This is a genomic window from Sphingobacterium spiritivorum (assembly GCF_016725325.1).
GTDB lineage: Bacteria > Bacteroidota > Bacteroidia > Sphingobacteriales > Sphingobacteriaceae > Sphingobacterium.
In genome coordinates this window covers 2,652,153-2,767,495 of the sequence record NZ_CP068083.1, presented here as the reverse complement: position 1 = coordinate 2,767,495, position 115,343 = coordinate 2,652,153, and the positions used below count along the sequence as shown (strand labels likewise).

General features: G+C 39.3%; 102 protein-coding genes and 1 tRNA gene (2 of these 103 cut by a window edge). 48 read left to right on the top strand and 55 right to left on the bottom strand.

Annotated elements, in window-relative coordinates:
- The 5 genes from I6J02_RS11435 to I6J02_RS11415 all read right to left on the bottom strand — a co-directional run.
- On the bottom strand, positions 1–1,247 hold the 5' portion of the coding sequence (locus tag I6J02_RS11435) for a hemolysin family protein (protein WP_201678126.1). Its footprint begins 67 nt before the window's first position; the window shows 1,247 of its 1,314 coding nt (coding positions 1–1,247); it begins with the start codon at positions 1,245–1,247; its stop codon lies beyond the left edge, outside the window.
- A gap of 8 nt (positions 1,248–1,255) precedes the next feature.
- Positions 1,256–1,798 carry an inorganic diphosphatase gene (locus tag I6J02_RS11430; protein ID WP_003002176.1) on the bottom strand — a complete coding sequence of 181 codons (543 nt, stop codon included), beginning with the start codon at positions 1,796–1,798 and terminating at the stop codon, positions 1,256–1,258.
- Positions 1,799–1,805: 7 nt separating this feature from the next.
- Positions 1,806–2,459, bottom strand: a complete 654-nt coding sequence (locus I6J02_RS11425; protein ID WP_201678125.1) for a DedA family protein — start codon at positions 2,457–2,459, stop codon at positions 1,806–1,808.
- Positions 2,460–2,594: 135 nt separating this feature from the next.
- The gene (locus I6J02_RS11420) at positions 2,595–3,008 is read right to left on the bottom strand and encodes an HIT family protein (RefSeq protein ID WP_003012517.1); all 414 of its coding nucleotides are present in this window, start codon (positions 3,006–3,008) and stop codon (positions 2,595–2,597) included.
- Between the two features lie 167 nt (positions 3,009–3,175).
- Complete coding sequence (locus tag I6J02_RS11415) at positions 3,176–3,496, bottom strand: winged helix-turn-helix transcriptional regulator (RefSeq protein ID WP_201678124.1); 321 nt, start codon at positions 3,494–3,496, stop codon at positions 3,176–3,178.
- 142 nt (positions 3,497–3,638) lie between these two features.
- Between I6J02_RS11415 and I6J02_RS11410 the strand changes: the two genes are divergently transcribed.
- Positions 3,639–4,694 carry a saccharopine dehydrogenase NADP-binding domain-containing protein gene (locus tag I6J02_RS11410; protein ID WP_201678123.1) on the top strand — a complete coding sequence of 352 codons (1,056 nt, stop codon included), beginning with the start codon at positions 3,639–3,641 and terminating at the stop codon, positions 4,692–4,694.
- A gap of 92 nt (positions 4,695–4,786) precedes the next feature.
- On the opposite strand, the gene greA is transcribed toward I6J02_RS11410, so the two are convergent.
- From greA to I6J02_RS11390, 4 genes are all read right to left on the bottom strand, one after another.
- Positions 4,787–5,260 (bottom strand): transcription elongation factor GreA, encoded by a 474-nt coding sequence (gene greA / locus I6J02_RS11405; RefSeq protein ID WP_115388600.1) that lies wholly within the window; start codon positions 5,258–5,260, stop codon positions 4,787–4,789.
- 135 nt (positions 5,261–5,395) lie between these two features.
- Positions 5,396–6,091, bottom strand: coding sequence for a response regulator transcription factor (locus I6J02_RS11400; protein WP_172462532.1), 696 nt, complete (start codon positions 6,089–6,091; stop codon positions 5,396–5,398).
- Between the two features lie 16 nt (positions 6,092–6,107).
- Positions 6,108–7,769 carry a sensor histidine kinase gene (locus tag I6J02_RS11395; RefSeq protein ID WP_201678122.1) on the bottom strand — a complete coding sequence of 554 codons (1,662 nt, stop codon included), beginning with the start codon at positions 7,767–7,769 and terminating at the stop codon, positions 6,108–6,110.
- 34 nt (positions 7,770–7,803) lie between these two features.
- Positions 7,804–9,693 (bottom strand): S9 family peptidase, encoded by a 1,890-nt coding sequence (locus tag I6J02_RS11390; protein ID WP_201678121.1) that lies wholly within the window; start codon positions 9,691–9,693, stop codon positions 7,804–7,806.
- 124 nt (positions 9,694–9,817) lie between these two features.
- Here I6J02_RS11390 and I6J02_RS11385 point away from each other — a divergent pair, with 124 nt between their 5' ends.
- Complete coding sequence (locus I6J02_RS11385; RefSeq protein ID WP_201678120.1) at positions 9,818–10,102, top strand: DUF4286 family protein; 285 nt, start codon at positions 9,818–9,820, stop codon at positions 10,100–10,102.
- Positions 10,103–10,108: 6 nt separating this feature from the next.
- Here I6J02_RS11385 and I6J02_RS11380 read toward each other — a convergent pair whose 3' ends face one another.
- The 6 genes from I6J02_RS11380 to I6J02_RS11355 all read right to left on the bottom strand — a co-directional run bounded on the left by I6J02_RS11380 (position 10,109) and on the right by I6J02_RS11355 (position 14,224).
- Positions 10,109–10,510 carry a DUF983 domain-containing protein gene (locus I6J02_RS11380; protein ID WP_201678119.1) on the bottom strand — a complete coding sequence of 134 codons (402 nt, stop codon included), beginning with the start codon at positions 10,508–10,510 and terminating at the stop codon, positions 10,109–10,111.
- A gap of 3 nt (positions 10,511–10,513) precedes the next feature.
- Positions 10,514–10,774 (bottom strand): hypothetical protein, encoded by a 261-nt coding sequence (locus I6J02_RS11375; protein ID WP_201678118.1) that lies wholly within the window; start codon positions 10,772–10,774, stop codon positions 10,514–10,516.
- A 28-nt stretch (positions 10,775–10,802) separates the two neighbouring features.
- The gene (locus I6J02_RS11370) at positions 10,803–11,489 is read right to left on the bottom strand and encodes an RluA family pseudouridine synthase (RefSeq protein WP_201678117.1); all 687 of its coding nucleotides are present in this window, start codon (positions 11,487–11,489) and stop codon (positions 10,803–10,805) included.
- Between the two features lie 179 nt (positions 11,490–11,668).
- The gene (locus I6J02_RS11365; RefSeq protein ID WP_201678116.1) at positions 11,669–12,682 is read right to left on the bottom strand and encodes an MlaD family protein; all 1,014 of its coding nucleotides are present in this window, start codon (positions 12,680–12,682) and stop codon (positions 11,669–11,671) included.
- A 5-nt stretch (positions 12,683–12,687) separates the two neighbouring features.
- Complete coding sequence (locus tag I6J02_RS11360; RefSeq protein ID WP_201678115.1) at positions 12,688–13,464, bottom strand: ABC transporter ATP-binding protein; 777 nt, start codon at positions 13,462–13,464, stop codon at positions 12,688–12,690.
- 1 nt (position 13,465) lies between these two features.
- Entirely contained in the window at positions 13,466–14,224 is a 759-nt protein-coding gene (locus I6J02_RS11355) for an MlaE family ABC transporter permease (RefSeq protein WP_201678114.1), read from the bottom strand.
- Between the two features lie 263 nt (positions 14,225–14,487).
- Here I6J02_RS11355 and I6J02_RS11350 point away from each other — a divergent pair, with 263 nt between their 5' ends.
- The 3 genes from I6J02_RS11350 (at position 14,488) to I6J02_RS11340 (ending at position 17,904) form a co-directional block, all read left to right on the top strand.
- On the top strand, positions 14,488–15,864 hold the full coding sequence (locus I6J02_RS11350) for a DUF6600 domain-containing protein (protein WP_201678113.1): 1,377 nt from the start codon (positions 14,488–14,490) through the stop codon (positions 15,862–15,864).
- Between the two features lie 163 nt (positions 15,865–16,027).
- Complete coding sequence (gene pncB / locus I6J02_RS11345; RefSeq protein ID WP_201678112.1) at positions 16,028–17,200, top strand: nicotinate phosphoribosyltransferase; 1,173 nt, start codon at positions 16,028–16,030, stop codon at positions 17,198–17,200.
- A complete protein-coding gene (locus I6J02_RS11340; protein ID WP_201678111.1) occupies positions 17,200–17,904 on the top strand; it encodes a class I SAM-dependent methyltransferase in 705 nt (234 codons plus the stop codon). Before pncB ends, I6J02_RS11340 begins: the two co-directional genes overlap by 1 nt.
- A gap of 51 nt (positions 17,905–17,955) precedes the next feature.
- On the opposite strand, the gene serS is transcribed toward I6J02_RS11340, so the two are convergent.
- Entirely contained in the window at positions 17,956–19,227 is a 1,272-nt protein-coding gene (gene serS / locus I6J02_RS11335; protein ID WP_201678110.1) for a serine--tRNA ligase, read from the bottom strand.
- Positions 19,228–19,404: 177 nt separating this feature from the next.
- On the opposite strand from serS, the gene rsmI reads away from it, so the two are divergent.
- The 4 genes from rsmI to I6J02_RS11315 are packed head-to-tail and all read left to right on the top strand — an operon-like array spanning position 19,405 to position 23,609.
- The gene (rsmI, locus tag I6J02_RS11330) at positions 19,405–20,070 is read left to right on the top strand and encodes a 16S rRNA (cytidine(1402)-2'-O)-methyltransferase (RefSeq protein WP_201678109.1); all 666 of its coding nucleotides are present in this window, start codon (positions 19,405–19,407) and stop codon (positions 20,068–20,070) included.
- Positions 20,071–20,107: 37 nt separating this feature from the next.
- Positions 20,108–20,818 (top strand): PH domain-containing protein, encoded by a 711-nt coding sequence (locus I6J02_RS11325; RefSeq protein ID WP_201678108.1) that lies wholly within the window; start codon positions 20,108–20,110, stop codon positions 20,816–20,818.
- Positions 20,819–20,821: 3 nt separating this feature from the next.
- On the top strand, positions 20,822–22,435 hold the full coding sequence (gene lnt, locus I6J02_RS11320; protein ID WP_201678107.1) for an apolipoprotein N-acyltransferase: 1,614 nt from the start codon (positions 20,822–20,824) through the stop codon (positions 22,433–22,435).
- 31 nt (positions 22,436–22,466) lie between these two features.
- The gene (locus tag I6J02_RS11315; protein WP_201678106.1) at positions 22,467–23,609 is read left to right on the top strand and encodes a cysteine desulfurase family protein; all 1,143 of its coding nucleotides are present in this window, start codon (positions 22,467–22,469) and stop codon (positions 23,607–23,609) included.
- An 85-nt stretch (positions 23,610–23,694) separates the two neighbouring features.
- Here the strand turns inward: I6J02_RS11315 and I6J02_RS11310 are convergent, their stop codons facing one another.
- The gene (locus tag I6J02_RS11310; RefSeq protein WP_201678105.1) at positions 23,695–24,138 is read right to left on the bottom strand and encodes a copper resistance protein NlpE; all 444 of its coding nucleotides are present in this window, start codon (positions 24,136–24,138) and stop codon (positions 23,695–23,697) included.
- A gap of 86 nt (positions 24,139–24,224) precedes the next feature.
- On the bottom strand, positions 24,225–24,560 hold the full coding sequence (locus I6J02_RS11305) for a tetratricopeptide repeat protein (RefSeq protein ID WP_201678104.1): 336 nt from the start codon (positions 24,558–24,560) through the stop codon (positions 24,225–24,227).
- A 422-nt stretch (positions 24,561–24,982) separates the two neighbouring features.
- On the opposite strand from I6J02_RS11305, the gene I6J02_RS11300 reads away from it, so the two are divergent.
- The 4 genes from I6J02_RS11300 (at position 24,983) to I6J02_RS11285 (ending at position 28,857) form a co-directional block, all read left to right on the top strand.
- Complete coding sequence (locus I6J02_RS11300; protein ID WP_201678103.1) at positions 24,983–25,720, top strand: electron transfer flavoprotein subunit beta/FixA family protein; 738 nt, start codon at positions 24,983–24,985, stop codon at positions 25,718–25,720.
- Between the two features lie 24 nt (positions 25,721–25,744).
- Positions 25,745–26,719 carry an electron transfer flavoprotein subunit alpha/FixB family protein gene (locus tag I6J02_RS11295; RefSeq protein WP_201678102.1) on the top strand — a complete coding sequence of 325 codons (975 nt, stop codon included), beginning with the start codon at positions 25,745–25,747 and terminating at the stop codon, positions 26,717–26,719.
- A 105-nt stretch (positions 26,720–26,824) separates the two neighbouring features.
- Positions 26,825–27,454, top strand: a complete 630-nt coding sequence (locus I6J02_RS11290) for a bifunctional nuclease family protein (protein WP_003002238.1) — start codon at positions 26,825–26,827, stop codon at positions 27,452–27,454.
- Between the two features lie 26 nt (positions 27,455–27,480).
- The gene (locus I6J02_RS11285; RefSeq protein WP_201678101.1) at positions 27,481–28,857 is read left to right on the top strand and encodes a nucleoside permease; all 1,377 of its coding nucleotides are present in this window, start codon (positions 27,481–27,483) and stop codon (positions 28,855–28,857) included.
- A 255-nt stretch (positions 28,858–29,112) separates the two neighbouring features.
- On the opposite strand, the gene I6J02_RS11280 is transcribed toward I6J02_RS11285, so the two are convergent.
- Positions 29,113–29,613: a hypothetical protein gene (locus tag I6J02_RS11280; protein WP_236581812.1), complete on the bottom strand. Its 501-nt coding sequence runs from the start codon at positions 29,611–29,613 to the stop codon at positions 29,113–29,115.
- Between the two features lie 138 nt (positions 29,614–29,751).
- A complete protein-coding gene (locus I6J02_RS11275; RefSeq protein WP_236581811.1) occupies positions 29,752–30,342 on the bottom strand; it encodes a C40 family peptidase in 591 nt (196 codons plus the stop codon).
- Positions 30,343–30,447: 105 nt separating this feature from the next.
- On the opposite strand from I6J02_RS11275, the gene I6J02_RS11270 reads away from it, so the two are divergent.
- Complete coding sequence (locus I6J02_RS11270; protein ID WP_201678100.1) at positions 30,448–31,353, top strand: EamA family transporter; 906 nt, start codon at positions 30,448–30,450, stop codon at positions 31,351–31,353.
- Positions 31,354–31,420: 67 nt separating this feature from the next.
- Here I6J02_RS11270 and mtaB read toward each other — a convergent pair whose 3' ends face one another.
- Positions 31,421–32,743: a tRNA (N(6)-L-threonylcarbamoyladenosine(37)-C(2))-methylthiotransferase MtaB gene (mtaB, locus tag I6J02_RS11265; protein WP_201678099.1), complete on the bottom strand. Its 1,323-nt coding sequence runs from the start codon at positions 32,741–32,743 to the stop codon at positions 31,421–31,423.
- 110 nt (positions 32,744–32,853) lie between these two features.
- Here mtaB and I6J02_RS11260 point away from each other — a divergent pair, with 110 nt between their 5' ends.
- The 4 genes from I6J02_RS11260 to I6J02_RS11245 all read left to right on the top strand — a co-directional run bounded on the left by I6J02_RS11260 (position 32,854) and on the right by I6J02_RS11245 (position 36,892).
- Entirely contained in the window at positions 32,854–33,675 is an 822-nt protein-coding gene (locus tag I6J02_RS11260) for a thymidylate synthase (RefSeq protein ID WP_003012459.1), read from the top strand.
- Positions 33,676–33,763: 88 nt separating this feature from the next.
- Positions 33,764–34,258, top strand: coding sequence for a dihydrofolate reductase (locus tag I6J02_RS11255; protein ID WP_201678098.1), 495 nt, complete (start codon positions 33,764–33,766; stop codon positions 34,256–34,258).
- Between the two features lie 5 nt (positions 34,259–34,263).
- Positions 34,264–35,577, top strand: a complete 1,314-nt coding sequence (locus I6J02_RS11250; RefSeq protein WP_201678097.1) for a cryptochrome/photolyase family protein — start codon at positions 34,264–34,266, stop codon at positions 35,575–35,577.
- A 64-nt stretch (positions 35,578–35,641) separates the two neighbouring features.
- Positions 35,642–36,892, top strand: coding sequence for a serine hydrolase (locus I6J02_RS11245; protein ID WP_201678096.1), 1,251 nt, complete (start codon positions 35,642–35,644; stop codon positions 36,890–36,892).
- A gap of 74 nt (positions 36,893–36,966) precedes the next feature.
- On the opposite strand, the gene I6J02_RS11240 is transcribed toward I6J02_RS11245, so the two are convergent.
- Positions 36,967–37,971 carry a D-alanine--D-alanine ligase gene (locus I6J02_RS11240; protein WP_201678095.1) on the bottom strand — a complete coding sequence of 335 codons (1,005 nt, stop codon included), beginning with the start codon at positions 37,969–37,971 and terminating at the stop codon, positions 36,967–36,969.
- A 162-nt stretch (positions 37,972–38,133) separates the two neighbouring features.
- On the opposite strand from I6J02_RS11240, the gene I6J02_RS11235 reads away from it, so the two are divergent.
- From I6J02_RS11235 to I6J02_RS11205, 7 genes are all read left to right on the top strand, one after another.
- Positions 38,134–38,892 (top strand): PASTA domain-containing protein, encoded by a 759-nt coding sequence (locus tag I6J02_RS11235; protein ID WP_201678094.1) that lies wholly within the window; start codon positions 38,134–38,136, stop codon positions 38,890–38,892.
- An 11-nt stretch (positions 38,893–38,903) separates the two neighbouring features.
- Positions 38,904–39,947 (top strand): endolytic transglycosylase MltG, encoded by a 1,044-nt coding sequence (mltG, locus tag I6J02_RS11230; protein ID WP_201678093.1) that lies wholly within the window; start codon positions 38,904–38,906, stop codon positions 39,945–39,947.
- A 9-nt stretch (positions 39,948–39,956) separates the two neighbouring features.
- Complete coding sequence (locus I6J02_RS11225) at positions 39,957–40,367, top strand: acyl-CoA thioesterase (protein WP_201678092.1); 411 nt, start codon at positions 39,957–39,959, stop codon at positions 40,365–40,367.
- Positions 40,367–41,335, top strand: coding sequence for a YihY/virulence factor BrkB family protein (locus tag I6J02_RS11220; protein ID WP_201678091.1), 969 nt, complete (start codon positions 40,367–40,369; stop codon positions 41,333–41,335). The genes I6J02_RS11225 and I6J02_RS11220 overlap by 1 nt, the downstream gene beginning before the upstream one ends.
- A gap of 144 nt (positions 41,336–41,479) precedes the next feature.
- Positions 41,480–43,546, top strand: a complete 2,067-nt coding sequence (locus tag I6J02_RS11215) for a hybrid sensor histidine kinase/response regulator (RefSeq protein ID WP_236581808.1) — start codon at positions 41,480–41,482, stop codon at positions 43,544–43,546.
- A gap of 133 nt (positions 43,547–43,679) precedes the next feature.
- Positions 43,680–45,614 (top strand): 30S ribosomal protein S1, encoded by a 1,935-nt coding sequence (rpsA, locus tag I6J02_RS11210; RefSeq protein ID WP_003002268.1) that lies wholly within the window; start codon positions 43,680–43,682, stop codon positions 45,612–45,614.
- Positions 45,615–45,723: 109 nt separating this feature from the next.
- Positions 45,724–46,299 (top strand): YdeI/OmpD-associated family protein, encoded by a 576-nt coding sequence (locus I6J02_RS11205; RefSeq protein WP_201678089.1) that lies wholly within the window; start codon positions 45,724–45,726, stop codon positions 46,297–46,299.
- A gap of 42 nt (positions 46,300–46,341) precedes the next feature.
- Here the strand turns inward: I6J02_RS11205 and I6J02_RS11200 are convergent, their stop codons facing one another.
- From I6J02_RS11200 to gyrB, 5 genes are all read right to left on the bottom strand, one after another.
- The gene (locus tag I6J02_RS11200; protein ID WP_201678088.1) at positions 46,342–48,237 is read right to left on the bottom strand and encodes an ATP-dependent DNA helicase RecQ; all 1,896 of its coding nucleotides are present in this window, start codon (positions 48,235–48,237) and stop codon (positions 46,342–46,344) included.
- A gap of 2 nt (positions 48,238–48,239) precedes the next feature.
- A complete protein-coding gene (locus I6J02_RS11195) occupies positions 48,240–50,312 on the bottom strand; it encodes a ComEC/Rec2 family competence protein (protein WP_236581807.1) in 2,073 nt (690 codons plus the stop codon).
- Positions 50,313–50,322: 10 nt separating this feature from the next.
- Positions 50,323–52,341: a ComEA family DNA-binding protein gene (locus I6J02_RS11190; protein ID WP_201678087.1), complete on the bottom strand. Its 2,019-nt coding sequence runs from the start codon at positions 52,339–52,341 to the stop codon at positions 50,323–50,325.
- A gap of 22 nt (positions 52,342–52,363) precedes the next feature.
- Positions 52,364–53,167: a DNA-binding protein gene (locus tag I6J02_RS11185; protein ID WP_201678086.1), complete on the bottom strand. Its 804-nt coding sequence runs from the start codon at positions 53,165–53,167 to the stop codon at positions 52,364–52,366.
- A gap of 128 nt (positions 53,168–53,295) precedes the next feature.
- A complete protein-coding gene (gene gyrB, locus I6J02_RS11180) occupies positions 53,296–55,254 on the bottom strand; it encodes a DNA topoisomerase (ATP-hydrolyzing) subunit B (protein ID WP_201678085.1) in 1,959 nt (652 codons plus the stop codon).
- Between the two features lie 211 nt (positions 55,255–55,465).
- Between gyrB and I6J02_RS11175 the strand changes: the two genes are divergently transcribed.
- Positions 55,466–56,074, top strand: a complete 609-nt coding sequence (locus I6J02_RS11175; RefSeq protein WP_201678084.1) for an OmpH family outer membrane protein — start codon at positions 55,466–55,468, stop codon at positions 56,072–56,074.
- A gap of 118 nt (positions 56,075–56,192) precedes the next feature.
- Positions 56,193–57,098 carry a CorA family divalent cation transporter gene (locus I6J02_RS11170; protein ID WP_201678083.1) on the top strand — a complete coding sequence of 302 codons (906 nt, stop codon included), beginning with the start codon at positions 56,193–56,195 and terminating at the stop codon, positions 57,096–57,098.
- On the opposite strand, the gene tsaB is transcribed toward I6J02_RS11170, so the two are convergent.
- The 5 genes from tsaB to mscL all read right to left on the bottom strand — a co-directional run bounded on the left by tsaB (position 57,099) and on the right by mscL (position 59,255).
- Positions 57,099–57,800 carry a tRNA (adenosine(37)-N6)-threonylcarbamoyltransferase complex dimerization subunit type 1 TsaB gene (gene tsaB, locus I6J02_RS11165; protein WP_201678082.1) on the bottom strand — a complete coding sequence of 234 codons (702 nt, stop codon included), beginning with the start codon at positions 57,798–57,800 and terminating at the stop codon, positions 57,099–57,101.
- Between the two features lie 11 nt (positions 57,801–57,811).
- Entirely contained in the window at positions 57,812–58,066 is a 255-nt protein-coding gene (gene yidD, locus I6J02_RS11160) for a membrane protein insertion efficiency factor YidD (RefSeq protein WP_201678081.1), read from the bottom strand.
- Complete coding sequence (gene rnpA, locus I6J02_RS11155) at positions 58,029–58,436, bottom strand: ribonuclease P protein component (RefSeq protein ID WP_201678080.1); 408 nt, start codon at positions 58,434–58,436, stop codon at positions 58,029–58,031. The genes yidD and rnpA overlap by 38 nt, the downstream gene beginning before the upstream one ends.
- Before the next feature lie 62 nt (positions 58,437–58,498).
- A complete protein-coding gene (gene rpmH, locus I6J02_RS11150; protein ID WP_003002285.1) occupies positions 58,499–58,657 on the bottom strand; it encodes a 50S ribosomal protein L34 in 159 nt (52 codons plus the stop codon).
- A gap of 190 nt (positions 58,658–58,847) precedes the next feature.
- Positions 58,848–59,255, bottom strand: coding sequence for a large-conductance mechanosensitive channel protein MscL (mscL, locus tag I6J02_RS11145; RefSeq protein ID WP_201678079.1), 408 nt, complete (start codon positions 59,253–59,255; stop codon positions 58,848–58,850).
- Between the two features lie 206 nt (positions 59,256–59,461).
- Between mscL and I6J02_RS11140 the strand changes: the two genes are divergently transcribed.
- The gene (locus I6J02_RS11140; protein WP_115169729.1) at positions 59,462–60,100 is read left to right on the top strand and encodes a response regulator transcription factor; all 639 of its coding nucleotides are present in this window, start codon (positions 59,462–59,464) and stop codon (positions 60,098–60,100) included.
- A 29-nt stretch (positions 60,101–60,129) separates the two neighbouring features.
- Here I6J02_RS11140 and I6J02_RS11135 read toward each other — a convergent pair whose 3' ends face one another.
- The 15 genes from I6J02_RS11135 to mraZ all read right to left on the bottom strand — a co-directional run bounded on the left by I6J02_RS11135 (position 60,130) and on the right by mraZ (position 77,541).
- Positions 60,130–61,269, bottom strand: a complete 1,140-nt coding sequence (locus tag I6J02_RS11135; protein ID WP_201678078.1) for a sugar phosphate isomerase/epimerase family protein — start codon at positions 61,267–61,269, stop codon at positions 60,130–60,132.
- A gap of 98 nt (positions 61,270–61,367) precedes the next feature.
- Positions 61,368–61,553, bottom strand: a complete 186-nt coding sequence (locus I6J02_RS11130) for a histone H1 (protein ID WP_201678077.1) — start codon at positions 61,551–61,553, stop codon at positions 61,368–61,370.
- A gap of 165 nt (positions 61,554–61,718) precedes the next feature.
- The gene (gene ftsZ / locus I6J02_RS11125; protein ID WP_201678076.1) at positions 61,719–63,410 is read right to left on the bottom strand and encodes a cell division protein FtsZ; all 1,692 of its coding nucleotides are present in this window, start codon (positions 63,408–63,410) and stop codon (positions 61,719–61,721) included.
- Between the two features lie 138 nt (positions 63,411–63,548).
- Positions 63,549–64,925 (bottom strand): cell division protein FtsA, encoded by a 1,377-nt coding sequence (gene ftsA, locus I6J02_RS11120; protein WP_201678075.1) that lies wholly within the window; start codon positions 64,923–64,925, stop codon positions 63,549–63,551.
- Positions 64,926–64,971: 46 nt separating this feature from the next.
- A complete protein-coding gene (locus tag I6J02_RS11115; RefSeq protein ID WP_201678074.1) occupies positions 64,972–65,793 on the bottom strand; it encodes a cell division protein FtsQ/DivIB in 822 nt (273 codons plus the stop codon).
- Positions 65,783–67,141 carry a UDP-N-acetylmuramate--L-alanine ligase gene (gene murC / locus I6J02_RS11110; RefSeq protein WP_201678073.1) on the bottom strand — a complete coding sequence of 453 codons (1,359 nt, stop codon included), beginning with the start codon at positions 67,139–67,141 and terminating at the stop codon, positions 65,783–65,785. The genes I6J02_RS11115 and murC overlap by 11 nt, the downstream gene beginning before the upstream one ends.
- Positions 67,142–67,145: 4 nt before the next feature.
- Positions 67,146–68,243, bottom strand: coding sequence for an undecaprenyldiphospho-muramoylpentapeptide beta-N-acetylglucosaminyltransferase (murG, locus tag I6J02_RS11105; RefSeq protein ID WP_201678072.1), 1,098 nt, complete (start codon positions 68,241–68,243; stop codon positions 67,146–67,148).
- 17 nt (positions 68,244–68,260) lie between these two features.
- On the bottom strand, positions 68,261–69,460 hold the full coding sequence (locus I6J02_RS11100) for an FtsW/RodA/SpoVE family cell cycle protein (protein WP_003002296.1): 1,200 nt from the start codon (positions 69,458–69,460) through the stop codon (positions 68,261–68,263).
- Between the two features lie 38 nt (positions 69,461–69,498).
- On the bottom strand, positions 69,499–70,872 hold the full coding sequence (murD, locus tag I6J02_RS11095; protein ID WP_201678071.1) for a UDP-N-acetylmuramoyl-L-alanine--D-glutamate ligase: 1,374 nt from the start codon (positions 70,870–70,872) through the stop codon (positions 69,499–69,501).
- 3 nt (positions 70,873–70,875) lie between these two features.
- Positions 70,876–72,120 (bottom strand): phospho-N-acetylmuramoyl-pentapeptide-transferase, encoded by a 1,245-nt coding sequence (mraY, locus tag I6J02_RS11090; RefSeq protein ID WP_003002298.1) that lies wholly within the window; start codon positions 72,118–72,120, stop codon positions 70,876–70,878.
- Between the two features lie 11 nt (positions 72,121–72,131).
- The gene (locus I6J02_RS11085) at positions 72,132–73,586 is read right to left on the bottom strand and encodes a UDP-N-acetylmuramoyl-L-alanyl-D-glutamate--2,6-diaminopimelate ligase (RefSeq protein WP_201678070.1); all 1,455 of its coding nucleotides are present in this window, start codon (positions 73,584–73,586) and stop codon (positions 72,132–72,134) included.
- A gap of 7 nt (positions 73,587–73,593) precedes the next feature.
- Positions 73,594–75,720 (bottom strand): penicillin-binding protein, encoded by a 2,127-nt coding sequence (locus tag I6J02_RS11080; RefSeq protein ID WP_201678069.1) that lies wholly within the window; start codon positions 75,718–75,720, stop codon positions 73,594–73,596.
- A 15-nt stretch (positions 75,721–75,735) separates the two neighbouring features.
- Positions 75,736–76,146: an FtsL-like putative cell division protein gene (locus I6J02_RS11075; protein ID WP_115169736.1), complete on the bottom strand. Its 411-nt coding sequence runs from the start codon at positions 76,144–76,146 to the stop codon at positions 75,736–75,738.
- 17 nt (positions 76,147–76,163) lie between these two features.
- Positions 76,164–77,075, bottom strand: a complete 912-nt coding sequence (gene rsmH, locus I6J02_RS11070; RefSeq protein ID WP_201678068.1) for a 16S rRNA (cytosine(1402)-N(4))-methyltransferase RsmH — start codon at positions 77,073–77,075, stop codon at positions 76,164–76,166.
- Complete coding sequence (mraZ, locus tag I6J02_RS11065) at positions 77,068–77,541, bottom strand: division/cell wall cluster transcriptional repressor MraZ (protein ID WP_003002303.1); 474 nt, start codon at positions 77,539–77,541, stop codon at positions 77,068–77,070. Before mraZ ends, rsmH begins: the two co-directional genes overlap by 8 nt.
- A gap of 518 nt (positions 77,542–78,059) precedes the next feature.
- Here mraZ and aspS point away from each other — a divergent pair.
- The 4 genes from aspS (at position 78,060) to I6J02_RS11045 (ending at position 83,305) form a co-directional block, all read left to right on the top strand.
- On the top strand, positions 78,060–79,823 hold the full coding sequence (aspS, locus tag I6J02_RS11060) for an aspartate--tRNA ligase (RefSeq protein ID WP_201678067.1): 1,764 nt from the start codon (positions 78,060–78,062) through the stop codon (positions 79,821–79,823).
- A gap of 106 nt (positions 79,824–79,929) precedes the next feature.
- Complete coding sequence (locus I6J02_RS11055; protein ID WP_201678066.1) at positions 79,930–81,327, top strand: LutB/LldF family L-lactate oxidation iron-sulfur protein; 1,398 nt, start codon at positions 79,930–79,932, stop codon at positions 81,325–81,327.
- Between the two features lie 111 nt (positions 81,328–81,438).
- A complete protein-coding gene (locus I6J02_RS11050) occupies positions 81,439–82,017 on the top strand; it encodes an RNA polymerase sigma factor (protein WP_201678065.1) in 579 nt (192 codons plus the stop codon).
- Entirely contained in the window at positions 82,004–83,305 is a 1,302-nt protein-coding gene (locus tag I6J02_RS11045) for an energy transducer TonB (protein ID WP_201678064.1), read from the top strand. The genes I6J02_RS11050 and I6J02_RS11045 overlap by 14 nt, the downstream gene beginning before the upstream one ends.
- Positions 83,306–83,335: 30 nt before the next feature.
- Here the strand turns inward: I6J02_RS11045 and I6J02_RS11040 are convergent, their stop codons facing one another.
- Complete coding sequence (locus I6J02_RS11040; protein ID WP_201678063.1) at positions 83,336–84,316, bottom strand: endonuclease/exonuclease/phosphatase family protein; 981 nt, start codon at positions 84,314–84,316, stop codon at positions 83,336–83,338.
- Between the two features lie 236 nt (positions 84,317–84,552).
- On the opposite strand from I6J02_RS11040, the gene I6J02_RS11035 reads away from it, so the two are divergent.
- The 3 genes from I6J02_RS11035 to I6J02_RS11025 are packed head-to-tail and all read left to right on the top strand — an operon-like array spanning position 84,553 to position 87,858.
- The gene (locus tag I6J02_RS11035; protein WP_201678062.1) at positions 84,553–85,731 is read left to right on the top strand and encodes a glycosyltransferase; all 1,179 of its coding nucleotides are present in this window, start codon (positions 84,553–84,555) and stop codon (positions 85,729–85,731) included.
- The gene (locus I6J02_RS11030) at positions 85,731–86,732 is read left to right on the top strand and encodes a lysylphosphatidylglycerol synthase transmembrane domain-containing protein (protein WP_201678061.1); all 1,002 of its coding nucleotides are present in this window, start codon (positions 85,731–85,733) and stop codon (positions 86,730–86,732) included. Before I6J02_RS11035 ends, I6J02_RS11030 begins: the two co-directional genes overlap by 1 nt.
- Positions 86,707–87,858 (top strand): glycosyltransferase family 4 protein, encoded by a 1,152-nt coding sequence (locus tag I6J02_RS11025; protein ID WP_201678060.1) that lies wholly within the window; start codon positions 86,707–86,709, stop codon positions 87,856–87,858. The genes I6J02_RS11030 and I6J02_RS11025 overlap by 26 nt, the downstream gene beginning before the upstream one ends.
- A gap of 37 nt (positions 87,859–87,895) precedes the next feature.
- Here the strand turns inward: I6J02_RS11025 and I6J02_RS11020 are convergent, their stop codons facing one another.
- Positions 87,896–88,777, bottom strand: coding sequence for an energy transducer TonB (locus I6J02_RS11020; protein ID WP_201678059.1), 882 nt, complete (start codon positions 88,775–88,777; stop codon positions 87,896–87,898).
- A 182-nt stretch (positions 88,778–88,959) separates the two neighbouring features.
- Here I6J02_RS11020 and I6J02_RS11015 point away from each other — a divergent pair, with 182 nt between their 5' ends.
- Together I6J02_RS11015 and I6J02_RS11010 are read left to right on the top strand one after the other, a co-directional pair.
- Complete coding sequence (locus I6J02_RS11015) at positions 88,960–89,916, top strand: energy transducer TonB (RefSeq protein ID WP_201678058.1); 957 nt, start codon at positions 88,960–88,962, stop codon at positions 89,914–89,916.
- Positions 89,917–89,961: 45 nt separating this feature from the next.
- Positions 89,962–90,828: a hypothetical protein gene (locus tag I6J02_RS11010; RefSeq protein ID WP_201678057.1), complete on the top strand. Its 867-nt coding sequence runs from the start codon at positions 89,962–89,964 to the stop codon at positions 90,826–90,828.
- Between the two features lie 20 nt (positions 90,829–90,848).
- Here I6J02_RS11010 and tsaD read toward each other — a convergent pair whose 3' ends face one another.
- Positions 90,849–91,850, bottom strand: coding sequence for a tRNA (adenosine(37)-N6)-threonylcarbamoyltransferase complex transferase subunit TsaD (gene tsaD, locus I6J02_RS11005; protein ID WP_201678056.1), 1,002 nt, complete (start codon positions 91,848–91,850; stop codon positions 90,849–90,851).
- A 111-nt stretch (positions 91,851–91,961) separates the two neighbouring features.
- Here tsaD and I6J02_RS11000 point away from each other — a divergent pair, with 111 nt between their 5' ends.
- Entirely contained in the window at positions 91,962–96,296 is a 4,335-nt protein-coding gene (locus tag I6J02_RS11000; RefSeq protein ID WP_236581801.1) for a translocation/assembly module TamB domain-containing protein, read from the top strand.
- Between the two features lie 200 nt (positions 96,297–96,496).
- Here I6J02_RS11000 and tig read toward each other — a convergent pair whose 3' ends face one another.
- Positions 96,497–97,822 (bottom strand): trigger factor, encoded by a 1,326-nt coding sequence (gene tig / locus I6J02_RS10995; RefSeq protein WP_201678054.1) that lies wholly within the window; start codon positions 97,820–97,822, stop codon positions 96,497–96,499.
- Positions 97,823–97,901: 79 nt separating this feature from the next.
- Positions 97,902–97,983 (bottom strand) — tRNA-Leu (locus tag I6J02_RS10990).
- 160 nt (positions 97,984–98,143) lie between these two features.
- Between I6J02_RS10990 and I6J02_RS10985 the strand changes: the two genes are divergently transcribed.
- From I6J02_RS10985 to I6J02_RS10965, 5 genes are all read left to right on the top strand, one after another.
- Positions 98,144–98,761, top strand: coding sequence for a hypothetical protein (locus tag I6J02_RS10985; protein WP_002996640.1), 618 nt, complete (start codon positions 98,144–98,146; stop codon positions 98,759–98,761).
- Complete coding sequence (locus tag I6J02_RS10980) at positions 98,761–99,063, top strand: winged helix-turn-helix domain-containing protein (protein ID WP_201678053.1); 303 nt, start codon at positions 98,761–98,763, stop codon at positions 99,061–99,063. The genes I6J02_RS10985 and I6J02_RS10980 overlap by 1 nt, the downstream gene beginning before the upstream one ends.
- Positions 99,064–99,113: 50 nt before the next feature.
- Complete coding sequence (locus tag I6J02_RS10975; protein ID WP_201678052.1) at positions 99,114–99,641, top strand: Coq4 family protein; 528 nt, start codon at positions 99,114–99,116, stop codon at positions 99,639–99,641.
- Positions 99,631–101,082, top strand: coding sequence for a cell envelope integrity protein CreD (gene creD, locus I6J02_RS10970; protein ID WP_201678051.1), 1,452 nt, complete (start codon positions 99,631–99,633; stop codon positions 101,080–101,082). Before I6J02_RS10975 ends, creD begins: the two co-directional genes overlap by 11 nt.
- 201 nt (positions 101,083–101,283) lie before the next feature.
- Positions 101,284–103,383, top strand: a complete 2,100-nt coding sequence (locus tag I6J02_RS10965) for a S9 family peptidase (RefSeq protein WP_201678050.1) — start codon at positions 101,284–101,286, stop codon at positions 103,381–103,383.
- A 106-nt stretch (positions 103,384–103,489) separates the two neighbouring features.
- Here the strand turns inward: I6J02_RS10965 and I6J02_RS10960 are convergent, their stop codons facing one another.
- A complete protein-coding gene (locus I6J02_RS10960) occupies positions 103,490–104,437 on the bottom strand; it encodes an MlaD family protein (RefSeq protein ID WP_201678049.1) in 948 nt (315 codons plus the stop codon).
- 69 nt (positions 104,438–104,506) lie between these two features.
- The gene (locus I6J02_RS10955) at positions 104,507–105,361 is read right to left on the bottom strand and encodes an N-acetylmuramoyl-L-alanine amidase (protein WP_201678048.1); all 855 of its coding nucleotides are present in this window, start codon (positions 105,359–105,361) and stop codon (positions 104,507–104,509) included.
- 216 nt (positions 105,362–105,577) lie between these two features.
- On the opposite strand from I6J02_RS10955, the gene I6J02_RS10950 reads away from it, so the two are divergent.
- The 3 genes from I6J02_RS10950 (at position 105,578) to I6J02_RS10940 (ending at position 110,940) form a co-directional block, all read left to right on the top strand.
- Positions 105,578–108,163: a putative LPS assembly protein LptD gene (locus I6J02_RS10950; RefSeq protein WP_201678047.1), complete on the top strand. Its 2,586-nt coding sequence runs from the start codon at positions 105,578–105,580 to the stop codon at positions 108,161–108,163.
- A gap of 38 nt (positions 108,164–108,201) precedes the next feature.
- Complete coding sequence (locus tag I6J02_RS10945; RefSeq protein WP_201678046.1) at positions 108,202–109,461, top strand: competence/damage-inducible protein A; 1,260 nt, start codon at positions 108,202–108,204, stop codon at positions 109,459–109,461.
- Between the two features lie 96 nt (positions 109,462–109,557).
- Positions 109,558–110,940, top strand: a complete 1,383-nt coding sequence (locus tag I6J02_RS10940) for a dihydrolipoamide acetyltransferase family protein (RefSeq protein WP_201678045.1) — start codon at positions 109,558–109,560, stop codon at positions 110,938–110,940.
- 81 nt (positions 110,941–111,021) lie between these two features.
- On the opposite strand, the gene I6J02_RS10935 is transcribed toward I6J02_RS10940, so the two are convergent.
- A complete protein-coding gene (locus tag I6J02_RS10935; RefSeq protein ID WP_201681708.1) occupies positions 111,022–112,389 on the bottom strand; it encodes an MATE family efflux transporter in 1,368 nt (455 codons plus the stop codon).
- A 181-nt stretch (positions 112,390–112,570) separates the two neighbouring features.
- Here I6J02_RS10935 and I6J02_RS21895 point away from each other — a divergent pair, with 181 nt between their 5' ends.
- Together I6J02_RS21895 and I6J02_RS10925 are read left to right on the top strand one after the other, a co-directional pair.
- Complete coding sequence (locus tag I6J02_RS21895; RefSeq protein ID WP_201678044.1) at positions 112,571–113,074, top strand: twin-arginine translocase TatA/TatE family subunit; 504 nt, start codon at positions 112,571–112,573, stop codon at positions 113,072–113,074.
- A gap of 89 nt (positions 113,075–113,163) precedes the next feature.
- Positions 113,164–115,343: the 5' portion of a Tex family protein gene (locus tag I6J02_RS10925; RefSeq protein ID WP_201678043.1), read on the top strand. Its footprint extends 58 nt past the window's final position; 2,180 of the gene's 2,238 nt are visible here — the first part of the coding sequence; it begins with the start codon at positions 113,164–113,166; the stop codon falls past the right edge of the window.

The window sequence follows — 115,343 nt, the reverse complement described above, 5'->3', positions numbered from 1 at the left end:
GTCTTTTTCATTATGGTAAAGGTATATCCATACAATTCTTTGTACTCCCCTACTTCAGGAATTTTGTCAAACAGATCACTTACCAAACCAGCCATAGTATCATAATCGGAACTTTCAGGCAGCTCCAAAGGCAAGTATTCATTTACATCATGAACACTTGCGCCGGCATCGATCATGTATTCCGTTTCCGAAATACGCTCTACAACCGGAGTTTCCTCATCATATTCATCCTGAATCTCACCGACCAGTTCTTCTACAATATCTTCCAGTGTAACCATACCTGCAGTACCTCCGAATTCATCCAGTACGATCGCAATCTGAATACGCTTCAGCTGAAATTCAGCCATCAGATCATTGATTTTTTTCGTTTCAGGAATGAAGTAAGGCTTACGCATGATGTTTTTCAATACCACTTCTTTCCCCTTCACGATGATAGGAAGAATATCTTTTGTATGAACAATACCTACGATCTGATCAATATTATCATCATAAATCGGAATACGGGAGTATCCTTCTTCTGTGACTGTATTAATAAATTCGTCCGCAGTTGCATCCTTATCTATTGCGATGATCTTGGTACGTGGTACCATTATATTCTTTACAATACGTTCGTTAAAATCGAACACATTTTTGATGAGCTCATGTTCAGAAAAATCCAAAGCACCACTTTCCTTACCTTTGTCTAGTAAATACTGCAGTTCCTCAGAAGAGTGATGAGATTCACTTGAATGAGGCTGAATACCGATCAGTTTTAATAAGAAATTGGCAAATCCGTTCAATACCCATATAAAAGGGATGAACAGATAATAAAAAACACGAAGAGGAATAGCTAATCTCATCGTTGTGGCCACCGGTTTTTGAATGGCAATTGACTTGGGCGCCAATTCACCAAGCACCACATGGAGAATAGTTATAATGGCAAATGCCAGCACATGACCACCTGTCTTAGCCCAACCTGCAGAGATATCTACACCTACAAATTGGAAAAAGTTGCCCACGATGTCAGTCATTACACGTTCTCCAATCCAACCTAAGGCAAGAGAGGCAAGTGTAATACCTAGCTGTGTGGCAGCCAGGTATCCATCTAAATGCTCTGTAATATTTTTAGCAACTTTTGCTACTTTACTTCCGGATTTGGCTTGTAGTTCTATTTGAGAAGCCCGAACTTTTACAATGGCAAATTCGGCAGCCACAAAAAAACCATTAGCAAGTACTAACAAGAGTGTCCAAAAAACATCGAGAGCCATTATTTAAGTTATTTGTTAACAAATGTTTGCTTGTACAACTCAAGACTTTCCAACAAGATTTCCTGCGCTTTCTCACGACCTTGCACACCTTCTACCACTACTTGTTTATTTTCCAAAGCCTTGTATGTTTCAAAGAACTGTACAATTTCCTTCATCGTATGAGGAGGAAGTTCTTCAATATTATTAATGTAATTCATTACAGGATCATTTTTGGCAACAGCGATGATTTTGTCATCCTGTTCACCTCCATCGACCATATTCATTACACCGATTATCTTAGCTTCAACCAGACTCATTGGCATAATATCTACTGAACAGATGACCAGGATATCCAAAGGATCCTTATCATCACAATATGTCTGAGGAATAAAGCCGTAGTTAGCAGGATAGGTAACTGCAGAACTCATTACACGATCCAAAATTAGCAGACCACTTTCTTTATCAAGCTCATATTTTCCTTTTGATCCGTTAGAGATCTCAATAATTGCATTGACTGATTCCGGCATATTACTTCCAGGAGAGACCTGATGCCAAGGGTTTTGTGTACTCATTTAATTATTACTGTTTATCTGTTGTTTTATTTTTTCTGTTTTTTATTGCCCTTTTCAGGAGTGCAATTACAATAGGAAGGAAAGCAATAGCTATCATCCCTACGATAATGTACTCGACATAATTAATGATTCCCGGAAATTTGACACCCAGAAAGTATCCGGATAATGTCAATAAGGTAACCCATAAAAAGGCTCCAAATACATTATAAATAACAAATTTCTTAAAATCGAGCTTAACTACACCCGCAAATATGGGTGCAAATGTACGAATAATCGGAACAAACCTTCCTATAATTAAAGCGGTTCCACCATATTTTTGGTAAAACTCTTCCGCCATTATAATGTACTTACGCTTGAAAATCCACGAATCCTTTCGTTTAAAGAGCATAGGCCCCGTTCGGTAACCAAACCAATATCCGGCAAAATTACCGGCTATACCTGCCAGCAAAATTCCAAAATACATGGTTTCAATACTAACATCAACTTTATTCAAAGCACAGAAAAGGCCGGCTAAAAACAATAAATAATCTCCCGGAAGGAAAAAACCAAAGAACAATCCTGTCTCGGCAAAAACGATCAATACAACTAAATAGAAACCTCCTGAACTCAGTAAATGTTCAGCGTCCATTAATTGTTGAAATGACAACAAAAACTCTTGCATATATCTAATTTAGTATACCGCTAACCGTTACCTGAAAAACAACTCAGGTAAGTACTGACATATTCAATATTTCCGAAAAACGAAAATGATGCCATGGTTATAAAATATACATGTTTGATGAAATAAAAACTACCGTTAGTTACTGTTTGTAACACTCGCAATTGCTTCTCTTATGTCCTCTGCTATTTTTGCCAGTTCCTCATCAGGCAGGCTTAGTTTTGGCTTTTCAAAATTCATATCATGAACGGCATTTAGTGGAATCAGATGAATGTGTGCGTGATTTACTTCCAGACCAACAACAGCAATTCCAACTTTACGGCAAGGAAAAACTTTTTTTATACCCTGTGCAACAATCTTAGCAAAGATCCACAGGCCCATATACTCATCATCAGAAATATCAAAGATGTAATCGGTTTCGCGTTTTGGAATCACCAATACATGACCTCGGGTCAAAGGCTGAATATCCAAAAAAGCCAGGTAATCAATACTCTCCGCAACCTTGTGTGCAGGGATTTCACCTGCAACAATCTTCGAAAATAGAGTTGACATGTTCTAATTTATTAAAGTGCAACAGCAAATATATGAAAAACGGGCGCAAATGTATGGAGACCTCTCAAAAATATGTGATTGAAAAGACGCAACAGACCACTATGCAAGCTGTTTTTTTTCCACACATCCTCACTTCCCTTATCTATTCCAGATACAATACGATTTTGCTAAGCCTGTTCTGCAGTCCACGTGATAATTCCGTCAATTAATTTTCGTAAAGACTTTCCTTTTTCAGAAAGAGAATACAGTACAACCATAGGTGCTTTAACGACCAACACCTCTCGTTTAAGCAATCCGTCATCTTCAAGCTCTCGCAACTGTTCTGTCAATACTTTTTTACTGATGCCAGGCATGGCTTCCAGCAGCAGGCTAAATCTGTTTCTGTCCTGCTCGACAAGATAAAGGATCACAGCTTTCCACTTCCCTCCTATCATCCCGAAAAAACCGGTCATTATACATGAATTGGCATCGTATATCTTTTTCTCCATAATACTGCATGAGAAATTATTCCGGCACAAACTTACAAACTAATCTGTACAATACTTTTCCTGTTTTTTTCTTATAGTTCCCATTTGGTAACTACTTGTCGGATCTTTTTGTTTGAAATACATTTGTCCAAAACACAAGAAAATGATTGGAAAAATACTGATTATAGGAGGATATGGTGCCGTAGGCCGTATTATAAGTGAGCATCTGTCTGAACGATATCCCGAACAAGTCATCGTTGCCGGCAGGAGCTTTGCAAAAGCAGAGCGACTTTCTGTGGAATTACAGAATCGCGTTATTCCTTCTCAACTGGATCTGAAAACAGACTTTGACAGTAGTATATTAGAAGATATCGTGCTGGTCATCATGTGCATAGATCAGGCAGACAGCATAATCATAGAGGAGTGTCTGAAAAGAGATATTCATTATATAGACATCACGGCAGACCAAAAAATGATCCGGAAAGCAGAAGCTCTGCAAAATAAGATAAAGGATAGTAAATCAACCGTTATATTAAGTGTAGGTTTGGCTCCCGGTTTGACTAACCTGCTGGCACAACATACGCTAAACACACTGGGGCAGGTTCAGGAGACAGATATTTTTATTCTATTGGGTTTAGGTGAAAAACATGGGGACTCCGCGTACAAATGGACTTTTGACAATCTTAATAAAGCCTATCCTATTGTTGTCAACGGGGAGACCCGGATTATTAAAAGCTTTACGTCACCAAAAAAAACTTTACTAAAAGGGTTAAGAAACTTCTATCTGTTCAATTTCTCTGATCAGCATACTTTTCTTAACACCACTCCTGTCAGAAAAGTATTTACGCGCATGGCTTTCGACAGTAAGCTGTTTACAAAAATAATGGCATTGATGACTAGCCTGAGACTCACATCTATTTTTAGTTATTCCGGATTGCAACGTCTATTGATCAGACTCTTTCATAACCTGACCATCGGAAGTGATATTTTTGGGATAAAGGTTGTCAGCAGAACCCCTGATCAAACAGAGATGTGTTGTACTATATCCGGAAATGGAGAAGGAAAAATCACTGCATACATGGCGACAGAAGTTGCTCATATGGTTCTGAAGAAAGCACTTCCCGCAGGAATACAGCATAGTCATCAGGTAATAACAGACATTCCTGCTTTTATCAGCAGTCTGAAGAAATACAATAACTCTCTGGAAGTTAACCTATAAAAAAAGCGGTTACAATATCTGTAACCGCTTTTTTATATGTTTATTTGAGATTATTGCGGTTATGGCAAAACCGCCTATAACCTACAATATTATTATCTCGAAATTTCCATGATCTCGAATTCGATTTTACCAGCCGGAACTTCAATAGTTGCCGTATCTCCTTTTGATTTTCCAAGCAGACCTTGTGCAATTGGTGATTTAACCGATATTTTACCTGATTTAAGATCAGCTTCTGTTTCAGAAACAAGCTGATATGTCATTTCCGAACCGTTCTTTTTGTTTTTGATACGTACAATAGATAATGCTAATACCTTTGATGTATCTAATTTGGACTCATCAATAAGTCGTGCACTGGAAAGAACATCTTCCAGCTTAGCAATTTTTGCTTCATGTAAACCTTGAGCTTCCTTTGCCGCATCGTATTCAGCATTCTCTGACAAATCACCTTTGTCTCTAGCTTCAGCGATAGCCTTTGCGATGTTAGCTCTTCCCTCTGTCTTCAGTTGATGCAACTCTTCTTTGAGTTTATCTAATCCCTCCTGGTTGTAATAAGTTACTTCTGCCATAATTATTTAACTTTTTTAACTTTTCAAAACATAAAAAGACAAGACCATCCTGTCCTGTTCGGACAACATGGTCTTGCTATATTTACGAAGATAACAATTGTTTTGAAATAAACAAAAACTATCTTGTTATATATTTTACTCGTCTTCGTCAATAAATTTATACCCCAATCCTCTCACTGTCTGCAGATAATGTGGCTTATCCGGGTTCTTTTCGATCTTTTTACGAAGTCTCACCACATGCATATCCAACGTTCTTGTATTGACATTGGAGCTATATCCCCAAACGACTTCCATCAGCTCCTCACGGGTAATTTCTTTACCCACATTTTGAAGAAAATGCAACAAGATCCTGTTTTCCAGAATTGTCAACTCGATCTTCTTTCCATCTCTCACTAAAGAGTGTACATTGGGATGATGTTCTGTACTGCCAAAGTGATACACCTCCGCTCCGCTCTTAGGAACAAAGAATCTCACTTTATTCTCGATCATCGCAACTAACACATCCATATTGAATGGTTTGGTTATATAATCTGTCACTCCAAAACTGTAGGCATCGATTTTATCTATATCCTGAGATTTGGCAGTCATCATAATAATAATGTTCTCAAACCCTGCTTTACGCACATCTTCACAAACGATGTTACCTTCCTTACCGGGAAGCATCCAATCTAATAAAACAATATCAGGTCTTTCATCTAAAATCATTTTTTCAGCATCCAGCCCATTTCCGGACTGAATTACTTTGTAATTCTCAGACTGTAACCGATGACTTACCAAGAAACGTAGATTCTCATCATCTTCTACTACAGCAATTGTAATATCCTTTTGCATATCTTTTATCATTATTTTAGACCGGGAACGTCAAAGTAAAGGTAGTCCCCTTACCAAGTTGGCTATCTACACGGATATCACCTCCCATAAATTCAGTAATCTCCTTGCAAAATGCCAACCCAAGACCTATACTTCCCTGTTGATTATATTGATTCTTTACTCTATAAAACTTCTTAAATATATTCTGGTATTCTTGTTTATTAATGCCTATTCCTTCATCCCTGAATATGATAACAAAATTTTTTTTATTTTGTTGTATATCAACATCTAAAACTTTGTTTGAAGGATTAGAATATTTATACGCATTATCAATCAGATTTTGAAAAACACTTGATAACAATACCGGATCAGTTATCATATCATTTTTGACTGTAATCCGGTAAGATAGTTTAAGGTCCGGATAGCTGATCTTAGTAGCTGAAAATATCGTTTCACATAATTCTTTTAAATCTACCCGTTCTCTTTTGAATTTTATGGATTTATTTTCAATTTGTGTAAATGACAATAATTTATTCATCAGGCTATTGAGCTTGTCGGCTTCCTGATCCAGAATCTTACCATACATAGTCCGCTCTTCATCACTGATCTTCTCCGCACTTTTTATGTTGTTACCGGCAATTTTGATAACACTTACGGGTGTCTTAAACTCATGTGTGAGGTTATTAATAAAGTCATATTGCAAGCGGTAAAGCCTGCTATTGATCATCACATTTCTATAGATAAGATATGCAATTAGCAGCAGAATAATATATAATAATGATATACCAAGTACAACAGGAGCAAATCGACGATTAGTCTCTTTTTTAATAAAGGATTCTGATGTACTGAAGGTAATCTTGTAGTCTGAAAGGGCGCCCGGAAGCGAAACTTCTGTATACAGATACGGCTTCTCACCAGTCAGATTGACACTTACCAGGGGTACGATTTCTATATTTTCATATAGATTAGGATAGACATTGGTAATTCTGATCTTACGTGGATCTATATAGAAGACAAAAAGATCCTGATCATAACTAACAGGCTGTTTGATAGCTCCTCTTAACAATTCACGATAGGAAACCAGATCGCCGATACGTGGAATATTCATATATGCGATCTTTCCGGGCGTCATATCGTAAAAGATCTTAAAGATCAAATTATCAGTAAGCTTTGTCGAATCATTTACCCGGTCCAGAAAACTGACCAGCTTGACGGTCATATTATTAAAGTCGTCCGAATAATTTTTGAGATTATTATCTTCCAGACGCTTTGATATCAGATGATGATTTTCATTTAGCGAATAAGAAAATACAGATCTGGACTGTATAAGCAGATTATTGTATTTGATCTCATATCCTTCTTCTTCATCATTTGTAATAGCGATATCATAAAACATTGTTTCTCTGACGAAAGGATATTTGCGCAGAATATTATCGATCATACCCTTCGCTTCATTTGTATCAAGAAACCCCTGATAATACGAAATTTCAGGAATTCTGTTTTGGAAGAAGTCATTAAAAGGCACTAAAGATTTATCATACACCTCTACCTTGCGGTTCGCAAATTCGCTATCCACAAAATTGGAGATCATCGTTCGTGCAAAGAATACAGACACCACATAAAGTATGGTTACAAATACCACAAAGGCAATAAGTAAACCAATATTTTTACGGTATGTATACTTTGTTGAAGTACTCATATGATATAAGTCTCGTGCATATTAAGATTCAGGATTATTTTAAATATTTGTTCAGAAAGACTTCCATCTCCTGGTAATAAGAGACAATGTTCTCTTCATTTTTAAATCGTCTTCCTTCATCATCCTTAACAATATACTGCACAGGCACATTGTTATTTTTAAGACGTTGCACAAATTGATTTGCATCATTTACAGAACTGAACTTGTCACGTCCGCCCTGAACCATAAAAATAGGTATTTTTACTTTATCCGAATGAAAAACAGGTGAAATAGCTTTAAAGAGATCTGATTCGGTCTCCGGATTCCCCACAACCTGATAATAAAACTGGACATAAGGTTTGAAATAAGGAGGCACTTGTTTAAAATAGGTAAACAGATTAGTATAACCTGAATTTGAAATAGCACAAGCGTACAAAGAAGAGTTAAAACAGGCCGCATATAATGCCGAATAGCCCCCAAAGCCATTCCCCATAATTGCGATCTTATTACGATCTGCAATACCCTCATGAATAAGCAGCATGACACCGTCTGTAATATCATTCTGGATCTTTCCGCCCCACTCTTTGAAACCTGAAACCCAGAATTTCTTACCGTACCCTACAGAACCGCGGTAATTCATCTGAAAGACAACATAACCCCGGCTCGCCAGAAATTGCACTTCAGGCTGGAATCCCCAATCGACACGTCCGTTAGGACCATCATGTGGAATAACTACGACAGGGAGGTTCTTCCTATCCTTATTTAACGGATAAGTGATATATCCCTGAATGGTCAGTCCGTCCCTTGTCTGATAAGTCATAGGTTCCATCGCTGACATCTGACGATTAGCAATCTTAGGATTCAGGTCTGCCAGTTTCATTAATTTATCCTCTGCGACATTATAATAATAGATCGCTCCAGGATTTTGATCTGTGTAGCTTTTAAAAATAAAATGATTCAATGAAGAGTCACGGTCTATAAACTCAATCTCAGCCTGATCTACTTTTGCCCTGATCCGATCATTTACCTGTTTGACCTTCTCGTTAAAAAACACACGTGTTTCTTTCTTAAGCGCAAAACCGGCGTATACCATCTCATTCAATTCATTGGAATAGCCGGTCGAATTGAGATCGACATCAGGATGACCAAATATTTCTTTTATTTCTGTTCCGCTTGAGGCGTCATATTCGACCAGGGTCAGCTTATCACGACCTACATTCGAAAGCGCATAAATCTTAGAGGAAGATCCCTTTACAAATCCTAATGGCAGAATATTAGTCTCAAAATCATTGGTTACAATCTCTTTAAAAGGAGTTTTCTGGTTCGGACGGTACAGAATAGATTCTTCTACACTATCGCTGGTCAACGCCAGACGAACTTCACCGTCAGGCGAACCGTACCAGGAAATAACGTTACCAGGGTTTTTATCTAACAGCTGTTTAGGTCGGCCATCCAGAAATACCCTGTAAACATCAAAAACAGATGAATCACGCTCATTAATTGCTGCCAGCAGACTGTTATCTCTTAATACAATGGGATTAACCCATCTGAGTCTTCTTTTTAAGGGTTTAAAAAGCGGAACAGATGCTTCCGTATGCACATCAATGGCAAATAACCTCAAACTGTCTTCGGGAGACTGCGTATTGGAATAAACGATTTTATCTTTATTTGCCCAGAAGAAATACTGAACATTCATATCAGCCTGATAAGTAAGCTGTTTTGATTTGGATTTATCCTCCAGATTAAGGATAAAAATATTTTTACAATGATTCTCCAGCCCCAGATATGCAATCTGTTTTCCGTCAGGAGAGATTTTAAAGTTAGTTTTTTCGGGTATGGCAAAAAAATCCTGTACCGGGATTAATTTGCTGTCACTTTTGTTTGTGCAACCTATCCCGATCAACAATAACAGACCCGCAATTGCATTTAAAACTATTTTACCCATATATTAGAAGTCCCTGTTTCAAATATTCAAATTATTAACGACAACTCAAGGATATGCAACCTTATTTTTACATAAAACCGGATACAGAATCAGAGCTATCAACAATTGTTGGTACATTTGCATTATGTATTTATATAACATCTCCATCATCACAGAAGATTCAGTTCATGCCGAAATAATGGATTGGGTAAAAGCAGGAATTCTGAGTCAAAACGAATATCCGACCAAATTCTTAGCATTATTGAATTCACCACATGAGGGCCAAACACACTGTATTCAACTGGTGGTAGAAAGTGAGCAGGACATTGAGAGCTTTAATGCGAAATACCTGGCACCGTTTCAGGAATTCATCGCAACCTCCTACCACGGAAAAGCTTTTATATTCGACAGTGTTATGAAATACTTGTAGTACGTATTACTTTTCTATATTCGCAGCTTCTTCCTCATACCTTGGGTTATAGGTAATCTTGGGAGTCATATAATGTAACAGTACTAATCTGGAATATCTGAAATTAAAAGGGGCAAAAATCAGCGTAGTAAAGAACAGAACTCCCAAATACAACCAAGGAGATTCACTCTTGGTGATAATATAGGTCGCCACGGCAAGACTCACTATCTGAGCTACAGAAAATGCATAGCTGACATACATCGCTGCATAGAAATAACCCGGTTCTACCTCAAATTTGACCCCACAGACAGGACAAAAATCATTCATCTTTTGTTTACGGAATCCGTAAGCCTTACCTTCAAAAACTTTACCTACGCGACAACGCGGACATTTAGAATGTGTAAGAGCAGAAAATCTGGATGTAGCCATTCGTTAAAAATAAACTTTCTCGTCATTCTGTTTACGGAACTTCTTGTACCACAGAAATCCCACTCCTGCAACAATGATAAGGGGTACGCCCAACAGGAATAATACACCATCATTCAGTCCGTTACCTTGTGTATTACCATTTTTTGTACCGTTCTCCGCATTAAGAGAACACATTGCACATTGTGCCTGTACTGTAGAATGTGGGGTTCCGATCCATAACAGCACACAAGAAATAAGAACAAAAAAGTGCTTAACTATTTTCATATCACAAAGTTAATTATTTTTAAACCGATTACAGTAATACATTAAATTTTTCCCAGAAACCATCTACCGGCAGGCCTGCTACAAGTTTCATGGGCTCATCTTTGACAGGATGAACAAAAGATAAACTTCGGGAATGTAAGCAGATACTTCTGCGCAGACTTCCGCGTGGATAGCCATATTTATTATCTCCGACAATAGGACATCCCATCGTTGACAATTGCACCCTGATCTGATGCGTACGCCCAGTTTTGGGTTTCACATGAAGCAGATAATACCCATCCAGTTCGCCGATAACCTTATAATCTAATTCAGCATAACTGCTTCCTTTTATTTCTCTGTTATACGCCTTTGTAATCATTTTTTTGCGGTCCCGGACTAACCAATTCTGTAGCTTACCTGACATCTGCTCAGGTTTATTTCGTACCACTGCCAGATAAGATTTTTCTACATCGCGGTCATGAAACAACTTGTTCATACGATCCAGCCCTTTACTGGTCTTCGCAAAAACAATCAACCCGCTAACCGGTCTGTCCAGACGATGTATCACACCTATAAATGCATTTGGCTTTTCATATTTACGCTCCAGGTATTCTTTGACCATCATATCCAAAGATTTATCGCCCGAATCATCCACCTGCACTATATCACCGGCACGCTTATTAATTGCTATGAGGTGATTGTCCTCATAGATAACATCTTTATCCGTAATCTGCATAATAATATAAATCGAGTACAAAAATAGCTCAAATAAACCAAAAAGAGCATACGGAATAGATTTCAATATGCAAATAGGATTTTCTTACCTCAAATAAAAATCCCGAAACTTGTCTGTTAATAAAAGACAGGTTTCGGGATTGACTTAGAATTTTTCTGTTTTCTAAACTATAGAAAGGCTTATTTTGAACTTCCTGATAAGGCTTTTAAACTATCGGCTTTGGCCTTTTCTTGTTCTTTCTGTTGTTTTTTAAAGAAACCTCTTAACAGAAAGTTACTCTGCATGGCTTCCATATTCTGATCCAGTTTGGCGGTACTCAGATTCAGATTACGTAGAATCTGTTTGATTTCTGCTGCACCTTCAGGATCATTTGTCAAGGCTCCAACTACATTGTTTTTATCATTCAGACGGGCAGATGTAGCGTTAAGATTGCTCATCAGCGCACTTGCTGTCTGTGTTACCCCCTGCAATTGTGCAGCTGATTCTCTCAGACTGGCAAATACGGCTGTATCTGTCGAAAGCTGATGAATTAGTCCCTGATTACTGTTGAGTTTATTTGTTACAGCAACCAGATTATTTGAAGCCTGATTAGCATTCGTCATCAGTTTATTCAAATTATCTAACGATTTGCTTAATGAGACCACCATAGTAGAGTCTGTCAACATCGCACCGACCATTCCTTTGCCATCCACCAGATTCTGGGATAACACTGCAAAATTACGCGTAATCTCAACAAGATTATCATTATTGACAGATAGTGTGGCCATCATAGCTTCCATATCGGTACCTTTTGCTGAGTGGAGAATATCTCCGTCCTCAATGGGCTGAGCGGTCTGCGAACCTCCTACGAGTGTAATAATAGAATTACCGATAAGACCGTCAGATCCTAATTTAGCAACCGCATCTTTACGAATAAATTCGCTGGATTTAGCTTCGATACTCATCACCACTTTTACATATTTAATGCTTTCAAAAGAGATGTCTTTTACTATACCAACCTTTACACCCGAAAACCAGACGTTATTACCAATTTTCAACCCTTTTACATCCTCAAATTCTGTTGTAACAGTCAATGTCTTTGTAAACTTCTTCTGTTGTCCTCCCAATGTCAATATACCGGCTACGAGGATAATCAAGCCGATAAGAACAAATAGACCTACTACTAATGTGCGTTTATTGTCTGCTGCGCTCATATTTTTTAAACTATAAAATTGTAATCATAAAACGCTTTCACACGTTTATCATCTGTGTCAAATATTTCATTAAAACTTCCCTGTCTTTCAAATCTGCCATCCAGTAGCATCACAATACGGTCACCTACAGTTTTGGCACAAGCCAAATCATGGGTGATAATAATAGAGGAAGTTTTATATTTTTCCTGTACCTCATTTATAAGACTGTTAATCTCAAGACAAGTGATAGGATCTAATCCTGCTGTAGGCTCATCATACATCATAATATCAGGTCTCAATATCAGAGTCCGGGCAATACCGATACGTTTACGCTGACCTCCTGACAATTCAGAAGGCATCTGATTGATCGCCTGAGATAGCCCTACACCTTCCAGCACATCTTCCACTTCTGCATCGATCTCTGCGCGTGTCAGGTTTCTTTTATTTCGTACTAATGGAAATTCCAGATTCTCCCGTACCGTCATACTATCATACAGGGCACTGTTCTGAAAAGAAAAACCTATTTTAAGACGGAGTTGTTGTAATTCTTTCACACCCAGCTCAGTGACAGATTCACCCATCACCTGAATACTTCCCTGATCTGGTTCCAATAATCCAGAAATCAGCTTAATCAGAACTGACTTACCTGTCCCCGAGCGTCCCAGAACCACCAGATTCTCTCCGTTGAAAAGCTGCAGGTTTACATCACGCAGGACGTCAAGTGTTCCGAATGACTTACTGACATTCTTAACATCAATAACCACGTCATTGTAATCAATATTATAATCGTGCTTCTTTTCCATATTACGTAAAAGCAGCTAAAATTTGAACAATCAATATCTCCTCAATAAACACAATAAACATCGAAGCAACTACAGCACTGTTGGCTGCTTTTCCGACACCTTCGGTTCCTTTTGACGAAAAATATCCACAATAACTACTGACTGCACCAATCGTAAATCCAAATACAACGGCTCTAAATACCATCGCAAAAATATCTTTATAAGCGATCGCTTCAAATACCTGTGTAAAAAAGCTTAGAAAACTGACATCATCTTTACTCGCTATACTTAAATAACCTCCCAAAAGGCCTATACCTGCAGTGTAGAAACAAAGAATAGGAATACCAATAGTAGTAGCCCATATACGGCTCACAATCAGAAATTTGAACGGATTTGTACCGGATACTTCCATGGCATCAATCTGTTCAGTAACATTCATTGAACTTAACTCAGCACCAATCTGTGAACCAACCTTACCGGAAGCAATCAACGCTGTCACCAGAGGAGCCAGTGCCCGGATAATGGCAATGGAAATTAATGACGGTAACCAGGATGTTGCTCCGAACTCTTCCAATGAAGGTCTGGATTGTTTTGTAAACACAAAACCAACAATAAAACCAGTAACACTGATCAAGGGTAAAGAACGCCAGCCTATTTCGTAGCATTGACGGATAATCTCTTTTATCTCAAACGGAGGACTTACTACTTCCTTCAAAAACCGCATCAAAAAACGGTGGATGTTAGCAAACTCTATAAGTAAATTTCTTACTTTATTTTTCATTTACGCAACAAATTGCTTGTACTATTCAATGTATACTCTCTTTAAACAGGGTGTAAAGGTACTAATTTCTACTTTTCATTCTAATCAAAAAAGACCAAAAACACCTTTACTTTTCAATTAACATATTTCAATGACAAAATGCCGGCCAATTTGTTTGATCAGGCAGAAATAAAAATTAAAGGGTCTCCATTTTAAACCTATTCAGATGTGCGCAGTCCTACAGATAAAATTAACAAAAGGATTCATCTTTTAAATTGAAGAATATGAAAGGGCTAAAAAAATCAACATTATTTATAATGACCATATTTGGTCTTGTAAGCCTTTTTTCGATATCTGCAGCCAGTGCTCAGGTAAGAGGGGGGGTATCACTGGATCTGTTCTATGATGAGTTATCTCCTTATGGTAACTGGGATGATGATCCTACATATGGTGAAGTATGGTATCCTGATGCAGGACGCGATTTCAGACCCTATTCCAGTAATGGATACTGGGCAATGACAGAATATGGAAATACATGGGTGTCGGATTATGCATGGGGCTGGGCGCCTTTTCATTACGGTCGTTGGGTATATTCCAATTACCGCGGATGGGGATGGATTCCAGGATACGAATGGGGACCAGCCTGGGTGGACTGGCGTTCGGGTAACGGATATTACGGTTGGGCACCAATGATGCCTTCTGTAAATGTAAACATCAATATTGGCATTGGTAACTTATGGGTATTCCTTCCTTCCCGTTATATCTTTGACCGTCATTTCCATAATCATTATGTACATGATTACGGACGTGTGTATAACAGAACAACCATCGTTCATAATACTTATGTTGTCAATAATAACCACTATTATGGCGGACCATCCCGCAGGGACATGGAACGCTCTAGCGGACGTAGTGTCACAGTACGAAATATGAGAACAAGTGATCGTCCGGGAAGATCCAGTGTAGATAGCCGTTCGGTATCTATCTATCGTCCGGACAGAGGTGACAGCCGTAGCAGTGATCGTCAGGCAAGCAGAGGAGACCGCGAGTCTACCAGAGCTAATACAGGTGTTGACAGAAGCAGAAATGCAGGTGACCGAAGCAGCCGCAGTACAGATATCTCCTCTAATCGTACAGAACGAGGCAGCCGGACGCTCTATATTGACAAAGAAGGAAATGCAACATTGCAAAATGGAAGTAACTCCAGACCAAGAAGCAATGACAACAACGGAAATACAACCCGTACGGAAAGAAACAGAGAAGTACAACGTAACAGTGACATCCAAACTTCCCGTCCTTCCGAACGTCAGGCCGGAAACAGACAGGATCGCTCCAGTCAACGTGAAGCCTCAACTGTAGAACAAAATCGTGTAGAAAGACGAAATCAATCTATGGAAAGGCAACCAAGATCGTCACGCGGACAGTCAAATGAAAATATACAAAGAAGAGAATCTGCTCCTCAAAACCGTCCTTCCATTGAAAGAGGAAATTCACAACCTCAAATGGAGAACAGAGGACGCAGCAGATCTGCAGAAAGAGCTCCTCAATACCAACAGGCAAGTAGCAGAGGAAGCGAACAAAGAACAGCTAGTCCTGCGCCGAATCGTACGGAAAGAGGCACAGTATCTTCAGGAAGCAGCAGAAGCAACAGAGGTCGTTAGAAAAAGAATATTTAATTGAAATAAATTTGTGAGAAAGAGGTATTGCATTTATGCAATGCCTTTTTTGCTGGCATTTAATTACGTTCAAAAAACAATACTTTGTGATAACTTTTTGTACTTTTAATCTCTTTTAACACAAAATATAGTATTGCAAGCATACAGAATGGCGAAATTAACATCTATACTTGATAACGATTTCTACAAGTTTACCATGCAATTTGCAGTGGTCAAATTGTTTCCAAAGGCGAGAGCACGTTATCAGTTTATCAACAGAGGTCAGCATAAGTTTCCTCCCGGTTTTGACAAGTTACTTACTGAAGCTATTCATGAGATGGCTAAACTGAAACTCACAAAATCGGAAAAGTCGTTTTTTGCTGAAAACTGTCCTTATATTGATCCTACATATTTTGATTTTCTGGAGGGGTACCGCTATGATCCGGATGAGGTAACGGTATTGCAGGATGGTACAGATATTTCAGTTACGATTGAAGGGTATTGGTACCGTACTATTCTTTGGGAAGTGCCTATTATGTCACTTATCTGTGAATTGTTTTATGAAGCTACCGGAGCCCAAAGGCTGGAGGATAGCGAAGTCATTTCTATTGCTAAAGACAAAATCCTGAAATACGATAAACTGGGAATTACGATTGCGGACTTCGGTACACGCAGACGTCACTCTTATTATGTACACAATCTGATCGTAGAAACTTTAAAAAAATATGGTCAGGGTACTTTTATCGGCTCCAGCAATGTACATCTTGCTCAACTACATAAAATAAAACCTATTGGTACACATGCACATGAATGGTTTATGTTCCATGCTGCCAAATATGGTTACAAGATGGCTAATCATTTAGGATTAGAACACTGGTCTGATGTCTATCGTGGAGATCTGGGAATAGCACTTGCCGACACCTATACGACGGATGTTTTTTTCAAACAGTTTGACAAAAAACTAACCAAGTTATTTGATGGTGTAAGACATGACAGCGGTGACCCCTTAGTGTTTGCAGACAAAACGATAGCCCATTATGTTAGAAACGGCATTAATCCGCTTTCCAAGACGATCACTTTTTCCGATGGTCTGGATTATGACAAAGTGGAAAAAATATCAGCATACTGTAAAGGCAAGATCGGCTATTCTTTTGGCATAGGTACCAACTTTACTAATGATGCGGGTCTTCCGGCAATGAATATTGTACTCAAGATGACAGAAGCTTATCCGGAAGAAGGAGAATGGACTCCGGTCATCAAATTATCCGATGAACCCAAGAAACACACAGGAGATCCGGAATCCATCTATCTGGCGAAAAAAATATTAATGATAGAAGACTGATGAATAGAGATGTATACGGAGAGGCTCTTCAGGAATATTTTGCAACGGGTGAGACAGCGTCTCCCCTTCTTTTGCATAGCAGTTATGGGGATATAGAAGAAATGCCGGTAGATATATTCTTCCGGGAAGAAGAAGATTTTACAGAGTTAGAATTTATTGCACTTTCATTATGTGATGGTAAAGTATTGGATGTCGGAGCTGGCACAGGTGTACACGCTTTATACCTTCAGCAAAAAGGGTTTGAGGTGGAAGCTCTGGAAATATCAGAGACGGCATCTCATATTATGAAGCAAAGAGGTGTAGATACGATTATAAACGATGATATCTTTAATCTGAAGGATCAGAAATTTAATACCTTATTATTTCTGATGAATGGTATAGGACTGGCAGGTGATCTGGAAGGATTCAGGAAATTACTCAGACACGCCAAATCGCTATTGGCCGATCGTGGTCAACTTTTGTTTGACTCCTCAGACATTTCATATTTGTATGAGGAATATCACATCAAAAAGCCTGATTATTATTTTGGTGAGATCAATTATCAGTATGAATACAGGGGAGTAAAAGGAGCTTCGTTTAAATGGCTTTACCTGGACCAGCAAACGCTGATCAAAGTGGCACGTGAAGAAAACTGGGTTGTTCAGATCCTGTTTGAAGATGATCAGGATCAGTATCTGGTACGAATGGAGCCTCGGCAGAATTAAGACACTGAGTTAAAGAAAAATGGTGGGATAAAATTATCCCACCATTTTTCTTTAGTCGATATACTCAAATCCTGTATACGGTACCAGAGCTGCCGGAACTTTAATTCCTTTGCCTGTCTGATTATTTTCAAGTAAGGAAGCCACTATACGTGGAAGTGCAAGTGCAGATCCGTTTAATGTATGGGCTAATTGCATTTTACCTTCTTCATTTTTGAAGCGTACTTTCAGACGGTTTGCCTGATAAGTTTCAAAATTAGAAACAGAAGAAACTTCCAGCCATCTTTTTTGTGCTGTGCTGTATACTTCAAGATCGTATGTCAATGAAGCTGTAAAGCTCATGTCGCCACCGCAAAGACGCAGTACACGGTATGGCAATTCCAGTTTTTCCAATAGTCCTTGTACATATTTACACATCTCTTCTATGACTTCATAGGATTGGTCAGGATGCACAATCTGTACTGCCTCCACTTTATCAAATTGATGCAGTCTGTTCAGTCCCCGTACGTGTGCTCCATAAGAACCTGCTTCTCTGCGGAAACACGGCGTATAAGCACAATGACGGATCGGAAAATCTTCCGCTTTTACAATAACGTCTCTGTACATATTCGTCACCGGCACTTCTGCTGTCGGGATCAGATAAAGATCATCCTGTCCTACATGATACATCTGCCCTTCTTTGTCAGGAAGCTGCCCTGTTCCGAAACCGGAAGCTTCGTTCACTACGATAGGGACCTGCACTTCTTTATACCCCACTTCTGCGGCCTGATCCAGAAAGAAATTAATCAACGCACGTTGTAACCTCGCTCCTTTTCCCTTATACACCGGAAATCCTGCTCCAGCGACCTTTGTGCCCAATTCGAAATCAATAATATCATATTTTGCAGCCAGCTCCCAATGCGGTAAAGCATCTTCATCCAGACTAGGTACATCACCTGCTGTATAAATCACTTCATTATCTTCCGCAGCTACTCCTAGAGGAACTGAACTATGTGGCAAGTTAGGTAATTGTACAATTTTATTGTGCAGTTCCTGTTCTACTTCACTCAGCTTTTCAGTCAGTTGTTTTACTTGTTCTTTATATCCGGACGATTGAGATTTTACAGTTTCAGCTTCTTCTTTTTTACCTTGACGCATCAAATCTCCTATTTGTTTTGCGGCAGCATTGGCTTCTGCTGAAAGGGAATCTGACTCCGACTGAGTTTTGCGACGCAACTCATCCAAAGCGATGATTTCGTCAACCAAACCTAATTCTTTGAAGTTTTTCACCCCTAATCTTTCGATTACCTTATCCCTGTTTTCACGGATATAATTTAATTGCAACATACTGTTTATGTATTTAATAATGACCAAAGATAAGAAGAGCTAAGAATATACAGAAAATGAATTCATAAAAGGTTAAAATTGAGTCCTTATTACTTACCCGTCAGGCTGTATTTGCCCAAATAAAAAGTCCCTTAACTGCAACATACGTCTTTTCACAAAAAACCTTTACCTTTGACTATGTTATATTTAGTTCCCACGCCAATTGGCAATCTTGAGGATATGACTTTCCGTGCTATTCGTGTGTTGAAAGAAGCTGATCTGATTCTCGCAGAAGATACGCGGACTTCTGCACCCTTACTCAAACACTTTGGAATTGATAAAAAGGTTTTTGCTCATCATCAGCATAATGAACATAAAGCCGTAACGGAGATTATCAGGTTTCTTAAAGAGGGACAGCAGATTGCACTGATTTCTGACGCTGGTACTCCTGCGATTTCCGATCCTGGTTTTTTATTAGTCAGAGCTGCCCTGAAAGAGGGTCTTGAAGTACAATGTCTGCCGGGGGCTACAGCATTTGTACCTGCACTGGTGAATTCAGGCTTGCCAAATGACAGGTTTTGCTTTGAGGGTTTCCTTCCCGTCAAAAAAGGAAGACAAACCAGATTAAAAAATCTTGCCGATGAAAAACGCACTATGATTTTTTATGAGTCGCCACATCGTCTGCTCAAATCTATCGATGAATTTATTGCCATTTTTGGTGAAGAAAGGCAAGGTTCTGTTTCCCGTGAGCTGAGCAAAATGTATGAAGAAAATGTTAGGGGAACATTAGCATCTTTAAAATTACATTTCGAAAACAATCCAATTAAGGGAGAATTTGTAATTTGTATTGCAGGATTAGAATAGTTATCATATTTTGTTATTCATTCAAATAATTTAGAAAATGATTATTGATAAATATATACAAGACGGACAAGACGTCAAGGTAGTAGAGAAATTAGTAGACAAGTTAAAGGATATGCTCACGTCAGGTGAACAGATCGATTACATCGCCTTGCAGAAAAAACCTGCGGTGACCATATTACCGGATAGTATTGCAGTGAGCAGTAAGCGTATCTTTCTGTGTGAGTTCACTAAACTTGGTCTGGCGACCAATTTTGAGATTTTCAGCTGGAAAGATATCAAGGATATTGCATTTAAAGAGGAAATCTTCGGATCTAAAGTAACTGTAATTCCCTTTACAGGTGAAAATCTGAGTATTGATTATATCCCAAAAATTCAGGCACGTAAGCTTTATCAGCTTATAAAGGGAGCTTTAGAAAACAGCAAAAAGGAAGAATTACAATCAGAAAAAGAAAAGATTGTGATCTCAACACCTGTTGCTCCGGTTATAGAAGTAAAAAAAGAAGAAACACCTGCTCCTGCTGAACCCAAATCTTTTAATGAAGAAGTTCCTGCAGAGCCGGCTGCACCTGTAGTAAACAGCTATGTAGCGCCTTCTTATACTCCTCCCGCACCAGAGCCGCTTGCACCGGTAGAAGAAGAGGATGAAATCACTCAAAAACTGAAGAAACTCAAATCGTTGTTTGATAAACAGCTTATAACACAAGCGGAGTACGAAAACAAAAAGAATGAACTATTGTCTCAACTGTAGTAAGTGAAAAATAACTATTTACTGGCACTTTTAAGTGCCTTTTTACTTTGGGTGGCATGGCCTCCCATACCTTATACAGGGCCCTTGCTATTAATTGCATTTGTACCCTTACTACTTGCGGTAGAAAATGTAATGCGAAGCAATGAGGTAAAAAAAGGGCGAAAAATAGTAGGACTTGCTTTCATGACAGGTTTTCTGTGGAATACAGCAAGTATCTATTGGGTATATAATGCCATGAGTGCAGGGCTTCCGGCCTATGCAGCATTACCAATCTCCCTTATTCCTTTTGGACTTGCACCATTGTTAATGACTATAGTTTTCGGACTATACTACAGACTCCGGAAAAAACAGTCTCTTGGACGCTCATTGGTTGGGCTTACGGCCTTTTGGATATGCTATGAATATCTGCACCAATGGTGGGATCTCGCTTTTCCGTGGATGACGCTGGGAAATGGCTTTGCAGCAACACATCCCCTTATCCAATGGTACGAGTGGACAGGTGTATACGGAGGGTCTGTCTGGATATGGGCAGTCAATATCCTTGTCTTTCTGTTTGTATTACATAAACGTAATATACAAACGCTCACTAAACCAAAATGGACTAATATTGCACTGATAGCTACACTCATCATCCCAATCGGAGGATCTTTAATCCGATACTTTACTTATGAAGAGCACCTTAACCCCTCACAGGTGGTGGTGGTACAGCCTAATATAGATCCTTATCAAAAATTTGGAAGTATTTCTCCTGAAGAACAGTTAAAAACCCTGATCAGACTTTCGGAATCAGTAGCTAAACCTAACACGGAATTCTTTGTCTGGCCCGAAACCGCAATCTCAGCGAGAGGCTGGATAGATGAAGATAACTTCCGGCAATATCCGGCTTATGAAGACATATCGTCTTTCCTGGACAAATATAAAAACGGTGCTGTATTATCAGGAATAGAAAGTTATCGTATGTATACGGATCAGCGTACAGCTACTGCACGTCCGTACGGCACTCAATTTGTAGATAATTTTAATGCAGCAGTATTTATAGATAACTCGTCCAAATTACAATTTTATCATAAATCCAAACTGGTTCCCGGCGTAGAGCAGATGCCTTTCGGATCTGCATTGAGCTTCTTAAAGCCTTTATTTGCCCAATTTGGCGGAACAACCGGAGGATATGGAAAGCAGGATGAACCCAGTGTTTTTTATGCTGGCAGCGGAATTGGTGCAGCCCCAGTAATATGTTATGAATCGATATGGGGTGACTATGTAGGACAGTACGTCAAACAGGGTGCTCAGTTCATAACCATTGTTACTAACGACGGTTGGTGGAAAAATACTTCAGGTAAAGATCAACACCTGGATTATGCTAAATTAAGGGCTATTGAAAACCGCAGATGGATCGCCCGTGCCGCTAACACCGGAATCTCTGCTTTCATAAATCAGAGAGGAGATATTGTCCAGCAGACAGCATGGTGGGTGCCGGCTGCGCTTACTCAGGAAATTAATCTCAATGAGAATATTACATTTTATACCGGCAATGGCGACATCTTAGTAATCTTCACTCTGCTATTAAGTTTAGTTGGCATAGTCTTATTGGTCATCCCCGGGAAAAAGCGTCTTTAAAAATTTAATTCTTATTTCTAACTTTGTTCTTATGCAAATTTATTTTGATAACGCTGCTACCACTCCACTGGACCCTGAGGTCATTAAAGTGATGGTAGAGACCATGCAGGAAAACTTTGGAAATCCATCTTCTATTCATGCACATGGTCGCCAAGTAAAGACGATAGTTGAAAAAGCCAGAAAAACGGTGGCTAATCTACTTCATACCTCTCCTTCCGAAATATTTTTTACTTCCGGAGGTACGGAAGCGGATAACATGGCTATCGTGAGATCTGTAATTGATCTCGGGATAACACATGCTATTACTTCTCCACTGGAACACCATGCTGTACTCCATACACTGGAAGAATTACAGAAAGAAGGGAAGATACAGCTGGATATGCTTAATGTAGATGAAAAAGGTAATGTTGATCTTGAACAGCTAGACCAAATTCTGGCTTCAAATCCACGGACTTTTGTATCATTGATGCATGCCAATAATGAATTGGGCAATCTGACGGATATACAAAAAGTCGCTGAAATATGTCATCAGTATAATGCCGTGTACCATGCGGATACGGTCCAGACCATGGGACATTACAGACATGATCTCAGTCAATTGAAAATTGATTTTATCACCGGAGCGGCGCATAAATTTCATGGACCGAAAGGCGTAGGTTTTCTCTACATCAATGGAAAGAATAAGATCAAGCCTATGATTTATGGTGGCGCTCAGGAACGCAATATGCGTGGAGGTACCGAAAATGTATACGGAATAGTGGGATTGGCAAAAGCATTGGAATTATGTTATGATGAAATGGAAATACATCAGGCGTATATACAAGGTCTTAAATCGTATATGAAAGAAGAGCTTATCAAGGCCATTCCTGATGTCAGTTTTAACGGGGAAACAGATCCTGAAAAATCTCTTTATACGGTATTGAATGTATCTTTCCCATGTACGAATATGGCTGACATGCTCTTATTCAGTCTCGATATCGAAGGTATCTCCTGTTCAGGAGGCAGTGCATGCAGCTCAGGGTCAGACATTGGTTCACATGTTTTATCCGCTATCAATGCAAGCAGTACGAGACCATCTGTAAGATTTTCATTTTCAAAAAATAACACAAAAGAAGAAGTCGATATTGTGGTAAGTAAACTTAAAGAACTGTGTAATCAGGACATTTTAGTGTAGCATCCATACGCTCTTAACAAGAAATGCCGTTTATCAGAGACTGATAAACGGCATTTTATTTTTAACAACAGTATTTTATATATCTTTATTCTTCAAACTTTGCAAGACGGTACTGATCTGCCAGATCTCCTTTGATATCTTCTCCGGAAAGATCCAATTGCGATAACTGATCTTCTAGAATTCTGAATTTGTAATCTATCCCTTCCAGAGTCAATGTATTCGCATGCATTTTCCAACGTCCGCTTTTCACAAAATTTTCATCACTTTTACCCAGATATTTTGTACTAAGCTGATAAGATTTATCGGCATTAATATGTAAAATGGTTTCAATTCCGTCACAATCTGCACAAGGTAATATTCCTTTATACTCACCTGTAAACTGATCTGATTTCTGTTCAATGGTACCATCAGGAGAAATACTATACGCTGCATCAGTTGACCGCTCTGTTTTATTCTGACGGTTGTTGATACAACTGCCCAGAATAATAAAGAGTAGTAATGTTGCAAGTATATAGACTCTGGTTTTCATTTGCGTGCATAAAAAGACTTAATTACATGCAAACAAAATTGATACCATAATTAGACGGCCTGCTAATTTTTTAGCATATTTTAACATTAATAGTCATCTTCATCATCTTCTCCAATAGCCATGAGATAGGCTCCCTTCAGCTCATTAAGTGCATGCATATTTCGTTTTGCTTTGGCAATTTCCATTCCCTTTTGATAATACAGCAGTGCATCATCCTTTCGGTCGAGTTTTTCTAATAACTTGCCCAAATGATAATATGTACCTACGTAATCCGGAAACTGCTCTGTAAGCTTTATAAACCTGCTCAAAGCCTCAAAGTCCTCTCCTGTTTTGAGATATTCATTTGCGAGAGCATAATGCAGAAACGGATCTGAGGGACTTTCTTTTAAATATGCCTGAAGTTGTTCAAATTTAGAAGACATGATGATTGAGATTTATGTAATAATATAATCAAAGGTAATCATTGCCCACAATATTCTAATCACTCCGCAAGAATAAGACATAAAGAAAATTCCGGATGAAAACAGATAGGTAACTTAATCCCGATTTTGACACTTGTTCATTCTTAAAAAGAAAGAAAATTTTGATAGATCAAAAAACGAAAATACTATGCTAGCATATAAAATGACATTTCACTGACGATCAGATCAGGAAGGGGAACCTCAAAATAAAAATAAAACTAAACAACTAATTATAAGCATTTTAAACAAAATAAATTATTCAAAAAGGTCAATTATTTTATTAAAAAAGACAGAAGAAACAGTTTTGTAAAGGGGAATTTTCTGCTTCAAACACTTTACTTTTATTACAAAAAATATTAGGTTTGTGTAAAACGCATACAATTATGAGAATATTAGTTTGTATAAGTAATGTCCCGGATACGACATCAAAAATAACATTTGCGAATGATGGAACTGCCTTCAATACAGCAGGTGTTCAATTTATTGTAAATCCTTATGATGAGATTGCACTTTCAAAGGCGATCGATCTGGCTGAAGGAGGAAAAGGCACAGTAACGGTAATTAATGTTGGCGAAGCGTCGACAGAAGCTACCATCCGCAAAGCATTAGCAACAGGAGCAGATGATGCAGTACGTGTAGACAGTGTTCCACGTGATGCGTGGTTTGTCGCACACCAGATTGCTGATTATGTCAAAAGCAATCCTTTTGATCTGATTCTTACCGGACGAGAGTCTATCGACTATAATGGAGCACAGGTAGGAGCTATCGTAGCTGAATTATTGAATATACCATCTATTTCCATCGCCAAAAAAATTGATATTGATGGTTCCAACGCAACTGTTGAACGTGAGATCGAAGGAGGAAAGGAAATTTTGACAACTTCGTTGCCAATGGTTGTGGGTACTGCTGAAGGTGTCGCGGAGCCCAAAATCCCGAATATGCGGGGAATCATGAGTGCACGCACCAAACCTTTACAGGTGATCCCTGCGGTAGAAGTACCCCAATTGTCTCATATTACCAAATATGAATCTCCTGCTCCTCGTGGTACTGTAAAAATGGTAGATGCCGGAGAGGTAGAAAAATTAGTGGGTCTTTTGCACGATGAGGCAAAGGTTATTTAATTCATTTTATTAAAACTGAAAATTATGTCTGTATTAGTTTATATAGAAAATATTGAAGGTCAATTTAAGAAATCTGCATTTGAAGCTGTTTCTTATGCAAAAGCCATTGCAGACCAGACAGGAAGTACTGTTACGGCTATATCAATCGGTGATGTCAGCAATTCTGAACTGGAAAAACTTGGTCAGTTTGGAGCTTCAAAAGTTTTGAATGTACAAAATGGAGATTTAAAAAACTTTGTCAACCAAGCATATGCTTCCGTTATTGCGGAAGCAGCTCAGAAAGAAGGATCCAAAATCGTAGTTCTGTCCAATTCATTCAGTGGAAAAGGTCTAGCACCACGTATTGCAACCAAACTGCAGGCTGGTCTTGCAGATGGAGCAATCGAATTGCCTCAGATCAGCGGAGATAGCTTATCTGTTAAGAAAACTGCTTTTTCTAACAAAGCATTTGCAATAGTAGAATTAAGTTCTTCTATAAAAGTAATTTCCGTAAATCCGAACGCTTACGAAGCTAAGGCTGTCGGCGGGTCCGCTTCAATCGAAGCTTTTGCACCTCAATTACAAGCTACGGACCTCAGCACTATTGTAAAAGAAATAGTTCGGGCTACTGATAAGGTTTCACTTCCGGAAGCAGAGATTGTCGTTTCAGCAGGACGTGGCCTAAAAGGTCCTGAGAACTGGGCAATAATTGAGGAACTTGCAGATGTGTTAGGTGCTGCAACAGCATGCTCCAAACCGGTATCAGATGCAGGTTGGAGACCGCACTCTGAGCACGTAGGACAAACAGGTATTGTCGTAAGTCCGAATCTGTATATTGCTATCGGTATATCAGGCGCCATTCAACATCTGGCAGGAGTAAGTTCTTCGAAAACAATTGTTGTTATCAACAAAGATCCGGAGGCTCCGTTTTTCAAAGTTGCAGACTATGGAATTGTAGGCGATGCCTTTGATATTGTACCCAAATTGACGGCTGCATTGAAAGCATATAAAAATAATTGATCATAAATTCGTTACCCCATAAAGGCGGCTATTTCAAATTATTGTAGTAGCCGCTTTTATTTTGCTTTTAATATTCACATCTTTGTACTATCGTAAGAGGGAAGAATGAAGAAAATCAATTTAGATATCGTAGGACTTTCATATAGTCAGACGCAATCAGGTGCCTATGCGCTTGTGCTGGGAGAAGTTGGTGGCAATAGAAGACTACCTATTATCATTGGAGGTTTTGAAGCACAGGCTATAGCTGTAGAAATTGAAAAAATGACCCCCAGTCGTCCTCTGACACATGATCTTTTCAAAGCATTTGCTGATGCTTACGCGATCACTTTGCAGGAAGTAATTATCTATAATCTTATTGACGGTATTTTTTTTGCCAAACTGATCTGTAGTGATGGCGAAAAAATCTCTGAGATTGATGCCCGTACGTCTGATGCAATTGCCTTAGCGGTACGTTTTGATGCACCAATCTTTACCTATGAATTTATTATGGCTTCTGCCGGTATAGTGATTGAAAGTAATGATTTTGCATTTTTGGAAAATATTGAAAGTGTAGAAGCCGCCAAAGCTCCTCAGGAACCCCGTAAAGAGATTCCAACTCCTCAAAAAAAATCACCTTACAGTTCACTTTCTGATGAACAGTTAGAAGCAGCTTTAGAAAAAGCAATTGCAGACGAACAATATGAGACCGCAGCTGCAATCCGTGACGAAATCACCTATAGAAAATCTTCATCTTAGATTTAAAATTAACGAAACAAACATACATGTCTATTAAATTTAGATTGACCATTATGAACTTCATACAATTCTTTGTGTGGGGAGCATGGTTAATAACAATAGCAAACTTTTGGTTTGGCACTAAACAGTGGGATGGTACACAGTTCGGAGCCATATTTGCGACGATGGGAATCGCTTCTTTATTTATGCCTACACTGATTGGAATCATAGCAGACCGATGGGTGAATGCAGAGCGACTTTACTGTATACTTCACATTTTATATGGAGCTATCTTATTCTATCTTCCTCAGGTAGATAATCCGGGCTCCTTTTTTTATGTCATGTTAGCAGCCATGTGTTGCTATATGCCTACACTGGCACTTTCCAATTCTATTGCCTATACTGCTTTAATCAAGAACAACTATGATCTTGTCAAAAGCTTCCCTCCTATCCGTGTGTGGGGAACAGTTGGATTTATAGCAGCTATGTGGATCGTCAACCTGTCAGGTAATAAAGCCACTGCCATCCAGTTTTATATTGCAGGCACTGCGGCTATAGCACTTGGACTATATGCACTGACATTGCCTAAAAACACACCCCAGAAGCTTATCAAAGAAAATGCAACATGGATGCAGACTTTTGGACTGGAAGCATTTAAGCTATTCGGAAATTATAAGATGGCTTTATTCTTTATCTTCTCGATGTTTCTGGGTGGTGCTTTACAACTAACCAATGCCTATGGAGATGTGTACATCGATGAATTCAAGTTTTTTCCTAAATATGCTGAATTACTGGTCGTAAAATACTCTACGATTATTATGTCTATCTCTCAGATTTCGGAGACTTTATTTATTCTGGCCATTCCATTCTTCTTAAAACGATTCGGAATCAAAAAGGTCATGCTGATTTCTATGGTAGCATGGGTACTGCGTTTCGGCCTTTTTGCCTACGGAAATCCTCAGGATGGATTATGGATGATTATTCTTTCCTGTATTGTGTACGGTATGGCCTTTGATTTCTTCAACATTTCAGGCTCTCTGTTTGTCGAAACTTCTACCGATTCCAAAATCCGTTCTTCGGCGCAGGGATTGTTTATGATGATGACAAATGGTTTTGGAGCAGTATTAGGAAGTCTGATCTCCGGTTGGGTGATCGACCATTACTTTACGATGTCTTTTCAGGATATCAGTCAGCTTGCTACTTTTCTGCAATCAGAAGTAACGAATATACATTTTGTAGCCTTTTTAAAAGATAAAGGTGTCGCTATATCCGCTACAGGGGCATTCGAGAAACCGTTACATCTTAAGGACTGGCATCATATATGGCTGGCTTTTTCTGCTTATACGCTTGTTATTGCTATATTATTCGCTTTACTATTCAAGCATAAGCATGACCCGAAACAATTAGAGAAAACGTACCATTAAGACATAAAAAAGGTAATCTGGCGATTACCTTTTTCCATCTTAAAACAAACTATGTTATGAATGTGTTTCGCAACAGATCTCTAACAATTTTAACCCTAACATTGGATATAAACAAAAATTACTCTGACACAAATGTAGAGAGCGGATATTAAGTGAGGATTAAGACCCAATTAAATGATTATTATTTCGCACTTATTACTTCATAAAAAAAGGTCACTCATGAGTGACCTTTTTTTATGAAGTATATTTTTCGTATTATCTGGCTTGTGCTTCTGCGATCATTTTGAGGATTTCGTCGACAACGGTCTTAGCTGCATCTTTCATCTTCGGGTTGCCGGGATAATCCGCATCAAGTGTGACCTTTTTAGATTTGTCTTTATAATTATACTCCACATAGTAACGCGGAATTTCTTTACCTTCATTTGCGTTTGCTCTTCTGGTCGTCATGTCATCATCCAGATTCCAGAACCCAAGCTCCATTGCTTTACGGTGCAGGTACAATAAATCATCTTTACGGAGTTTTAAGGTATCATTGATCAATGAATCACGTTTATCCAGATATTGGTAATGGTGAGTTTTGGAATTGAATTCATTAACCATATGATCGGGTTCTCCATACTTAATGACAATCGATTCGAAATCTGAAAATCTGTATGGAGCATTCTTAACCATATTAGAATAGTAATACACACAGTACAATAAAAACGGAACTACTATACATAGTCCAATAAAGATCTTTCTACTATTTAAACTCATTTCTAAATTCTAAAATTTTGACAAAAGTACAGAATATAATAAGGAATCGTCAAACTTTGGCTGTCAAAACAGGAAAGAGTCAACTTTTATTGCTATAAGTTGACTCTTTTCATTATAAACCGGAGCTTACTATTTCTATTATAATTTAATCGGACCAGCTCCGGTAAAATATTTTGCATACCATGAATCCGTAAGATCTGAAATAATTACTCCCTTTCGGGTAGATACATGTACAAATTTATGATTGTGAAGATATACGCCAACATGGTCTATCGCTCCTCCCCCAAAGGAAAAAAACACAAGATCTCCTTCTTTGAGCTGACTTTCTTTCTTATTGTTTACAAGTGCTCCCATGTCTCTTGAGGTACGGGGAATTATCTTACCGTACACATCTTTATAAAGAATTCCCACAAAACCGGAACAGTCTATTCCACTCTTGGTCTGTCCTCCCAAACGATGCGGACTTCCCATCCAGTCATTAATAAATCCATAGAGATAGCGGTTGTTGAGATCTCTGACACTTACATTTAACAATTTGGCATAATTTTCCAGATTAGAACCCGTCAGATCAACTCCTCTTGCCGAACTGGCATCTGATAATACACCATTTGTACGACCTTCTCCTTTGTAGCCACCACCTACCAATACTTTCTTTTTACTGGAACAGGATGAGAGGACTAAGAAAACAAGACATACTGAAAAAGCTAAGTAAGAGCATATTCGCTTCATAAAAAGATAAGTTGTTGTTATACAAATGTACAAAAAACGTCATATGACGACAATATATTAACGCTGCTGTTGCTTAATTCGTACATTTGCCAGGAATTTTAGAATATGGAAAAATTAAAGGGTGCTATAGCAGTTTTTTTAGGAGCAAGTAGTTTTGGTATATTATCCACCTTTGTGAAAAAGGCATATGCTCAAAACTTTACACTGGCAGAGGTAATCGGTATGCAGGTACTTTTCGGAATGGTGATTTTGTGGGCTATTTACTTTGGGGTGAGAATATTCAATAAAGCCAGATTGGATAAATATCCGAAGAAGACCAAAGTCTGGACAATATTAATCAGTGGTTTTTCGACTGGTCTGGTCAGTATTCTATATTATAAATGTGTATCTCTCGTACCGGCTTCACTGGCTATTGTTTTACTGATGCAGTATATCTGGATCGGTGCATTGATAGAATTTATTCTTTTCCGTTCCAAGCCATCCCGAAAACAGGCTATCGGAATAGTTGTCATTCTTCTCAGTACTTTATTAGCAACAGGTCTGCTCGATAAAGGAATTGCATCTTTTGATCTGGTAGGGATAGGGTACGGATTGCTTGCGGCTACAGGGTATGCATCTTTCCTTATCGTCAACGGACGTGTCGGAAACGATTATCCGCCCATCCAGAAAAGTGGCCTGATGGTAACCGGATCATGTATATTGATCTTTATTCTTTTTCGTCCCTTTTCCTTATTTACAGGGGAATTGGGCGACGGGATTTGGTACTTTGGATTGATTCTCTCTGTATTCGGAACGGTATTACCTCCTCTCCTGTTTGCTTACGGCATACCTAAGATCGGAGTTTCTCTGAGCAGTATTTTAAGTGCTGCAGAGCTACCTGTAGCTGTGTGTATGTCTTACTTCGTATTGACCGAACCCGTCACTTTACTTCAATGGATCGGAGTCGTGATCATACTTTTGATCGTAGTATGGATGAATCTCAATAAAGAGAAGGTTACTGAAACAGCCTGACAATATTAAAAAAGACCGACTGGAAATCCTGTCGGTCTTTTTCGTTTTATATGTTTATGTTTCCTTGTTAGGCGTGAATAAATACTTCTGGTAATTCTTCTATTTCCACCTCTCCCGTCTCTGTAATCGAAGTGAATCTTACCGGAATCACTTCATTGACCAGAAGAGGATCATATGCCGTACGCACTTTTACATAATTTTTGGAGAAGCCGTGCATGAAACCTTCTTTTTCATCACTTTCAAACAGGACATCTCCGATTTTACTCAATTGATTTTCATAAAATGCCCGGCGCTTTTTTTCAGAAAGGATATGTAACATTTTACTGCGATCACTACGCTGTGCTCCCGGTACAGCACCTTCCATCTGTGCTGCAATCGTATTTTCACGTTCTGAATATGTAAACACATGCAGATACGAAATATCCATCTCATTCAGAAAGTTGTACGTATCCAGGAAATCCTCGCGGGTTTCGCCGGGAAAACCCACAATCACATCAACTCCGATACAACAATCCGGCATCAGCGATTTTATTTTAGCGACACGTTCAGCATACAATTCACGCTTATATCGACGACGCATCATTCCTAATATTTTATTATTTCCAGACTGTAACGGCATATGAAAATGTGGAACAAAACGTTTGGATTGTGCTACAAATTCAATAATATCATTTGCCAACAGATTTGGTTCTATAGACGAAATACGAATACGATCTATTCCTTCAACTTCATCCAGTGCCTTTACCAGATCCAGGAAGCGATCCTGACGCTCTCCGTCTCGGACACCAAAATCTCCGATGTTGACACCCGTCAATACTATTTCTTTTACTCCTGACGCTGCGATTTCTTCTGCCTGACGAACGATGTCCTCAATCTTGCCGGATCTGCTGGCTCCGCGAGCCAGTGGAATCGTACAAAATGTACAGGAGTAATCACAACCATCCTGAACTTTCAGAAATGTTCGCGTACGATCACCAATAGAATAAGCAGACACGAACTGATTCGTTTCATCTATTGGTGCATTATGAACAATCGTCTTTTCCTGCTTTGTAAGATCATTGATATGCGCTATGATATTGAATTTTTCAGCAGCACCCAATACCATATCCACGCCTGGTATATTAGCGATCTCCTGAGGTTTCAGTTGTGCATAGCAACCAACAATAGTGATATAAGCGTTCGGAGAATACTTCAATGCTTCTTTGACGACTTTTCTACACTTCTTATCTGCATGATCGGTAACGGAGCAGGTATTGATAACATATACATCTGCCTGACTGTTGAAAGCTGTGGTTTCATAGCCGGCATCTTTGAATATACGCCCAATAGATGAGGTCTCCGAAAAATTCAGTTTACATCCGAGGGTATAGAAAGCTACTTTTTTATTCATAATAATTTTGCAAAAATACATAAAAACTTGCAAAATGTGAGTTGTTGAAAAATTGTGACACTCTAATGGTTCTAAATCCCTTATCTTCGTATGTCTTTTAAATAAAAATCATGAAACAGTATTTAGATCTCCTTAAGCACGTATATACCAATGGTGTAACCAAGACTGACCGTACAGGTACAGGTACAAAGAGTGTGTTTGGCTATCAGATGCGTTTCAATTTAAAAGAGGGATTCCCTTTGGTTACGACAAAAAAACTACATCTGCGTTCCATTATCCATGAGCTGATCTGGTTTTTGAAAGGAGAGACCAATATTCAGTATCTAAAGGAAAATGGTGTGAGTATCTGGGATGAATGGGCAGATGAGCAGGGCAATCTTGGCCCGGTATATGGTTCGCAATGGCGTTCATGGCCAACTCCTGCCGGAGAACACATTGATCAGATCGCTCAGGTGATCAAGCAACTCAAAAATACTCCAGACTCACGAAGAATAATTGTTTCTGCATGGAATGTAGCCGAAATAGAACATATGGCTTTGCCCCCTTGTCATGCTTTTTTCCAGTTTTATGTTGCTCCGGCACAGCCGGAAGCCGGCATTATGAAGCCACAATTGTCGTGTCAGCTCTACCAACGGAGTGCTGATATATTCCTGGGTGTACCTTTTAACATTGCGTCCTATGCGTTATTAACCATGATGGTTGCACAGGTTTGTGATATGGAAGCTGCAGAATTTATTCATACACTGGGTGATGCTCATATATACAGCAATCACTTTGAACAAACTGAATTACAGCTGAGCAGAGATCCAAAGCCGCTTCCGAAAATGATCATCAATCCCGATGTTCGTGATATTTTTGATTTCAAATTCGGAGATTTTGAACTGGTAGATTACGAATCTCACCCGCACATCAAGGCACCAGTAGCCGTTTAGCAATAATCTCTAATACCGGAAGTAAGAATTTAAGAACAGTCACATACAAAAAGAAAAAACAGTTCTAACCAACTACATCAATACGTACATGTCACATTTAAAAATAACACTCATCGTTGCGGCAGCTGAAAACAATGTCATTGGCAAAGACAATCAAATGCCCTGGCATTTGCCGAATGACTTTAAATACTTCAAGAAAAATACGCTCGAACACAGTGTCATTATGGGACGTAAAACATTTGAAGCCATTGGTAAAGCTCTACCAGACCGTCGTAATATTGTAATCTCACGCAATCAGGATTTTCATCATCCGGATGTAGATACAGCCAACAGTCTGCAGGAAGCAATCTTATACTGCAGGGATGAGAGAGAAGTATTTGTGATCGGCGGAGCGAATGTATATGAGCAAACCCTTCCTTTTGCACATAAAGTGTTGTTAACACGTGTACATACTACTATTGAAGGTGACGCTGTATTTCCTGTATTAAACCCTGAAGAATGGATACTGGAAAGTGAAGAGAAGCACTTTGCAGACGAAAAACATGCATTTGATTATACATTTCAGGTTTTCAACCGTAAGTAACAGCCATGCCCGTGTTACCAACAGCAATATTTTGGTTTCGACGAGACCTGAGACTGGAGGATAATCACGCTTTATTCCGTGCTTTAAGTTCTGAATCAACGGTACAGCCCGTTTTTATATTTGATTCCACCATACTGACACGGCTGGATGATCCTGCAGATGCAAGAGTAACATTTATTTACGAGCAACTTCAACTTTTACAGAAACAACTGAAGCCTTACGGAAGCAGTATAAGAATATACTATGGAGACCCGGCAACGGTGTGGAAAGAAATATATGAAGAGTACAAACCTTCATCGGTCTATGTAAATTCGGATTATGAGCCAGCTGCGATTACCAGAGATCTTCTTATACGGGGAATTTTACAGCAATATGAGGTCGATTTTAACACATTCAAAGATCAGGTTATCTTTGAAAAAGCTGAAATCGTCAAAAATGACGGACTGCCCTATACGGTATATACTCCTTATAAAAACAAATGGCTCACAACGTTGGAGGAACAACTTCCTCTACCGTCTTACAGTTCCGAACAACTCCTGAATAATCTTCGCCAAGCGGATTATACGCTTCCTTCTTTAGCGGATTTTGGTTTTTCTCTGTCCACAATTCCATTTCCTGAAAAAACTTTCTTTACAGGAATAGCTGATTATGCAGACACAAGAGATATACCAGGCCTTGAGAACGGAACTTCTCATCTGGGTGTACATCTGCGCTTCGGAACGATCAGTATACGAAAATTAGTAAGCCGTGCGTACTCATCACCGGAGAAGACCTATTTGTATGAACTTATCTGGCGCGAGTTTTTTATGATGTGTCTCTGGCATTTTCCTCATACTGTAAATCAGGCTTATTACAGCAAATATGATCATATCAGGTGGGAAAATAATACCGATCACTTTGAAGCCTGGTGCAAAGGGCAGACCGGATATCCGTTAGTGGATGCCGGAATGCGCGAGTTAAATACAACGGGCTTTATGCACAATCGGGTACGGATGCTGACAGCCAGTTTTCTCTGCAAGCATCTGCTGATCGACTGGAGATGGGGAGAGGCTTATTTTGCACAAAAATTATTAGATTATGATCAAAGTGCAAATATTGGCAACTGGCAATGGGCTGCAGGTTGTGGCATGGATGCTGCACCTTACTTCCGTATTTTTAATCCTACTCTGCAGACCAAAAAATTTGATCCTCAATTCATTTATATAAAAAAATGGGTTCCTGAATTTCAGGATTTTAATTACCCTTCTCCCATTGTCGAGCATACATGGGCGAGAGACCGGGCGCTGACCCGTTATAAAGCTGGTTTTCAGCTTTCATAGCAAAACAAAAAATGCGTTTTTGTGCAATTTTTAATTAACTTCACTTAAGAATTGTCTGCAAATTATGAAAACAACCATTTTTATTATTCTGAATCTATTCGCTATGCATAGTTTTGCGCAAAAAACAGATACAACTTATCTTCAAAAACTACTCGAAAGCCATCCTGAATTATTCGGAGAGATTCTAAACCATCCTACACATCACGAAGTACAGATTATCTATACACAGATAGACAGGGATAAAAACAATATTCCGCATTTCAAATCATTCAGCTACAGACTCAATCCGCATTGGTATTTCTATCCGGCGAGCACTGTTAAATTGCCGACTGCTATCCTGGCTTTAGAAAAGATTAACAAGCTGAATATAAAAGGACTGACAAAAGACACTCCTCTGAAAATAGATTCTGCATTTGAAAAGCAAACCCGTGTAGATAAGGACTCTTCTGCAGAAACCGGACTCCCGACTGTCGCCCAGTACGTACGGAAAATTCTCCTTACCAGTGACAATGATGCGCAAAACAGACTGTTTGAGTTTATTGGTCGCGAAGAATTAAATAAGAAACTAAAGAAATACGGAACCCAAAATAGCCGGATAGTCAATCGTCTTGCCATTGGCGATAAAGGTATTTGGGCAAAACATACGAACCCTGTAACATTCTATGACGGGGATAAGATATTATATCATCAGGAAGCACGGTATGATGCCAATGATTATCCAATGAATCTGAAAAACACTATACAGGGAAAAGGATATATGAATGATAAAGATGAAATTGTATATCAGCCATGGAGTTTTGAAGGTCTTAATGTATATGCACTGGAAGATCAGCAACTCATTATGAAAAAATTGCTTTTCCCGGAAGCTTACACTCCTGCAGAAAGATTTAAATTATCAAAGACAGATTATGATTTTGTTTATGATTATATGTCCCGCTATCCATTCGAATCAGCATATCCAAAGTATGATGAAAGTGAATTTTGGCCGACATATAGTAAGCTTTTATTCTATGGCCGGGATAAGCAGGCTGTTTTGAATCCGGACATCCGTATCTATAATAAATATGGTGATTCCTATGGATACAATATTGACAATGCTTATATCGTAGATTTCAAAAACGGAGTTGAATTTCTGCTAGCAGCCGTTGTCCAGTCTAATGAAGACGGGATTTATAATGACGGGATTTATGAATACGAAACTGTAACTTATCCATTCTTAAAAAATCTGGGCCAACTGCTTTATCAGGAAGAATTAAAAAGGCCTAAGAAAGTAAAACCTGATCTGACAAAATTTGATTTCAGAAAGAAGCATTAAAAAAAACGCCATTTGGAAAAGATACACTGAATAATCTTTTCCAAATGGCGTTATGATCAGGAATTAGTATAGATTTATTTCTTTAATGCAACCTCAATCAGCTCTCCGTAGAAATCTGTTTCCTTCATTCCTGCAGCGCGTACCTGTTGTGGAATAAAACTCTGAGCTGTCTGACCCGGAATCGTATTGATTTCAATAAAGTAGAACTTGTCTGTATCTTTTTCCAGAAAAAAGTCGATTCTCACCATTCCTTTACAGTTTAACCGGATGTACACTTCTCTGAGTAAGGCTGCTATTCTGGACTGTTGCTCTTCAGTAAGATCCGCCGGTGTGATCTCTTCGGTCAATCCAGGGGTATACTTTGCTTCATAATCGAAAAATTCACGTGTAGTTTTTACTTCAGTTGCAGGAAGAACAGTCAATAAGCCTTCTACATTTCTATAAATACCCTGTGAAAATTCCCTTCCGGTCACAAATTCTTCTACTATAACCTGCTTACCTGTATTTTCAGCGTCAAATGCTTTATCAATTGCTGTAGCTAATTCCTCATTAGTTTTAACCTTTGTCATACCTATACTACTTCCTCCGGCATTCGGTTTTACAAAATACGGCAGTGACAGATTCGCTTGTACAGTTGCTACAGCATCTGCCCGCTGTGCTTCAAACAACAATACAGATTTTGCCATATGCAAATCCGGAATACCAGCAAGAACCGCTTTGGTATAACCCTTATTCATTGTCAGTGAAGAGGTCAGTGCATCACAGGAAGTATAAGGAATATCAAGCATATCAAAGTATCCCTGTAAACGGCCGTCTTCACCGGGAGTTCCGTGAATCAGAATAAAAGCAAGATCAAACAGAATAGTTTCATGGTCAAGAGGAAGTGTAAAGTTTTCACGGTTGACCGTAAATTTAACGCCCGCTTCATTAACATGAAACCAGTGGTCTTTAGTAATGGTAATCAGGTAGACATCATATTTATTGTGATCCAGCTGACTATACACAAATGCAGAACTTTTAAAAGAAACTTCTGCTTCTCCTGTATAACCTCCGGTTAATAATGCTATTTTTGCTTTCATAAAATTTAGTGATTCTTATTAGCAAATATAATTTGCTATGCACGGAAAAACGAATAATTTTGTTTTAATTATGGTATAATACTTAACTTAAAACCAAAGCGTGGCTTCAAGTTTGTATGTACTTTTTTGTTTATACTCAATATAGGGTCTTAGATTATTAAAATGTCAAAAATATTCACCTACTTAAGGACTGATACCTTCAGAAAGAATTTATTGTTAGCAATTGCCTTTTTTGTTGTCCTTTTTCTGGGCATTTACTTTGGATTAGGTATTTATACAAAACATAATGAAGCGATTCCGGTACCAAAGGTCAAAGGAATGATAATCGAACAGGCTATTGATGCATTAGACAATGCCGGACTGGATTATCAGATCGATTCTGTTTATCAGATGGATGCCAAGCCAGGTCTGGTCATTGAACAGGATCCTGAGCCCAATTTTCATGTTAAGAGCGGACGTACGATTTATCTGACAATTATTTCCAAGACTGCACCTGAGATTGATTTTCCAAATATTATTGACAAAACGCTTATTGAAGCTTCTGCAATTCTGAAAAATCATGGATTCCGTCTGGGTGACACAACCTATATTGCTGATATTGCCAAGGATGTAGTATTAGATGTAAAGTTTGCCGGGCAAAAGCTAAAACCCGGCCGTATGGTACCAAAAGGCTCACGTATAGAACTTGTATTGGGTGACGGTCGCGGGGAAGATGAGATAAATATTCCGAATCTGCTAGGGCTGACCTTAACCGAAGCTAAATTTGCATTACAGGGTGTAGGACTAAATGTCGGCGTAGTACAATACCAGGGGACAGTAAGTGATTCTACAGCAGCACGTGTCATCAGTCAGACTCCGGACACGACTGTAGGTTTGGTGAGTTTAGGAACTCCTATCAACCTTTCACTTTCTCAGCAATAGAAAATATAATCATGGAAAAGAAAAACAGGAAAATGCCTAAATGGCTGGGAATTATAATTGTCTTAATATTAGTAGTAGGAGGTTATTTCGGATGGAAATATTACCGTGCTTTTTTTGGATCAAGCGTTACGGCTAATCAGGAATATCTTTATATCCGCGACAATGCAACATATGAGCAGGTTTTACAGGATATAAAGGAAAAGAAAATCGTTGATAATCCGGACCTGTTCGATTTTGCTGCAGCACAAATGGATTATAAAACCAGTGTAAAACCTGGTCGCTACAAGCTGACACCGGGAATGAATAACCGTCGTCTGATCGGAAATCTTCGGGGAGGTTATCAAGATGCTGTCAAGTTCAGATTTGAAACGGTGCGCCTGAAAGAAAACTTTGCGGCTTTATTAGCTAAAAATTTTGAAGCGGATTCTGCTACTTTCATTCAGTTACTGAATAATGATACATTGGCGGAAAAGTACGGATTTACCCAGGACAATTTTTTCACAATGTTTATTCCTAATACATACGAGATATATTGGAATACGGCTCCGGAAAAAATTATAGCCCGCTTCAATGACGAGTATAAAAAATTCTGGAATACAGAGCGCCTGAAAAAAGCTAAAGCTCTTGAACTGACTCCTCAGGAAGTCAGCGTACTCGCTTCTATTGTAAAAGGCGAAGCACTGCACAAAAATGAAATGCCTAAAATCGCAGGATTGTACATCAATAGATTGCGCAAAGGAATGTTATTGCAGGCAGATCCTACAGTTATATTTGCTAATCAGGATTTCACTATCCGCAGAGTACTGAACAAACATCTTCGGGTGGTATCTCCATATAACACTTATCTTAACAGGGGATTGCCTCCGGGACCCATCAGTCTGCCTACCATTGCTTCTATTGAAGCGGTATTAAATTATGAACATCATGATTTTATTTATATGGTAGCAAAAGAGGATTTTTCAGGATATCATAATTTTTCCAAAACTGAAACAGAACACTTAGCATATGCCCGTAAATATCAACAGGCATTGAATGACCGAAATATTAAGAAATAATCAGAAATAATGTTTGTATTTGAAAACCAGTTACGTGTACGATATGCAGAAACAGATCAAATGGGATACATGTATTACGGTAATTATGCTGCATTCTATGAAGTAGCACGAACAGAAATGCTAAGAAGCACAGGCATCTCTTACAAAGAACTGGAAGACATGGGCGTCATGTTACCTGTGCTGGAGTTAAACTGCCGTTTTATGAAACCGGCACGTTATGATGAACTGATCACTATCAAAACAATAATAAGAACCAAACCCGGTATTCGTCTAAAATTTGAACACGAATTGTATAACGAAGCAGGCGAACTGATCAATACCGGAGCGACACAACTGGTATTTGTAGATATCAAAAAGAACAAACCGTGTATGCCACCGGCTATTTTTCAACATAAAATGGCTGCTTATTTTGGAGAGTAATGAACAAATTTCACCGAATATTACTAACATTCAAGCCATACGATAATCTTATTGAATGGACTAAGTCTGTAATACTTCCGGGATTCGGTTCTCTGCCCTTATACACTGTTGGCATTTTCTTTTTTCAGGAGATCGCCAGAGAATCCATTTTAAATAAAGCATCATCTCTGGCCTATAATTTCCTGCTGGCTATGTTTCCGGCTATTATCTTCCTCTTTACGATGATTCCTTATATTCCAATTGATAATTTTCAGGAACAATTACTGGAATTCCTTAAAGTGATCATTCCGCACAATGCCTTTGGTGTTATCCAGACTACTCTCGAAGATATTATCAAAAATCAAAACGGGGGTTTGTTATCTTTTGGTTTTGTGCTGGCAGCATTTTTCTCTACAAATGGAATGCACACCCTCATGTTAGCGTTTAATAAAGCCTCCCTTACCACTGAAAACCGTAGTTGGGTAAGACAGCGTCTTGTGGCGTTAGCTTTATCCTTTACCATCATTGTTGCGCTCACGGTCGGAATGGGTATCTTTACATTTGCCGGGATTGTAATCAATTATCTCAAGTCAAATATTTCAGTAGATGTCTCCTGGTTCTGGACTTTTATTATTAAAGCCGCCAGATGGATTATCTTATTTGGAATCTATTTTTTCACTGTAAGCTGTCTGTATAAGTTCGGACCAGCCTCCAATCAAAAATGGAAACTATTTAGTCCGGGAGCTACGCTGGCTACCATTCTTGCGATTCTCACTTTTTCCGGATTCGCTTATTATATCAATCACTTCGGAGCATACAATAAATTATACGGATCAATCGGAACGATAATCGTGATCATGATCTGGATGTATCTAAACTCCTTAATATTACTGGTCGGATATGAACTTAATGCCAGTATAGCACTCTCCAAACAAAGTATAAAAATAGTAAGACCACGTACTTATAATTCTTTTAAGCCTGTAGATTAGACTCTACAATTTTCAATATTAAATAATAATTAACACAAGAAAAGCCTTTATTTTGTGCTGGATTTATTTTGAATGCGAAAATCGATTGTCATACACCAAAACAGTAATCGGGTAAGAAAGATTCTTCTTTTTTCTACAATTGTTTTGTTTGTAATTATATCATTAATCTTTCTCATTTCCATTCAACAGTACAAAAACATCCAGAAAAGGCTTGAAAACATCTATCTCTCCATTAATGAAGAGAACAATGATTTTTCTGAAATCCTCACCAAATATAATGAAGCTGAAAACTATTTCAGGCTGTTCTCCATTGATTTTGATATAGAAAATTACAGTAAATACGAACACAAACTTCTAGAAATCAATGGAGCTATAGATTCTATGTTGCTCTCTTCCAATCGAGAGACAAATTCCTCTAAATCCTATAATGAAAACATCGGAAAAAGGAAAGTAATAGCTGATGATTTTGTATTGTTACGACTCCGTATTTCGGAAATTCTGAATTATTCGGACACGCTAAAACAATATCCTCAGATGTTATCTGAAAGTGAGATCTTTAATGTTCTGCCTGTTCCGCATTCAGGATCCGTAAAAAAAAACGATTCCAAAGATTATATCGTAGTTAGAAAAAAACCTTTTTTCAAGAGAATATTTGATAGCAAAAATGATACTATAGCTCTCCAGCCCTTCGTTACGGATGAAATCAAACAGAAGGAAATCCAACTACAAAAACAATTAAATACCAACGCAACTAACAGTAGAAATAAGCTGGCTACATTAAAAAAATCATTCTTTGATTTACGCCAAAAAGAACGGGAATTGTTATCCACTAATTTCTCACTCTTATACGACCTGAACAAAATAATCAGAGATATCCATGAAAATCAGGTTCTTCAGAAACATATAAACTCCAGCAACGAAACAAAAACATTATTCGAAAGAACCAGTCAATTTAAATGGACAATGATCAGTTGTCTGTTTTTTATGTTTATAATGATCTGTATGATTATCTATTACCAGTTATACAGCAATTACTATGAACGTAAGCTTATCGAAGAAAAATTGTATGCCAATAAACTGGCAGAGGAAAAAACGGATACTTTAGCCGAAATAACACATGAGATCAGAACACCAATCAACTCTCTGATAGGCATTATTGATTTATTAAAAAAGAAAGAAAACCTCTATACAGATAAAGATAAATTACTTCTGGAATCTGCATATTCAAGCATTCAAAGTACCTCAAAGACTATTAATGATATCTTAAATCTCAGCAAAGTAGATGACTCCAGTAATAACCTGTTGCTGAGCAACTTTGACATCAACGAATTGCTTATGGATGTAGCTGAGCAAAATCGTAATCAGGCCGAATTAAAAAATCTACAGATAAAGTATATTAAGGAAAAAGGATTGCGAACGATTGTATATTCCGACGAATTCAAAATCAGACATATCTTAAATAATCTGCTCTCCAATTCGATCAAGTATTCTCAGAAAGGAACAATTACAAGTTCTGTTGTGATTGATATTAAAAATAGTCAGCTGATCTTAACAGTGGAAGATCAGGGCATTGGTATATCTGCAGATCTTGAAAAAACCATTTTCCGAAAATATTTTACGGTCAATAAGAATAATAAGGTTGAAGGAGGAGTTGGCCTCGGATTGTTCATCCTTAAGAAACTGGTTAACAGTCTGAATGGTAAGATTAGCTTCACGAGCCAGTCGAATGTGGGAACCACATTCATAATAACGATCCCTATTCCACCTCCAAAACAACCTAAGCCCGGAGATACCGAAAAGGTTACTTCTGTAACTGAATTACGGAAAGATATTTCCTGGCTTATTGTAGATGACAATGCGCTTAACCTCCTGTATATGAAGCACTTTTTTGCTTTACATCCTCATGTAGAAACAGCCACTAACGGAGCCGAAGCATTGGAAGTGTTACAAAAAAAGAAGATTGATATTATCATAACAGATATTAATATGCCGGTGATGACAGGTGATGAAGTACTCATGCATATTCGTAAAAATCCTAAATACAACGATATACTTGTTATTGCCACGTCTTCTGATAATGAACAGGTAAAATCGCTGGAAATCAAGCATAATCTATGCTTTAACGGCATTTTGATTAAACCTTTCAACGAAAAGAAATTAATAGAAGTGATCTCCAACACACTAAATTCCTGTGAGAAGACTTCTCAATAAGCACAATCTCAAGGTGTTTCAACAAATATTTTCAAAGAAAGTCTATATTTTTTTTCACATAAATACTTGTTAATAAAAGTTTTTCGTATTTTTGCAGTCCCAACTGAGTTGGGAAAAGGAGATAAATTAATTAATGGCAAAAAAACAAGAAGCAGAAAAAGAGTTAGCGGCGAAAAACGCAGAGCTACAAGGTGCTGACACCAAAGTGGTGAAAGACACTGAAAAAATTGAATCAGAAGCTGATTCAAAATTAATCGACGAAATCAAATCTAACGCTTGGAGCACCCCTGAAGGTGAATTCGACTGGGATCTTGATGAGAAAAAATTCGGAAGTTACAGTGAAGCTGAGCGTTCTAAATTAGAAGAGCAATACGCTGGAACTTTCAACCAAATCAACCAAGGCGAGATTATTGAGGGTGTTGTAGTATCTGTAAACAACAAAGACGTTGTTTTGAACGTAGGTTTCAAATCTGACGGTCTTGTTTCACTTTCTGAGTTCCGTGATCTTCCTGATTTGAAGGTTGGTGACAAAGTTGACGTTTTCGTAGAGTCGCAAGAAGATGCTAACGGTCAGTTAGTATTATCTCGCAAACGTGCTAAAACTCAAAAATCTTGGGAAGCTATCAACGAAGCATTGGAAAATGATGCAATCATTGATGGTTTTGTTAAGAGCCGTACTAAAGGTGGTCTTATCGTGGATATCAAAGGTGTTGAAGCATTCTTACCTGGATCTCAAATCGATATCAAACCAATCCGTGACTACGATATATATGTTGGTAAAACAATGGAATTCAAAGTTGTTAAAATCAACCACGAATTTAAAAACGTTGTCGTTTCACACAAAGTGTTGATCGAAGATGATTTGGAAAACCAAAAATCTGAAATCGTAGCTAAATTAGAGAAAGGTCAAGTATTAGAAGGTACTGTTAAAAATATCACTGACTTCGGTGTGTTCATCGACTTAGGTGGTGTTGACGGATTACTTCACATTACAGATATTTCATGGGGTCGTATCGAGCATCCGAAAGAAGTTTTGGCATTGGATCAGACTATCAACGTAGTTGTATTAGACTTTGACGATGAGAAAAAACGTATCGCATTAGGCTTGAAACAATTATCTGAGCACCCTTGGGAATCTTTAGATAAAGATCTTGTGATCGGTTCTAAAGTAAAAGGAAAAATCGTAACAGTTGCTGATTACGGTGCTTTCTTAGAAATCATCCCGGGAGTAGAAGGATTGATCCACGTATCAGAAATGTCATGGTCTCAAAATTTACGTTCTCCGCAAGAGTTCCTGAAAGTAGGTGACGAAATCGAAGCTGAAATCCTGACTCTGGACAGAGAAGAGCGCAAAATGAGCCTTGGTATCAAACAATTGACTCCAGATCCTTGGAAAAACATCACTGAGCGTTACCCTGTTGGTTCACAACAACAAGCTGTTGTTAAAAACATGACTAACTTCGGTGTATTTGTTGAACTTGAAGAAGGTATCGACGGATTGATCCACATCTCTGATCTTTCTTGGTCTAAGAAAATCAACCACCCTAACGAATTCACTAAAGTTGGTGAAACATTAGACGTAGTTGTTTTAGAACTTGACGAAGAAAACAGAAAACTGAGCTTAGGTCACAAACAATTAGAAGAAAACCCTTGGGATACTTTCGAAACTATCTTCACCATTGATTCAATTCACGAAGGTACTGTATTGAAAGTTGGAGACAAAGGTGATATCGTAGCTTTACAATATGGTGTTGAAGGTTTCTGCCCTTCTAAACACTCTGTAAAAGAAGACGGTTCTTCATTGAAAGTTGACGAAGTTGCTCAATTCAAAATTATTGAATTCAACAAAGAGAACAAACGTTTAGTAATTTCTCACTCTCGTATCTGGGAAGATGAAAGAGCTGAAGCTCGTGTTGAAGAATTCAACGCACGTAAGAAAGAAGCAAAAGCTGCTACTTCTGCGGTGAAAAAAGTGAAAGATTCAGTTGAGAAATCTACTTTAGGTGACTTAGACGTTCTTGCACAATTGAAAGAGCAAATGGAAGGTGACGAAAAGAAATCTAAATAATCTTTAGATTCTCCCACATATTCCGAAACCCTGACGATATCGTCAGGGTTTTTTTGTTTATATTCGGATATTAAATTGCAAATTTTATCTTTAATCAAACAATAACGGAATGGATAAAACTAATAAATGGATAGAAGAACTTGACCTGCTGACACAGATTATTCAACAGTTTCCTCTGGAACAGACAACCAAGTGGGGTGGTCCGGTATTCACCTATCAAAATAAAAATATTCTCTCTTTCGCAGGATTCAAAAATCATTTTGCACTTTGGTTTTTTAACGGATCACATCTAACAGATCCTTATCAGGTATTGAGGGCTACACAAGGTGAAAAGACCAAAAACCTCAGACAGTGGCGTTTCACTGACCGCTCACAGATAAACAATAAACAGATCGCTGAATATATTACAGAAGCAATAGAAGTTGAGAAAAAAGGCCTGAAAGTAGTACCCGGTAAAAAAGAGTATATACTTATGCCCCAATTACTGAAAGATGAGCTGGAAAAAGATAATATTCTGAAGGAAGCTTTTGAAAAACTAAGTCCTGCAAAGCAAAATGAATATAATGAATATATAGCAGAAGCGAAACAAACTAAGACACAAGTCGCCAGGATTGATAAAATTATTCCTAACATTATGCAGGGCTACAGCTTACATGAACAATATAAAAAGACAAAGAAAATATAAAATTCTATTAATTACCATTAGAATCGCTTAAAGTTACTTAGCCTAAAAAGCATTCACCCAGCTATACTGTTCGTCTTTGACTTCAATTTGTCTATCGTCCAGAAGCTGGCGAATTACTTTTAAACGAATCGCTTCATCTCCGATAGTTAACCGATCCACCAGACTGTGAAGATCCAGTGTATCGTCAATCAATAGTATTTTGACCTCTGCTATGATCTTTTGTTCCTGATTGGCACGATGCTGCCGTATAAGACACAGATCACATTCTCCACATGGAGTAGCGTCCTTCTCTCCAAAATATTCACGAATGGAAATACTTCTGCAATTCTTCGTATCAAGATAAGCATATATCGCCTTGAGTTGTTCTTCCTTGACTCCTCTCCTCTCCCTGATAAACTGTGTATCAATATATAGATTTTTATAGTCTACCCTGTTTTGCAAAAATTGCAGTTGCGGAGCATCTGTATGAGGCAGATAACTGGCTACCTGTTGTTTTTGCAGATTCTTCAGCATTTCCACAACTGTTCCATAGGAAATCTTAAGTTTTTTAGCAAACTCATACTCATTGATATGAATATAAAAATCAAAAGCTCCGCCATATGAACGCAGGATTGCTTTTATCAAACCGTCATACTTTGCATTACTGATCTGGAATTTGTACAATTCCTGATAGTCTATTTCAAACTTGAACCGGGCTGGTATAAAAACGGCTTCAGAGAGCGAAAGCCATCCATCCCGTTCCAGAAATTTCAATGCACTCATTGTTGCCAGAAGATCTATTTTATACTTTTTGGCGAACTCCACGACATCAAAATCAAATACTGCTCCTTCACCTGCTCCGTAAGCGATCTGAAAATGATTGCAAAGGTGGTGATACAGCTGCTGAATAAAGCTAACTTCCGGAAATCCGGACTCCATGTTATTCCATAACCTATCCCGATCTTCCTGTTGATACAGCAGTACAGGAAATGCTTTCTTTCCATCCCGACCTGCTCTGCCAGCTTCCTGATAGTAGGCTTCCAGCGCATCAGGAATATCAAGATGGATAACAAAGCGTACATCAGCTTTATCTATACCCATCCCAAAAGCATTTGTTGCTACGATAACCCGAATCTGATTATTCATCCAGGCATCCTGTTTCTGAGAACGGGCAACTGTATCCATACCGGCATGATAAAAGTCGGCCGGGATACCGTGATTCAGCAAATGACGGGCAATTTCCTGTGTCTCTCTTCTGTTTCGGACGTATACCACTCCCGATCCTCCCTGCTTCTTGATAATGCGGATCATACGTCCTATCTTATCTTCTTCATGCAAGGCCATATATCCCAGATTTTTGCGCTCAAAACTCATGCTGAATACCTGAGGAACTTTAAAATTCAGCTTTTCCTGGATATCCTCAACGACTCGTGGTGTGGCAGAAGCTGTAACTGCTAAAAATGGGATAGCAGGATGCAATTCTTTCAGCGCAGTTAACTGTAAATAGGAAGGTCTGAAATCATATCCCCATTGAGAAATACAATGCGCTTCATCGATGGCAAAGAGGTTGACTTTCATATAACGGATACGTTCTCTTACCACCTCACTATACAACCGTTCGGGAGCAAGATACAGAAACTTTATTTTACCAAAAATACAGTTGTCTAATGCAATATCTATTTCTCTTGGACTCATGCCGGAGAAGATCGCAATAGCTTCAATACCTCTTTTTCTTAACTGCTCCACCTGATCCTTCATTAGTGCGATCAGAGGGCTGATAACAATACAGATACCTTCTTTCATCATAGCCGGTATCTGATAGCAGAGAGACTTACCTCCTCCAGTAGGCATCAGTGCAAGGGTATCTCTTTCCTGTAAGATAGAATCAATGATTTCTTCCTGCAAAGGGCGGAATGAATCATATCCCCAATACTGCTTTAAAATAACCTTACTTGTCATAGTTAATCTCCAACCCAAACATAAGCAAAATTATCCTTCAAGCAATAATGGGACACTTTCAAAATATCAAGTTCCTTTTTATAATCTTCAATTTTACTGTCGGTATTAGAGCCGTCCATAATGACCAGACGAGGTCGTATAACAGGAATAATTTCTTTCAGATTGCTTCGGTTATTTTTCCTCATTACCAGTATTTCAGCCGGGAACAACTTATCTGCGGCCATAAATTTTTCTAAAACAATAAAGGATACATCAGACGTTGACATTTGCAGATTCTTTCGGTTGCTGTCGTCAGCAACTTTTTCAAAATGAATGTCGTTCTGATTTGTATAACGTATCAGATCCGGCAATACACTATAAGAGATCACCGGGTGGGTCAATGAATCCATATTAGTGAATAAAAAAACTTTTCCTTTATTAATATGCGCAATGGCAAGATGCTTTTTTACATTATAGATCCGAAGTCCTACATATTTCTTCATTTTTATATGATCCATAAATAACGAAATCTGAACGATCAAAACACAGGCCATTCCCATTTTAAAAGCCAGTTTCATTCGGTAATGAAAAGCTATGGATAAGAAAAATATGGCTAAAAAAAGCAGGATGACCTGATCTATAGAAAACATAAGACCTTGAATTAATGATCCCGGAAGACGATCCAGTATATGAAGTCCCTGCCACATAAACTGAATAAGCCATTCCAGTATTTTCCCCATGGCCTGACTCAGCGGATCTATAGGAATAAAAGCCAATATTAATCCTACATACATCATACATGTAGAGGGTAAAGCAATAAATATATTTGCAATCAGGAAATAATTTGGGAATTGTCCGAAATAATAAAAAACAAGTGGCAACGTGAATAACTGGGCGGCAATGGATATATATATGTATTCCATTAAAATCTTGAAATATTTGCGTTTCGGCAGATATAATCTATTCAATAAGGGCAACACCGTTACAATACCTAAGACAGCGAGATACGACAGCTGAAATCCCAGATCTGCGCATGTTTTAGTATTTATAAGCAGCATGAAAAATGCGGAAGCAGCAATTGTATTATATGCCTTGAGATCTCTTCCGGCCATTTTTGAAATCACAAAAAAAGAAATCATCAGTCCTGCCCTTAATGCTGAGGAAGAAAGTCCGGTCAGAACCACATACATCCATATGAAAACCAATAAAATGATATACTGAATGCTGCGACCTGCTTTCCATCTCCTCAGACCTTTTAACAAGAAAGATAAAATCCAGAATACCAATCCGACATGCATCCCGGAAACACTCAATACATGAATGGTACCTGTGTTACTAAATGCTGTTATAGTTTCTTTATCCATTTCCGACCGGTAGCCTAAAATAATAGCAGTAGCAATCTGAAATGCGGTATCATCGTGAATATATTGTCTGAATTTATTTACGATCCTTTTACGTATTGCAAGAGCAAAACTCAGAGCTGTATTCCCCTGTTGATGCTCCAACACCTTATATTGTGAGGAGTCTAAAAAGCTATATTGCCAGATATTCTGATAAGAAAGATAAGATTGATAATCGAATTCTCCGGGATTGAAAGGAGGAGATACCTCTTTTATACTAGTCTGCAAGATCAGTTTATCCCCATATTGCAATCCTTCAGCTAATGGATCTTTTTTAACAGTCACAAGTAGCTTACCGGATCTCTTTTCTGATCCTGAATTATTTATACCCGCTATTATGCGAACAGGAAAACGGACAATCTGATTCTTAACGACTGTTTCATCTGCAATAATTCCGACCAGTTGCTGATCGTGATAAACTGAAAAATGATCAGGTATATGAAGAGGGTTATCTTTAACCGTTTTCCATAATCCAAACACACAGATCAAAACATATAGTCCCCCCATATACACATATCTGAAACGATGGGAGTTCCGAAAACTAAAACTGAGGATGGTTATCAAAAGAAACAACATCAACATCAATTCCAGGTAAAAAATAGAGAAAACTATATTTTCCATACCAAACCCCAGACTGATCCCTGTCAAAAACAAAAGCAAAAGTCTTACAAACGGTATATGTTGAGGATCATGCATGATCATGAGTTTAAAACTGGATCCTGCCTTGTATTTTAATATCAGATTTACGGTTGCCCGCAATCTGTTCAAGCCCCGATCCTATTACATCTTTATCCGGATAAAAAGTGACAGCATATTTAACCCACAAATCTATATTCTTACGGACTCGCCATCTTCCGTTTGCATAGGAACGGTAGCCTTTATCAAAATATGCTGGAAAAGAGGAACTGTATAACACGTCATTTTCGTACGTATATATCCGGGAATTAAACCCATCTGTATGAAAATAGGCTATTCGCAGATTGGCACTTACACGCTTGTTGCGGGAAGACCAGAAGACATCCTGAGCGCCTAACCACCCTTTCTCCGGGACATCAAATTCTTTGGTATATCTTAAAACTTCTGCCCGGCTTCTGATCATCCACTGATTTGTCAGCTTATATTCGAATTCACATCGCAACTGACTCCTTCTTAGCTCAGCAAGTATCTGTTCAGCGAACTCTATGCCTGAGGAATTTTCTTCTCTAAACCGGTGGCGAAAACGGAGAGCCAGCTTCCCTTTTTTATACCATCGATAGGTAAATTGTGAAAACACTTCATATCCTTTTGTAGGCGCATCAGCCCTAAATCTTAGCCATGGAAATTTAAAAACATCTACATAACTGACCCACTCTATTTTACGGGACGGATGGTATACTGCACCTCCATACAGACCGCTTTCATTGTTGACAGTCCCACTCTCTCCGATTCCCTGTGCAAAGAATTGATGGTAATCTCTTTGATAATACCGGTGTAATAATACTAACGAAAATGTTGGGTGAAGACTACTAACCATACCATTTACAAGAGCAATTCCACTCCCTGCACTTTTGGCTATTTCACCGAAAGCATAGGTATTTCTGAATGTATATTGATAATATGTACTCATATTTGTTAACGACTGACCTCTAAATGCGAAGTGGTTTCGTAATAGTTCTGGCGGTTTTATATATCCGTTATATGTGGTATTTATAAGATTTAGACCTACAAGAAGCCAGTCTACTCTAAAATTTATATTACCGCCAAGTACATATTCACCAATTGCATAGCGCTGCCTTTGTTCTGTAGGTGTACGATGTAATCCGGAAAAAGAAAGAGATTGAATAATGTTTCCTGAATCTGTTTCCAAAACATTCCCAGTTCGTCTTTTTACGGATATAAATGGTGTCACCTGTATCCTTCCCATCGTTACTGTACCAGCCACACCCCTAAAAAAATTGGTTTCATTAAAAGAAGTATAAGGTTTCAGACCTATACCTTGCCGGGCTACACTGCTCACCCAGGAACCTTTCCCAAAGGCCAGACCGTTCCATACCACCAAACCCTGACCAAATTGGAGAGAATAGTCTCCAACAATAACTTCCATTAACTTATCATTTACTCTGACAGAAAGACTTCCTGAATAAAAGTCGAAGCCGGATCCTTGTGCATATTTAAAAAAAGGTTCTCCTGCATCCTTCTCCATGTTTAGAGAAAGTCTTACAGCATCCTTATAATTCAACCTGTATCGTACCATGTAGCGGTCCGGATTACCAAGATATCTGGACCTGGACGTATCTCCTATCAGGTAACCTCTTGCCTGTTCCAGCCCTCTTCCATAACGAAACATATATTCATGTGTGGATGTACTTAATAATTTATTAAGTGAAAAATGCTCAAATACCGAGGTCTGTCCGACTTTCACAAATGGCAAAATACGCGCAACTGTTACTTCATCAAATCCATCTACTGCCTGAAGTTCAAATACCGATAGCATTCTTCCGGATCGCCTTCTGTGATCCAGGAGATTAGTAATCTGAATGGGAGTCAGAAACAAAAGTTCGGATAGCTCCCTTCCGTCTGTCTTATTGAGGTCGATAGGATTTTGGAGGAAATGTCTCAATCGTTCTGTATATTCACTGACATCTACATCTTCCGGAGTCGCTTCATTTATTTGCTCTATAAGCTCTTCTTCCAGCTGTTCTAATTCCTGTGCAAAAGCATAAAAACAGAGGGATAGCAATATCACTGTTATTACTATCCGGATTGGATCACAAACCATAGGCTAATGCTATTTGGGGAGATGTACCCAGATTGGGATGAAAAGATGAAGATAGGTCGATCCTTACCCTTGGGAGTACAAAGCCTAGTCCTGCAAAGTATTCTATTGGATTAGAAGATACTCCTCCTCTGACCACCAGACTCGGATGTAAGCGGTATTCCAGGCCACTCCTTACAAACCACCGCTCCTGAAGATCAGAAATCAGATCAACGTTCACCATAAGACCGGAAGATATCCGATAGTTGGTTCCCGCTCCTATTTCCTGAACTATGCGATCTGTTACAGCTCCCTTTAAGACTGCATTTGTAATATTCTTAAATATAAATCCAACTGTAAGCGAGGGATTACAAGCATACTGTAGACCCAGATCGAATGACATTACCTGTTCTCCTCCGTATTTTGCTACAGACTTCCGATGATAATTTAAGGAGACAGAAGTGGATAAAATATCTGCAAAATTGCGGGCATAGGAAATATTTGTCCTTAAGAAGGAACTTAATGATGGAATTCCGTAACTATGAACAGAGAAACCAATAGCTCCCAATTCTTTGAGAGGAAGAGCAAAATAAGCTGCCTGCGTTTGAATATCCTGCATAAGAAAATACTTTTGGTAGGCAACTGCCACATTCAGCTCATCTATTTCCACAAGACCAGCCGGATTATTCGTCAGACTGTAAATTCCTCCTAAAGCAATACCCGTATTTCCAATTCCCTGAAAAGGTGCAGCATTAAAGGGTTGAGATACTGCTTTAAGAGAAATTAACATTAAAAATATTAATTTCTTTAATTTCATAATTTATAATAACTGATCCTTTATTTCTTGAAATTAAACAATTTATTTCTAAAAGAAAACAAAATAACATAAAAAAGCCTGTTGAAAATTTCAACAGGCTTTTTTATGTTATTTTGTTTTCTTAAAAATTAAGCATCAATTTTTGCATAACGGGCATTCTTCTCAATAAATTCGCGACGTGGAGCAACCTCATCCCCCATTAGCATGGAAAAAATACGATCGCATTCAGCAGCGTTATCAATAGTCACCTGACGGAGCGTACGATGTTCCGGATTCATAGTTGTATCCCATAATTGTTCGGCATTCATCTCTCCGAGACCTTTATAACGCTGTACATGTACACTGTCCTCTTTACCTGCTCCCTTAAGACGCTGAATAGCCTGTAAACGCTGATCTTCTGTCCATGCATATTGTGATTCTTTACCTTTCTTCACCAGATATAAAGGAGGTGTAGCTATATATACATATCCATTTTCGATCAACTCCTTCATATATCTGAAGTAGAACGTCAGAATCAGCGTAGCAATGTGGCTTCCATCCACATCGGCATCCGTCATGATTACAATTTTATGATAACGAAGTTTTTCAAGATTCAATGCTTTCGCATCATCTGCAGTACCAACACTAACACCTAGTGCAGTAAACATATTCTTGATCTCTTCGTTTTCATATATTTTATGTTCCATTGCCTTTTCTACGTTCAGAATTTTACCTCTTAACGGCATAATAGCTTGAAACTTACGATCGCGTCCCTGCTTGGCTGTTCCACCCGCAGAATCTCCCTCGACAAAGAAAATTTCACACTTGTGCGGATCATTGTCAGAACAATCCGCTAATTTTCCCGGAAGTCCGGATCCGCCCATTACTGTTTTGCGCTGAACCATCTCCCGCGCTTTACGGGCAGCAGCACGTGCCTGAGCTGCGATAACAACCTTCTGTACTATAATCTTCGCTTCACGGGGATTCTCTTCCAGGTAAGTACTTAAAATCTCTCCTACAGCCACATCCACAGCACCCATTACCTCATTATTACCTAATTTGGTCTTAGTCTGTCCCTCAAACTGCGGTTCTGCTACCTTTACAGATATAACAGCTGTAAGTCCTTCTCTAAAGTCATCTCCCGCAATCTCTACTTTCAGGTTTTTTAATAATCCTGAATCCTCAGCATATTTTTTCAAGGTACGCGTAAGTCCGCGGCGGAAACCTGCTACGTGTGAACCACCCTCAATTGTATTAATATTATTCACATACGAGTGAACATTCTCCGAATACGTATCATTATATTGCAGGGCAAGCTCTACCGGAACGCCTTGCTTAATACCTTCTACATATATTGGATTAGGAATCAGAGACTGACGGTTTCCATCTAAGAATTTAACAAATTCCTGCAATCCTCCTTCAGAGAAGAAAACATCTTTTCTAAATGATCCGTCATCCAAGACTTCTCTTTCATCAACAATAGTTAAACGAATTCCTTTATTCAGGAAAGCCAGTTCACGAAGACGATTAGACAAGGTATCATAATTATATACCGTAGTCATCGTAAAGATTTCCGGATCAGGGAAGAAGGTAACCGTTGTACCTGTTCGTTCACTTTCTCCGATTGCCTTTACATCGTATTTAGGTTTCCCTTTTTCATATTCTTGTTTAAAGATCTGACCATCACGGTGTACTTCTGCAATCAATAAGGTTGAAAGCGCATTTACACAGGATACCCCCACACCATGCAGACCACCGGAAACTTTATACGTATCCTTATCAAATTTACCTCCGGCATGCAATACGGTCATGACCAACTCCAAAGCAGACTTATTCTCTTTCTTGTTGATACCTGTAGGAATACCACGTCCGTTATCCTGTACAGAGACTGAATTCCCTTCATGGATGGTAACCAGAATATCGTCACAATACCCGGCTACGGCCTCATCTATAGAATTGTCTACTACTTCATAAACCAAATGGTGTAAGCCTTTTACCCCTGTATCACCAATATACATGGATGGACGTTTACGAACTGCTTCTAAGCCTTCTAATACCTGAATATTATCAGCTGAATATGTAGATGTATTTTTCTTTTCTTCGCTCATGTAAAGATTGTGCTTTGATTAAGTTTTACATTCAAAAATACGAAAAATAAGCCACAAAAACAAGTATATTCCGTACTCAGAAAATGTATTTAAGCATACTGATAACAAGCAATTTAAAAGATTCGCTTCGTAGATTTATTCGCAAAGAGAAGCGGATTTTAAATTTTTTATAGTAGGTTTGTTACTTTAAAATATGACAACCACAAAACGAATGAATAAATTTATTACAACTTTTTCGAAAGCAACACTAGGTGTTATAATCGCGACAGCTGCTATTTCATGTAATCAAAACGCATCCAAGCCGGCAGGTTCGGGTGATTCAACTGGTGCAAAAACCAGTTCATCATCTGTCTCTGAGAAAATTGTTTACATCAATTCTGATACGCTTTCGGAGAAATATGAGTATTTCAAGGACATTAAGTTAAAAATGGAAGCGAAAGTAAAGAAAGCACAAACGGATCTTCAATCCAAAAGTCAGGCTTTCCAACGCGAAGTAGCTGAATACCAACAAAAAGCTGCAAGCATGAGTGCTTCAGAACGTCAGGCAACAGAAGAAAAATTAGCTCGCAAACAAGACGAATTAGGCCGTTTGGATCAGAATGCTTCTGCTTCTATTCAACAAGATGAAGCTACTGAGTTCAACAACGTTTACAAAACAATCACAGAATACCTGAAGAAACATGCTACCGAAAATGGTTATACATTGGTATTGACTTATTCGAAATCAAATCCAACGGTATTGTATGCAGATTCTAAACTGGAAATTACCAAAGAAGTTGTTGAAGCTCTGAATAAAGAGTACAAGGCGACTAAAAAATAAAAACAAGATTTTAAGAAACCACATACAAGGGTCAGCAAAATTTGCCGACCCTTTTTTGATGGCTGAAATTTGTAATTTCAGCCTATGCTGTTTATATTGTACAAACAATACAACCACAATGATAGAAGTTCTGATAGAAGATGACTGCATCCCCTTTGTATGGATTGATATTTCAAATCCAAGCAGAGAAGATTTTAAAGATCTCGCACCGCGCTATAATCTGAATGAAGCATCTATAAAAGACTGTCTGGAAATCGGACACCTCCCCAAAATTGAGGAGTTTGACACCTATCATTTTCTGATCATCAGATCCGTTGCTAATTCATTCGATGAAAACTCAGACAGCATGACTGATATCACGGATCGTGTTTCCATTTTCTTTAATGAGAAATTTGTCATTACTGTCCACCGCAATGAAGTAGAATATCTCAATAACATTAAGAAAGCGGATCGTAAAGGAAAAAAATTCGCCAGTACAAAAGCGTTAATGAATTTCATTACTTCCGAATCCTTAAAGACATTTGAAAACCTGGCCATGAACGGCCTTTCCGAACGGCTGGATGATTACGAAGGGATTGTATTTTTACATAGTAAACGGAAGCTTTTCTTAAAACGCCTTTACTATCTGAAAAGACAGATTGACGTGATCCGGAATATTCTGGCTATATGCAAGGATATTGTAGATTATTTTCATATGCCCGAATACAAAAATATATATACGCAAGATCTGAGAGATTTATACCTTCGGAATTCGACTCTCTATCGCAACCTTTCCGAAAACACCAGCCAGCTGCTGTCTGTATACTTCAATATTGAATCTAACCATACCAATGAGATTATGCGTACGCTAACCATTATCTCTGTATTCTTTATGCCACTGACATTTATTGCTGGAATATATGGTATGAACTTCAAAAATATGCCCGAGCTCGAATGGTATTACGGATATCCGTTATCCTTAGGAATGATGGCTTTTGTGGCAGCGGTGATCTATGTTTGGTTCAAACGTAAAAGATGGATGTAACTATCTTTTTTTAGGTGTAGTCGCAACAAAATCTTTAAGATAATACGGTTCGAAATAAGCGACATCTTCGAAAGACTCGTTGTTCATCTTTTCAAAGGCCTGATACGTCATATAATCTGCTGAATTGGAAAAATCATCGTATACACGAATCAAAGGATTAGCTTCAAATAAAGTCTTGAATTTAGGTGCTCCGGAGCCAAACAAATGCAAATGATATCCGTCTGCTTCGTATGTATGAAAAAAATCCTGATCTATTACATTAGCTCCAACCGGAACGACCTGATGACCATTCTGATCATACAAAGCAGAATAGACTTCCATTCTTCTGGCATCAATCATGGGACAGTATAGAACTTTCTTATCTTCCTGTATTCCCTTTTGCAAAAATCCATTGAACATAGCGGACAAGGTATCAATGGCAATAAGTGGTATATCCAATGCATAACATAATCCTTTTGCCGCAGAGACACCAATCCGTAGACCGGTATAGGATCCGGGCCCCATACTGACAGCTACTGCTCTTAAATCCTGAATAGTAATACCCGCATCCTGTAAGGCTTTTTCAATAAAAACGGTAAGATGTGTTGCATGAATATTATTTTCTTCAGCTCCTACTGTTGTGATAACATGACCATCCAGACTGACTGCTACCGAACAAGCCGGAGTAGCGGTCTCTATCTGCAAAATATAGTTTTTATTCATATACAAGATTATTAGGGAACAGGGTCATGCCCGTGTCCTCCCCATGGATTACATCTTAAAATTCGTTTGATTGCCAGCCAGCCACCTTTAAAAGGACCGTGTTTTTTAATCGCCTCCATACCGTACTGTGAACATGTAGGTGTGTAACGGCAGTTCGCTCCCAGTAATGGAGATATAAACAACTGATAAATACGGATAAGGAGAATAAACAAAAACCTGAATGCTCCTTTAATGATCTTTTCCCAAATAAAGATGAGTGCTTTCATTTTTCAGTTTATTCAATGCTAATGCTAATTTCACTTTCATCTCCGAAAAGGGCAGTTCTGTCTTTCCTACATACTGTATAGCTACCAGCAAATTTAGGTGATGATCTTCAAGAAAAGAATAAAGGATTTCTTTTTTTTGTGTACGATAAGCCTCCCTCATCCTTCGTTTGAGCAGATTACGGGTTACTGCTTTCTTATATCTCCTTTTGGAAACCGAAATAATGACCTGTGCAGGTACAGTTATATCAGCGGCCAGACAAAATACAATCCGGAAAGGGTATAAAACAAAAGAAGAACCACTATGAAAAAGGCTATCAATAAGCCTTTTACTGCATAATCGTTCTTCTTTTGTAAAAGTATTATTATTCATATTCGATGACCCGTACAAGCCGGCTATAAAGCTCGGTCTATCTTGCCACCGGCAATGTTTAATTATCCTTTGTGACGGTACTCGTCAGATACTGTTAAGCGTTTTCTACCTTTTGCTCTACGGGAAGCTAACACTCTTCTTCCGTTTGCAGTGCTCATACGTTCTCTGAACCCGTGCTTATTTCTTCTTTTTCTTTGCGATGGCTGAAATGTTCTTTTCATGGCGCTTATGCTATGTATTTAATATTTTTAATTCGTATTATACTCTAAAAGAGGAATGCAAAAGTAACGTTTATATATGAAACAAACAAAATTTATTTCCAATATTTTTATTAAACCTTCTATATAAAAGTGCTCCCGGCATCTTTTATACCGGGAGCACAAATACTCCGCTACTTAGAGCAGAAGTCTATTACTTATTCTTCAGAATATCACGAATTTCAGTCAACAGTGTTTCTTCTTTAGTTGGAGCAGGAGCAGCTGCAGGCGCCGGCTCGTCCTTACGTTTCAATGAATTGAGACCTTTTATCACAAGGAAAATACAGAACGCAACAATCAGAAACTGAATAACGATGTTAATAAAGTTACCATAATTTATGGCTACTTCTTTAATTTTATTAGCTTCATCCCCGGCAGTAAGTACATACTTCATATCCGAAAAATCAATTCCACCTGTAACAAAACCAATCGGAGGCATAATGATATCATCGACCAACGATGTAACAATTTTACCAAAGGCACCACCGATAACAACACCGACAGCTAAATCAACAACGCTCCCGCGCATTGCAAATTCCTTAAATTCTTTAATAAATCCCATTTTTCATCTGTTTAATAATTCATATAAGTATAACAAAAATGATGCTTAAAATTATAGTTTTCGCAAAAAAAAAGCATTTCACAAAAAAATGAAGCATTTTTTATATTTTTGATGGAAGTAGTAATTTGTAATTATTATATTTATCAAAATCTCACTTCACTACGAACAGCCAACTTGAGTATATTTATTATTAATAGTATCTATTCATGAAAAAAATATTAATTGCTGACGATCATAGTATTGTAAGACTGGGAGCGTCTGTCATTATTAAAGGGGTTATTGAAAATGCGAATATAACACAAGCGCAGGATTACAGCGAGATTACCAAATTATTGGACGCTAATCGCTATGATCTGCTCTTGCTTGACATCAATATGCCTGGGGGAAATAACATTAAAGTTATTCATGAAATATTGGCAAAACAAACGGACTTAAAAATACTGGTGTTTTCTTCTTATGATGAATCCTTGTATGCGTTACGCTATATTGAAGCTGGTGCTGTAGGTTATCTAAATAAGAATACTGCTATGTCCGAACTGGGCAATGCTATTCAATGCATTATTTCAAGAGGAAAGTATATGTCCGATGTTGTCACAGACCTGTATCTGAAAAAACTGACGCAGAGCAAATCCAGTCTTCAAAAAGCAAATCCACTGGCAAAGCTCTCTAACAGAGAAATGGATGTAGCCAAACACCTGACTCAGGGCCTGGGCATCCTGGAAGTTTCCAATGAGCTCAAACTGAGTGCATCTACTATCAGCACATACAAAAGCAGGGTATTTGAAAAACTGGGGGTAACGAATATTCCGGAACTTATTCAATTATTTAATTTGCATTCCACCTAACGCCTAGCTGGAATGCAAATTACTGCATACTATAACTGGTCTATAGTTATAACAGGAATGTCTTCTACACGAACATTATTCAATGCGCTCTCATTGCGGTATTTATAACCTTCCTGAACATCGAGATCCCATAGCATAGGGGCAAGAAAATTAATACAAGTCGCAAACCCCTGATTGGTCGCTGCAAAATTACCAGTATCCTTAGAATTTTTAGCTTCATTTTCAATCTCAAAAGGACCAGTATAACCTCTCTCTTGCAGGGTATCTACAAAACCTCTCCAATCCATACTGTCCGAACCTCCGAAGCCAGGAAGCATAGCTTCATAGTGATGTCTGTCCCAATCATGCTGAGGCACATCAACACCTGCAGCCTGTGCCAAAGACGAATCTACAGTCTGCATAGGATACATACCTCCCCACTCTACTCTTGCTCTGGTAGACAAATTGCGGGTTGTCTTTACATGAATACGATGTAATCGGCTGATATCGGTCAGTTTCATAACTTCTACAGGATCCGTATTCTGCCAGACATCATGTGAAGGATCGTAAATTTCACCATGTGCTTTACTCGGAATCATCGCATACATAAGCTTACGTGCAGCCAATGTAGCAGGCAGGTTGTTATATGTCGAAGTAAATCTGGATGACCTCCAGCCCTCCATAGGGCAGTTCTCGTATAATATAGTTACTCCCAGAGATTCTGCATACCTGACAATAGGTTCGAATACTTCTTTATATTTCTCCAGGTTTTTCTGAAATCCGTCTATTTCATTACCCAATTCATGGTTGTAGCCGACGAAAGTACCAACCTTTACATTATTAGTATCACCTCCCAATAGATAAGCGATACGGATCAGCTTAAGCAGGTGATTCTGATTCTTTACGCGTTGCTCCGGATCTCCGCCTATCATATTTTCAAAAGCTCCCAGAGAAAGCTGCAGGCCGTTAGCATTAAACAGATCTATTAATCGGCTGGCACTTTCTGGTGTAAATTCATCATATTCCAAATGAGTGGCGGTATGATCCTCACGTGTACCGTCTTTTCTGAAGACACAGAGATCAATACCTTGAGCACCTACTTTCACAGCAGTCTGAATCAATTCTTCCAGAGAAAGTTTATCATACGCAGAACTCATTACCCATATGGGATTATTAAGCTTATTAGACATGTTATTTCCTTTATTTAAATAGATATGGTGTAGGGTAAAGATAATAAAAAAAGCCCTTATTAAAGGGCCTTCTCTATGACTTATGGGTGCAGGACTCTCTATTTAGAGTTTTTCAAATCCTGAACTCCTAAACGAAGGGTTTGAGCATGCGTCTTAATATCTTGCAATGTTTTTCTTACACGCGTACCTGCTGCACTATTCCCTTTGTTAAAGAATTTGTCTGCATCACCTTCAAGACCATCGATTAGAGCCTTTAATTCTTTGAATTTATCAATACTTGCCATAATTTAATTGTTTGAGTTTTTTATAATTAATTATCAATCACTGTATAACATAAAAATAACATCTATTTTTTGAAAAAAAAAATTTTGTCTTTCTTTTTACGTGTTTAACAAAAAAAGCGGCATGAATCACTTCAAGCCGCCTTCCATATAAATAGAGTTGTATGACTAGTCTACATTATCATGTAAAAAAGAATTGTTAGGACGGATCTCTGTTTCGCCTTCGTCAAAAGATAACGTAAAACGAGACACTGCCGACTGCGATGAGTGCGGAAGATCTTCCAATGATTTTTGCTTACGTTTATAAGCAGGTTCGTTTTCAAGCTCCTGTAAACCGTTTGAAGACTTCAGTTTCATACTTAATTCTTTCAGACGCAGGATGCGCTCTTTAGTCTTAAGCAACTGATCTTCAAAGCTTGCCGGCTCTTCAATATGTGTCGATATGTTTGATTCTTCTACTGTATTATTTACTTCCTCAATAGGATTAACAGAAGCATGTTGATAAGCATCAAATACTGTTGGTAACTCAAACTGGAATACTGAAGGTGAAGTTTTCAATTCAAAACCATCGTTTTTAACTTCTTCTTCTTGTTTGATAACCGTCTCGTTTACTTCAAGCGTATGACGCACGACAGTTTCAGTTTCAGTCTTAGTTGTCTGCGTATATGCATTTGTTGTATTTCCATTTGTTTTTGGAGAGAATAAGTCTACCTGAGGCTGTACCACTGTATTTGTTACCTGATTTTCGGGTTGTTGAACAGGATTAACGACAGATGGAGCAGCTTCTCTTGGGACAAACTGATTTTGTGAAACAGGCTTTACAAAAGGATTTGCATTATTCTCCGGAGTCAGAGGTAAGGCTATTTTTTCATTCTGTTTTTCCTTTACACGTTGTTCACTTGTCTGAAAACCTGTAGCAATGATTGTAACAGACAATTCATCTTCCAGCGTATTGTCAATACAGTTACCCCAGATCAGATCTGCAGAAAGGCCTGCTTTATCCTGAATAAAGTCTGTAATAATAGCAACTTCATCCATTGTCACTTCCATTGTACCGGAAGTAATATTTAATAAGATATAACGTGCACCTTCAATTTCATTATCTTTCAATAACGGAGAAGCCAGAGCACCAGTCACTGCTTCCAGAGCACGGTTATCACCTTTAGCTTTCGCATTACCCATAATGGCAACACCACTATCATTCATGACTGTACGAACGTCTTTGAAATCGACGTTGACATAACCAGGAATAGTGATAATCTCTGCAATACCTTTTGCAGCAGTCGTCAATATATCATCTGCTTTAGCAAAGGCTGCTGTCATAGTCAGGTTGCCGAAGATCTCACGAAGACGATCGTTAGAGATCACTAAATAGGAATCTACATATTTACGTAATTCTTCCAATCCTTCTTCAGCCTGCGCACGACGTTTTTTTCCTTCAAATGTAAAAGGTGTAGTTATAATCGCTACAGTCAGAATACCAAGTTCTTTAGCTGCTTTTGCCAATACCGGACTTGCTCCAGTACCGGTACCACCACCCATACCTGCTGTTATAAATAACATTTTGGTATTAGTACCCAGCATGCGTTTGATATCTTCAATACTCTCAATAGCCGAATTTTCACCCACATCAGGGTCAGCACCTGCACCCATACCTTCGGTAAGACTTGCTCCCAATTGCACCTTATTAGGTATCGGGCTCAATTCTAATGCCTGTGCATCAGTGTTACAAACTATAAAATCTACTCCGCTGATTCCCTGATTATACATGTGGTTGACGGCATTGCCCCCACCTCCACCAATCCCGATAACCTTGATTATCGAAGACTGTTCCTTTAACATTTCAAACTGTATTGACATAACTTTTCCCTATTTAACTATTGCTGAGAGACTTATATTTTACAAAAACCTTCAACAATTCTAATGTAATAATACCAATTTCTTAACAACAGTTTTCCACATTTGTTAGAATGTGGAAAAATCACTGATTGTTGAAAACTATTTCTTTCCTATAAAGGTGTCATCATCAATTCCCGCGTCGTCCTTGATAAATTCGGTCAAAAACTTTTTTAACCAACCTTCTTTCTTCTGCTGCTTTTCAGCAATATCTTTTACTCCCGGAGTGCTTGCTGTTTTAGGCGTACGCTTGATCGAATCTTCATGCTCAGAAGCCTCTTCATCTTCAATAGCCTGAATACCCTTAATCAGCAAACCAATACCTGTAGCATACAACGGGCTCTTCAGCTCATCAAACAACTGCTTGTTGAGCAGATCAGTTTTTGCCAGATACTCATTCGGATATCCGATACGACAATCGATACCGGTTATATATTCTACCAGTTGTACCAGGTGTTTCAATTGTGCTCCACCACCGGTTACCACAATTCCACCGATCAGTTTATCTTCATAACCTGAAGATTTGATTTCGTAGTATACGTGTTCGATGATCTCTTCCATACGAGCCTGGATGATATACGCCAGATTTTTCACTGAAATCTCTTTCGCTTCTCTTCCGCGAATGCCCGGTACACAGATGACTTCATTTTCTTTATTCTCGTCAGCTAAAGCTGATCCATATCTGACCTTTAATAATTCAGCCTGATTACGCAATACTGAACATCCCTGACGGATGTCTTCAGTCACAATATTACCACCCAAAGGAATAACAGCAGTATGACGGATAATTCCCTCATGGAAAATCGCCACGTCGGTAGTACCACCACCGATATCAACTAATACAACACCAGCATTTTTTTCATCTTCATCCAATACAGCTTCGGATGACGCTAAAGGTTCAAGCACTAATGATGACACCTCTAATGAGGAATAATCAACGCATCTTTTGATATTTTTAATATCTGTAACACGTCCGGAAATAATATGAAAATTCGCTTCGATACGACGACCCGCCATACCCACAGGCTCTTTGATACCCGGTTCGTTATCGATAGTAAATTCCTGCGGAAGTACATGGATAATTTCCTCTCCCGGAGGAAGTACCAATTTGTACATATCAGAAATCAATCTTTCGATGTCTCTTCTTCCGACTTCATCATCATCGTTTTTGGTCAGAATACCCCGATGCTGAATACTCTTGATGTGCTGTCCGGCTATACCTACGTTGACCACTTTGATGTCTACATTTGACAAACCTTCTGCCAATGCGACTGCCTCTTTAATGCTGGTAACGGTTTTTTGGATATTGGCCACGACTCCACGGTTTACACCTGCAGACTCCGCTTTCCCTACTCCTAATAATTCGATTTTATTTGTCCCGCTACGACGTCCTACGGTCACACAAATCTTTGTGGTACCGATGTCAAGACCAACAATAATTGGATTCTCCTTTTCGCTGTCTGTTATTCTTGGTTTCATATTGCTGTGTATTAATGCTGTATATTAATAATATTATTTCCTGTATTTACTTTTTAACGATAGACAGACTATCAATAGTCCAACTCCCCTTTCGTTCGCACACAATCTGGTGTGCATATTTTACATTTATTTTATTGTATGCCTCTGTTCCTACTCTCGGTAAGATCTGATTGTAAAAAAGCTTTAAACGATCAAACTTACTTTCCAGTGAATCCGCATTCCCGATAACCAGATCCTGGCTACCTACACGGGGAATCAATTCGATATCCTTATCGTCGTTTACATACAACTGAACGACCTGATTGCCCCAGAGCTCATCATTATTTACATATTTGACGACTTCAAGTAAATTTTTCAATGTCCCGGACTCAATTGTATCGAGCGCCTGCTTATAGCCTTCTGAAATATTACCAGTCGCCACCAAAACCCGGGGAACATATTTAAGGGTAACCGGAATCTTCAATCCGGTTGGATCCACATAAAAGTCCTTTCCCGCTTTATTGATTACACGCATGATGACTTCACGCTGGCTAACTTTTACCTGCATCACCCCATCCATATCCATATGCACTTCTGCTGACGATACATAGGGTAATTTTTCGAGTGTCAACTCTATCTTATGCAGAGGTATACTCGACAGTTGTTTACCGGCAACTGATCCGTATGTCTTGTTGATCAGATTGGAAATATCCTGCTGATCAATAAAGGTTTCTTTACCTTCAATAATAACATGTAAGTCTGTACATACCTGTGCATTGTCCTTTTTTCCGACTAAGGACATAAGCATCCCCACTCCGGCTAAGGCCACAATACCAAGCACGGCATATAATACCGCACTCCATCGTATGTTACGCAACTTATTGAGCATTGTCCAATATTGCTTTTAATGGTTTTATCAATCTATCAATATCTCCGGCTCCAACTGTTACCACCAGCTCCGGTTTCTCCTCTTTGATAATAGTTAATACTTCCTGAGGTGATACTACACGTTTGTTGTCTAATTTTATCTTATCCGCCAGCCATGTGGATGTAACTCCTTCTATCGGCAACTCTCTCGCCGGGTATATCTCCATTAGCAACAGCTCATCTGCCATCGCCAGTACGTCAGCAAAGCCGTCAACAAAATCCCGGGTACGACTAAAAAGGTGAGGCTGAAAAACAACCGTTAGCTTCTTCGTCGGATATAATTTGCGCATCGAAGAAATAAATGCTCTTAACTCTTCCGGATGATGTGCATAATCATCAATGTATATAGTCTGCGGATTACGAACGATATATTCAAATCTGCGTTTCACTCCCTTGAAAGTGCTCAGGGCGTTTACAATTTTTGCATCAGCAATACCCAATAGCCGTGCTGCTGTAATTGCAGCTACAGCATTTTCTACATTGTGAATCCCCGGTATTCCTAAGTGAATATCACTTATCTTACCCTCCGGATGCACATAATCAAAGTAAAATTCTCCCTCTCTGACATGTATATTTTCCGCATACACATCTCCTTCCCCTTTTCCTGAATAACTGATCTGCCCTTTAAACGGCAATCCGGTTTTCACTATACGTGTCCCATCTTCAACTACACGATCCAGAAACAGGGAAAAGGATTCTATTAAATGGCTTTCGTCTCCATAAATATCCAGGTGATCAGCATCTGCTGAGGTCACAACCGCAATATTCGGATGCAGTGTCAAAAACGATCTGTCGTACTCATCAGCCTCTACAACGACTGTATTATTCGAACCAAACAGCACATTAGAATCATAGTTAGAACTAATTCCGCCAAGGAACGCCGAACAGTCATATCCGGAATCTTTCAGAATATGCGCGATCATTGTAGAAGTAGTAGTCTTACCATGTGTACCAGCTACCGCAATCGTAAACCGGCTGGCACTGATAAAGCCTAAAACCTGTGAACGCTTATACAGCTCATGCCCAAGATTACTGAGGTAATTTTTGATCTTCAGTTCTTTTGGAACAGCCGGAGTATAGATAATCAAAGTGTCCGGGCCGGTATGCATAAATGATTCCGGAATAGCATCTGTGTTATCTTCATAGATGACCGGAATTCCTTCCTGTACCAGTGTATCAGTAAGATCGGATTCGGTCTTATCATAGCCTGCCACTTCACATCCCAACCGATGAAAATAGCGCGCCAACCCACTCATGCCTATACCGCCGATGCCAATCAGATAAACCCGTTTTATATTATCGATATTCATATTCCTATTTTGCTATTTCAATAACCTGTTTTGCAATTACATCATCTGCATCGAGCAATGCCAGTTTTTTAATATTGGCACTCAATTCTGCTGATCGCTCTACATCATTCAATAACTGAAGAGCAGTTGTTATTAATTTCTCTCCTGCTTCTGCGTCTCTGACCAGAACTGCTGCTTTCTTATTCACGAGCGAAAGCGCATTTTTGGTCTGATGATCTTCTGCAACGTTGGGCGAAGGCACCATAATAACCGGCTTACCAACCACACACAATTCAGAAATGGTTCCTGCACCGGATCTGGCAATAATACAGTCAGCTGCCGCATAGGCATAATCCATACGTTGCAGAAATGCAGTCATTTTTATCTGTTCAGGCAATGTATCTTTTAATTCTTCCTGAAGGCTATCATAATAATATCCTCCACATTGCCAGATGACCTGTACATCATTAGCCTTCAACAAGTCCAGACTATTTTTTACACAATCATTTAATGTACGTGCTCCGAGACTTCCTCCTGTCACAAGAATTGTCTTTTTATTGATATCCAGACCAAATGCATTCAATGCTTCCTGTTCTTTACCTTCAACATTGACAGACGCTCGTCTGATCGGATTACCGGTTAGCAATATTTTGTCTGCCGGAAAAAATTGTTCCATTCCTTCAAATGCGACACATATCTTCGCAGCCTTCACACTCAATTTTTTATTGGTCACTCCTGCATACGAATTTTGTTCCTGAAGCAAAGTCGGGATCGCCATTCTATTAGCCATCATAAGCAGTGGTCCTGAAGCAAATCCTCCTACACCAATCGCTACATCCGGTTTGAATTTTTTTATAATTTTCCGTGCCTGCCACAGACTGCGTATCAATTTGAAAGGCAGCATAATATTTTTCCAGAGATGCTGACGGTTGATACCTACAATATCCAATCCCTCGATCTGATACCCTGCAGCCGGCACTTTCTCCATCTCCATTTTACCATTTGCACCGACAAACAGAATTTCTGTAGCCGGATCAAGACGCAACAAAGCATTAGCTATCGCTATCGCAGGAAAGATATGTCCTCCTGTACCGCCTCCGCTTATGATTACTTTCTTTGCCATGTCTTTTACTATATCTCTTATGCTAAAGTTCCTACTACGACCTTTTTAGGTTTCGCTTTTTCCTCCAGCTCTTCTTTCCCTTTTAATTCTTCAATATTCCGGCTCACACTCAGGATAATCCCCAATGCAACACTGGTGAAGAGAATAGATGTTCCTCCCATACTGACCAGTGGCAACGGAACCCCTGTGACCGGACCTAATCCTACTGCCACCGCCATATTGGCCAAAGCCTGTATTGTGAGACTAAAGCCTAAGCCTGCCGCCAGAAAAGCACCGAATGCCCGCGGACTCATCGTCACGATCCGTATGCACCGGTACATCAATACAATGTAGAGCGTCAGTAAGATGACACCTCCTATTGTCCCGTATTCCTCTATAATGATTGCAAAAATAAAATCCGAATATGGGTGAGGCAGCACATTTCGCTGCATACTATTACCCGGACCTTTACCAAAAACACCTCCTGTCGCAATCGCAATCTTAGCGTTATTCGCCTGATAATTTTTATCATCCTGAAAGGAAACCCTTTCCTCTGTATGTACTTCTTCTGTCTTAAAGAACGATTTAATACGACTGTAATAAGTTTGACGTCTTGGACCAAACAGAATAACCAGAGACAATAAAAAACCTACACCTAAACTCACCACTGCAATCTGTTTAAAACTGATCCGCCCGATCAGTAACAGCAGAATACTTACGCCAAAGAGCATCAAAGCCGTCGAAAGATTGGCCAATGCAATCAAAACGAAGATGACACAAACCGATCCCATAATCGGGACAAAGGATTTTTTGACGTCCTTGATTTCTTCTTGCTTGCGGGATAGCATTCTCGCCAGAAAAGTAATCAGGGCCAGCTTGGCCAAATCGGATGTCTGAAAAGTCTGATTGATTACAGGAATCGTCACCCAGCGACTTGCATCATTTACTTTACTACCAAACAGCAAAGTATAGAGTAGCAAGGGTATGGTGATCAACATCAACAATTTGGATATACCAGCATAATACCTGTAATCCACTTTATGTGAAAAATACATTAAAACAAAACCAATGGCTATTATGGAAAAATGTTTCAACAGGTACATTTCTGTCCCTTTCCCCTCTTTGTAGGCTAATGTTCCGACAGAACTATATACGGCCAATAATGACCAGCCAGACAAAATGAGGACTATAATCCAAATCCAGCGATCGCCTTTTGCTTTAGAAAATAGTTGTTCCATACTCCGTTTTATTTAAATGTTGTTTACTTCTGTTCTTTCTACAAAGCCATTACAGCTTCTTTGAATTTGTCTCCACGCTCTTCATAGTTTTTGAACCAGTCAAAACTTGCACAAGCCGGCGATAATAATACGGTATCTCCTTTTTGCGCAATATGTGAAGCAATCTCTACAGCATCTTTCATAGAAGAACTGTTGACGATTACATCTGTATCTTCTTCAAATGATTCATGAATACGGGTATTATCTTTACCTATACATATGATAGCACGAACTTTAGAGCGTACCAGATCGCGAAGCATTTCGTAATCATTTCCTTTGTCCACTCCCCCCATGATCAAAACGATCTGTGGTGAAAAGCTTTCTAATGCATACCATACAGAATTGACATTAGTCGCTTTGGAGTCATTGATATAATTCACGCCTCCGATACAAGCCACATGCTCCAACCTATGCGGGATATTAACGTATGAACTCATGCTTTCCTGCATAGAGCGGTTACGTAATTCCTGAACTTTCGCTACTAATCCTGCCGCCATGTTGTTGTACACATTGTGCTTGCCCTGTAATGACAAATCTTCCGTATTCATAATAAATTGCTCTCCTTTAGGGGTGTTGATTATAATATTCTTCTCTTGATCTAAATATGCGCCCGGGTTGATCACCTGTTCCTGTGTCATAGGCCAAATCGCTGCCTCAGTATGGTGTCGTTCCAGTCCTTTTACTGTCTCTTCATCATCCAGACAATAGATGAAATAATCATTTGCTGTCTGGTTGCGGATCATCCTGAATTTGGAATCCACGTAGTTTTCCATTTTATGGTCGTACCGGTCTAAATGATCCGGTGTGATATTAAGGATCACGGCTACATCTGCACGGAACTGATACATATCATCCAGCATAAAACTGGAAATTTCTAATACATAAACATCAAATTGCTCCTGTGCAACCTGAAGGGCAAAGCTGCGACCTATATTTCCCGCAAGACCTACATTTACCCCTGCTTTCTGCAATATATAGTAGGTCAACATAGTAGTTGTTGACTTGCCGTTTGAACCGGTGATACAATAGAGCTTTGCATCTGTATATTGTGCTGCAAACTCTATCTCCCCGATAACAGGAATTCCTTTTTGTTTTAATGCCACCACCAATGGTGCCGTCTCCGGAATACCCGGACTCTTGACAACAAGGTCTGCATCCAGAATAAGTTCTTCAGAATGACGGCCAGACTCATAAGCAATGCCGGCATCCTCTAACTGCTGCTGATATTTTTCGGCAATGACTCCTTTATCGGAGACCAGCACCTCAAATCCTTTTTGCAGCGCCAATATTGCTGCCCCGACACCGCTTTCACCGGCACCGAGAACAATCAGCTTGCCACTTTGAGGATAATATGTCTGCGCTATATTTGCCATTTTTTATCTCACTTTTAAAGTAACGATTGTCAATATTGCCAATAGAACTCCCACAATTACAAATCGTGTCACGATCTTAGCTTCGTGATACCCTTTCTTCTGATAATGGTGATGCAAAGGAGACATCAGAAAAATCCGGCGTCCCTCTCCATATTTCTTCTTGGTATATTTAAAATATCCCACCTGCATCATCACGGATAGATTCTCTATCAGAAATACACCACACAGCACGGGTATCAATAATTCTTTTCGGATGAGAATAGCAAAAGCAGCAATGATCCCTCCGATCGCCAAACTTCCCGTATCTCCCATAAATACCTGAGCCGGATAAGCATTGTACCAAAGAAATCCTGTACAGGCTCCAATAAATGCTCCTGCGAAAATCACAAGTTCTCCCGAATTGGGGATATACATGATATTCAGATAGTCCGAGAAAATCACGTTACCGGATACATATGCCAGTATGGCTAGTGTAATACCGATTATAGTAGATGTACCTGCTGCCAGACCATCTATCCCATCTGTAATATTAGCACCATTGGAAACAGCGGTCACAATCACGACTACCATAACCAGAAAAACCATAAAGGTGATCATGTCTCCCCTTAGGCCAAACATGGTCAGTACCTTTGCGTAGTCAAATTCATTGTTCTTATAAAATGGGATGTTTGTCTTGCTGGACTTCACATTCTCCGTATAATATTTCTCACCGGTCTGACTATTAATAGATACTTCCACCGGTTTGAGTGAGCCGGGATGAGCTACCTGCTGACGAACAACTATTTCCGGATGGAAATACATTGTCACTGCTATGAATACTCCTAATCCGACCTGACCAATTACTTTGAACTTCCCTTGTAATCCTTCTTTATTCTTCTTAAAAACCTTAATATAATCGTCCAGAAAACCGATCGCGCCCATCCATAATGTAGTCACGATCATCAGGATGATATAGATGTTATCTATCTTCGCAAACAGTAATGTAGGCACCAGTATACCTGCAATGATGATCAGACCACCCATTGTTGGGGTACCTTGCTTCTTCTTCTCTCCCTCCAGTCCCAAATCACGAATGGTCTCACCGACCTGCTTATTATGCAGTATGCGTATCAATCTGCTACCATATACGGTGGTGATTATCAATGAAAGAATAACCGCCATTGCCGTACGGAAAGAGATGTACTGAAACAACCCCGCTCCCGGAATGTGGATATGTTCATTTAACCATGTAAATAAGTAGTATAACATCTCTTTTGGTATTATTCATTAAACGTTTTTTCCAATTCTTCACGATCATCAAAATGATGTTTCACACCATTGATGTCCTGATATTTTTCATGCCCTTTACCTGCGACAAGAACAATGTCGCCTGGCTGAGCAAGATGACATGCCGCACGGATAGCTTCTTTACGATCTGTGATCGAGAATACATTTTTCTTTCTGTCTGCAGGAATGCCCGGCTCCATATCTTTGATAATCTGTACCGGATCTTCGGTGCGTGGATTATCGGAAGTTATAATCACTTTATCACTCATTTTGGCAGCAACTTCAGCCATCTCTGGACGTTTTGTTTTATCCCGATCGCCTCCGCAGCCCAGCACTGTGATAATCTGCTGTTCTTTTTTGCGTAGATTGTTAATGGTGCTCAGCACATTTGCAACCGCATCCGGCGTATGAGCATAGTCCACAATACCAATCACTCCGTTTTTAGATGTGATTGCTTCAAAGCGTCCTTCCGCACCTGTGATCTGGCTAAGGGCAGTCAGGACTTTTACCGTCTCCTGCTCCAGTAAGATTGCAGCTCCATATACTGCCAGAATATTATAAGCATTAAACTCACCAACCAGCTTAACCCACACTTCATGTCCCTCAATATTGAGCAGCATACCATCAAAATGGCTTTCAATAATTTTGGCTTTAAAATCAGCCACACCTTTTAGTCCGTATGTTTTCTTATGCGCAAACGTATTCTGTAGCATGACAGAACCATTCTTCTCATCTCCATTGGTCAATGCAAATGCGAAGCGATCCAGATCATCAAAAAATTTCTTTTTCGCTTTTATGTAATTATCAAATGTCTTATGAAAATCCAGATGATCGTGTGTGATATTGCTGAAAATACCTCCGGCAAAGCGAAGCCCCGCAATACGCTGCTGTACGACAGCATGCGAACTGACTTCCATAAAACAATAGTCACAGCCTTCATCTACCATTTCCCGGAGCAATGCATTCAATGCTACCGGATCCGGAGTCGTATGTGTGGCAGGAATAATACGGTCTCCGATCTGATTCTGAACGGTAGAAAGCAAGCCTACATGATACCCAAGAGCTGTAAACAGATTGAACAGTAATGTTGCAATCGTGGTCTTACCATTTGTACCTGTCACCCCGACCAGCTTCAATTCACGCGAAGGATTTCCGTAGAAATTACCGGCAGCAATACCCAATGCATAAGCGGTATCTGCAACCATCATATAAGTAACCCCTTCGTTCTTTTCCTCCGGCATCTCTTCCACCATAATGAGAGTACAACCTTGCTGAATAGCCTTTTCGATAAACAAATGTCCGTCTGTATGCACGCCACGAACAGCAACAAAAAGACTACCCTCATTCGCCTGACGGGAATCAAAACATAATGAAGTCACCTCAACATCCAGCTGACCCACCACTTCCTGTACCGGAATAGCATGCAATATGTCTTTTAGTTTTATCATTATCTTTTTAATTCAATACAATTGCTACCTGTGTTCCAAACTTCAACTTTGAACCGGGAATAAGTGATTGTTCAATAACTTTTCCCTTTCCCGATACATATGTTTTAAATCCTGCATTCTCCATGGTATACATGGCATCAATCAGCCCCATTCCTTTTACATCCGGCACTACACCTTCTTTAACTCTCACATCTACAAAAGGAACTCCGCGACTCGAAGTATCAACGACACCCTGTGCTACGGCATTCCAGTCGAAAGAGCGTATACCTAAAGCTTCATAGACTTTCATCGATGCTTCCCTTGATCCTTTTAACGTCAACGGCGTCTTACCTCCGGCCGGATTTACCTTGCGGGAGCTAAATGTTCCATGCATAGACAAATCATTGGCAAAGACCATATCTGCAAGTTCCTTAAATACCGGACCTGCTGTAGACGCTCCGTAATATCCCTTTCTGGGGTTACGTATCACGACAATCATCGAGTACTTCGGATTTTCCGCAGGAAAATATCCGGCAAACGAAGATTGATATTTCCGTTGTCTGTATCCGCGCGCTCCATCAGCGATCTGTGCTGTACCTGTTTTACCAGCGGAGGTATACAGCGGATTGCGAAGAGTTTTACCTGTCCCCTCTATCATTGTGCCTTCCATCATTCCCCTTATTTCGGAAAGGGCATGTTCTGAAGCAATTTTATCTTTGATAACACGTGCCTGAAAATGTTCGACAGTATTTCCCAGATGCCTGATTTCTTTTACGAATACAGGCGCTATCATTTTTCCGTCATTTGCTACTGCATTATACAGTGTCAATGTCTGAAGCGGAGTCATGAGCAATTCATAGCCATAAGCCATCTGTACTAAAGAGAGCTTACTCCAGGACTTCGCCTTAGGTGTCTTAATCTTGGGTTCTCCTTCTCCAGGAATCTGCAGTTGCAGTGCTTTACCCAATCCCATGCTGTACAGCTTGTCTGTAAACTTTGACGGATCATCTTTATAATGTGTGTTGACCAACTTGGTAATCGCCACATTTGAAGACTGTTCGAAAGCGTATTTTGCAGACATAATAGATTTCCGGGGTGCATGCGAATCTTTTATCGTATGTCCCGGCACCTTATAAGTTCCATTACCTACATCGACTGTTGTCGAAGAATCTATTTTTCCGTCATCAATCAATGCCAGATACGAAGCCAGTTTGAATGTAGATCCCGGTTCAGCAGAAAGTGCAATCGCATAGTTAAATTTCTCCCTGAATACCCCTTCTTCATCTCTTGTGAAATTAGCTACAGCCCTTACCTCTCCTGTCTTCACCTCCATCAGAATCACACAACCGTTATCTGCATCTACAATCTGCAATTGTTTCTCCAGCGCCCGCTGTGCCATATCCTGCATATTGACATCTATCGTCGAAATAATATCAGAACCGTCTACCGGAGCCACCTCCATATTACGGTTGATCGGCACCCATACACCACCGGCAATACGCTGTACTAATCTTTTACCACTTTTACCGTCGATGTAGTGTCCATATGCACCTTCCAGACCCACTCGCACCGTGTCAATTCCCTTTGTATTTTTATAACCGATGGTACGTGCTGCCAGATTGGTAAAAGGAAGAATCCTTTTATTATGCCGCTCCACAATCAGGCCACCGGAATATTTATCTTTATCGACCTTAAAGGATTTGAACAATGGAAAATCCTTTACTTTTTTCAGATCCTGATGCGTTACTTCACGCATGATCATCACATACCGTTGTTTTTTACTTCTTGCCTGCTTAAGCAGTCCCAAATACTGTCTTGCAGATCTGTCTTTGAAAAAACCAGCCAGCTTATACGCCAGAGAGTCTACTTTAGAATTAAAAATATCTTCTTCCTCTTCCGGAATAGCCATTGCATCAAAACGCAAATCATACTCAGGAATGGAAGTTGCCAGAATACTACCGTCATTTGAATAAATATTCCCTCTCGCAGCCTCTACCTCTCGCTCCTGTATAGTCAGACTATCTGAAATTTCTCTCCACTTTCCCCCGTCTACATATTGAAGATGTACCAGTTTTGCAAAAACAACCAGCGCCCCCAATACCATCAGGCCGAATGCGAGATACACTCTTAGAAGTATGGATTTTCTAATATTCATGCCCGGTTACTTTTTTTATTTTTTATCTTCTTTTACAACTTCAATTTTAATTGGCGGCTCCTTTCGCTCTTTTAGTCCCAATGTATCTGCCCGTTTTGCTATTTCAGACTGAGTGGTTCTCTTCATCAACTCTGCAGAGAGCGATTTATAATCCCAACTCAACTCTTTAACTTCCTTGCTCAACCGGTCTATCTGCCGAACTGTCCGCTCTGCCAGGTGCCGGTTAGAAATATACAAAAGCGCCAAAAGAGCGATAAAAGCTACAAAAGGAAGATTCTTTACAACAGAATAGGTCGTTATCTTTTGCGGAGAAAAGACCGATTTAATAAAATGCTTGGTCTCTTCCGCTTTTTCCTCTACCGTATCCTGAAGTTCTTCCTGAACTTCTTCACTTAACTCTTTTTGCTTTATTGTATTTCTCTTCATGCCGATCTCCCACGAACTTATAGCTCCTTTTTCTCGGCAACCCGTAGTTTTGCACTACGAGACCTGTTATTTGTACTCAATTCTGCTTCAGATGCGGTAATCGCCTTACGCGTAATCACCTGAAAAGGCTTTATTTCATTTCCAAAAAAATCCTTCTCCACTTCCCCCTTAAATTTACCTTTAGCCATAAAATTCTTGACCAGACGATCTTCAAGAGAATGGTAAGACATCACCACAAGCTTTCCGGAAGGCTTTAACGTGGAAACAGTCTGCAACAAAAATTCCTGCAAAGCTTCCAACTCTTTATTCACCTCTATCCGCAGCGCCTGAAACACCTGCGCATGGTATTTATGTTCTTTACCTTTTGGAACTAACTTCCGGATTACCTCTTTAAGCCCTGCAACAGTCTCTATCGAAGCACTCAATCTCGCTGTCACAACCGTTTTTGCAAGTGATTTAGCATTCATGATTTCTCCGTACATTCCGAATATGCGATGCAAATCCTCTTCAGCATAGGTATTAAGAACTTTTTTAGCATCCAGGTCAGATACCTGATCCATACGCATATCCAGATCCGCATCAAAGCGAATGGAAAATCCTCTGTCGGCCGCATCAAACTGATGTGAGGAAACACCCAGATCTGCTAAAATGCCGTCAACCTCTTTGACTCCGTTCAAGCGGAGATTATTTTTCAAAAACCTGAAGTTTTGATGAATTAAAGTAAATCGTTCATCTGCAATGGCATTTTCCAAAGCGTCGGGATCCTGATCAAAAGCGAACAATCGCCCTTTAGGCCCGAGATGTTTCAATATTTCACGGGAATGCCCCCCACCACCAAACGTCACATCGACATATACACCATCAGGCTTGATGGATAATGCATCAATGCATTCTTTCAGCATTACCGGAACATGGTAAACATTACTCATTCATTAATCCTCCAAAATCCATTCCGCCCATCACCTCTTCTGCCAACGCAGCAAAATCATCACCTAAACCATCATTCATCAATGCTTCGTACCCTTCTTTCGACCAAACCTCTATTTTGTTAAACTGACAGGCAAGCACGACTTCAGCGCCGATGTTTGCATATTCCAACAATCCTTTTGGTAAAAGTACACGACCAGAAGCATCCAATGTCAACTCTGTAGCACCACGCGTAAAAGCACGAACAAACATCCTGCTCTTCTCGTTAAACTGATTCAATTTTGACAACTTAGCTGTGATAGTATTCCACTCTTCACGTGTATAGAAAACCAAATGTTTCTCGAATCCTCGGTTCACAACAAGCCCGTCACGCTCCACATGCGGCAACTGCCGCTTGAGCGCTGCCGGCAACACCATTCTTCCTTTGGTGTCAAGCTTGCATTCAAATTCTCCGATTAAATGATTCATTTAGCTAACTATCCTATTCTAATTTGATGTAAAAGTATACACTTTCCCCCACTTTCCCCCACAATATACCACAAAAAAGTTTTCCACATCGAAAAATCGCTACAAACCCAGTTAAAAAACACAACCCTTAAAAACATAAAAACTTACTTTACAACTATTTAAATCAAATTTTTGAACTAAAATAAATTTTGGTTCAGCATTAAAAAAGAATCTACATTTTTTGAAATTATTTCACTTTTTAGCTAGAAAAAGAAGTAAAAAAGGACTGATTTTACTAAAAAACTGAAAGCAAGTGGGGTAAAGTGGAGCATTTTTCAGGTATTCTGCAACAGCTTCTATTTTCTTTGGGTTTTGTACAAAAACACCTCCTCTCTTTCCTGATTCTAGATACAAAAAACAACTATACTGTTAGTAAAGCGATCTAATATTTCTTTCAGAATTTTGATTTAATATCCGGTCTAAGATTCGTTATTCTCCTTGGAAACAGATATTTTTGCAGCATAAATATTTTAGTCGAAATGCACAGAACACATACCTGCGGAGAGCTTAGGATTTCAGATCTTGGCAAGTCCGTAACTTTAAGTGGTTGGGTACAAAAGTCGCGCGATCTGGGAGGAATGACCTTTATCGATGTCCGCGACAGATATGGAATTACACAGTTGACTTTTAACGCAGATGACAACGAGCAGCTGCGCGCTTCTGCACGTGAATTAGGGCGTGAATACGTAATAAAAGTAGAAGGACAGGTTATTGAACGGTCAAGTAAAAACTCAAAAATCCCGACCGGAGATATTGAGATCAAGGTTTCTTCTTTAGAAATACTGAATGCTTCCAAACTGCCTCCTTTTACTATTGAAGATGAAACGGATGGAGGGGATGATCTGCGCATGAAATTCAGATATCTGGATCTGCGCCGTAATCCTGTAAGACAAAATCTTATTCTTCGCCACAAACTGGCGCAGGAAATCCGCAGATATCTTGATGAGCAGAATTTTCTGGAGGTGGAAACACCTGTTCTGATTAAGTCAACTCCGGAAGGAGCCCGCGATTTCGTGGTTCCAAGCCGTATGAATGCAGGAGAATTCTATGCGTTGCCGCAATCTCCACAGACTTTCAAACAGTTATTGATGGTATCCGGATTTGACCGTTATTTTCAGATTGTCAAGTGTTTTCGTGATGAAGATTTACGTGCAGACAGACAACCCGAGTTTACGCAGATTGACTGTGAAATGTCCTTTGTAGAACAGGAGGATATTCTGAATATGTTTGAAGGATTGGCAAAACACTTATTCAAAACTGTAAAAGGATTTGAGCTGGGTTCAGTGCCCCGTATGACTTATGCCGATGCTATGCGTCTTTATGGTTCTGACAAACCAGATACCCGTTTCGGAATGCAATTCGTTGAATTAAATGAGCTTACAAAAGGAAAAGGTTTCCCTGTATTTGATCAGGCTGAACTGGTTGTCGGCATCAATGCAAATGGCTGTGCAGGATATACCCGTAAACAACTGGATGCACTGACGGACTATGTAAAACGTCCGCAGGTAGGAGCAACAGGTCTTGTATATGCCCGTTATAATGAAGACGGAACCATCAAATCATCTGTAGATAAATTTTATACAGAGGAGCAGCTTAAAGAATGGGCTGTTGCGTTTGACGGTAAACCTGGCGATTTATTTTTAATAATGGCAGGTCCTACAGATAAAGTACGCAAACAACTGAGTGAGCTTCGGCTGGAAGTGGGTAATCAGCTAGGTCTTCGTGACAAAAATAAATTTGCACCTCTTTGGGTATTAGATTTCCCGTTACTGGAATGGGATGAAGAATCAGGTCGTTATCACGCTATGCACCATCCATTTACCTCTCCAAAACCGGAAGATATCCCATTGCTGGACACGAATCCGGGAGAAGTAAGAGCAAACGCTTACGATTTTGTCCTTAATGGCAGCGAAATTGGAGGTGGGTCTATTCGTATTCATGACAAAGAATTGCAATCGCTTATGTTCAAGCACCTTGGTTTTTCTCCTGAGGATGCACAGAAACAATTCGGTTTCTTAATGGAAGCATTTACCTACGGAGCACCTCCACATGGCGGATTGGCCTTTGGATTTGACCGTATGGTGTCTGTATTTGCAGGTCTGGATACTATCCGTGATGTCATTGCTTTCCCTAAGAACAATTCGGGAAGAGATGTGATGATCGACGCTCCTGCAACTATAGATCAGGCGCAGCTGGATGAACTGAATCTGGCTTTGAATCTTAAGTCTTCAGAGAAGAATTAACATTATTCCGCAAAATAGATTTCAACAATTAACGTTATATTTATAAAGTTGGTAATTCATTACCAACTTTTTTACTTTTGTAATAGCATAAATCCAAAACTAATCCATGTCTGATACAATCGCTGATAAATTCCTTAAAGAAAGCTCGACAAAATCTTTTGACCAAAAACATCGGGACATTATCAATACCAATATTGATAAGTACAATGTTGCTTTTGAAAAAGGGAAAAGTAAGTTTTTTGATCTGGAAAATTCCAAAACCAAAGCGAACCTGATCAAATGGAAGGTGATGGAGAATCTGGATAAATTACTTCCTGAATTTGAAGCAAACTTTACTTCCAGAGGAGGTAAAGTAATCTGGGCCAATGATGCTCAGGAAGCTCGGGAAGAAATCTGGAAGATTATGGAACAGCATGGCGCAAAGAGTGTCATCAAATCCAAATCTATGGCTACGGAAGAAATTGAACTTAATCATTTTCTTGCAGAAAAAGGTATAGAAGCTGTTGAAAGTGATCTGGGTGAATTCATTATCCAGCTGTTAGGACAAAAGCCTTACCATATCGTTACCCCGGCCATGCACCTGAGCCTGGAAGATATTGCAAAACTGTTTCACGAAAAATTTGACACGCCACTTACTGCTACAGCAGAGGAATTGACAATGAAAGCCCGTGAATTGTTGCGGGACAAATATACTTCCGCTTCAATAGGCATCTCCGGCGCTAATTTTCTGGTAGCGGATACGGGAAGTATAGCTATTACGGAAAATGAAGGAAATGCCCGACTGACCACTACATTTCCGAATATTCACATTGCGCTGGTCGGGATAGAGAAGATTATTCCCAGTATGCTGGATCTGGATCTTTTCTGGCCTTTATTATCCACACACGGAACAGGGCAGAATCTGACCGTATATAATACCATTCTGAATGGTCCCCGTCAGGAAAATGAAAGCGATGGTCCGGAAAAGATGTATGTCATCCTGCTGGACAATGGCCGTACCAATCTGCTTGCAGAGAAAGATCAGCGCCAGGGTTTATATTGTATACGATGCGGTGCATGCCTGAATGTATGCCCTATTTACCAAAATATCGGTGGACATACCTACGACACGACGTATTCAGGACCTATAGGCTCACTTATATCGCCGCATCTCAGCGGAATGAAAGAATTCAAACACCTGAGCTATGCTTCCAGCTTATGCGGAAAGTGTACAGAAGTGTGTCCCGTAGGTATTGATATCCAGAAGCAACTGCTGTTGAACCGCAGAGATTCTGTACAGGAAAAACTGGCTCCTCCGATGGAACAACGGGCCTGGAAAGGATTTACCTATTTTATTAAAAAAAGAAAGCTCATTGATCTTTTTGGTGGTAAATTTAAAAATTTCATCCTCCGTAATTTCTTTAAAAAAGCATGGGGCAATAACAGAGAATTACCACATCTGGCTGATAAATCATTTGCACAGCAATGGAAAGAACAGCAAAAGGAATTGAATAAGGATAAGTAGAAAAAGGATACTTAAACGGAACTTTTCTATATTTGAAGACATTCTATTTCAATTATCCCGGCAATTTTAATTTCCATTAACAAGAAAAATAATCTATTTTTCGGGTATCAAATGAATTATTCTGCTCCATCATATCCCACCGAATCAAGTGACGAACAGCTTTTGTTGCTGTATCGTGATACCGGCGATCTCAATTACCTCGGAAAGCTGTATCAAAGTCATTCGGAAATGGTTTACTTCGTATGCTTGCGCTACTTGCAGGACAGCGAACGGAGTAAAGATGCGGTCATGAATATTTTCGAAGAGCTGATCAGCAAAGTAAATAAGCAGGAAATTCATTCTTTCGGAAAGTGGCTCTACGTGCTCTCCCGCAATCATTGTCTGATGCAATTAAGGTCTGCAAAAAATAAACAACAAATTTCTATTGACGAATTTGTGGAATTTCCATGGTCTCTGCATCCGGATGATGATCATGAAGATAAAGAACAAAAATTGACTTCGTTAGAGCATTGTCTGGAAAAACTACCGGAGAAACAAAAGAAGAGCATAGATTTATTTTTCCTTAATGAAAAATGCTATAATGAAGTCTCAGAAATAACAGGATATAGCCTCAAAGAGGTGAAAAGCTATATTCAGAATGGGAAAAGGAATTTGAAAAATTGTATGGAGGGAACCCATGAACAGGAATAGACCGGATTTGGAGTATATTCGTCGCTACCACAATGGAGAGCTTTCTTCACGTGAAATGTACGAATTGGAACGACAGGCACAGGACGCCCCCATGCTTATGGATATTATTATGGGTGTAGAGTTTAGTGATAAGGAGCAGGTAAGCCAAGATCTCTCCGATATCAAGAAGCGAATTACCCAACGTGTATCTGAAAATACAATAAAACAAATGCCCGTATGGAGGAAATGGGTTGTTGCGGCTTCTGTACTTTTTCTCTTGTCGATAGGCGCCTTACTGATGATCAATCAGCAGCCTGCAAATAAAGAAATCGCAAGTACCACCCTTCCTGAGCCTTCATCTCCAGTTACTCAGGATTCAGGAACAGATGCAGATGTAGCGGATAAGACATCAAAACAGGCTTCTCCTACTCCTTCTGCTACACAAACAGATCGTCTGGCCAATGTAATTACGAAAAAGAAGCAACCAGCAGAAGATATTGTAACGCAATCCGAGCAATCAGATATCAGTGATGAAAAATCAACTCTGGCTGCTGTACAGCCAAAATCTCCTGGAGTCAGAGTACATATTTCGGAGTCTTTAGCCAAAGATTCTACATTAGTTCTGAGAGGATTATCAGACGACAAACTCGCTGTCAACTCTCCGAAGGAAGAACTATCAACAGCTCTTGCCGGAAAAGTCGCTGGCGTCCGTATACGGGGAATGGCCAGCAATTCCATGGTGAATAATGTCATCAGCGGACAGGTGATGGATAAATCGACAAATTTACCATTGGAAGGCGCAATTTTAAAGATAAAAAACACGGATCTGACCGCAGTAACCGATTCAGCCGGACAGTTTCAACTCTTGTCAAGTGGTTCAAATCCACAAGTAGAAGTACGGGCTATTGGATATGAAACACAGCAGGTTCCATCTAATCAGCTGGCCAATAATCAGGTTAAACTAAGTCCTGCACATGCAGGATTGGAAGAAGTCGTAGTAACAGACTATGCCAGCAAGAAGAAATCTGTAAAACAGGTAACAGGACCTGAAGGCGGATGGAAAGCTTTTGAAAAATACATCAAAAAAGAAACCAGACGAATCGGAACATCTGCTAAAGGAAAAGTAGAGTTATCCTTCATAATCGACCCGAATGGAAAACCATCACATATTCAGGTGATATCGGGAATTGACAAAGTAACGGATCAGCAAGCTGTCCGTATGCTGGAGAACGGACCAAAATGGAAGACTGGAGAAGATCAGCAGGAAAATAATACAACCTTCGTAACCATAAATTTTAACGGAGAATAAAAAGCCGGTACATTTTCCGGCAAACTGCCTTTACTGACATAGTTCCCATGAAAAAGACAAACTTACTGCACAATGGTCAGAAAGAGGCGCTCCCGACTTGTCTGTAAACAGTCTGTTTTCAATCGCATAGCTTTCAGGAATAAAATGCAGGCCGGCACTGTTACGAAACATGATCTTATCTATAGATTCTCTGTCCTTTCGGATAGCCAATATATCACCTGCTGAGTACATAGGATCAATATGCGGTACCATACCTTTATTTTCCAGATAAACCCAGGTGTCTATCATTCTGGTTTCTTTTATAAAATTGCGGACATTATCCAGTTCGAAGCTGTAATGTGCATTAAAGTCTCCCATTAACAGTACGGCTTTATCTTTAGAATGTTCTTTTATAAAAGAGGCTAACTGATCCATATTTTTACCTCTGGCAACTGCTGCATCCGGCGTATCCTGTGCGTTGGCATGGATGTTATACAGATCTACAAATACATCTTTTGCCAACTGTAAACTGACTACACTAAATCCCTTGGGCGTGAGACAATCTGCTCCGGTACAATCTTTCCATCGGATACGCTGAATATCTGAAATCGGATATTTTGATAATGTATTAAGCCCGTCACTAAAAGGTACTTTGCCCATTGTCTCCGTTCGGAAAGGGTGTTCATTTCCATTACTGTACAGTTCCCTGTTGTAATTAAAATCTTCCTGAACATTGACCACATCATACCTGTTTATTTTCATTCCGATATCCGCAATACTGCTTGCACGCGGCGTGACAGCACTCGAGATTGGTTCCGGTAATCCGGCAATATTATATGTCAAAACTGAAAAACTTCCGGTGTTTGAAGCCGGAAGTTCCAATATTGATGCGGTAGTAATCTTATCACCTCGATTGAAGTTTAACGTTATCCGTGAGGTGCGAATCATGTTCCATCCAAGGAAAGAAAGTGATATCGGAATCAATAAGTAGATCCATCGTTTCTTTGGCAATTTGGGATATTGTAGGTACATCGTTCCTTAGTTTTGTCTTGTTAAAATTAGACAAGCAGTATAACCTATACCCTAATTATTTATTAAACTTTTATTTCTAAAACTTATCAAAACCTCAACTTATCAACTGAAAGACAACACGTTAATAACAATACAATGATGATTAATTAAAGACAACCAAACAAACAGATAACCGGAACTTAACAATTAAGCCACATCCGTTTGTTAGTATTGAAATACTACTAAAAGTATAAAATATGATTAAAGTGGCTTTCTTTGCCGAGATGATGATTGAAGACTTTGACGGAGCTTCCCGCACGATGTTTCAACTGATCAACAGGATCGATTCTACAAAATTTGAGTTTCTGTTTATCTACGGAAATGGTCCCGAACAGATCGATGACCATCTGTCTCTGCGCATTCCCTATTTCCATATCCCATTCAACAGAAACTATACAATGGCTGTACCGGCTATTGCAAAAAAGATGCTGAAACAGCAGCTCAAGGAATTTGATCCGGATGTCATCCATATCGCCACGCCGTCTATGTTAGGCAGCTTCGCCTTAAAGTATGCTGAAAAACACAATATACCTACCCTGACTATTTACCACACGCATTTTATCAGCTACATAGATTATTACCTCAAGAATACACCTTTCCTGATCAAACCCACCAAAAAAGAGTTTATCAAACAGACCGTGAGGTTTTATAATAAATGTACAAAAGTATATGTACCCTCTGTATCGATATCCAAAGAGCTGAAGCATTTGGGAATACAACCGGATAAGTTAACGCTTTGGCAGCGCGGGATTGATACGGAACTTTTTTCGCCTAAGAAAAAAGATAATAACTACCTTCGAAAAGTAACAAAAAACAAAAAACAGAACATCTTATTTGCCAGCCGGCTGGAATGGGAGAAAAATCTTGTCACACTAATCGACATGTACCATAAGTGTAAAGAAAGTGATATAGACTGCAACTTTATTATAGCGGGGGACGGCACTGCGAAAGCTGCATGTATGGAACAAATGCCGGATGCCTATTTTTTAGGTAAATTATCACATAAGGAGCTGGCCATTTGTTATGCCTCTTCGACTTTATTTCTCTTTCCTTCGATCACCGAAACATACGGAAATGTTGTAATAGAAGCAATGGCCTCGGGACTCCCCTGCGTTATTTCAAATGACGGAGGAAGTGCTGATTTTATTATTGACGGGGAGAATGGTTTCAAATGTAATGCGGAACAGGCAGAAGATTACGTTGACAAAATACAGCTTCTGTTATCAGATAAGAATCTACGTAAAAAGTTCAAAAAAGCAGGATTAAAATACAGCAAACAGCATAATTGGCAGCATCTTTCTGAAATTTACTTCAGAGACATCAGTGATTTTGCAGACATGACTATATCCACTCAGACGGCTTACCAGTTTGCATAATGACTGCAAAAGTTTTTAAAATCCTTGGAATTATAATTGTCGTCGGCTGTCTGGTTCTTTTTTTAGTACAGACAGATTTTAAGATGCTGGCGAACACCTTAAATCAGGTGGGGTACCGGTTTATCATCTTGATTTTGATAACTGGAATAGCTTATATTCTGGGAACTGTTGGCTGGTATTATTGTATGGCACCATCTGGTCAACGGATTTCACTGTGGAGACTGTTTTTTGTTAGACAGGTTGGGGAGACAATCGGACTTTTTAATCCCACTAATGTTATAGGAGGAGATCTTTTTAAGGTACATATGCTTCGAAGCGAACATCTTTCTAAAGATGAGGTCACACATTCTGTTTTTTTATCCCGTGTCATGGCCATTCTGTCACAGCTACTTCTTTTGGCGGCCGTACTTTGCTGGTATAGTCTGAACCTCATGCAAAATAACGGAGCTACGGTAATCTATATGGCAGGTCTGATCCTGACTGTACTTATTCTCGGTGGGATTGTATCCTCTCTGCTATATATTACAAAAAAAAGAGCCTCCCGAATGCTAACCTCAGAACCTGTCAATAAATTGAATTTTTGGTTGAAGATTAAATCCCGTATTACCCATACCCTGCACCAGACTTCTGTATTTTATCAACTTTATCCCGCTTACTTTTGGTATTCCTTTTTCTGTTTCACCCTACACTGGATCGTTGGTTCACTGGAGTTCTATGTCATTCTTAGATTATTAGGGGCAAATGTATCTCCTATGGACGGACTGTTTATCGATATGGGTGTTATTATTGTAAAAAGTCTGGGGGCTTTTATTCCAGGGCAGATTGGCATAGAAGAACTTGGAAATAAAATTATGTTATCCGGTATCGGACTTACGGGCATAGCCGTATGGATAAGTGCCAGTGTCCTGCGTCGGGCAAGACAACTGGTGTGGACATTTATTTCACTTATCTGCTATTTCCTATTTTATAAATTCAATGGAAGTCTTATTCGTCAGTCATAAATATCCGCCCAGTACAGGGGGCATGCAAAAGCAAAGTTACGAACTGATCACAGGCATGTACAGACATTGCACCGTTCACCAGATTGTTTTTAAAGGGGACGAACATATCCTTCATTTTTTTCTGATGCTGCAGCGAAGAATTTTACAGAAATGCCAGGAGCACCCGGCTATTTCTGTTATACATTTTAATGATGGATTACTAGCCGCCTTCTGTTTGTTTCACCGCAAATATCCGTATCTGAAAAAATCATTGACCTTACACGGATTAGATGTAGTCTTTCCAAATAAACTGTTCCAGAAGAAGATATTACCAAAATTCAACCGCTACCATCAGTTTATAGCCGTGAGCAAAGCAACTGCCACAGCCGCAATAAAACGGGGATTGGACCCCAAGAAAATGATTGTGATTGCTAACGGAGTAGATGACCAGACGCCTGCAACTCCTGTACGACAGGCGGATTCCGGAACAACAACGCTGCCTACCTATATAATCGCACTTGGACGTCCGGTCAAAAGAAAAGGATTTTCATGGTTTATCAAAGAGGTACTCCCGCACCTGCATCAATCCATTGAACTCATCATCGTTGGTCCGTTTCAAAAAAAGAAACCATTTTTAGAAAGTCTACTGGCTGTATTTCCAAAAAATCTAAGTGAACAGATTTTATTATTTCTGGGGTATCCTTCTGATGAAAGTGCCATCCGTAAACTTTATTTGGAAGGTAACAGTACCACGAGATTCCGGCATCTCGGCAAGCTCCCTTCTGAAGAATTACAACAGTACCTTAACCGTTCTCTGGCTTTTGTCATGCCAAATATTCCGGTAGCAGGAGATATGGAAGGCTTCGGACTGGTCTGTCTGGAAGCCTGTCAGGCCGGTACTCTGGTACTCGCAGCAGATATTGATGGAATACCTCAGGCGATACAGCATCAGAAAAATGGTTTGTTATTATCCCCGCAGGATGCTGATGCGTGGATTCAACTGATCAACTCCCTTCATCATAATCCAAAAAAGCGAGATCAGATGATCCCGCTTTTTCAGACTTTTACATCCCAAAATTATGGATGGGATATTATGGTACAACATTATTTTAAAGCCTTTCAGTCTCTTGATTCAGCAAGTAATTAATCCGTATCTGATTTTCTGCTGATTTACCGCTATCTGTTTATTGTTGTATAGTATTCAGGCGGATCGGAAGCGAATAGGCAACCCTTACCGGACGGCCATTCTGTATTCCGGGACTCCACTTTCTGGCCTTTTTCAGTAAGGCGACTGCAGCATCTCCGGTTCCGAAATTCAGATCGCGCCCAACTTTAATATCCGTCAGACTACCATCTTTCTCAATCACAAAGGACACCATCACTACACCATTGACACCTTGTTCAAGTGCTGCAGAAGGATACTGATAATTGTCTCCAACCCATTTCATAAAAGCTTTGATACCTCCTACTGGTTCGGGTTGAATTTCCAGAGCCACCATATCATGTACTTTATCGTCTCCCCCGCTCAGTGTACCTGATCCTTTTCCTGTTATCTCGCCATCTTTTTTCTTATCGCCAAACTCTCCTCTTGCGATAGCCGCACCGCCAGGCATTGCTTTCAATGTAAGACGTGCAGGGGATTTCTTATCGTCTTTAAAATCGTCCTGAGCAGCGACATCTTCTTTTGCTTTTCTGGCATCTACTACAGTCGGTTCCGGAAACCGGATGAGATCTACAGCCGGAGGGTCCTGAGCAATCTGTTTAGGCTGATTTTCTGCCGGAAGCGGATCTTCAATCTTTTCCTCCGGAATCTTTTCAACCAAATCATCAAGCCTCACAGGAGTAACTTCCATCACAGGTGCAACATATTGCTCCCGGGGCATATGATCATAAGCAAATTTGCCCATACTACATAACAACACAACTGTAGACACGATTGCAATTCCATAATTTGTAGCCCTTGGAGACAACTGACGAAGCTCGTAAGCACCATAGGACTGATTCCGACCTTGAAAGATCACTTCCAGCCATTCCTTTTTGTAAATATTTAATTTAGATCCTAACATAACACAACGTTTAAAGTAAAACCATTTTATACGTTGATGCAATACGTTAAATCATTCCATAAAAACTTATCAATCTTTAGAAAAATAATTGCCACATTAAAAAAACGTTAATTCCTACAGCAATCTTTAAATAGATCATTATAATTATTAACTTTAAAAACCATATCAAATACAGAAACTTTATGAAATTATTACTTGCTCTATTTTTCGTGTGTTGTTATTCTGCTGGTAATGCACAACAGAATTTAGTTAATTACTTTAAGAAAAATAACGGACCGGCAAAAAAAGAAAATGCGTATTACTATAGAGTATTGAGTATCCCTGAAAGCAAATTAGATACTATTTTTATAAAAGAGTTCTATGTGAACGGGAATAAACCAAAATTGACTGCTAAAACAAAAAAGATCCAGAACCCGACTACCTATTATGGAAATGTGTATCGCTACTATGAAAACGGAAATCTGGCCTCTAAAGAGTTTTACAGTACAGATGGTATAGCAATAGATTCCGCATTCTATTATTATCCGGAAGGTCAACTCAAAGATGTATGGTATTACAATTCGGTCTATGAAAATGATAAGACAAAAGTAAAAGACTCACTTTACATCAAACACTTTGACACGACAGGCAAGTTAGTGCTAAAAGATGGTAACGGATCTGCAACCTCCTATTGGGATAAAGATACAGAGGCAGGAGAATATGTAAATCATAAGAAAAACGGTCTGTGGAAAGGCACATTCAATGATAAAAAATACCGCTTTGAAGAAGAGTACAATGCCGGTAAACTGGTAAAAGGAACAACTTATGATTCCTTAAATAATGAGACGCTTTATACACAACAGGAAATAGCTCCTGAATATCCCGGTGGTATCAGAAGTCTGATGCAAAAAGTCGCCAACACCTTTAAATATTCCCGTGAAATGATGGATAATAACATTAACGGAACTGTCATCATCTCTTTTGTGGTCAGAAAAGACGGTAAGGTTGACAATATCGAAATTGAGAAAGACTTAGGATATGGATCAGGAGAAGCCGGTGTAAGAGTAGTAGAAAATCTCAGAAAATGGTCACCTGGAATACAAAGAGGAATTCCGGTCAATGTCAGGTACCGACTTCCCATCCGATTAAATATACAATAACAAGAACGAATAAAAATACTATTTTAGCCCTATACATTACATTTTATGCTTAAGAATTCAATAAAATTTAGTTTAATCCTGACTGCTGTATTCCTTACTTTCGGATGTCAGCAAAAACAAAAAACAGCAGACAGCAATACTGCAGACAGTCCTGCAAAAGACAGCATAGTTACAACTACTAATGAAGATGTAATTGCTTTTGGCTTTTTAGATTCCTTAGGCAAGCATATTCTTACACTGGACCAGGATTCTCTGCCCCATCCGGAGCAATATAATCTAGTCCTTAATGAGCAAGGAAAAGAATCTCCGGTTCAATACAAAGGATTTCAGAAGTCAACAGATGGTGATAACGGAAGACAAACTGCCGACAATTTTGATAAAAGTGCAGGTTTTCTTTATCAATTAAAAGAAAACAAATTGACCTCCTCCGCCGTAGCTGTTGTGCTGACAGACAATGCCTTTCTTTCTTCCAGGAAAGTACTGATCCCCCATAACGCAAAAGATGCAAGTGCTATGCCTGCGGCTGTTCAGAAATTAGTAACTGCGAAGCATCGTAAAGTTAAAAATTTCAAAAATATAGCTCAGTTTGATGAAAAAACATTAATCAGTATTGTCGAATTTGAAGTTAAAAATGATTCAGCTCTGGCAGTATTAGTTTACTCTTCACCGGAAAAGACAATCACTCAGGAATATAAAGCTAAATATGACGATATAAGCACCTGGCGTGTAGATGACGGAGGAGAATTCAATATGGATTACACCGATATCCTTTATGCATTCGTACATAATGGTAATATAGAACTCGTCCTATCGGATATGGGAGCAGAGGGCTATAATGTAACCTATCTGAAAGAACAGGCTGGCGTATTTGTTGTTGCCAAAGAATCCTATGGCTATTCCGCCCCTTTCTAAAATGAATAAGGAAATAGCGCCTACAGATGCAAACGCGCTAAAGGCGCTACTTCCTGACCTACAAAATCCTGTTTAAGATATTTGTGATAACCTGCAATAGCTATCATTGCTGCGTTATCTGTACAATATTCAAATTTAGGGATAAACACATTCCACTTGTAGCGTTCACCCATTGCCAACAAAGCGCTACGCAGACCGGAATTAGCAGAAACCCCACCTGCAATTGCTATATCTTTGATACCTGTCTGCTTTGCGGCTTTTTTGACTTTATTCAGCAATATAGAAACAATTCTGGCCTGAACAGAGGCACATACATCCTTAAGATTTTCCTGAAGAAAATCAGGGTTTTCTTTTTCGTGCTTCTGTACAAGATAGAGAATAGCAGTTTTGAGTCCTGAAAAACTAAAATTCAGATCAGCAATCTGAGGTTCAGGAAGTGCAAACGCATCCGGATTTCCTTCCTGTGCATATTTGTCTACCAACGGTCCTCCGGGGTAGGGAAGTTGCAGAATTTTGGCAGTTTTATCAAAAGCCTCTCCTGCGGCATCGTCCAGAGTTTCGCCAAGCAACTCCATTTCAAAGTAATCCTTTACCAACACAATTTGTGTATGACCCCCCGAAACGGTAAGACATAAAAATGGAAAAGAAGGTTTGGGATCTTCAATAAAATGAGCTAAAATATGAGCCTGCATATGATTGATATCAATCAACGGAATATTTCGGGCCAATGCGAAAGACTTTGCGAAAGAAGTACCGACTAAAAGTGACCCTAATAATCCCGGTCCACGTGTAAAAGCTACTGCATCTATCTCATTTTTGTGTATTTTTGCTTCACGTATAGCTTGATCTACCGTAGGAATGATATTTTGCTGGTGCGCACGTGATGCAAGTTCGGGAACTACTCCTCCGTATTTTGCATGAACGGCCTGTCCGGCAATAATATTTGACTTAATTTCACCGTCTATACATATGGATGCTGATGTTTCATCACATGAAGATTCGATACCCAAAATAATGGCCATAGCTAAGGAAGTAACTTTTAAATAGGATACAAAGTTATCAAAAAAATAATTAAAATAACGCTGATCACTCTTGCAGGCATTACTGTCTTGCTCGCCTTATTTGTATTTTCTTTGCAATATAAACCCGTACAAACCTATCTTGCAAAAAAAGCAGCATCCTACCTTAGCAAAGAATTAAACGCCTCTATAACCATCCAAAGCATCTACTTTAAACCGTTCTCTTCTCTCGTACTTGAGGATCTCAAAATTAAGGACAGTATCGGACAGACTATTCTCTACACGGAGCAGTTAGATGCAAATGTGAAACTCACGGAGCTTTGGCAGAATAAGATCACCATTGAAAAGATCTATTCCAAAAATACGTTCATTGATTTCGAAATATACAAGGACAGCACGAACTTTTCTTTTCTCATCAACTACTTTTCTCCGAAGAAAAAGCAAAAAAAGAAACCTTCAAAAAAGATGGACCTGGTGCTCCAAAGTATTATTCTGGAAAACAATCATCTGAAAATCGTCAACAACACAAAAAAACATTACAAATACGGGGTAGATTATGGAAATCTGGATATCACAGCCTTATCCGGTACATTTAATCAGATCAAATTAGATTCAGGTGCTGTGAGTGCCGTTATCCGTAAACTCAGCCTGCAGGAAAAATCAGGACTGCATCTAAAGGAACTATCGGCGAATGCCTTCTACGGAAAAAAGAGAATGGAGTTTACCGATCTCAAACTGGTAACCAACCGATCCAGACTTACCGATTATATAAAATTTGAATACGACAGCCTCGCCGACTTCAGTGATTTCATGGAAAAGGTGCGTGTAAAAGCCCGGTTCCGCAACTCATTTGTATCTTCTAAAGACATTGAATATTTTGCTACGGACATGAAATATGTGCAATTCGATGTCCTCATTCCCCAAGCCAATCTTCATGGAACGGTAGCCGATATCCACGCCAAAAATACGCTGATGCGCATGGGCAGAAACACGGAACTTGCTGGAGATTTTACAGTAAAAGGATTGCCGGAAATCAATAAAACTGTATTTGGGTTTAATTTAACCTCCTTAAAAAGTAATGCTAAGGATCTAGAGAACATTATACCACTTCTGGGCAATATGAAGTCTTTCAAACTACCGAAGATCGTTCATCAGCTTGAGAACATTGCGTATAAAGGACGCTTCGATGGATATTACAACGATTTCAAAGCACACGGATCATTTAGAACAGCATTGGGTGACTTAAAAACAGAAAGCCATATTAACCTCAAAAAAGGTCTTTCCTATGACGGCCATATACAATCTCCAGAATTTGCTGTGCACAGCGTAGTACCCGTTAAAGATCTTGGCAAAACCGGATTTGACCTTACATTTGACGGAAAAGGAACAGACTTCAAAACGTTAGATCTAAGGGTAAAGGGTCATCTGGAACGCATAAAATTCAAGGACTATACCTATAACCGGCTGGATATTGACGGCGATATTGCAGATGAATTTTTACATATATCCGGAAAATTAGATGATCGCAATGCTACCCTGGCTTTCAGCACAGATATAGACTGGAAAAAGGACTCTCCTACTTACTTGCTGAATGCGCAGATAGAAAACACCAACTTATTCGCTATCAATCTTTTCAAAAAAGATACTATAAATATCCACAACACAAGTCTGACTACTAATCTGCAGGGCGACAATCTGAATAATCTGATCGGTAAACTGGAAGCAAAAGACATTCATTTTACCACTTCCAAAGGAACGTTCAATATTGCGTTTCTGGATTTTGATGCAGCCGGCAATCAGGAAGATCGTAATCTGGTTTTACATTCGGATGTATTGGATGTAAATCTTAAAGGTGAAATTGATCTTACGACGATCGGATCTTATTTCAGATCCCTCGCCATGCGCTATGCTCCGGCCATAGGATTTGAGACAAAGCCTTACAATAAGCAGAATTTCGATTTATTTCTGAATGTAAAATCATTCAATCCCATTGCCTCTTTCCTGGATCCGAATCTTACATTAGAGGACGGAGCAACCCTCAATGCAAACTTCTCTTCCGAAGATTATACAGCACAGTTTCAGGCATACAGTCCTGTTGTAAGATATAACGGAATAAAGCTCACCAATCTGATTATTGAAGAAAACGCAAATCAGGAAGCCCTGGCTTTAATGATTACGGCCGACCGTCTGAATCTCTCTGACAGTGCGTATATCAACAACATCAATCTGACTAATATCCTTTCTAAAGACAGTCTGCTCTTTAATGTCAAATTATCACAGCAGTCTTCTCCTAATTATCTGGATCTGAACGGGAATATATTATTTGCACATAATAAGCCTGCATATATAAATTTCTCTCCTTCTACAGTTCAGATCAACAGAGAAGAATGGAATATCAATCAGGATGCCCAGGTAAGGATCTCTAAAGGAAAGGTCTACATGGAAAATCTTAAACTGAGTCAGGGGGAGCAGGAGATCAAAGTGGACGGAGCAATGTCCGATGAGAACGACAAGATCAACTTCGCTTTCAATAATTTCGGATTAGCCTCACTGGACGGTTTCACAAAGCCAATGGGTATTGCCATGCAAGGTAAAGTAAACGGTAATCTGCAGATCAATTCATTATTCAAAAAACCGTATTTTAATGCCGATCTCAAGACTAGCCCCATCGTATACAACGGATTGCCGATCGGCCAGTTGAAACTAATGGCAACCTATAATCCGGAAGGAAGTCTGGTCGATCTGGATGTAGATCTGGCAGACGGAATAAATAAACAGCTTAAACTGGATGGCACCTATAATATCGGGGATGATAAAAATGCGGTTGATATTTCAGGTAAACTCGTCAATACCGATTTAATTATATTTCAACCGTTTTTACGGAATCTGGTTTCCGATTTACATGGTTCTGTATCCGGAGATATCAGTGTAAAAGGCTATATCAATAAGCCGGAAATAAGTGCTGTCACACGTTTTAAAGATGCATCCTTTGTTGTTAATTATCTGAAGACACCTTACAGAGTCTCGGATGATGAAGTACAGGTATCCAAAAATCATATCGTACTCAACAATCTGAAAATATTTGATCCTAACAATCACGAAGCAACAGCCAACGGTTATATTGATCTGAATAAACTTTCCGATCCGCGAATAGATGTAGATGTCAGCACGCAGAATTTTCTTGTCCTCAATACTACGTATAAAGACAACAATCTCTATTATGGTACAGCATATGCCACGGGTACATTTAAATTCAAAGGACTCACCTCCGCTATGAAAATTGATATTCGTGCCAAATCCAATGAGAATACAACATTTACGATACCATTCAATAGTTCGATGACTGTCTCGGAGAGCGACTTTATATATTTTATCAGTCCCGATTCATCAGAAAACCGTAAAAAGAACCATCGCAACAACTTTCAGGGGTTGAGTATGAATATGGACCTGAATATAACCCCCGATGCAGAAGTCAATCTGCAGACAGATCTGGGGTCATTAAAAGGAAGAGGTACAGGCGCTCTAAATCTGAAGATATCCAGTCTGGGTGATTTTGAAATGTTCGGCGATTATGTAGTGAGTTCGGGCAAGTTCAACTTTACAGCACAGGATTTTATCAATAAGATTTTTGATATGAAAGAAGGCGGAACTATCCGTTGGGCCGGGAATCCGAGTGAGGCGATAATCAACCTCAGTGCCGTGTATGAACAAAGAACGTCAGTAGCTCCCCTGTATAATGCGGCAGGCCGTTCATCGACCAGAGATCAACGCGTGCTTGCGCAGGCAGATATGATCCTGAAAGGAAATCTCACCAAACCAGATATAAGTTTTGCATTGACCTTTCCACAGGATCCGTACATCAATGATGAACTTCAGGGATACCTGACAGATGCCAACAATGTCAATCAGCAAGCTATGAGTCTTATTGTAAGGCGCAGCTTTACACCAGGATCGTCCACAGAATTTGGAAAAGAAGTGAACAACACTTTGCTATCAGCAGGAACTGAGATTGCGTTCAATCAGTTGAATACAATTATTTCGCAATCGCTGAACATCAACTTCTTTGATCTTAATATTCGTTCCCTTAATGACGCTTCGGCATCTCTGCGCTTCTTTAATGACAGACTCATCATTACAGGTGGTGTTACAGACAGAAGAAATCTGCAACTCAACGATTTGAATGTATTCTCCAATGAAGTTGCGACAGACGCTGAACTTTCCTATCGTCTGCGTAAAGATGGAAGTCTGATCCTGCGGGCATCTAACCGGCTTAATACACGAAATTTCCTTCTGTTAGGGATGGACAATGATTACATCAGCGCCGCAGGATTGGTCTACAGACAAGAATTCAACAGCTTTTCCGAATTTTTCAAACGCATGATATTCTGGAGACGATTTGAAGAAGAAACCAATCCTAAGAAAAAAGAATCTCAAAAATCCACTAAATAAGGCTCAAAGATCGGAGTATGGCAAGCAGTATTCAATAATATAATCTACTTACAGCGGATAACTTCAAGCCGGGTAAACTTTCTGCAGCACTGCAAAGTGTAAGACTTAAAGTCGAGCCTGTTTAATTCAGCAATACAAGCTCAAAACAAAGCCGGCCTTTCGAGTAGGAAAGGCCGGCTTTAGGATATATTAAAATAAGCTTATGCTAATTTTTCAAATTTATCGTAATCGATTTTCTTTGATTTCAATTTTACAACTGTTTTCAGGTGATCGAATACTTTAAGAGCTTTTGCCTCTTCGAACAGACGGTTAGCCTGCTCTCTGTCCTGCAACATCTGAATAGCATATTGTGACAATTGCTCATCAGCAGGCTCTTCATTGATGTTATACATCTTGATTTGAGCGTAGATACGTTCTTTAGCAAGATTGATAACCTCATCATATTTTACTTCTAAGTTGTTAGCAGTAACGATACGGTTTTCAATAATAGTCCATTTCAGGTTATTGATGAAGTCAGCAAAACCTTCTTCCAGCTCTTGTTCAGTGATGTTAGGATTAGTTGCTTTCAACCATCTTTTCAGGAATTCTTCAGGGAATTTCACATCAACTTTCTCCATACCGAAAGTATAAAGATCGTTACGCAGTTTCTGAGCAGAATTTTGTTTGAACAAGTTCTCAACTTCTTCTGTTACTTTTTCTTTGAAAACTTCCTCTGTAGTTACTTCACCTGCAGGGAATAATTTATCAAAGAATTCCTGATTCAATTCCGATTCTTCAAGACGGTTGATATTTTTAACAGTCAATTCGAATTTAGCAGGTGCAATTGCTTCAGCTTCTTCTTCAGTAATACCCAAAATACGAGCTAAATCAGCTGCCTTGAAAGCTTTTTTCACATCAATCTTTACGGTATCATCTTTTTTAAGACCTGACAAAGATTTTTTGATCTTAGGGTCTTCGATGATATCTGTACGAACGGATGTAGTTTTTTCGATACCCTCTTCACCTTCTTGTTTTAACGTAGCGTACAATACATCTCCTTCTTCTGATACTTCAGGATTTGTCATTTTTCCGTAGCTGCGACGAAGATTCTTGATACGGGATTCTAATGTTTCCGTATCAGCTTTGATATCGTATTCTGTGAATTCAGTTTCTTTAGTGAAAGGAGTTTCAAATTCAGGTGCTAAACCAATTTCATAAGTGAAGTTGAACGAATCTTTGAAATCCCAGTTGTAGTTTACTTCTTCATCAATTGGAAGAGGTTGTCCCAATACTTCCAGTTTGTTTTCTGAAATATACTCTGCAATTTTATCATTCACCACCTTATTGACTTCGTCAAATAAGATTGATTTACCGTATGTTCTTCTGATATGACCAGTAGGAACCATTCCCGGACGGAAACCTGGTAATTTAGCTTTTTTAGCCTGATCTTTTATTGCCTTATCAACCTGTGGGTTGTAATCTTCTGGTGCTAAATCTACTGTGATGTTAGCGTTGATGTCGTCAATCTTCTTGTGAGAAACTTTCATACTTTATTCTAAGCGTTTAATCGCATTATTTTTTTAAAAAAAAATCCTCCCGATGTTTAATTTTCGGGAGGACATCAAGTGCGGAAGAAGGGACTCGAACCCCCACGCCTTGCGGCGCCAGATCCTAAGTCTGGTGCGGCTACCAATTACGCCACTTCCGCGGTTAGGACTTTTATTGTGGCACAAAGATAGAAACCAAAACGATATCCTGCAAGTATTTTCAAACTATTTTTTGAATATTTTTTCAATCTAAAATAAAATCAAAAAAGTTTTTTGCATAATTCATTATTATTCATTTACTTTGAAAAACAAAGTACTTTTATGAAGCAAGAAGATTTAATAAAAGATATTGCGCAAATACGCTCTTTGATGGAAAAATCAACAAAATTTATTTCCATTAGCGGCATTTCGAGCATCCTTATTGGTATATATGCACTTATCGGTGCAGCTTATGCATACTACGAAGTCTATGGATTCGATAGTGTGATGGGCTACAGAGATCATTATGTCAATGAACCTTCTATTATTAGTAAGCTATTAATTACGGCAGTGCTGGTTCTGGCGGCTTCTATTACCACCGGCCTCGTTATGGCCAAACGCAAAGCGAAGATCCATCAGCAATCGATCTGGAATCAGACAAGCAGATCATTATTATTTGCAGTAGCTGTTCCGCTGCTGACAGGAGGTATATTTGCCTTGCTGCTTATAGCAAGAGGTATGATGCTGGCCGTAGCTTCTACCCTGCTGATCTTTTATGGCCTGGCATTAGTAGCAGGAGGAAATTTCACTTTTAAAGAAATCAGGTGGCTGGGAATTTGCGAAATCGGATTAGGATTACTTGCTTTGCTGTTTCCCGGCTACGGAATTGTTTTTTGGGCTTTAGGATTCGGTGTCCTTCATATTATTTATGGAGTCATCGTCCATAAAAAATATGAATAGTGAATATCAATTTAGATTTATACGACAAAATATTAGAAAATAAAGTCCGCTTACAGATCATGAGTGTGCTGGTTGCAAATCTGGAATATGATTTCAGTTCGCTGAAAATGCTGCTGGATGTGACAGACGGCAACTTAGCTTCAAACCTCAAAACTTTGGAAAAAGAAGGATATATAGAGGTGTTCAAGACATTTATCGATCGTAAGCCTAATACACGCTACAGGAAGACGACCAAAGGACAGATGGCCTTTGAGAATCACCTGACTGCTCTTGAAAAGTTAATAAAACAACAGTATAAATAATTTTTTTACCCAACAACTTTGAATTTCAAAGTACTTTTAGAAAAAGAAAAATGAAAATCAGATTGAAATTAATGGTTTGGATGTACGAGTGGACACAACTTGTTTACCGACATGTATTCAAGCGGCACAAACAGCCCTGGGGAATCAGTAAAGAGGCTTTTCTCTCCTATCCGGCAGATTCACTCGGACATCATCTTGGTCTGTTTTATCAACAGAAAGGGTTCGATATTATTCCCAAACTGGAAAACCACGATGTATTCCATCTTATCACTGAAACAGATACAGAGATTCAGGATGAAGTCAGTCTGCAGTTTCTTTTACTTGGCAACGGAAAGATCAGTCTCTATCTCTTATGTTCACTTGTATTAGGTGTAATGGTTTATCCTGAATATGTCCCGGACTATGTACGACATTTTACGAAAGGAAGTAAAATGCAAAAATTCTATCATCTCGACTTTAAACAACTTTTATATATCCCTATAGCGGATATCAGGCAATCTATACATTTCGATGCCTCTTATTATTTAAAACATTATACTTTATTCACCCCTTATCACACACAACATTATGGAAACTAAAGAAGTCTCATTTTTAGAAAAAATCATGCAATCAGTCGCTGTAAAACTGATCATGATATTGGTACTTACGCTGATTATGCTTATACCTATGCATTGGATTAGTGAACTTATTGAAGAAAGAAAGTACCGGGAACAAGAGGTCAATTCGGAAATCGCACTTAAGTGGGGAAAGCAACAGGTCATAGGTACACCTGTACTGGCTATCCCGTACACAAAAATCGCTGATCAGATATCAGAAAAAAAAATACAGAATACTGAAGTAAAGGTTATCGAAAAGGTAAAGCTGACAGAGTGGATCTTTTTACTTCCCAACCATGTCAAGATAGACAGTAAAGTCAGTCCAGAACCGCTCAAACGAGGTATATACAAGGTAGTGGTGTACAACACCAAGCTTAATATTTCGGGAGATTTTGATTCGCTGAACCTTTCTAAATTAAAGATCGACCCGGCAGACGTCAATTGGGATCAGGCCCGTGTGGTATTTGGTGTAGAGGATTTCAAAGGTCTGAAAGCTACACCTCAGTTTACCTGGAAAGATCAGAAATTAGAACTGGAACCTGACTTTAACAATCTGACACTTTTCAGCCAGAGTCTGACAGCTCCGGTTGCTATCGCGAATGAGAAGGACAGCAAGCAGAATTTCAATATTTCCTTTGATCTGAAAGGATCCAAGTCGCTCAACTTTCTTCCATTAGCAGCACAGACTGATATTTCCATTTCAGGAAACTGGTCTAATCCCAGCTTTAACGGCGCATTTCTTCCGGAAGACAGACAAGTCGGAGCGAATAATTTTTCTGCAAAATGGAGTATACCAAGTTTTAGCCGGAAACTTCCGCAGTCATGGACCGGTACTGCTGAAACACTGTACAAATTTTATAGCGATATAGAAGAAACTCAGTACAGTGCTACCACTATGCCTGAACCGACATCGTCCACAACGTATACACAACAGACATTGACCAATGACGATATGGTATCCGTAAACTTTTTACCGGAGGTAAATCAATATCAGAAAACAACCCGGGTAGCCAAATATGGTATACTCGTGATTCTGCTGACATTTACTGCTTTGTTATTTACAGAAATTGTAAAAAAACAACGTATACATATTATCCAGTATATTCTTATAGGAGCGGCTATGGCTCTCTTTTATTCGCTTTTACTTGCGTTAAGTGAGCAGATGGGATTTAATATTGCTTATGTACTTGCAGCGCTTGCCACTGTAGGATTGATTGCTGTATTTATCAAAGGTATCACAAAAGACAACAAGACAGCAGCAATTTTTGCAGGCATACTCAGCACATTCTACGTTTTTATATATGTGCTTATGCAATTACGCGATCTGTCTCTTATTGTCGGTACTATAGGCATGTTTGTCATACTGGCTGTACTGATGCGTTTGTCCACAAAGATCAATTGGTATCAATTTGACAATAAATAAAAGTGCGGTGTTTAATTTAATAGTGATGTGATTTTAGCCATTTCCTCTCTGAGGAAGTGGCTATTACATCTTTTAGCATTACAATGATTTTTCTCAAAATATATCTCACTGCTATTCATATATTGATTAGGCATAAATGATCCGTTTTATTTAAGTTATTAAAGCCTTTTAGTAACTTGCGGTTCATTTATTCTAGTATTTATGAAGAAACATATATTAGCTGTAGCTATGGTTTCGGTTTCGGGTTTTACGCTTGCTCAGTCAGGGCCGGAGTTAAAAACAGACAAATCTTTAATCGATCAACGCATGGCACATCAATCCAACACAACAGCACTTACACCGGAACTTTTATGGAAGTTAGGGCGTGTATCCGCAGAAGGACTGACAGCAGATGGTAAAACACTTATCTACGCAGTCTCACAATACAACTTTGAGCAGAACAGTTCGGAGAGATATCTTTTTTCTGTAGCAGCAACCGGAGGAAAAGCAGTTCCCTTTTCTCAGGAAAAAGGAGGTGAATCAGTAGTACATATTGCGGAAAACGGAGATGTGATCTATCTTTTAAAGGGCCAGCTCTGGAAAAAAAATATCAGCGGAGGTACAGCAACACAGCTGACAAAGGGAGAGCTGGAACTGGAAAATGTTAAATTTTCACCGGACGGCAAATATATTTTATTCAGCCAGGCTGTTTTAATTAAAAAATACCACAGTCCGGATCGTTACCCTGATCTTCCAAAGTCAGATGCCTATGTATTTGACAATCTGGATTACCGTCACTGGGATACTTTCAATAATGGAAAATTCAACCATCCTTTTGTAGCTACATATGATAACGGAGTGATTGGAGAACCTGTAGATCTTTTACAGGATGAACCTTATTACAGCCCTCAGATGCCTTTTGGCGGAGCGGAAGATTTCGCCTGGTCTCCCGATAGTAAAGCAGTTCTCTACGTTTCAAAGAAAAAATTCGGAACAGACTATGCTGTCAGCACCAATACAGATATCTATCGCTATGACCTGTCCAGCAAACAGACAACCAATCTGACAGTAGGGATGAACGGTTATGATACCAATCCAACTTACAGTCCGAATGGACAGATGCTCACCTGGCTCAGCATGAAAACGGAAGGTTATGAAGCAGATAAGAATGACATTGTGCTATTTGACAAATCCAGTTCACAACGACTTAATCTTACTGCACACTGGGACGGAACAGTGAATTCATTTATATGGAGTAAAGATAACCGCAAAATTTATTTTACAGCTCCTGTCAAAGGAACAGTACAATTATTCGAACTTACAGTCCCTGCAAATCTAAAAACAAAAGCATTCCCTCAGATCCAACAAATCAGCGCAGGAGAGTTTGATATAACAGGTATAGTTGGACAGAGTGACAATGCACTGATTGTCACTTCTACTAAACTGACACATGCCCCGGAAGTATACCGTTATGATCTTAGTAAAAAAGACCTGAAGCCAGTCACCACTGTAAATGATGAGTTGTATACGGGTATTTATACGAATAAAGTGACTTCCCGTGTCACCAAGACATCAGATGGTAAAGATTTGTTTTCGTGGGTAGTCTATCCTCCGGATTTTGATCCTGCAAAAAAATACCCGACTATTCTGTATTGTGAAGGAGGTCCTCAATCTGCTTTAACTCAATTTTACTCTTTCCGCTGGAACCTACAACTGATCGCATCTCAGGGTTATATCGTCATTGCTCCGAATCGCCGCGGAATGCCTGGTTGGGGTGAAAAATGGAATGCCGATATTTCCAAAGACTGGGGAGGTCAGCCTATCCGGGATTACCTTGCGGCGATCGATGATATTTCGAAAGAACAATATGTAGACACTGCACGTCGCGGGGCTATTGGCGCAAGCTATGGCGGGTATTCGGTTTATATGCTGGCCGGTGTACACCAAAACCGTTTCAAATCATTTATTGCGCATAATGGTCTGTTTGATATGCGAAGCTGGTACGGCACCACTGAAGAATTATTTTTTGCAAATCACGACCTGGGTGGCCCATACTGGGACAAAGCAAATGATAAGACCTATCATCAGTTCAATCCTATTGAATATGCCAACAACTGGAATACGCCAATCCTGATTTTTCAGGGAGGAAAAGACTACCGTGTACCTGTCGGACAGGGCTTAGCTGCGTTTCAACTGGCACAATTGAAGAAAATAAAAAGCCGTCTGGTATATCTCCCGGACGAAAATCACTGGGTACTCTCCGGTCATAATGCTCAGGTATGGCAACGTGAGTTCTTTGGCTGGCTCAAAGAAACCTTATAAAAAAAGTAAAAGGTCCCGAAATTTCGGGACCTTTTACTTTTTTATACTTCTGTATCAGAAATATTCATCTCATTTTCTTTCCTTCAACGGAAAGACCTCAACAGAATTATTTTGTATCTCTCTTTCCGAAAATCGAAAGTCTGATATACTTTCCAGGATGATTCTTCACATCCTTAATCAGATTATCCAGTTCCTCAGAAGCACTGTTGAGATTATTATATAACTTATCATCATTAAGTAGCAGACTGATCGAACCGTCACCATTATTTATCTTATTTGTTATATCCTGTACATCCTGCATGGCCTTATTCGCTTTATCTACAGTAGACTTGATTTCGATTTTGGCCATCTGATCAGATACATTGTCCAGGTTATTCATGATATGATCCAGTTTCTTACCGTTATTTTTAAAGTTCACGGTGATCGACTCCAGATTGGCCATGATTCTTCCCAGACGCGCCTTTTCAGTGCCTAGTAATCCATTTACTTCACCAGTAATCCCCTCTATATTCTTCATGGTTACAGAGATGCTGTGTACACTTCTCTTCACGTCCTTTTGAAAGTCTTTATCCAGAATAGCATTTACCGCTACCAGCACAGAGTCCATCCGGGCGGCGATATTCTCTACTTTCTTCTGCAAAGGTTCTACCTTTTCCATCAGATTCTGTTGCACATCAGATGTCAGCGGGTCACCGTCATTAGCTAAAGTGGTACTATTTCCCAAATTAAATACAATAATCTTGCTTCCCAACAGGTCTGCACTCATAATCCGGGCAACGGTATTAGAAGGAATTTCGTATTCTTTCTTAATCTTAAATTCTGTTCGGATCTGCCCGTCAGGCATTAGTGTCATTTTAGATACACGCCCTATCTGATAACCATTGACCATTACAGGTTTTGATACAGCCAGACCATCCACATTTCCGTACACCGTATAAAATGTATTTTCACTACTGAAAACATCATTTCCTTTCAAAAAACTATATCCAATAAACAGTAACGCAATGGCAACAATTGTCAATGCCCCTACTTTGGTCTCATTTGCTATTTTCAAAATCGTACTATATTACAAACTAAAAAGAAATTAAAACTACTTCTTACAACAGTCGAAGATACTAATTGTTTAGCGTTCCACACTTCTTTTATAGGTTTTAATTGCATTCAACAGGTTATTAATTATCTCATTCTGACCTGAATCTGACATCATAAACTGTTCTTCATCCGGATTACTTATAAATCCGATCTCTGTCAATACTGCCGGCATACCCGCTCTGGCCAGTACCGCAAGACTCTTTTCCCACACCCCGCGATTTGTACGTCCGGATTTAACATATTCATTTTGCATGTAAGAAGCAAGCTTAATACTTTGATCCCGGAATTGGTTTTTCATTAACGAGAAGACAATGTAACTTTCGGGATCTTTCGGATCAAACCCTTGATAGTTGTCTTTGTAATTGGACTCCAGCAAAAGCGAAGCATTCTCACGAAGAGCAGCATCCTGTTCGCCTAATCTTCCGTAACCGGACACCAGCGTTTCCGTTCCCTTAGCCGAAGAGTTCGTCACAGATGAAGTAACACGCTTACCTTTGCGGTTACGGGTAGTCACTCTGCTTATACCTCCGGAGTTACAATGGATAGAAATAAAAAGATCTGCATGATTATCATTCGCATAATAAATACGCTTATAAAGTTCAACAAACTCGTCGGTCTTACGTGTGTACAGAACTTTTACTCCCGGCAACTCGGATTCAATCAGTTTCCCGAGTTTCAGTGCTACCTGTAAGGCAATATGTTTTTCCAGTGTCTCCCGGCCTCTCGCTCCTGAATCATGCCCTCCATGTCCGGCATCAATGACAATCGTCTTTATTTTGTATGGAGATTTACTTTGAGATTTATTGGTGGATGGCAGAATAAGAAAAATAATAAGTAATGATAGTGCGATTAATTTTGTTCTCCCAAAAATCTTTTTTATGTCCATATGGTATCTTCTTTATTTAACTGAAATTTGACTAGCTATTTGTGATTAAACACAAATTTAACTCATTTAGCATTATTTAACATTAAAACCCCTGTTTTTTCTACATCTTTTTTGACTAATTTTGTCGCCAAGAGTTTATCTTTATCACAAAAATAATATTCATTATCCACTTTGAAGGCGTTAACGGACTTTTTAACATATTTATTACTTCTCGTAATGTGTATTTCTTTAGCATATGCTCAGGAAACTACCCCTTCAAAAGCGTCGAAGTCTACGATCCAGGATACAACAAAAAGCATTACCGATACGGCAAAAGTGGTAACACAGGACAGTATACGTGATTCTGTAGTTGTCAAAAATGAAAGTGGTCTGCAATCTACAGTCAGTATCGTAGCAGTAGACAGTCAGTATACGCAGGTAGATAAAAATATAACTTATCTCTACAAAGGTGCAAAGGTCAAATATCAGGATTTTGAATTATCTGCCGATTTTATCCGTCTGGATCGTAACACCAATGAACTATTTGCCAGCGGTGTAATTGACCATAACGGAAAATATGTAGGCCGGCCAGTTGTATTGTTTCCAAACGAAACACCTAAGTCTGTAGATTCCCTGACCTACAATTATAAAACGCAGGAAGGTAATACCTACGGAATTATGACCGAAGTAGACGGAGGATACATACAGGCCAAAGTCGTGCGTAAAAATATGTACGATGAGATGTCCATATACAAAGGTTTGTACAGTACCTGTGATCTGCCTTATCCGCATACCCATTTCGGTCTACAGATATCAAAGGGGATTGTTACCAAAAATCAAATCATTGCAGGACCTACCTATCTGGTTGTAGAAAACATACCGGTCAAATTTGTTGCCATTCCTTTCGGTTTCTTCCCGAAACCCAACAAAAGATCTTCCGGATTTCTGTTTCCTTCCTTTGGTGAGGATGCAACCCGGGGATTTACGATCAGAGACATAGGCTGGTATCTGGCTTTTAATGATTATTGGGATACTGAATTACGGGCAACAATTTTCTCCAAAGGATCCTGGGAAGCCCGTGTCAATACGCAGTATAAGGTCAATTACAAATATAACGGAGGTTTTAACCTGAGCTTCGCATCGACTAAGACCGGTGTGGAAGGAACAGACGATTACGGTTCAGACAAAGTTTTTAATGTCACGTGGAACCATACCCAGCGTCAGGAAGCAAATCCGGGAACCTCATTCAGTGCATCCGTTAATTTTGGTAGCAGCAGCTATTATAAAAGAACAGGAGCTCTGGTCAATAATTTTAACGATCTGACACGTAATAATATGTCCTCATCCATCAGTTATGGAAAAGTATTTGCTGATGGAAAAGTCAACTTTACGTCCAGTCTGAGTCACAGACAGGAAATGGCAACCGGTCGTGTAGATTTAGAATTACCTACATTCAGTTTGAACGTAGCTTCATTCAATCCATTTGACAGCAAAGAGCGTGTCGGAGAGCAGAAATGGTATCAACGTATTACTGTAGGGTATAGCTTACAGGGCCGTAACTCCATCTCTATCGGAGACTCCCTGTTATTTACGAAAGAAGCGCTCAATAAATTTTCGAACGGATTTCAACACTCCATTCCGATCAGTCTCTCGCTGAATGCTTTTAAACATTTTCAATTCAACACAAGTGTCAATTACACTGAGCGCTGGTATCTGCAAAGTATCCGTAAATCATTGCAGAATGAGCCCCAGGGATACAAACCTGTCACCGATACGCTTCAGGGATTCAAACGCGCATACGATTACTCCATATCTACAGGTCTATCAACCAAAATATATGGTATGTATCCTAAAATCGGAAAGATACAGAACATCAGACACGTCGTTACTCCCTCTATCAATCTGAATTACAGACCCGATTTCTCAGATCCTTCTTTTGGATTTTACAGAAATTTCATTGACGAAAACGGCAGACAATCCCGGTATTCTATTTTCCAAAACGGGATCTACGGAAGTCCGGGTTCAGGAAGGTCAATGGGAATCGGATTCTCCGTGGATAATAACCTGGAGGCTAAAGTCCTCAGCAAAAGTGACACCTCCAATAACGGGGTCAAGAAAATCCCGATCCTGCAAGGTCTGACCTTTAGTGGTAATTATAACTTTGTAGCAGATTCTCTGAAACTTACTCCGATTAGTTTCTCCGGTCGTACAGCTCTTTTCGGGGAAAAGATCAATATCAATTTCAACGGTTCATTAGATCCGTATTCTATTGACAAATTCGGAACTAAGATCAACAAATATGCTATTCAGAGTGGCAAGCTTGCACGATTGACCAGTTTTGGTTTTTCTTTTGACTATAGTTTCAATCCCAATGCATCCAAGAGCCGAAATCAAAATATAGATTCCCTTCGCAATACCGTACAGAATATGACTCCCGAGCAAGCAGAGGCACTGGCCCGTATCAGTTCAAATCCAAATGCCTTTGTAGATTTCAACATTCCATGGAATCTGGCCGGATCCTTTAGTTTTCAATACAGCAAACCGGGATTACAGTCTACGGTGACGGCAACTCTAAATGTACACGGGGACTTTAATCTGACTCCAAAATGGAAAGTACAGTTTAACTCCGGATATGATTTCAGAGCAAAACAAGTTTCCATGACCCAATTCAATATCTACAGAGATCTGCATTGTTGGGACATGTCCGTCGGATGGACCCCATTCGGTCAATACAAAAGTTACAACATCACGATCAGAGCCAAAGCCTCCGTATTGCAGGATCTTAAGTTATCTAAACGAAACAGCAGCTTTAGCGGATATTAACAATATGTCGCAACTGCTGAAACTTAATATGTAAATCAATGACAGCAGAAATTATAACTATCGGAGATGAAATTCTGATTGGTCAGATCATAGACACCAATTCTGCCTGGATCGCCAAGCAGCTCAAAAATATCAATATCTCCATCGGGCAGATTACATCTATTTCTGACAGTAAAGAAGCTATCCGACAAACTTTACAGGAAGCAGCCGGAAGAGCGGATATTATTATTGTCACAGGGGGACTCGGTCCCACCAAAGATGATATCACGAAGATAACAGCAGCAGATTATTTCGGGACACACCTTATCCGTGATGAAAAAGTACTGGCTCACGTAGAAGACTTTTTCAAGCAGAGAGGATTAGAAATATTGGAAATTAATCTGCAGCAGGCAGATATTTTAGCTAATTCAGAGGTACTGTTTAACGATGTAGGAACTGCTCCAGGCATGTTCGTCAGACAAGACAATAAGTACTACTTCTTTATGCCCGGAGTCCCTTTTGAAATGAAGTTTATCGTTACAAACAGGATTCTGCCGATATTATCCACACTGGATATTGGTCAGTCCATCTGGACTCAGAATATTATTACTGCAGGAATCGGAGAGTCTTTCCTGGCCAACAATATTGCGGATATCGAAGACGCACTGCCCGATTACATCAAGCTGGCTTACCTGCCTAAGTACGGTTCCGTACGCATGCGATTAACAGCAATAGGTCAGGATGCATCGGCACTCCGACAAGAGACTGAAGAATTCGCAAACCGTATAGTAGATCGTGTACTGCCACATGTAATCTCAACAGAAGATCTCACTATCGAAGAAGTCATCATTAAAGAATTTGCAAAACGTAATCTTACTTTATCTACAGCAGAAAGCTGTACAGGAGGATTTTTAGCGGCACAACTAACTGCTGTTCCGGGTTGCAGTCAGATCTTTACGGGTGGCACTATCCCCTACTCCAATAAATTGAAAATGCAGCTTTTAGGAGTAACTGAAGCAACATTATCATCCTTCGGAGCTGTCAGCGAACAAACTGTGATTGAAATGGCTAATGGCAGTAAAAAGAATTTTGATACCGATTATGCAATTGCGACAAGCGGGATAGCCGGACCGGATGGTGGAACTCCCGAAAAACCTGTCGGAACAGTCTGGATTGCTATTGCCGGGAAGGAAAAAGTTATTACAAAAAAATGCCAGTTTACACCAAACAGACAGGTAAATATAGAATTGGCAACTGCTTATGCCTACAATATGCTATGGAATTTGTTTCATACGGAAAACAACTTCACGGTAAAATAAAATATTAAAAAACAGCTTTATTAAAAAATTAAATTTTGTTTGATCAATCTATTACAATTTATAATTAACTTAGTATTTTGACAACGATAAAGACGCATGGCATTATATAATTTAACACTTCCCAAGATGGGAGAAAGTGTCTCTGAAGCTACAGTAACCAAGTGGCTGAAAGAACCAGGAGACAGGATCAGTGAGGATGAAGCTGTGGTAGAAGTTGCTACTGATAAAGTAGACTCCGATGTTCCGTCCCCGGTTTCGGGAATTTTAAAAGAGAAAAAAATCAGTGACGGAGAGATCGCTCAGGTTGGTCAGATCATTGCTATCATTGAAATAGAAGGTGAAGGAGAAGAAACAACTGTTGCTTCAACTGAAGTAAATGAAGTAGAAGCCAATATGATCAATCCGACTCCTGTAAAGGATGAGGAAATTATTGCACAAGAAATACAACTCCCTGATTTGGAAATCCCGGGAGTAGACCAACTACCAGCCTCACCAGCAGCACACAAAGAACCTATTCATAACAGCATAAGATTTTATTCTCCTTTGGTTCGCAATATTGCACAGGAAGAAGGTCTTTCCCAACAGGAGCTGGACAGTATCCCCGGAACAGCCAGTGATGGCCGTGTCACCAAACAGGATGTCCTAAATTACCTGCAGCAACGTAAACAGACGGGCCAGACAAATGCAAATCCTGCTCCGGTCAGTACCCCAGTACAAGCTGCTCCTGCACCAGGTCAGTCGGCTACAAAAGCAATTGGTGTAACAGCTGCCGGAGATGAGATTATAGAGATGGATCGTATGCGTAAACTGATTGCTGACCACATGGTCAAAAGCGTTCAGACCTCTCCGCATGTATGTTCCTTTGTAGAAGCAGACGTGACAAATATGGTTAACTGGCGCAACAAAATTAAAGACAGTTATAAAAAACGTGAAGGTGAAAATATCACATTTACACCCTTGTTTATAGAAGCCATAAGCAAAGCTCTTAAAGACTTTCCGATGGTCAATGTTTCTATAGACGGAACAAATATTATCAAAAGAAAGAATATCAATATCGGAATGGCGGCAGCCCTTCCTACCGGAAATCTGATTGTACCTGTGATCAAAAATGCAGATCAGCTTAGCCTGGTTGGTCTAAGCAAAAGTGTCAATGACCTGGCTGTCAGATCACGTGCAAATAAGCTTAAACCGGATGATACGCAGGGTGGAACGTTTACATTTACAAATATTGGTGCATTTGGCAATATAATGGGTACACCTATTATCAATCAGCCGCAGGCCGCTATTCTGGCAGTAGGTACCATTACGAAAAAACCCGCTGTAATTGAGACTGAGTTTGGAGATATGATCGGGATAAGACATATCATGTATTTATCTATGTCCTATGATCATCGGGTCATAGACGGCGCTCTGGGCGGTACATTCCTGAAGCGTGTTGCAGATTATTTAGAACAATGGGATACTAACCGTGTAATCTGATCCACGGTAATATAAGCAAAACTAAAAGGCTTCTTTTCCATACGAAAAGAAGCCTTTTTAATTATCCGATCGGGATATATCTTACCTCACCATATACGTTGACATATGCCTGCCTATTACGGCTCTGTAACGGGCATATAAGAGTAGCGAGGATGTCAGTAAACCTAATGTCAATCCATACCAAACCCCTTTCACTCCCCAATCCAATACCACTCCTAATACATATCCGACAGGTAATCCGACAACCCAATACGCTATAAACGTAATAAAGGTCGGAACATTCACGTCACCCATCCCTCTCAGAACACCCAAACCCACCACTTGTGTACCGTCAAACAGCTGAAATAATCCGGCAATAATAATTAACTGGGAGGCAATAGCTACCACTGTAACATCATCTGTAATAAGATACGGAAGATATTTATTGAAAACAGCAAATATAATCGCAGCCACAGACATAAAGATCAATACCAGGTGATAGGACGATACTGCAAAACGCTGTAATCTGAAGTAATTCTTATTTCCAAAGCTATTACCCGTCTTGATTGTCGCTGCAGAAGCAATACCACTTGCCATCATATATGTCATCGCAGCCAGCGTGATCGCTACCTGATGTGAAGCCTGTGCATCCGCACTGATCTTGCCGGCAATTAAAGCTGCTCCTGCAAAAGCTCCAATCTCAAATACATATTGCATTGCTACAGGAGCTCCGATCTTAAGGATGTTCCAGAGTTTACCTTTATCCAGATAAGTAAGCTTGAAATGCTTGATATACTCCCTGAAAATAGAAGATTTCAATACATAAACGGCCATTACAATCATCATGAGGATACGGTCTATTAACGTAGCAATACCTACACCTTTGATTCCCATAGGTTTGAAACCAAACATTCCTTTCACCAGAATAATAGCCAGAAGGATATTAAAAACATTTCCCCAGATGGTAATATTCATAGCTTGCTTTGTAAATCCAAGTCCTTCTGCAAATTGTTTAAAGGTATTGAAGATCATCAGCGGGAAGATGGATAAACTCAATAAAAATAAGTAAGGCTTTGCTTCCTTTACTACACGGGGATCCTGATCCAGATGTTCTACAGCATACATCGATCCGAAATAAACAAAGCAAAACAATAATGCTCCGGAAAGTGCATTGAGCCAGAAACTGTTAGACAACAGTCTGGCACATTCCTGCTTGTTAGACCGTCCGTTTTCCTGTGCAATCAAAGGAGTCAATCCATATGCAATCCCCAGACCAATTACCAATACAACCATAAATACACTGTGTACAAGGGAAACAGCAGCCAAAGGTATCTTGCCGGCAAAATGCCCTACAATAACAGTGTCTGCCGTCTGTACCAGCGTATGCCCCAATTGGGAAACAACTACCGGACCGGCTAATAAAAATGTACTCAAATAGTACGGCTTATACGATTTTAACCTACCCAACATGTCTAAAAATTTTAGCACAAAAATAGAAAAAGTTTAGGTGGTAACGCGTCTTTAATTCGTCATAAGTAAGTGCCTGTTTTATAAAAATCACATAATAATTACAAAATCTTGTTGGCGATTACTATAATTTACACTTACCTTAGATTTACATATTAATATAACAAACAAAAAATCGTCAAATATGACACTAGCATTTTTAAACATTGGCACCCAGGAAATGATTCTGATAGTAATCGTTTTGTTGTTGCTTTTTGGTGGTAAAAAACTTCCTGAATTAGCTCGTGGGTTAGGAAAAGGGATTCGTGAATTTAAAGATGCATCTGAAGGCATCAAGCGTGAAATATCGGATCAGATCAATAATTTTGATAAGGATGTAGAAGAGAAGAAAATTGCTGAAACTCCGGCAGAATCTGTTACACAACAAACAGAAACAGAGCAAACAGCCTCTACGGATTCACCGGACAAAGAAAAAAAACTACCTCAGTTTTCAGCTCCGGAAGGCACGTATCAGCATGAGCCGGGACGTCAGCCAGATTATGATCCGAATGCAAACCATTATAATTATGGTTACAATGATCACTTTGCCAGTAATCAACAGACAGAAGTTTCTTCTGATGAGCAGGCACATGCAGCCAGCAATCAACAATCCTCTTCAGAAAATAAACCGGAACAGAAAGAAGCTTAACTTTATTCTTCTTATTTTTACAGCACAATATTATAAAGCTGTTGGTTAATTCCAACAGCTTTTGTTTTCATATACTACATTATTCATTTATGTCACACCAAATGGTTATTTCTAACGAACTGTCTATTAGTGACAGACAGGTTCGTACTACTATTGAATTATTAGATGAGGGTGCTACAGTACCGTTTATTGCCCGCTATCGTAAAGAGATGACCGGAAGTCTCGATGAAGTGCAGATCACAACCATCCGTGACAGAATCCAGCAACTGAGAGAACTGGAAAAACGTAAGGAAGCGATTCTCAAATCCATAACAGAACAAGGAAAGCTAACTCCGGAACTGGAACAACAAATCGTAGCTGCAGAGACGATGGCGAATCTGGAAGACATTTACCTTCCATATAAACCCAAACGTAAAACCCGTGCAAGTATAGCTCGTGAAAAAGGTCTACAGCCTCTGGCTGATCAGATTCTTTTACAGGATGGAAAAGATTTCGAAGCCTTAGCTTCTTCTCTTGTTGATGAAGAAAAGGGAGTACAAAGTATAGAAGATGCGCTCGCAGGAGCCCGTGATATTATTGCTGAAACAATAGCTGAAGATGCCAATGTACGTGCCAGATCACGAAAAATATTTTTAGAAAAGGGACAGTTTGTATCTAAGGTCGTTCCCGGAAAAGAAGAAGCTGCTCAAAAATATAAAGATTATTTCGAATGGTCAGAGTCGCTGAAAGATGCCCCTTCTCACCGTATACTGGCAATGAGACGCGGAGAGAAAGAAGAACTGTTGTATCTGGATATTGAAGTAGCTGAAGAAGAAGTTGTACCCGCTATTGATACACTCTATATTAAAGCCGCTAATCCCGCAGCAACCCAGGTCCGCATGGCTTTGTTAGACAGCTACAAGCGACTGCTAAAGCCATCTATGGAAACTGAAATACGGGTATTGACCAGACAAAGAGCGGATGAGGAGGCCATTAAAGTATTTGCAGATAATGTACGTCAGCTTTTATTAGCGGCACCACTGGGGCAAAAACGCTTACTGGCTATCGACCCGGGATTTCGTACGGGCTGTAAAACAGTGGTATTGGATGAGCAAGGTACTTTACTGGAAAATACAGCTATATTCCCTCATACAGGAGCAGGTGGAGCAGCAGAAGCAGCAAAGACAGTTGAACATCTGGTCAAAAAATATGATATTCAGGCCATCGCTATAGGAAACGGAACAGCAGGGCGTGAGACAGAAGAATTTGTGCGTAAGCTTAACATTCCGGACGTAACACTGGTTATGGTTAATGAAAGCGGAGCTTCTATTTATTCGGCATCTGAAACTGCCCGTGAAGAATTTCCCAACCACGATGTCACTGTTCGTGGAGCTGTTTCTATCGGCCGTCGCCTGATGGATCCCCTGGCAGAATTAGTTAAAATCGATCCTAAATCAATTGGTGTAGGACAATATCAGCATGATGTAGACCAGAATAAACTGCAAACGGCATTAGATGACACTGTCATCAGTTGTGTGAATGCTGTAGGTGTAGAACTAAATACTGCCTCCAAACAAATTCTGGCTTATGTATCCGGATTAGGCCCCTCTCTTGCACAACAGATCGTCAATTACAGAGTTACAAATGGTGCTTTTAAATCCAGAAAAGAACTGAAAAAAGTACCTCGCCTGGGAGACAAAGCTTTCGAACAGGCTGCAGGATTTCTGAGAATACGCAATGCCGAAAATCCCCTGGATGCATCAGCAGTACATCCTGAACGCTACAGCGTAGTGGAAAAAATGGCCAAAGATCTGGGAAAGAATGTATCCGATTTATTAACCAATGAGGAATTGCGTAAATCCATTCCTTTGAAAGCATATGTATCTGAAGAAGTCGGATTACCTACGCTACAAGATATCTTATCAGAACTGGCTAAACCAGGATTAGATCCGCGTGAACAGTTTGAAGCATTTTCATTCACAGACGGCATCAATAATATTTCTGATCTTCGCATTGGTATGAAACTACCGGGTATTGTAACCAATATTACAAACTTCGGCGCTTTTGTAGATATCGGGGTTCATCAGGACGGATTAGTCCATCTGAGCCAACTCGCAAACAGATTTGTAGCTGATCCGCACGAAGTTGTCAAGGTACAACAACAGGTAATGGTAACAGTTACAGAGGTGGATGAAAAAAGAAACCGTATCGGACTGTCTATGAAAACAGAAGAAAAAGCTGCTCCGAGACCTAAGAAACGGGAACAAACCGGACAACATAAGCAGCGTCA

What these genes read in the sequence shown, in the direction of transcription:
- I6J02_RS10945 (WP_201678046.1), top strand. Translation starts at nt 108,202, where the DNA reads ATGACAGCAGAAATTATAACTATCGGAGATGAAATTCTGATTGGTCAG.
- I6J02_RS11185 (WP_201678086.1), bottom strand. Translation starts at nt 53,167, where the DNA reads ATGAAATTAAAGAAATTAATATTTTTAATGTTAATTTCTCTTAAAGCA.
- I6J02_RS11130 (WP_201678077.1), bottom strand. Translation starts at nt 61,553, where the DNA reads ATGGCAAGTATTGATAAATTCAAAGAATTAAAGGCTCTAATCGATGGT.
- I6J02_RS11245 (WP_201678096.1), top strand. Translation starts at nt 35,642, where the DNA reads ATGAAAACAACCATTTTTATTATTCTGAATCTATTCGCTATGCATAGT.
- I6J02_RS11360 (WP_201678115.1), bottom strand. Translation starts at nt 13,464, where the DNA reads ATGGAAAAGAAGCACGATTATAATATTGATTACAATGACGTGGTTATT.
- I6J02_RS11030 (WP_201678061.1), top strand. Translation starts at nt 85,731, where the DNA reads ATGACTGCAAAAGTTTTTAAAATCCTTGGAATTATAATTGTCGTCGGC.
- murC (WP_201678073.1), bottom strand. Translation starts at nt 67,141, where the DNA reads ATGAATATCGATAATATAAAACGGGTTTATCTGATTGGCATCGGCGGT.
- I6J02_RS11370 (WP_201678117.1), bottom strand. Translation starts at nt 11,489, where the DNA reads ATGCAGATTACGGATAAAGATGTTATCTATGAGGACAATCACCTCATA.
- ftsZ (WP_201678076.1), bottom strand. Translation starts at nt 63,410, where the DNA reads ATGTCAATACAGTTTGAAATGTTAAAGGAACAGTCTTCGATAATCAAG.
- I6J02_RS11220 (WP_201678091.1), top strand. Translation starts at nt 40,367, where the DNA reads ATGAACAAATTTCACCGAATATTACTAACATTCAAGCCATACGATAAT.
- I6J02_RS11010 (WP_201678057.1), top strand. Translation starts at nt 89,962, where the DNA reads ATGCTTAAGAATTCAATAAAATTTAGTTTAATCCTGACTGCTGTATTC.
- I6J02_RS11235 (WP_201678094.1), top strand. Translation starts at nt 38,134, where the DNA reads ATGTCAAAAATATTCACCTACTTAAGGACTGATACCTTCAGAAAGAAT.
- I6J02_RS11115 (WP_201678074.1), bottom strand. Translation starts at nt 65,793, where the DNA reads ATGCTCAATAAGTTGCGTAACATACGATGGAGTGCGGTATTATATGCC.
- I6J02_RS11040 (WP_201678063.1), bottom strand. Translation starts at nt 84,316, where the DNA reads ATGTACCTACAATATCCCAAATTGCCAAAGAAACGATGGATCTACTTA.
- I6J02_RS11325 (WP_201678108.1), top strand. Translation starts at nt 20,108, where the DNA reads ATGATTATTGATAAATATATACAAGACGGACAAGACGTCAAGGTAGTA.
- I6J02_RS10955 (WP_201678048.1), bottom strand. Translation starts at nt 105,361, where the DNA reads ATGGACATAAAAAAGATTTTTGGGAGAACAAAATTAATCGCACTATCA.
- I6J02_RS11385 (WP_201678120.1), top strand. Translation starts at nt 9,818, where the DNA reads ATGTATTTATATAACATCTCCATCATCACAGAAGATTCAGTTCATGCC.
- I6J02_RS11395 (WP_201678122.1), bottom strand. Translation starts at nt 7,769, where the DNA reads ATGAGTACTTCAACAAAGTATACATACCGTAAAAATATTGGTTTACTT.
- greA (WP_115388600.1), bottom strand. Translation starts at nt 5,260, where the DNA reads ATGGCAGAAGTAACTTATTACAACCAGGAGGGATTAGATAAACTCAAA.
- rpmH (WP_003002285.1), bottom strand. Translation starts at nt 58,657, where the DNA reads ATGAAAAGAACATTTCAGCCATCGCAAAGAAAAAGAAGAAATAAGCAC.
- I6J02_RS11080 (WP_201678069.1), bottom strand. Translation starts at nt 75,720, where the DNA reads ATGAATATTAGAAAATCCATACTTCTAAGAGTGTATCTCGCATTCGGC.
- I6J02_RS10975 (WP_201678052.1), top strand. Translation starts at nt 99,114, where the DNA reads ATGAAAATCAGATTGAAATTAATGGTTTGGATGTACGAGTGGACACAA.
- ftsA (WP_201678075.1), bottom strand. Translation starts at nt 64,925, where the DNA reads ATGAAACCAAGAATAACAGACAGCGAAAAGGAGAATCCAATTATTGTT.
- I6J02_RS11170 (WP_201678083.1), top strand. Translation starts at nt 56,193, where the DNA reads ATGATAGAAGTTCTGATAGAAGATGACTGCATCCCCTTTGTATGGATT.
- I6J02_RS11315 (WP_201678106.1), top strand. Translation starts at nt 22,467, where the DNA reads ATGCAAATTTATTTTGATAACGCTGCTACCACTCCACTGGACCCTGAG.
- I6J02_RS11280 (WP_236581812.1), bottom strand. Translation starts at nt 29,613, where the DNA reads ATGAGTTTAAATAGTAGAAAGATCTTTATTGGACTATGTATAGTAGTT.
- I6J02_RS11075 (WP_115169736.1), bottom strand. Translation starts at nt 76,146, where the DNA reads ATGAAGAGAAATACAATAAAGCAAAAAGAGTTAAGTGAAGAAGTTCAG.
- tsaB (WP_201678082.1), bottom strand. Translation starts at nt 57,800, where the DNA reads ATGAATAAAAACTATATTTTGCAGATAGAGACCGCTACTCCGGCTTGT.
- I6J02_RS11205 (WP_201678089.1), top strand. Translation starts at nt 45,724, where the DNA reads ATGGATAAAACTAATAAATGGATAGAAGAACTTGACCTGCTGACACAG.
- I6J02_RS11375 (WP_201678118.1), bottom strand. Translation starts at nt 10,774, where the DNA reads ATGAAAATAGTTAAGCACTTTTTTGTTCTTATTTCTTGTGTGCTGTTA.
- I6J02_RS11290 (WP_003002238.1), top strand. Translation starts at nt 26,825, where the DNA reads ATGAAGAAAATCAATTTAGATATCGTAGGACTTTCATATAGTCAGACG.
- rnpA (WP_201678080.1), bottom strand. Translation starts at nt 58,436, where the DNA reads ATGAATAATAATACTTTTACAAAAGAAGAACGATTATGCAGTAAAAGG.
- I6J02_RS11390 (WP_201678121.1), bottom strand. Translation starts at nt 9,693, where the DNA reads ATGGGTAAAATAGTTTTAAATGCAATTGCGGGTCTGTTATTGTTGATC.
- I6J02_RS11415 (WP_201678124.1), bottom strand. Translation starts at nt 3,496, where the DNA reads ATGGAGAAAAAGATATACGATGCCAATTCATGTATAATGACCGGTTTT.
- I6J02_RS11340 (WP_201678111.1), top strand. Translation starts at nt 17,200, where the DNA reads ATGAATAGAGATGTATACGGAGAGGCTCTTCAGGAATATTTTGCAACG.
- creD (WP_201678051.1), top strand. Translation starts at nt 99,631, where the DNA reads ATGGAAACTAAAGAAGTCTCATTTTTAGAAAAAATCATGCAATCAGTC.
- gyrB (WP_201678085.1), bottom strand. Translation starts at nt 55,254, where the DNA reads ATGAGCGAAGAAAAGAAAAATACATCTACATATTCAGCTGATAATATT.
- I6J02_RS11020 (WP_201678059.1), bottom strand. Translation starts at nt 88,777, where the DNA reads ATGTTAGGATCTAAATTAAATATTTACAAAAAGGAATGGCTGGAAGTG.
- I6J02_RS11175 (WP_201678084.1), top strand. Translation starts at nt 55,466, where the DNA reads ATGAATAAATTTATTACAACTTTTTCGAAAGCAACACTAGGTGTTATA.
- murG (WP_201678072.1), bottom strand. Translation starts at nt 68,243, where the DNA reads ATGGCAAAGAAAGTAATCATAAGCGGAGGCGGTACAGGAGGACATATC.
- I6J02_RS10940 (WP_201678045.1), top strand. Translation starts at nt 109,558, where the DNA reads ATGGCATTATATAATTTAACACTTCCCAAGATGGGAGAAAGTGTCTCT.
- I6J02_RS11295 (WP_201678102.1), top strand. Translation starts at nt 25,745, where the DNA reads ATGTCTGTATTAGTTTATATAGAAAATATTGAAGGTCAATTTAAGAAA.
- I6J02_RS10965 (WP_201678050.1), top strand. Translation starts at nt 101,284, where the DNA reads ATGAAGAAACATATATTAGCTGTAGCTATGGTTTCGGTTTCGGGTTTT.
- aspS (WP_201678067.1), top strand. Translation starts at nt 78,060, where the DNA reads ATGCACAGAACACATACCTGCGGAGAGCTTAGGATTTCAGATCTTGGC.
- I6J02_RS11285 (WP_201678101.1), top strand. Translation starts at nt 27,481, where the DNA reads ATGTCTATTAAATTTAGATTGACCATTATGAACTTCATACAATTCTTT.
- I6J02_RS11135 (WP_201678078.1), bottom strand. Translation starts at nt 61,269, where the DNA reads ATGTCTAATAAGCTTAATAATCCCATATGGGTAATGAGTTCTGCGTAT.
- I6J02_RS11085 (WP_201678070.1), bottom strand. Translation starts at nt 73,586, where the DNA reads ATGATAAAACTAAAAGACATATTGCATGCTATTCCGGTACAGGAAGTG.
- I6J02_RS11310 (WP_201678105.1), bottom strand. Translation starts at nt 24,138, where the DNA reads ATGAAAACCAGAGTCTATATACTTGCAACATTACTACTCTTTATTATT.
- I6J02_RS11380 (WP_201678119.1), bottom strand. Translation starts at nt 10,510, where the DNA reads ATGGCTACATCCAGATTTTCTGCTCTTACACATTCTAAATGTCCGCGT.
- I6J02_RS11240 (WP_201678095.1), bottom strand. Translation starts at nt 37,971, where the DNA reads ATGAAAGCAAAAATAGCATTATTAACCGGAGGTTATACAGGAGAAGCA.
- I6J02_RS11025 (WP_201678060.1), top strand. Translation starts at nt 86,707, where the DNA reads ATGGAAGTCTTATTCGTCAGTCATAAATATCCGCCCAGTACAGGGGGC.
- mraY (WP_003002298.1), bottom strand. Translation starts at nt 72,120, where the DNA reads ATGTTATACTACTTATTTACATGGTTAAATGAACATATCCACATTCCG.
- I6J02_RS11355 (WP_201678114.1), bottom strand. Translation starts at nt 14,224, where the DNA reads ATGAAAAATAAAGTAAGAAATTTACTTATAGAGTTTGCTAACATCCAC.
- I6J02_RS11275 (WP_236581811.1), bottom strand. Translation starts at nt 30,342, where the DNA reads ATGAAGCGAATATGCTCTTACTTAGCTTTTTCAGTATGTCTTGTTTTC.
- I6J02_RS11050 (WP_201678065.1), top strand. Translation starts at nt 81,439, where the DNA reads ATGAATTATTCTGCTCCATCATATCCCACCGAATCAAGTGACGAACAG.
- I6J02_RS11300 (WP_201678103.1), top strand. Translation starts at nt 24,983, where the DNA reads ATGAGAATATTAGTTTGTATAAGTAATGTCCCGGATACGACATCAAAA.
- rsmI (WP_201678109.1), top strand. Translation starts at nt 19,405, where the DNA reads ATGTTATATTTAGTTCCCACGCCAATTGGCAATCTTGAGGATATGACT.
- I6J02_RS11100 (WP_003002296.1), bottom strand. Translation starts at nt 69,460, where the DNA reads ATGGAACAACTATTTTCTAAAGCAAAAGGCGATCGCTGGATTTGGATT.
- I6J02_RS11350 (WP_201678113.1), top strand. Translation starts at nt 14,488, where the DNA reads ATGAAAGGGCTAAAAAAATCAACATTATTTATAATGACCATATTTGGT.
- I6J02_RS10985 (WP_002996640.1), top strand. Translation starts at nt 98,144, where the DNA reads ATGAAGCAAGAAGATTTAATAAAAGATATTGCGCAAATACGCTCTTTG.
- I6J02_RS11055 (WP_201678066.1), top strand. Translation starts at nt 79,930, where the DNA reads ATGTCTGATACAATCGCTGATAAATTCCTTAAAGAAAGCTCGACAAAA.
- tig (WP_201678054.1), bottom strand. Translation starts at nt 97,822, where the DNA reads ATGAAAGTTTCTCACAAGAAGATTGACGACATCAACGCTAACATCACA.
- murD (WP_201678071.1), bottom strand. Translation starts at nt 70,872, where the DNA reads ATGGCAAATATAGCGCAGACATATTATCCTCAAAGTGGCAAGCTGATT.
- I6J02_RS11250 (WP_201678097.1), top strand. Translation starts at nt 34,264, where the DNA reads ATGCCCGTGTTACCAACAGCAATATTTTGGTTTCGACGAGACCTGAGA.
- I6J02_RS11140 (WP_115169729.1), top strand. Translation starts at nt 59,462, where the DNA reads ATGAAAAAAATATTAATTGCTGACGATCATAGTATTGTAAGACTGGGA.
- I6J02_RS11400 (WP_172462532.1), bottom strand. Translation starts at nt 6,091, where the DNA reads ATGCAAAAGGATATTACAATTGCTGTAGTAGAAGATGATGAGAATCTA.
- mtaB (WP_201678099.1), bottom strand. Translation starts at nt 32,743, where the DNA reads ATGAATAAAAAAGTAGCTTTCTATACCCTCGGATGTAAACTGAATTTT.
- serS (WP_201678110.1), bottom strand. Translation starts at nt 19,227, where the DNA reads ATGTTGCAATTAAATTATATCCGTGAAAACAGGGATAAGGTAATCGAA.
- I6J02_RS11365 (WP_201678116.1), bottom strand. Translation starts at nt 12,682, where the DNA reads ATGAGCGCAGCAGACAATAAACGCACATTAGTAGTAGGTCTATTTGTT.
- I6J02_RS11430 (WP_003002176.1), bottom strand. Translation starts at nt 1,798, where the DNA reads ATGAGTACACAAAACCCTTGGCATCAGGTCTCTCCTGGAAGTAATATG.
- I6J02_RS11260 (WP_003012459.1), top strand. Translation starts at nt 32,854, where the DNA reads ATGAAACAGTATTTAGATCTCCTTAAGCACGTATATACCAATGGTGTA.
- I6J02_RS11015 (WP_201678058.1), top strand. Translation starts at nt 88,960, where the DNA reads ATGAAATTATTACTTGCTCTATTTTTCGTGTGTTGTTATTCTGCTGGT.
- mraZ (WP_003002303.1), bottom strand. Translation starts at nt 77,541, where the DNA reads ATGAATCATTTAATCGGAGAATTTGAATGCAAGCTTGACACCAAAGGA.
- rpsA (WP_003002268.1), top strand. Translation starts at nt 43,680, where the DNA reads ATGGCAAAAAAACAAGAAGCAGAAAAAGAGTTAGCGGCGAAAAACGCA.
- I6J02_RS11195 (WP_236581807.1), bottom strand. Translation starts at nt 50,312, where the DNA reads ATGCATGATCCTCAACATATACCGTTTGTAAGACTTTTGCTTTTGTTT.
- I6J02_RS11035 (WP_201678062.1), top strand. Translation starts at nt 84,553, where the DNA reads ATGATTAAAGTGGCTTTCTTTGCCGAGATGATGATTGAAGACTTTGAC.
- I6J02_RS11045 (WP_201678064.1), top strand. Translation starts at nt 82,004, where the DNA reads ATGAACAGGAATAGACCGGATTTGGAGTATATTCGTCGCTACCACAAT.
- I6J02_RS11200 (WP_201678088.1), bottom strand. Translation starts at nt 48,237, where the DNA reads ATGACAAGTAAGGTTATTTTAAAGCAGTATTGGGGATATGATTCATTC.
- yidD (WP_201678081.1), bottom strand. Translation starts at nt 58,066, where the DNA reads ATGAAAGCACTCATCTTTATTTGGGAAAAGATCATTAAAGGAGCATTC.
- rsmH (WP_201678068.1), bottom strand. Translation starts at nt 77,075, where the DNA reads ATGAGTAATGTTTACCATGTTCCGGTAATGCTGAAAGAATGCATTGAT.
- I6J02_RS21895 (WP_201678044.1), top strand. Translation starts at nt 112,571, where the DNA reads ATGACACTAGCATTTTTAAACATTGGCACCCAGGAAATGATTCTGATA.
- I6J02_RS11420 (WP_003012517.1), bottom strand. Translation starts at nt 3,008, where the DNA reads ATGTCAACTCTATTTTCGAAGATTGTTGCAGGTGAAATCCCTGCACAC.
- tsaD (WP_201678056.1), bottom strand. Translation starts at nt 91,850, where the DNA reads ATGGCCATTATTTTGGGTATCGAATCTTCATGTGATGAAACATCAGCA.
- I6J02_RS11410 (WP_201678123.1), top strand. Translation starts at nt 3,639, where the DNA reads ATGATTGGAAAAATACTGATTATAGGAGGATATGGTGCCGTAGGCCGT.
- I6J02_RS11225 (WP_201678092.1), top strand. Translation starts at nt 39,957, where the DNA reads ATGTTTGTATTTGAAAACCAGTTACGTGTACGATATGCAGAAACAGAT.
- I6J02_RS11255 (WP_201678098.1), top strand. Translation starts at nt 33,764, where the DNA reads ATGTCACATTTAAAAATAACACTCATCGTTGCGGCAGCTGAAAACAAT.
- I6J02_RS10935 (WP_201681708.1), bottom strand. Translation starts at nt 112,389, where the DNA reads ATGTTGGGTAGGTTAAAATCGTATAAGCCGTACTATTTGAGTACATTT.
- I6J02_RS10950 (WP_201678047.1), top strand. Translation starts at nt 105,578, where the DNA reads ATGTGTATTTCTTTAGCATATGCTCAGGAAACTACCCCTTCAAAAGCG.
- I6J02_RS11270 (WP_201678100.1), top strand. Translation starts at nt 30,448, where the DNA reads ATGGAAAAATTAAAGGGTGCTATAGCAGTTTTTTTAGGAGCAAGTAGT.
- mltG (WP_201678093.1), top strand. Translation starts at nt 38,904, where the DNA reads ATGGAAAAGAAAAACAGGAAAATGCCTAAATGGCTGGGAATTATAATT.
- mscL (WP_201678079.1), bottom strand. Translation starts at nt 59,255, where the DNA reads ATGGGATTTATTAAAGAATTTAAGGAATTTGCAATGCGCGGGAGCGTT.
- I6J02_RS11425 (WP_201678125.1), bottom strand. Translation starts at nt 2,459, where the DNA reads ATGCAAGAGTTTTTGTTGTCATTTCAACAATTAATGGACGCTGAACAT.
- pncB (WP_201678112.1), top strand. Translation starts at nt 16,028, where the DNA reads ATGGCGAAATTAACATCTATACTTGATAACGATTTCTACAAGTTTACC.
- I6J02_RS11305 (WP_201678104.1), bottom strand. Translation starts at nt 24,560, where the DNA reads ATGTCTTCTAAATTTGAACAACTTCAGGCATATTTAAAAGAAAGTCCC.